Annotated in this window: 106 protein-coding genes, 5 tRNA genes and 1 pseudogene (1 of these 112 cut by a window edge); 39 read left to right on the top strand and 73 right to left on the bottom strand. The window is 64.3% G+C overall.

Features of this window, described 5'->3' with window-relative positions; genetic code table 11:
* Nucleotides 1-129: 129 nt before the first annotated feature.
* Complete coding sequence (locus XI08_RS32005; protein WP_442869878.1) at nucleotides 130-555, bottom strand: GNAT family N-acetyltransferase; 426 nt, start codon at nucleotides 553-555, stop codon at nucleotides 130-132.
* 461 nt (nucleotides 556-1,016) lie between these two features.
* On the opposite strand from XI08_RS32005, the gene XI08_RS32000 reads away from it, so the two are divergent.
* From XI08_RS32000 to XI08_RS31975, 6 genes are read left to right on the top strand one after another with little or no spacing between them, the layout of a single operon-like run.
* Complete coding sequence (locus XI08_RS32000; protein ID WP_371089947.1) at nucleotides 1,017-1,628, top strand: c-type cytochrome; 612 nt, start codon at nucleotides 1,017-1,019, stop codon at nucleotides 1,626-1,628.
* A gap of 11 nt (nucleotides 1,629-1,639) precedes the next feature.
* Nucleotides 1,640-2,878 (top strand): cytochrome c, encoded by a 1,239-nt coding sequence (locus XI08_RS31995; protein WP_271577430.1) that lies wholly within the window; start codon nucleotides 1,640-1,642, stop codon nucleotides 2,876-2,878.
* 18 nt (nucleotides 2,879-2,896) lie between these two features.
* Nucleotides 2,897-3,073 carry a hypothetical protein gene (locus tag XI08_RS31990; protein WP_027542758.1) on the top strand — a complete coding sequence of 59 codons (177 nt, stop codon included), beginning with the start codon at nucleotides 2,897-2,899 and terminating at the stop codon, nucleotides 3,071-3,073.
* The gene (locus tag XI08_RS31985; RefSeq protein ID WP_271577429.1) at nucleotides 3,070-3,633 is read left to right on the top strand and encodes a cytochrome C oxidase subunit II; all 564 of its coding nucleotides are present in this window, start codon (nucleotides 3,070-3,072) and stop codon (nucleotides 3,631-3,633) included. The genes XI08_RS31990 and XI08_RS31985 overlap by 4 nt, the downstream gene beginning before the upstream one ends.
* Nucleotides 3,620-5,242: a b(o/a)3-type cytochrome-c oxidase subunit 1 gene (locus XI08_RS31980; RefSeq protein ID WP_271577428.1), complete on the top strand. Its 1,623-nt coding sequence runs from the start codon at nucleotides 3,620-3,622 to the stop codon at nucleotides 5,240-5,242. Before XI08_RS31985 ends, XI08_RS31980 begins: the two co-directional genes overlap by 14 nt.
* Complete coding sequence (locus tag XI08_RS31975; protein ID WP_271577427.1) at nucleotides 5,242-6,057, top strand: c-type cytochrome; 816 nt, start codon at nucleotides 5,242-5,244, stop codon at nucleotides 6,055-6,057. Before XI08_RS31980 ends, XI08_RS31975 begins: the two co-directional genes overlap by 1 nt.
* A gap of 152 nt (nucleotides 6,058-6,209) precedes the next feature.
* Here the strand turns inward: XI08_RS31975 and XI08_RS31970 are convergent, their stop codons facing one another.
* Both XI08_RS31970 and lipA read right to left on the bottom strand, forming a co-directional pair.
* Nucleotides 6,210-6,680, bottom strand: a complete 471-nt coding sequence (locus XI08_RS31970) for a type II toxin-antitoxin system RatA family toxin (protein WP_027542754.1) — start codon at nucleotides 6,678-6,680, stop codon at nucleotides 6,210-6,212.
* A gap of 6 nt (nucleotides 6,681-6,686) precedes the next feature.
* A complete protein-coding gene (lipA, locus tag XI08_RS31965; protein WP_271577426.1) occupies nucleotides 6,687-7,643 on the bottom strand; it encodes a lipoyl synthase in 957 nt (318 codons plus the stop codon).
* Between the two features lie 124 nt (nucleotides 7,644-7,767).
* Here lipA and XI08_RS31960 point away from each other — a divergent pair, with 124 nt between their 5' ends.
* On the top strand, nucleotides 7,768-8,370 hold the full coding sequence (locus XI08_RS31960) for a DNA-3-methyladenine glycosylase (protein ID WP_271577425.1): 603 nt from the start codon (nucleotides 7,768-7,770) through the stop codon (nucleotides 8,368-8,370).
* Nucleotides 8,371-8,459: 89 nt separating this feature from the next.
* Here the strand turns inward: XI08_RS31960 and XI08_RS31955 are convergent, their stop codons facing one another.
* From XI08_RS31955 to XI08_RS31920, 8 genes are all read right to left on the bottom strand, one after another.
* The gene (locus XI08_RS31955; RefSeq protein WP_271577424.1) at nucleotides 8,460-11,336 is read right to left on the bottom strand and encodes a valine--tRNA ligase; all 2,877 of its coding nucleotides are present in this window, start codon (nucleotides 11,334-11,336) and stop codon (nucleotides 8,460-8,462) included.
* A gap of 139 nt (nucleotides 11,337-11,475) precedes the next feature.
* Entirely contained in the window at nucleotides 11,476-12,252 is a 777-nt protein-coding gene (locus XI08_RS31950) for a PopZ family protein (protein ID WP_271577423.1), read from the bottom strand.
* A 305-nt stretch (nucleotides 12,253-12,557) separates the two neighbouring features.
* The gene (locus tag XI08_RS31945; protein ID WP_027542749.1) at nucleotides 12,558-13,943 is read right to left on the bottom strand and encodes a TolC family outer membrane protein; all 1,386 of its coding nucleotides are present in this window, start codon (nucleotides 13,941-13,943) and stop codon (nucleotides 12,558-12,560) included.
* 205 nt (nucleotides 13,944-14,148) lie between these two features.
* Nucleotides 14,149-14,811 carry a protein-L-isoaspartate O-methyltransferase family protein gene (locus XI08_RS31940; RefSeq protein ID WP_271577422.1) on the bottom strand — a complete coding sequence of 221 codons (663 nt, stop codon included), beginning with the start codon at nucleotides 14,809-14,811 and terminating at the stop codon, nucleotides 14,149-14,151.
* Nucleotides 14,812-14,947: 136 nt separating this feature from the next.
* Nucleotides 14,948-15,127, bottom strand: a complete 180-nt coding sequence (locus XI08_RS31935; RefSeq protein WP_027542747.1) for a hypothetical protein — start codon at nucleotides 15,125-15,127, stop codon at nucleotides 14,948-14,950.
* Between the two features lie 470 nt (nucleotides 15,128-15,597).
* Nucleotides 15,598-16,092, bottom strand: coding sequence for a DUF6941 family protein (locus XI08_RS31930; protein WP_271577421.1), 495 nt, complete (start codon nucleotides 16,090-16,092; stop codon nucleotides 15,598-15,600).
* The gene (locus XI08_RS31925; protein ID WP_271577420.1) at nucleotides 16,089-16,517 is read right to left on the bottom strand and encodes a helix-turn-helix domain-containing protein; all 429 of its coding nucleotides are present in this window, start codon (nucleotides 16,515-16,517) and stop codon (nucleotides 16,089-16,091) included. The genes XI08_RS31930 and XI08_RS31925 overlap by 4 nt, the downstream gene beginning before the upstream one ends.
* Nucleotides 16,498-17,028 (bottom strand): hypothetical protein, encoded by a 531-nt coding sequence (locus tag XI08_RS31920; RefSeq protein ID WP_271577419.1) that lies wholly within the window; start codon nucleotides 17,026-17,028, stop codon nucleotides 16,498-16,500. The genes XI08_RS31925 and XI08_RS31920 overlap by 20 nt, the downstream gene beginning before the upstream one ends.
* Nucleotides 17,029-17,362: 334 nt before the next feature.
* Between XI08_RS31920 and XI08_RS31915 the strand changes: the two genes are divergently transcribed.
* Nucleotides 17,363-17,950: a helix-turn-helix transcriptional regulator gene (locus XI08_RS31915; RefSeq protein WP_271577418.1), complete on the top strand. Its 588-nt coding sequence runs from the start codon at nucleotides 17,363-17,365 to the stop codon at nucleotides 17,948-17,950.
* 188 nt (nucleotides 17,951-18,138) lie between these two features.
* Here XI08_RS31915 and XI08_RS31910 read toward each other — a convergent pair.
* From XI08_RS31910 to XI08_RS31860, 11 genes are all read right to left on the bottom strand, one after another.
* Nucleotides 18,139-18,213 (bottom strand) — tRNA-Asn (locus tag XI08_RS31910).
* Nucleotides 18,214-18,350: 137 nt separating this feature from the next.
* Complete coding sequence (locus XI08_RS31905; protein WP_271577417.1) at nucleotides 18,351-18,719, bottom strand: hypothetical protein; 369 nt, start codon at nucleotides 18,717-18,719, stop codon at nucleotides 18,351-18,353.
* Between the two features lie 211 nt (nucleotides 18,720-18,930).
* On the bottom strand, nucleotides 18,931-20,631 hold the full coding sequence (locus XI08_RS31900; protein ID WP_271577416.1) for a flotillin family protein: 1,701 nt from the start codon (nucleotides 20,629-20,631) through the stop codon (nucleotides 18,931-18,933).
* A 29-nt stretch (nucleotides 20,632-20,660) separates the two neighbouring features.
* Nucleotides 20,661-21,320 carry an OB-fold-containig protein gene (locus XI08_RS31895; RefSeq protein WP_271577415.1) on the bottom strand — a complete coding sequence of 220 codons (660 nt, stop codon included), beginning with the start codon at nucleotides 21,318-21,320 and terminating at the stop codon, nucleotides 20,661-20,663.
* A 10-nt stretch (nucleotides 21,321-21,330) separates the two neighbouring features.
* Nucleotides 21,331-22,494, bottom strand: coding sequence for a PspA/IM30 family protein (locus tag XI08_RS31890; RefSeq protein ID WP_271577414.1), 1,164 nt, complete (start codon nucleotides 22,492-22,494; stop codon nucleotides 21,331-21,333).
* Nucleotides 22,495-23,577: 1,083 nt separating this feature from the next.
* Nucleotides 23,578-23,961 (bottom strand): RidA family protein, encoded by a 384-nt coding sequence (locus XI08_RS31885; RefSeq protein ID WP_271577413.1) that lies wholly within the window; start codon nucleotides 23,959-23,961, stop codon nucleotides 23,578-23,580.
* 14 nt (nucleotides 23,962-23,975) lie between these two features.
* Nucleotides 23,976-26,309 carry an acetamidase/formamidase family protein gene (locus tag XI08_RS31880; RefSeq protein ID WP_271577438.1) on the bottom strand — a complete coding sequence of 778 codons (2,334 nt, stop codon included), beginning with the start codon at nucleotides 26,307-26,309 and terminating at the stop codon, nucleotides 23,976-23,978.
* A gap of 281 nt (nucleotides 26,310-26,590) precedes the next feature.
* The gene (locus XI08_RS31875) at nucleotides 26,591-27,832 is read right to left on the bottom strand and encodes an acetamidase/formamidase family protein (RefSeq protein WP_271577412.1); all 1,242 of its coding nucleotides are present in this window, start codon (nucleotides 27,830-27,832) and stop codon (nucleotides 26,591-26,593) included.
* Nucleotides 27,833-27,875: 43 nt separating this feature from the next.
* Nucleotides 27,876-29,498, bottom strand: a complete 1,623-nt coding sequence (locus tag XI08_RS31870; RefSeq protein ID WP_271577411.1) for an amino acid ABC transporter permease/ATP-binding protein — start codon at nucleotides 29,496-29,498, stop codon at nucleotides 27,876-27,878.
* Between the two features lie 112 nt (nucleotides 29,499-29,610).
* Nucleotides 29,611-30,528, bottom strand: a complete 918-nt coding sequence (locus tag XI08_RS31865) for an ABC transporter substrate-binding protein (protein WP_271577410.1) — start codon at nucleotides 30,526-30,528, stop codon at nucleotides 29,611-29,613.
* 420 nt (nucleotides 30,529-30,948) lie between these two features.
* Nucleotides 30,949-31,212, bottom strand: a complete 264-nt coding sequence (locus XI08_RS31860; protein WP_027542737.1) for a hypothetical protein — start codon at nucleotides 31,210-31,212, stop codon at nucleotides 30,949-30,951.
* 258 nt (nucleotides 31,213-31,470) lie between these two features.
* Between XI08_RS31860 and XI08_RS31855 the strand changes: the two genes are divergently transcribed.
* Nucleotides 31,471-31,665 carry a hypothetical protein gene (locus XI08_RS31855; RefSeq protein ID WP_271577409.1) on the top strand — a complete coding sequence of 65 codons (195 nt, stop codon included), beginning with the start codon at nucleotides 31,471-31,473 and terminating at the stop codon, nucleotides 31,663-31,665.
* Between the two features lie 81 nt (nucleotides 31,666-31,746).
* Here the strand turns inward: XI08_RS31855 and XI08_RS31850 are convergent, their stop codons facing one another.
* The 7 genes from XI08_RS31850 to XI08_RS31820 all read right to left on the bottom strand — a co-directional run bounded on the left by XI08_RS31850 (nucleotide 31,747) and on the right by XI08_RS31820 (nucleotide 42,233).
* Nucleotides 31,747-31,893: a hypothetical protein gene (locus XI08_RS31850; RefSeq protein ID WP_165448159.1), complete on the bottom strand. Its 147-nt coding sequence runs from the start codon at nucleotides 31,891-31,893 to the stop codon at nucleotides 31,747-31,749.
* 198 nt (nucleotides 31,894-32,091) lie between these two features.
* Nucleotides 32,092-32,165, bottom strand: a tRNA-Cys gene (locus XI08_RS31845).
* Nucleotides 32,166-32,260: 95 nt separating this feature from the next.
* Nucleotides 32,261-32,995: a tRNA-uridine aminocarboxypropyltransferase gene (locus XI08_RS31840; RefSeq protein WP_271577408.1), complete on the bottom strand. Its 735-nt coding sequence runs from the start codon at nucleotides 32,993-32,995 to the stop codon at nucleotides 32,261-32,263.
* Between the two features lie 37 nt (nucleotides 32,996-33,032).
* Entirely contained in the window at nucleotides 33,033-36,140 is a 3,108-nt protein-coding gene (locus XI08_RS31835; protein WP_027542734.1) for an efflux RND transporter permease subunit, read from the bottom strand.
* On the bottom strand, nucleotides 36,140-39,289 hold the full coding sequence (locus tag XI08_RS31830) for an efflux RND transporter permease subunit (protein ID WP_271577407.1): 3,150 nt from the start codon (nucleotides 39,287-39,289) through the stop codon (nucleotides 36,140-36,142). The genes XI08_RS31835 and XI08_RS31830 overlap by 1 nt, the downstream gene beginning before the upstream one ends.
* A 36-nt stretch (nucleotides 39,290-39,325) precedes the next feature.
* Nucleotides 39,326-40,759, bottom strand: a complete 1,434-nt coding sequence (locus XI08_RS31825) for an efflux RND transporter periplasmic adaptor subunit (RefSeq protein ID WP_271577406.1) — start codon at nucleotides 40,757-40,759, stop codon at nucleotides 39,326-39,328.
* Nucleotides 40,749-42,233 (bottom strand): efflux transporter outer membrane subunit, encoded by a 1,485-nt coding sequence (locus XI08_RS31820; protein WP_271577405.1) that lies wholly within the window; start codon nucleotides 42,231-42,233, stop codon nucleotides 40,749-40,751. Before XI08_RS31820 ends, XI08_RS31825 begins: the two co-directional genes overlap by 11 nt.
* A gap of 705 nt (nucleotides 42,234-42,938) precedes the next feature.
* On the opposite strand from XI08_RS31820, the gene XI08_RS31815 reads away from it, so the two are divergent.
* Complete coding sequence (locus XI08_RS31815; RefSeq protein WP_271577404.1) at nucleotides 42,939-43,973, top strand: cysteine synthase A; 1,035 nt, start codon at nucleotides 42,939-42,941, stop codon at nucleotides 43,971-43,973.
* Nucleotides 43,974-44,036: 63 nt separating this feature from the next.
* On the opposite strand, the gene XI08_RS31810 is transcribed toward XI08_RS31815, so the two are convergent.
* The 7 genes from XI08_RS31810 to XI08_RS31780 form a co-directional block, all read right to left on the bottom strand.
* Nucleotides 44,037-46,274 carry an O-linked N-acetylglucosamine transferase, SPINDLY family protein gene (locus XI08_RS31810; RefSeq protein ID WP_271577403.1) on the bottom strand — a complete coding sequence of 746 codons (2,238 nt, stop codon included), beginning with the start codon at nucleotides 46,272-46,274 and terminating at the stop codon, nucleotides 44,037-44,039.
* Nucleotides 46,275-46,418: 144 nt separating this feature from the next.
* A complete protein-coding gene (locus XI08_RS31805) occupies nucleotides 46,419-48,659 on the bottom strand; it encodes an O-linked N-acetylglucosamine transferase, SPINDLY family protein (protein WP_271577402.1) in 2,241 nt (746 codons plus the stop codon).
* 203 nt (nucleotides 48,660-48,862) lie between these two features.
* Entirely contained in the window at nucleotides 48,863-51,103 is a 2,241-nt protein-coding gene (locus tag XI08_RS31800) for a tetratricopeptide repeat protein (protein WP_271577401.1), read from the bottom strand.
* 101 nt (nucleotides 51,104-51,204) lie between these two features.
* On the bottom strand, nucleotides 51,205-51,942 hold the full coding sequence (locus XI08_RS31795; protein ID WP_027542726.1) for an amino acid ABC transporter ATP-binding protein: 738 nt from the start codon (nucleotides 51,940-51,942) through the stop codon (nucleotides 51,205-51,207).
* Nucleotides 51,943-51,953: 11 nt separating this feature from the next.
* Nucleotides 51,954-53,474 (bottom strand): amino acid ABC transporter permease, encoded by a 1,521-nt coding sequence (locus tag XI08_RS31790; protein WP_271577400.1) that lies wholly within the window; start codon nucleotides 53,472-53,474, stop codon nucleotides 51,954-51,956.
* Nucleotides 53,471-54,676 (bottom strand): amino acid ABC transporter permease, encoded by a 1,206-nt coding sequence (locus XI08_RS31785; RefSeq protein ID WP_271577399.1) that lies wholly within the window; start codon nucleotides 54,674-54,676, stop codon nucleotides 53,471-53,473. The genes XI08_RS31790 and XI08_RS31785 overlap by 4 nt, the downstream gene beginning before the upstream one ends.
* A 26-nt stretch (nucleotides 54,677-54,702) precedes the next feature.
* The gene (locus XI08_RS31780; protein WP_271577398.1) at nucleotides 54,703-55,719 is read right to left on the bottom strand and encodes an amino acid ABC transporter substrate-binding protein; all 1,017 of its coding nucleotides are present in this window, start codon (nucleotides 55,717-55,719) and stop codon (nucleotides 54,703-54,705) included.
* 380 nt (nucleotides 55,720-56,099) lie between these two features.
* Here XI08_RS31780 and metC point away from each other — a divergent pair, with 380 nt between their 5' ends.
* Both metC and XI08_RS31770 read left to right on the top strand, forming a co-directional pair.
* On the top strand, nucleotides 56,100-57,284 hold the full coding sequence (gene metC, locus XI08_RS31775) for a cystathionine beta-lyase (RefSeq protein ID WP_271577397.1): 1,185 nt from the start codon (nucleotides 56,100-56,102) through the stop codon (nucleotides 57,282-57,284).
* Nucleotides 57,285-57,438: 154 nt separating this feature from the next.
* Nucleotides 57,439-59,130, top strand: coding sequence for a Na/Pi cotransporter family protein (locus tag XI08_RS31770; RefSeq protein WP_271577396.1), 1,692 nt, complete (start codon nucleotides 57,439-57,441; stop codon nucleotides 59,128-59,130).
* On the opposite strand, the gene XI08_RS31765 is transcribed toward XI08_RS31770, so the two are convergent.
* The 8 genes from XI08_RS31765 to XI08_RS31730 all read right to left on the bottom strand — a co-directional run bounded on the left by XI08_RS31765 (nucleotide 59,101) and on the right by XI08_RS31730 (nucleotide 71,001).
* Nucleotides 59,101-59,541, bottom strand: coding sequence for a DUF3592 domain-containing protein (locus tag XI08_RS31765; RefSeq protein WP_271577395.1), 441 nt, complete (start codon nucleotides 59,539-59,541; stop codon nucleotides 59,101-59,103). The genes XI08_RS31770 and XI08_RS31765 overlap by 30 nt on opposite strands.
* Nucleotides 59,542-59,584: 43 nt before the next feature.
* Nucleotides 59,585-59,923 carry a lipid-A-disaccharide synthase N-terminal domain-containing protein gene (locus XI08_RS31760; protein ID WP_027542719.1) on the bottom strand — a complete coding sequence of 113 codons (339 nt, stop codon included), beginning with the start codon at nucleotides 59,921-59,923 and terminating at the stop codon, nucleotides 59,585-59,587.
* Complete coding sequence (locus XI08_RS31755; protein ID WP_135173685.1) at nucleotides 59,920-60,654, bottom strand: glycosyltransferase family 2 protein; 735 nt, start codon at nucleotides 60,652-60,654, stop codon at nucleotides 59,920-59,922. The genes XI08_RS31760 and XI08_RS31755 overlap by 4 nt, the downstream gene beginning before the upstream one ends.
* Nucleotides 60,655-60,719: 65 nt before the next feature.
* Nucleotides 60,720-61,565, bottom strand: a complete 846-nt coding sequence (locus XI08_RS31750) for a phosphatase PAP2 family protein (protein ID WP_271577394.1) — start codon at nucleotides 61,563-61,565, stop codon at nucleotides 60,720-60,722.
* A 1-nt stretch (nucleotide 61,566) separates the two neighbouring features.
* On the bottom strand, nucleotides 61,567-63,309 hold the full coding sequence (locus XI08_RS31745; protein WP_271577393.1) for an ArnT family glycosyltransferase: 1,743 nt from the start codon (nucleotides 63,307-63,309) through the stop codon (nucleotides 61,567-61,569).
* 50 nt (nucleotides 63,310-63,359) lie between these two features.
* Nucleotides 63,360-65,546 (bottom strand): penicillin-binding protein 1C, encoded by a 2,187-nt coding sequence (gene pbpC, locus XI08_RS31740; RefSeq protein ID WP_271577392.1) that lies wholly within the window; start codon nucleotides 65,544-65,546, stop codon nucleotides 63,360-63,362.
* Nucleotides 65,547-65,557: 11 nt separating this feature from the next.
* Complete coding sequence (locus tag XI08_RS31735) at nucleotides 65,558-70,762, bottom strand: alpha-2-macroglobulin family protein (protein WP_271577391.1); 5,205 nt, start codon at nucleotides 70,760-70,762, stop codon at nucleotides 65,558-65,560.
* On the bottom strand, nucleotides 70,759-71,001 hold the full coding sequence (locus XI08_RS31730) for a hypothetical protein (protein WP_271577390.1): 243 nt from the start codon (nucleotides 70,999-71,001) through the stop codon (nucleotides 70,759-70,761). The genes XI08_RS31735 and XI08_RS31730 overlap by 4 nt, the downstream gene beginning before the upstream one ends.
* 181 nt (nucleotides 71,002-71,182) lie before the next feature.
* On the opposite strand from XI08_RS31730, the gene XI08_RS31725 reads away from it, so the two are divergent.
* Nucleotides 71,183-71,259: transfer RNA gene (locus XI08_RS31725), tRNA-Arg, on the top strand.
* A 364-nt stretch (nucleotides 71,260-71,623) separates the two neighbouring features.
* On the opposite strand, the gene XI08_RS31720 is transcribed toward XI08_RS31725, so the two are convergent.
* Nucleotides 71,624-71,959, bottom strand: a complete 336-nt coding sequence (locus XI08_RS31720) for a hypothetical protein (RefSeq protein ID WP_271577389.1) — start codon at nucleotides 71,957-71,959, stop codon at nucleotides 71,624-71,626.
* Nucleotides 71,960-72,446: 487 nt separating this feature from the next.
* Here XI08_RS31720 and XI08_RS31715 point away from each other — a divergent pair, with 487 nt between their 5' ends.
* Both XI08_RS31715 and XI08_RS31710 read left to right on the top strand, forming a co-directional pair.
* Nucleotides 72,447-72,758, top strand: a complete 312-nt coding sequence (locus XI08_RS31715) for a hypothetical protein (protein WP_271577388.1) — start codon at nucleotides 72,447-72,449, stop codon at nucleotides 72,756-72,758.
* A 573-nt stretch (nucleotides 72,759-73,331) separates the two neighbouring features.
* A complete protein-coding gene (locus tag XI08_RS31710) occupies nucleotides 73,332-73,493 on the top strand; it encodes a hypothetical protein (RefSeq protein WP_271577387.1) in 162 nt (53 codons plus the stop codon).
* Between the two features lie 110 nt (nucleotides 73,494-73,603).
* On the opposite strand, the gene XI08_RS31705 is transcribed toward XI08_RS31710, so the two are convergent.
* From XI08_RS31705 to XI08_RS31695, 3 genes are all read right to left on the bottom strand, one after another.
* Nucleotides 73,604-74,413, bottom strand: coding sequence for a hypothetical protein (locus XI08_RS31705; protein ID WP_271577386.1), 810 nt, complete (start codon nucleotides 74,411-74,413; stop codon nucleotides 73,604-73,606).
* A gap of 185 nt (nucleotides 74,414-74,598) precedes the next feature.
* Nucleotides 74,599-74,841 carry a hypothetical protein gene (locus XI08_RS31700; RefSeq protein ID WP_271577385.1) on the bottom strand — a complete coding sequence of 81 codons (243 nt, stop codon included), beginning with the start codon at nucleotides 74,839-74,841 and terminating at the stop codon, nucleotides 74,599-74,601.
* Nucleotides 74,842-74,914: 73 nt separating this feature from the next.
* Complete coding sequence (locus XI08_RS31695; RefSeq protein ID WP_271577384.1) at nucleotides 74,915-75,151, bottom strand: hypothetical protein; 237 nt, start codon at nucleotides 75,149-75,151, stop codon at nucleotides 74,915-74,917.
* A gap of 262 nt (nucleotides 75,152-75,413) precedes the next feature.
* Here XI08_RS31695 and XI08_RS31690 point away from each other — a divergent pair, with 262 nt between their 5' ends.
* Nucleotides 75,414-75,761: a DUF6481 family protein gene (locus XI08_RS31690; protein WP_271577383.1), complete on the top strand. Its 348-nt coding sequence runs from the start codon at nucleotides 75,414-75,416 to the stop codon at nucleotides 75,759-75,761.
* A 126-nt stretch (nucleotides 75,762-75,887) separates the two neighbouring features.
* On the opposite strand, the gene XI08_RS31685 is transcribed toward XI08_RS31690, so the two are convergent.
* Entirely contained in the window at nucleotides 75,888-76,142 is a 255-nt protein-coding gene (locus XI08_RS31685; RefSeq protein ID WP_027542708.1) for a pentapeptide MXKDX repeat protein, read from the bottom strand.
* 321 nt (nucleotides 76,143-76,463) lie between these two features.
* Here XI08_RS31685 and XI08_RS31680 point away from each other — a divergent pair, with 321 nt between their 5' ends.
* Genes XI08_RS31680 through XI08_RS31670 form a run of 3 tightly spaced genes read left to right on the top strand, consistent with a single transcriptional unit; the run spans nucleotide 76,464 to nucleotide 79,392 of the window.
* On the top strand, nucleotides 76,464-77,486 hold the full coding sequence (locus XI08_RS31680) for a TRAP transporter substrate-binding protein (protein ID WP_271577382.1): 1,023 nt from the start codon (nucleotides 76,464-76,466) through the stop codon (nucleotides 77,484-77,486).
* Nucleotides 77,483-78,037: a TRAP transporter small permease gene (locus tag XI08_RS31675; protein ID WP_271577381.1), complete on the top strand. Its 555-nt coding sequence runs from the start codon at nucleotides 77,483-77,485 to the stop codon at nucleotides 78,035-78,037. The genes XI08_RS31680 and XI08_RS31675 overlap by 4 nt, the downstream gene beginning before the upstream one ends.
* Nucleotides 78,034-79,392, top strand: coding sequence for a TRAP transporter large permease (locus tag XI08_RS31670; protein WP_271577380.1), 1,359 nt, complete (start codon nucleotides 78,034-78,036; stop codon nucleotides 79,390-79,392). The genes XI08_RS31675 and XI08_RS31670 overlap by 4 nt, the downstream gene beginning before the upstream one ends.
* Before the next feature lie 99 nt (nucleotides 79,393-79,491).
* Here the strand turns inward: XI08_RS31670 and XI08_RS31665 are convergent, their stop codons facing one another.
* On the bottom strand, nucleotides 79,492-80,190 hold the full coding sequence (locus tag XI08_RS31665) for a GntR family transcriptional regulator (protein ID WP_271577379.1): 699 nt from the start codon (nucleotides 80,188-80,190) through the stop codon (nucleotides 79,492-79,494).
* Between the two features lie 233 nt (nucleotides 80,191-80,423).
* On the opposite strand from XI08_RS31665, the gene XI08_RS31660 reads away from it, so the two are divergent.
* From XI08_RS31660 to XI08_RS31645, 4 genes are all read left to right on the top strand, one after another.
* Nucleotides 80,424-81,032 (top strand): TRAP transporter small permease, encoded by a 609-nt coding sequence (locus XI08_RS31660; RefSeq protein ID WP_271577437.1) that lies wholly within the window; start codon nucleotides 80,424-80,426, stop codon nucleotides 81,030-81,032.
* Nucleotides 81,032-82,297 carry a TRAP transporter large permease gene (locus XI08_RS31655; protein WP_271577378.1) on the top strand — a complete coding sequence of 422 codons (1,266 nt, stop codon included), beginning with the start codon at nucleotides 81,032-81,034 and terminating at the stop codon, nucleotides 82,295-82,297. The genes XI08_RS31660 and XI08_RS31655 overlap by 1 nt, the downstream gene beginning before the upstream one ends.
* A 23-nt stretch (nucleotides 82,298-82,320) precedes the next feature.
* A complete protein-coding gene (locus tag XI08_RS31650; RefSeq protein WP_271577377.1) occupies nucleotides 82,321-83,304 on the top strand; it encodes a TRAP transporter substrate-binding protein in 984 nt (327 codons plus the stop codon).
* Between the two features lie 74 nt (nucleotides 83,305-83,378).
* Nucleotides 83,379-84,305 carry a dihydrodipicolinate synthase family protein gene (locus tag XI08_RS31645; RefSeq protein WP_027542701.1) on the top strand — a complete coding sequence of 309 codons (927 nt, stop codon included), beginning with the start codon at nucleotides 83,379-83,381 and terminating at the stop codon, nucleotides 84,303-84,305.
* 138 nt (nucleotides 84,306-84,443) lie between these two features.
* Here the strand turns inward: XI08_RS31645 and XI08_RS31640 are convergent, their stop codons facing one another.
* From XI08_RS31640 to XI08_RS31625, 4 genes are all read right to left on the bottom strand, one after another.
* Nucleotides 84,444-85,355 carry a hydroxymethylglutaryl-CoA lyase gene (locus XI08_RS31640; protein ID WP_271577376.1) on the bottom strand — a complete coding sequence of 304 codons (912 nt, stop codon included), beginning with the start codon at nucleotides 85,353-85,355 and terminating at the stop codon, nucleotides 84,444-84,446.
* Between the two features lies 1 nt (nucleotide 85,356).
* Entirely contained in the window at nucleotides 85,357-87,372 is a 2,016-nt protein-coding gene (locus XI08_RS31635; RefSeq protein ID WP_271577375.1) for an acetyl/propionyl/methylcrotonyl-CoA carboxylase subunit alpha, read from the bottom strand.
* A 4-nt stretch (nucleotides 87,373-87,376) separates the two neighbouring features.
* Nucleotides 87,377-88,981, bottom strand: coding sequence for a carboxyl transferase domain-containing protein (locus tag XI08_RS31630; protein WP_027542698.1), 1,605 nt, complete (start codon nucleotides 88,979-88,981; stop codon nucleotides 87,377-87,379).
* 75 nt (nucleotides 88,982-89,056) lie between these two features.
* Nucleotides 89,057-90,184 (bottom strand): isovaleryl-CoA dehydrogenase, encoded by a 1,128-nt coding sequence (locus tag XI08_RS31625; RefSeq protein WP_271577436.1) that lies wholly within the window; start codon nucleotides 90,182-90,184, stop codon nucleotides 89,057-89,059.
* 147 nt (nucleotides 90,185-90,331) lie between these two features.
* On the opposite strand from XI08_RS31625, the gene XI08_RS31620 reads away from it, so the two are divergent.
* The gene (locus tag XI08_RS31620; protein WP_271577374.1) at nucleotides 90,332-91,360 is read left to right on the top strand and encodes an AraC family transcriptional regulator; all 1,029 of its coding nucleotides are present in this window, start codon (nucleotides 90,332-90,334) and stop codon (nucleotides 91,358-91,360) included.
* Between the two features lie 122 nt (nucleotides 91,361-91,482).
* Here XI08_RS31620 and XI08_RS31615 read toward each other — a convergent pair whose 3' ends face one another.
* Together XI08_RS31615 and XI08_RS31610 are read right to left on the bottom strand one after the other, a co-directional pair.
* Nucleotides 91,483-91,971, bottom strand: a complete 489-nt coding sequence (locus tag XI08_RS31615; protein ID WP_027542695.1) for an Lrp/AsnC family transcriptional regulator — start codon at nucleotides 91,969-91,971, stop codon at nucleotides 91,483-91,485.
* Nucleotides 91,972-92,249: 278 nt separating this feature from the next.
* Nucleotides 92,250-92,555, bottom strand: a complete 306-nt coding sequence (locus XI08_RS31610; RefSeq protein ID WP_027542694.1) for an ETC complex I subunit — start codon at nucleotides 92,553-92,555, stop codon at nucleotides 92,250-92,252.
* 256 nt (nucleotides 92,556-92,811) lie between these two features.
* On the opposite strand from XI08_RS31610, the gene XI08_RS31605 reads away from it, so the two are divergent.
* Complete coding sequence (locus XI08_RS31605) at nucleotides 92,812-93,981, top strand: OpgC domain-containing protein (RefSeq protein ID WP_135173662.1); 1,170 nt, start codon at nucleotides 92,812-92,814, stop codon at nucleotides 93,979-93,981.
* Nucleotides 93,982-94,003: 22 nt separating this feature from the next.
* Here XI08_RS31605 and XI08_RS31600 read toward each other — a convergent pair whose 3' ends face one another.
* Complete coding sequence (locus XI08_RS31600; RefSeq protein ID WP_271577373.1) at nucleotides 94,004-94,198, bottom strand: hypothetical protein; 195 nt, start codon at nucleotides 94,196-94,198, stop codon at nucleotides 94,004-94,006.
* 1,623 nt (nucleotides 94,199-95,821) lie between these two features.
* On the opposite strand from XI08_RS31600, the gene XI08_RS31595 reads away from it, so the two are divergent.
* Nucleotides 95,822-96,313: a hypothetical protein gene (locus tag XI08_RS31595; protein ID WP_271577372.1), complete on the top strand. Its 492-nt coding sequence runs from the start codon at nucleotides 95,822-95,824 to the stop codon at nucleotides 96,311-96,313.
* Nucleotides 96,314-96,338: 25 nt separating this feature from the next.
* Nucleotides 96,339-97,022, top strand: a complete 684-nt coding sequence (locus tag XI08_RS31590) for a hypothetical protein (protein WP_271577371.1) — start codon at nucleotides 96,339-96,341, stop codon at nucleotides 97,020-97,022.
* Between the two features lie 337 nt (nucleotides 97,023-97,359).
* On the opposite strand, the gene XI08_RS31585 is transcribed toward XI08_RS31590, so the two are convergent.
* The 4 genes from XI08_RS31585 to XI08_RS31570 form a co-directional block, all read right to left on the bottom strand.
* Nucleotides 97,360-97,436, bottom strand: a tRNA-Pro gene (locus XI08_RS31585).
* Between the two features lie 96 nt (nucleotides 97,437-97,532).
* On the bottom strand, nucleotides 97,533-98,018 hold the full coding sequence (locus XI08_RS31580; protein ID WP_271577370.1) for a DUF192 domain-containing protein: 486 nt from the start codon (nucleotides 98,016-98,018) through the stop codon (nucleotides 97,533-97,535).
* A 124-nt stretch (nucleotides 98,019-98,142) separates the two neighbouring features.
* The gene (locus XI08_RS31575) at nucleotides 98,143-98,802 is read right to left on the bottom strand and encodes a cold-shock protein (protein ID WP_027542689.1); all 660 of its coding nucleotides are present in this window, start codon (nucleotides 98,800-98,802) and stop codon (nucleotides 98,143-98,145) included.
* Between the two features lie 198 nt (nucleotides 98,803-99,000).
* On the bottom strand, nucleotides 99,001-99,759 hold the full coding sequence (locus XI08_RS31570; protein WP_271577369.1) for an SIR2 family NAD-dependent protein deacylase: 759 nt from the start codon (nucleotides 99,757-99,759) through the stop codon (nucleotides 99,001-99,003).
* 304 nt (nucleotides 99,760-100,063) lie between these two features.
* Here XI08_RS31570 and XI08_RS31565 point away from each other — a divergent pair, with 304 nt between their 5' ends.
* The gene (locus XI08_RS31565; protein ID WP_164933808.1) at nucleotides 100,064-100,228 is read left to right on the top strand and encodes a hypothetical protein; all 165 of its coding nucleotides are present in this window, start codon (nucleotides 100,064-100,066) and stop codon (nucleotides 100,226-100,228) included.
* Nucleotides 100,229-100,296: 68 nt separating this feature from the next.
* On the opposite strand, the gene XI08_RS31560 is transcribed toward XI08_RS31565, so the two are convergent.
* Complete coding sequence (locus XI08_RS31560; protein ID WP_027542687.1) at nucleotides 100,297-100,581, bottom strand: hypothetical protein; 285 nt, start codon at nucleotides 100,579-100,581, stop codon at nucleotides 100,297-100,299.
* Between the two features lie 299 nt (nucleotides 100,582-100,880).
* Here XI08_RS31560 and XI08_RS31555 point away from each other — a divergent pair, with 299 nt between their 5' ends.
* Together XI08_RS31555 and XI08_RS31550 are read left to right on the top strand one after the other, a co-directional pair.
* Nucleotides 100,881-101,111, top strand: coding sequence for a hypothetical protein (locus XI08_RS31555; RefSeq protein ID WP_027542686.1), 231 nt, complete (start codon nucleotides 100,881-100,883; stop codon nucleotides 101,109-101,111).
* 103 nt (nucleotides 101,112-101,214) lie between these two features.
* A complete protein-coding gene (locus XI08_RS31550; RefSeq protein WP_256374845.1) occupies nucleotides 101,215-101,340 on the top strand; it encodes a hypothetical protein in 126 nt (41 codons plus the stop codon).
* On the opposite strand, the gene XI08_RS31545 is transcribed toward XI08_RS31550, so the two are convergent.
* From XI08_RS31545 to XI08_RS31530, 4 genes are all read right to left on the bottom strand, one after another.
* Nucleotides 101,337-101,534 (bottom strand): hypothetical protein, encoded by a 198-nt coding sequence (locus XI08_RS31545; RefSeq protein ID WP_027542685.1) that lies wholly within the window; start codon nucleotides 101,532-101,534, stop codon nucleotides 101,337-101,339. The genes XI08_RS31550 and XI08_RS31545 overlap by 4 nt on opposite strands.
* A 796-nt stretch (nucleotides 101,535-102,330) precedes the next feature.
* The gene (locus XI08_RS31540) at nucleotides 102,331-102,468 is read right to left on the bottom strand and encodes a hypothetical protein (protein ID WP_167770612.1); all 138 of its coding nucleotides are present in this window, start codon (nucleotides 102,466-102,468) and stop codon (nucleotides 102,331-102,333) included.
* 566 nt (nucleotides 102,469-103,034) lie between these two features.
* Complete coding sequence (locus XI08_RS31535) at nucleotides 103,035-103,331, bottom strand: HU family DNA-binding protein (RefSeq protein ID WP_027542683.1); 297 nt, start codon at nucleotides 103,329-103,331, stop codon at nucleotides 103,035-103,037.
* 272 nt (nucleotides 103,332-103,603) lie between these two features.
* Nucleotides 103,604-103,777: a hypothetical protein gene (locus XI08_RS31530; RefSeq protein ID WP_271577368.1), complete on the bottom strand. Its 174-nt coding sequence runs from the start codon at nucleotides 103,775-103,777 to the stop codon at nucleotides 103,604-103,606.
* An 80-nt stretch (nucleotides 103,778-103,857) separates the two neighbouring features.
* On the opposite strand from XI08_RS31530, the gene XI08_RS31525 reads away from it, so the two are divergent.
* The 3 genes from XI08_RS31525 (at nucleotide 103,858) to XI08_RS31515 (ending at nucleotide 105,249) form a co-directional block, all read left to right on the top strand.
* Nucleotides 103,858-104,043, top strand: coding sequence for a hypothetical protein (locus XI08_RS31525; protein ID WP_027542681.1), 186 nt, complete (start codon nucleotides 103,858-103,860; stop codon nucleotides 104,041-104,043).
* 146 nt (nucleotides 104,044-104,189) lie between these two features.
* Complete coding sequence (locus XI08_RS31520; protein WP_027542680.1) at nucleotides 104,190-104,492, top strand: hypothetical protein; 303 nt, start codon at nucleotides 104,190-104,192, stop codon at nucleotides 104,490-104,492.
* A 262-nt stretch (nucleotides 104,493-104,754) separates the two neighbouring features.
* The gene (locus XI08_RS31515; RefSeq protein WP_271577435.1) at nucleotides 104,755-105,249 is read left to right on the top strand and encodes a hypothetical protein; all 495 of its coding nucleotides are present in this window, start codon (nucleotides 104,755-104,757) and stop codon (nucleotides 105,247-105,249) included.
* Between the two features lie 73 nt (nucleotides 105,250-105,322).
* On the opposite strand, the gene XI08_RS31510 is transcribed toward XI08_RS31515, so the two are convergent.
* The 3 genes from XI08_RS31510 to XI08_RS31500 all read right to left on the bottom strand — a co-directional run bounded on the left by XI08_RS31510 (nucleotide 105,323) and on the right by XI08_RS31500 (nucleotide 106,272).
* Nucleotides 105,323-105,553: a tripartite tricarboxylate transporter substrate-binding protein gene (locus XI08_RS31510; protein ID WP_271577367.1), complete on the bottom strand. Its 231-nt coding sequence runs from the start codon at nucleotides 105,551-105,553 to the stop codon at nucleotides 105,323-105,325.
* Nucleotides 105,554-105,808: 255 nt separating this feature from the next.
* On the bottom strand, nucleotides 105,809-106,072 hold the full coding sequence (locus tag XI08_RS31505; RefSeq protein WP_271577366.1) for a hypothetical protein: 264 nt from the start codon (nucleotides 106,070-106,072) through the stop codon (nucleotides 105,809-105,811).
* Nucleotides 106,072-106,272 (bottom strand): hypothetical protein, encoded by a 201-nt coding sequence (locus XI08_RS31500; protein ID WP_271577365.1) that lies wholly within the window; start codon nucleotides 106,270-106,272, stop codon nucleotides 106,072-106,074. The genes XI08_RS31505 and XI08_RS31500 overlap by 1 nt, the downstream gene beginning before the upstream one ends.
* A gap of 246 nt (nucleotides 106,273-106,518) precedes the next feature.
* On the opposite strand from XI08_RS31500, the gene XI08_RS31495 reads away from it, so the two are divergent.
* Nucleotides 106,519-106,845, top strand: coding sequence for a hypothetical protein (locus XI08_RS31495; RefSeq protein ID WP_271577364.1), 327 nt, complete (start codon nucleotides 106,519-106,521; stop codon nucleotides 106,843-106,845).
* Nucleotides 106,846-107,149: 304 nt separating this feature from the next.
* Here XI08_RS31495 and XI08_RS31490 read toward each other — a convergent pair whose 3' ends face one another.
* The gene (locus XI08_RS31490) at nucleotides 107,150-107,320 is read right to left on the bottom strand and encodes a hypothetical protein (protein WP_271577363.1); all 171 of its coding nucleotides are present in this window, start codon (nucleotides 107,318-107,320) and stop codon (nucleotides 107,150-107,152) included.
* Between the two features lie 368 nt (nucleotides 107,321-107,688).
* Here XI08_RS31490 and XI08_RS46075 point away from each other — a divergent pair.
* From XI08_RS46075 to XI08_RS31475, 3 genes and pseudogenes are all read left to right on the top strand, one after another.
* Nucleotides 107,689-108,255 (top strand): annotated as a pseudogene (locus XI08_RS46075) (NAD(P)H-binding protein); the annotation flags it as partial.
* 390 nt (nucleotides 108,256-108,645) lie between these two features.
* Complete coding sequence (locus tag XI08_RS31480; protein WP_027542672.1) at nucleotides 108,646-109,098, top strand: VOC family protein; 453 nt, start codon at nucleotides 108,646-108,648, stop codon at nucleotides 109,096-109,098.
* A gap of 397 nt (nucleotides 109,099-109,495) precedes the next feature.
* Nucleotides 109,496-110,134 (top strand): glutathione S-transferase family protein, encoded by a 639-nt coding sequence (locus XI08_RS31475; protein WP_271577362.1) that lies wholly within the window; start codon nucleotides 109,496-109,498, stop codon nucleotides 110,132-110,134.
* A gap of 188 nt (nucleotides 110,135-110,322) precedes the next feature.
* Here the strand turns inward: XI08_RS31475 and XI08_RS31470 are convergent, their stop codons facing one another.
* Genes XI08_RS31470 through XI08_RS31460 form a run of 3 tightly spaced genes read right to left on the bottom strand, consistent with a single transcriptional unit; the run spans nucleotide 110,323 to nucleotide 111,053 of the window.
* Complete coding sequence (locus XI08_RS31470) at nucleotides 110,323-110,490, bottom strand: hypothetical protein (RefSeq protein WP_271577361.1); 168 nt, start codon at nucleotides 110,488-110,490, stop codon at nucleotides 110,323-110,325.
* Nucleotides 110,491-110,495: 5 nt separating this feature from the next.
* Nucleotides 110,496-110,741 carry a hypothetical protein gene (locus XI08_RS31465; RefSeq protein WP_271577360.1) on the bottom strand — a complete coding sequence of 82 codons (246 nt, stop codon included), beginning with the start codon at nucleotides 110,739-110,741 and terminating at the stop codon, nucleotides 110,496-110,498.
* 57 nt (nucleotides 110,742-110,798) lie between these two features.
* Nucleotides 110,799-111,053 (bottom strand): PilZ domain-containing protein, encoded by a 255-nt coding sequence (locus tag XI08_RS31460; RefSeq protein WP_027542669.1) that lies wholly within the window; start codon nucleotides 111,051-111,053, stop codon nucleotides 110,799-110,801.
* Between the two features lie 225 nt (nucleotides 111,054-111,278).
* On the opposite strand from XI08_RS31460, the gene XI08_RS31455 reads away from it, so the two are divergent.
* Nucleotides 111,279-111,353: transfer RNA gene (locus XI08_RS31455), tRNA-Glu, on the top strand.
* Nucleotides 111,354-111,460: 107 nt separating this feature from the next.
* Nucleotides 111,461-111,684, top strand: the start of a protein-coding gene (locus tag XI08_RS31450) for a hypothetical protein (RefSeq protein ID WP_271577359.1). It continues 436 nt past the right edge of the window; the window shows 224 of its 660 coding nt (coding positions 1-224); its start codon is at nucleotides 111,461-111,463; its stop codon lies off the right edge, out of view.

Raw genomic sequence — 111,684 nt, 5'->3', positions numbered from 1 at the left:
GCCGCGCTCGCCGCGGGGGTGAACGGTTCCGTCGTCCCGTAGCCCGGGTGAGCGAAGCGACACCCGGGACGCCACGGAAGTCCCGCATGTCGCTACGCTCATGCGGGCTACAATTGTGCGGGCTGTCACTTACATCTCGGCCAGTTCTCTCAGCTTCGCGCCGGCGATCCGGAAGAACCGCTTCTCCGATAGCGCCCGCCCACCAAGCATCTCGTAGAAGTGCTGAAGCCGCAGGTCATCCGCATCGGCAGTCCAATCGATGCGATCGTGCCCCTCCTGGCGCGCGATTTCGGCCAGCCGCGCCATCAGCCGTTTTCCCAATCCAGCTCCGCGTCGGTTGTGACGAACGTAGAGCTCTTTCAGGAAGAAGCCTGACGTCAAACCAGGTCCGGGATAGATCGCACTGAAACATGCAAGACCTGCGATTTCATCGTTCTCACATGCGAGCAGAATTCGCGCTCCGGCGGGCCTCGACCTCAGCCCGTCAATGATCATGTCCCGTGCAGGGCAGACGGCGCGATAGTGAGCCTGCATCTCGATCAGCGCATCGGCCACGTCATCGAAATCGGCGTCCGCGATTTCCCTGAAAGTCGTCAGAGCGATATGGTCCATGGCCGATCCCTGTGGTCACTCAATATCCGTTAGCCCACAGTAGCGATATACGCCGCTTGCACGCAGTTGTGTTTCGTGTCGAGGTGAGTGGAAGCACAAGGCTCGGGCGAGCGGTCTCACGAGACCGCGATGCTGCGCTGCTTTTCAAAAAGCACGCAAATCTTGTCGAATCCGATCGTTATATGCAGTGCAAGAGCGCGACCAAACGTCATCGTTCCCTTCCGAACTTGCGCGCGACTATATTGGCGCAATAATGCCGCTCTATGTTGTGGTCCGGAATCAACCGGCCCAGCCTTCTGGAGGGCGACGAATTGCTCGCTCGCACCACTGCTCTGGCAATCATTGCCATCCTGGCCGCCATTGACGCTGTGGCCGCACAAACGGCCAACCAGCCGCCGGATACCATGGCGGCGCGGGTCGAGGCCTGCACGCCCTGTCACGGCAACAAGGGCGAAGGCACCAGCGACGTCTATTTCCCGCGGCTTGCCGGCAAACCCGCCGGCTATCTCTACAACCAGCTCCTCGCCTTCCGCAGCGGCCGGCGCAAATACCCGCCGATGAACTATCTGCTGGAATTCCTGCCCGATCCGTACCTGGAGGCGATGGCGGAGTACTTTGCCAGCGAGCATCCGCCGCTGCCGCAGCCAGCGCCGAGCGAGGTCAGCAAGGACGTGCTGGCGCAGGGCGAGCAGCTTGCGACGAGCGGCGATGCCGGCCGCAACATTCCGGCCTGTGTGAGCTGCCACGGTCCCGGGCTCACGGGCATGCAGCCCGGCATCCCCGGACTGCTGGGCTTGCGCGCGCCTTACATCAGCGCTCAACTCGGCGCCTGGCGCTACGGCACGCGCACGGCCAAATCGCCCGACTGCATGCAGCTCGTCGCCGGCCATCTGACCGAGGCTGACGTCACCGCCGTTGCAGCCTGGCTCGCGACGCGGCCGGCGCCCGCCAACCCGGCTCCCGTGCCGAAAGGCACCTACGCGCTGCCGTTCGGCTGCGGCAGCCAGCCCAACTGACGAGGCGGATGATGGGCTCAAGACTGTCGATCACGCTCCTCGCTCTCGCCGCGTTCACGACGGCCGCGCAGGCGCAGGACAAGACCAGTGATATCATCGCGCGCGGCGAGTACCTCGCCCGCGCCGGCGACTGCACCGCCTGCCACACCGCACCGGAAGGCCGCCTGTTCGCCGGCGGCCGCGCCATGCCGACGCCGTTCGGCACGCTCTACACCTCCAACATCACGCCGGATCCAGAGACCGGGATCGGCAAATGGAGCGCGGACGACTTCTACAAGACCATGCACAACGGCCGCTTTCCGGATGGCGGGCTGATCTATCCGGCGATGCCGTTTGCGTCCTACACCAAGGTCACGCGCGCCGACAGCGACGCGATCTTCGCCTATCTGCGCTCGATCCCGCCGGTCAGCCAGAAGAACAAGCCGCACGATCTGCGCTTTCCCTATGACAACCGTCAGCTCATTCTCGGCTGGCGCACGCTGTACTTCCGCGAGGGCGAGTTCAAGCCTGATCCGACCAAATCGGCGGAATGGAATCGCGGCGCCTATCTGGTCGAAGGGCTCGGTCATTGCAGCATGTGTCATTCGCCGATCAATGCGCTCGGCGGCACCTCGCAATCGGACGCCTTCAAGGGCGGCCTGATCCCGATGCAGAACTGGTACGCGCCCTCGCTCACGTCCAACCGCGAGGCAGGTCTCGGCGACTGGAGCATCAAGGACATCACTGATCTGCTCCAGACCGGCGTTTCGGCGCGCGGTGTCGTCTACGGCCCGATGGCCGAAGTCGTGCACAACAGCCTGCAATATCTTGATGACGCGGACACCAAGGCGATGGCGGTGTACCTCAAGGGCATCTCGGAGCCCTCCCCTCCGCCGCCGGCGAGCTCGGCACTGCCGACCACCGAGAGCAGCCTGCTGATCAGCCTCGGCAAGACCGTCTATGACAAGAACTGCGCGAGCTGTCATGGCGCGCAGGGCGAAGGCAAGCCGCCGCACTGGCCGCCGCTCGCCAACAACCAGTCGATCGAGATGCAGTCGGCGGTCAACCCGATCCGCATGGTGCTCAACGGCGGCTATCCGCCGGGCACCAAGGGCAATCCGATGCCATATGGGATGCCGCCGTTCGCGGGCCTGCTCTCCGACAACGAGGTCGCCGCCGTCGTCTCCTACATCCGCACCGCCTGGGGCAATCGCGGCACGCCGGTCTCGGCCCGCGAGGCCAACGAGCTGCGCTCCGCACCGCTGAACTGAGGACGCCAGAGATCCGTCATGATCAATTCCGATCCGCCGACCAGCCCAGCCGCCGCCGACCAGGCCGTCGAGGAGGTCGTCGCGCAAGGCCCGTCCGGCGCGATCGTGCTCGCCGGTATCGCCACGGCCTGCGTGGTCGCGATGTGGCTCGCCTTCTATCTGTTCGTCTTCCTGCCGCGCGGATCACTGCAATGAGCGCAGAGGACACCCATGGCAGCGCCGAGGTCGCAGCCCGCGTCGAGCGGCGCTGGGCGACTATTGCCGTGATCATCATCGTGGGCATGGCGCTGCTGGCGGCGTTCGCCGGCATCCATCGCGCAACCATGCCGCAGCCGCGCGTCGAGACCACCGATCCCTCGCGCATTCATCTTTCGGGCGAATTCGTCGAAAGCAATCTCGGCAGCGTTCTCGAGGCCAACGGCAATGTGACGGTACGCGCGATCGGCCAGCAATATTCCTTCACGCCGGCCTGCATCCTGGTGCCCGTGGATACGCCGATCACGCTCCGCGCCACCAGCGCCGACGTCGTGCACGGCATCCTGATCCAGGGCACCAACGTCAACACCATGCTGGTGCCGGGCTACATCTCCGAGCAGCTGATGCGCTTTACCAGGACCGGCGACTATCTGATGCCCTGCCAGGAGTTTTGCTCCTTCGGCCATGAGGGCATGTGGGGCAAGGTCAAGGTGATCGACAAGACCGACTTTGCCAATCGTGCGAAGGGCGACGGGAGGCTGAGCTGTGTTGGCCAATAGGAAGCTCATCCTCGCCCATTTCTGGTTTGGCTTCGCGGTGTTCGGGGTCGCGCTCACGCTCGGCGCCTGGCAGATGTTCATCCGCAGCCCGATCGGCACCTGGCTCTCCAACCCCGAGCTCTATTATCGCTCGCTGACCGCGCACGGCACGGTGATGGGCTACGTGTTCCCGACCCTGGTCGCGATGGGTTTTGGCTACGCCATCAGCGAATCCGCGCTGGAGCAGCGCCTGGTCGGCGTGCGCTGGGCCTGGGCCGGATTCTGGCTGATCGTTGCCGGCAGCATCATGGCAATGATCCCGATCGCGCTCGGGCGCGCCTCGGTGCTCTACACCTTCTATCCGCCGCTGATCGGCAACGTCTTCTACTATCTCGGCGTCGTCCTTGTCGTGGTCGGCTCCTGGATCTGGGTCGCGCTGATGGCGGTCAATCTGCGCGTCTGGCGAAAGGCCCATCCCGGCGCGCCGGTGCCGCTCGCGATGTTCGCCAATGTCGCCGGCTCCTATTTGTGGGCGTGGACCGCGGTCGGCGCGGCGCTCGAGCTGCTGCTCCAGATCATTCCGGTTGCGGCTGGGCTGAAGGCGACGATCGACGCCGGTCTTGCCCGTGTCTTCTTCTCCTGGACGCTGCACGCCATCGTCTATTTCTGGCTGATGCCGACCTACATCGCCTATTACACCATCGTGCCGCGCGCGATCGGCGGGCGGATCTATTCCGACACCATGGCGCGGATCTCGTTCATCCTGTTCCTGGTGGTGGCGATGCCGATCGGCATGCACCACACCTTCGCCGATCCGCAGGTCGGCGCCGGCTTCAAGTTCATCCATTCGGCCTTCACGGCGCTGGTCGCGCTGCCGACGCTGCTGACCGTGTTCACGATCTGCGCCTCGGTCGAGATCGCCGCGCGGCTGCGCGGCGGGCGCGGCCTGTTCGGCTGGATCAGGGCGCTCCCCTGGGACAATCCGATGATGCTGGCGCTCGCCTTCTCGTTCGTCATGCTCGGCTTCGGCGGCGCCGGCGGCCTCATCAACATGAGCTATCAGCTCGACGCGTCGATCCACAACACGCAGTGGATCACGGGCCATTTCCACCTGATCTTCGGCGGCGCGATCGTGATCATGTATTTCGCGATCGCCTATGATCTGTGGCCGCACCTCACCGGGCGCGAGCTGACCGACCTTCGCCTGATCCGCACCCAGCTCTGGCTGTGGTTCGTCGGCATGATCGTCACCACATTCCCCTGGCACTGGGTCGGCATCCTGGGCATGCCGCGCCGCATGGCCTATTTCGACTTCGGCGATCCCGCGATCGCGCCGCAGGCGCCCTCCGTCACATTCTCCGCGATTGGCGGTTTCATCCTGCTGACCTCAGGCATCATATTCCTGGTCATTCTGGCCCGAGGGATGCGTGCGCCTCAGGTTGACGCCGGCCCCTATCGCTTTGCGCCGGCCGTGCATCAGCCGGCGACGGTACCGGTCGCGCTCAACACCCACGCGCTGTGGGTGGCGCTGATGATCGCGCTGACCATCACCAATTACGGCTATCCGATCCTGACGCTGGCACTGACCGAGGGCACGTCGGTGCCGGCCGTCTATGTGGGAGCGCAGTGATGAGCACGCGCGACCTCTTCACCTTCCGTAACGGCCATTTCAAGATTGGCGTCGGCGTCACTGCTGCGATCCTCGTCGTGACGGCGATTGCCGGATTCATCGTGCTGCCCTTCGCGCAGCCCTGGGTGCAGTTCGCCAATGTCTGGGATGCGATCTGTAGCGCCGCCGGCGTGCCGCGGCGCGCGGCAAGCGTGACGGCGCCCGAACAGAGCAAGCGTCTTTCGGAGGTCGTGCTCACCTCGCATACGCTGTCGCGTCCGAGCCAGGAGGCGATTGGCCGCGGCGCCACGCTCGCGCAGCGCTGCGCGATCTGCCACGGCCCGACCGGCATCAGCCGAGCGGACTCGCCCAACCTCGCCGGTCAGTACGCGGCCGTGATCTACAAGGAGCTGCACGATTTCCGTTCCGGCGCGCGCACCAATGCCGTGATGTCGCCGTTCGCCGTCAACCTGACCGACCAGGAGATCGCCGACCTCTCGAACTACTACGCCTATCTGCCGCGGCTGCCGGCCTATCACCCGACGCCGCTTCTGCCGAAACCCAGCATTGTCATCTACGGCGCGCCGATGCGCGGCATTGCGCCGTGCGGCGCCTGCCATGGCAGCCTCGACAACAAGACCGGCAGCCCATGGCTCGAAGGCCAGTCCGAGGCCTACATGAAGGCCCAGCTCCAGGCCTTCGCTTCAGGCGAGCGCCGCAACGACATCAGCCAGCAGATGCGCAACATCGCGCGCGCAATGACGCCGCAGGAGATCGAGCAGGCCGCGGCCTACTACGCCTCGCAGCCGCCGGATGTGGTGAAGGCGGTGGATTGAGCCCCACCGTCATTGCGAGCGCCTTGTCCGCCATAGCTCGAAGAGCGACGGCGGAAGCGAAGCAATCCAGAATCCCTCCGCTGAAAGACTCTGGATTGCTTCGTCGCAAGGGCTCCTCGCAATGACGGCGGAAAGAGTGTGCCCAGCCTAGACTACGTCGATGCCAGCTTCGGTCGTCCGTAGATCGCATCCGCGCGCTTCTCGAATGCGGTGGAGAAGCGTGCGAACGCGGCATCGAACATCGAGCCCATCAGCATCGCCAGCATGCGGCTCTTGAACTCGTAGGCGAGGAAGAAGCCGACGTCGCAGACGCCCTCACCTTTGGGCTCGAACGTCCAACGGTTTTCCAGATTACGGAACGGGCCTTGCAGATATTCGACCAGGATTTTCAGGTTGGCGCGGTCGAGCGTCACGCGGCTGGTGAAGGATTCCTTGACCAGCTTGAACGACACCGTCATGTCGGCGACCAGCACCTCGGTGCCGTCGGGCTTCGCCATCCGCTGCCGCACCTTCAGCGCGCTGCACAGCGGCACGAACTCCGGGTAGCGCTCGACATCGGCGACCAGATCAAACATCTCGGACGCACTGTGGTTGACGCGGTGCTTGCTCGAAACTCGATGCATGGTACGTCAGCGGGCGTGAGCTGCCCGCGCAGCCTTCAGTCTCGCGAAATCCTCGCCGGCATGATGCGACGAGCGGGTGAGCGGGCTCGCCGACACCATCAGGAAGCCCTTGGTGTAGGCGACCTTTTCATAGGACGAAAACTCGTCCGGCGGCACGTAGCGCATGACCGCGTGATGCTTGCGGGTCGGCTGGAGATATTGCCCGATGGTCAGGAAGTCGACGTCGGCCGAGCGCAGATCGTCCATCACCTGCTGCACTTCATGGCGCTCCTCGCCGAGGCCGACCATGATACCGGACTTGGTGAAGATGGTGGGATCGAGCTCCTTGACCCGCTGCAACAGCCGGATCGAATGGAAGTAGCGCGCGCCCGGTCGCACCGTGAGATAGCGCGACGGCACGGTCTCGAGATTGTGGTTGAAGACGTCCGGCCTGGCCGCGACGACGATCTCGAGCGCTCCGTCCTTGCGCAGGAAGTCGGGCGTCAGGATCTCGATCGTGGTCGAAGGGCACGCGGCCCGGATCGCACGGATGGTCTGGGCGAAATGCTCGGCGCCGCCATCGGCAAGATCGTCGCGGTCGACTGAGGTGATGACGACGTGGGCAAGGCCGAGCTTGGCAACGGCCTCGGCAACGTTCTGCGGCTCGGCTGCATCCAGCGCGTTGGGCAGGCCGGTCTTGACGTTGCAGAAGGCGCAGGCACGGGTGCAGGTGTCACCCATGATCATGAAGGTCGCGTGCTTCTTGTCCCAGCACTCGCCGATGTTCGGGCAGCCTGCCTCCTCGCACACCGTGTGCAGGCCGTTGGCGCGCACGATGTTGCGAGTGTCGGCATAGCCGCGCGTGTTGGGCGCGCGCACGCGGATCCAGTCCGGCTTCGGCGGCGAAGCGGAATCGGGGCGATTCACCTTTTCGGGGTGGCGCGGGCGTAGCGGGTTCGAGATGGTATCGACAATAACGACCATGGGGTGTCCGGTCTGTTCAGGTCCTACCTAGTCGGTCTCGCCCGGCATCGCAACCCGGCTCGCACCGCTTCAGGGAACATGGCAGATAATATCCTGCTCTGTTTTCAGGCGATTCTCACCTCGAATGGCTCCAACCTCGAAGACCTCTACACCGCCGCTCGGCAAGGCCCTGAAGCGCGCCTTTTTTGGCCGCAACGTCCGCGAGGTCGCCCATGACCTGATCGGTGCCACCATGCTGGTGGACGGCGTCGGCGGCCGCATCGTCGAGGTCGAGGCCTATCATCATACCGAGCCGGCGGCGCACTCCTACAACGGCCCGACGCCGCGGAACCAGGTCATGTTCGGCCCGCCGGGCTTTGCCTATGTCTACCGCTCCTACGGCATCCACTGGTGCGTCAATTTCGTCTGCGAGGAGGAAGGCTCGGCCGCGGCTGTGCTGATCCGCGCGCTGGAGCCGACGCACGGCATCGCCGCGATGCGCCGCCGCCGCCATCTCCAGGACGTGCACGCGCTGTGCTCGGGCCCGGGCAAGCTGACCGAGGCGCTCGGCATCACCATCGCGCACAACGCCCTGCCGCTGGACCGGCCGCCGATCGCGCTGCATGCGCGGACGGAGAATTTCGAGGTGGCGACAGGCATCCGGATCGGCATCACCAAGGCCGTCGAGCTGCCCTGGCGCTATGGCGTCAGGGGCTCGAAGTTTCTGAGCAAGCCGTTTCCGAAGTAGTTGTCGTTCCGGGGCGCGTCAAAGACGCGAACCCGGAATCTCGAGATTCCGGGTCTGGTCCTTCGGACCATCCCGGAATGACGGGCGTCCTAAGAGGCCAGCTTCAGCCGCTCCAGCGCCTCGAGCAGCTTGGCCTTGCGGGCCAGCGCCGCCTCGCGCTTTTCGCGCTCCTCCTCGACGACCTCCTCGGCCGCGTTGGCGACGAATCTCTCATTCGCCAGCTTGGACTCGGCGCGCTTGATGTCCGCGTCGGCCTTGCCGATCTCCTTGTCGAGGCGCGTGCGCTCGGCGGCGACGTCGATCACGCCCTTCAGCGGCAGCGCGGCCACTTCGCCGCGCACGAGGAGCTGAACCGCGCCGTCAGGCGCGCGATCGGCGAAGGAGATGTCAGAGAGCCGCGCCATGCGCTTGATGACGTCGGTCCAGCGCGGTGCGCGTTCCCTGGTCTCGGCCGAGGCGCCGACGAGCACCAGCGCGGTCAACGTCGCCGGCGCAATGTTCATCTCGGCGCGCACCGAGCGGATCTGCGTGATCAGGTCGATCACCCAGCCGATCTCGGCTTCCGCCTTGGGATCGGTGAAATCGGCATGGTCGAAGATCGGCATGATCAGGGCCGGCGAGATCAGCGGATCGGTCGGACCGGCGGCTGCCGCGAGCATCACGAGTTGCTCCGGCGTCGGGGCGGAGGGCTTCAGCGGCCATTGTGCCAGTGCAAGCAGGCCGTCGCGCTTGGCCGTCACCTCCCACAACTCTTCGGTGATGAAGGGCATGAAGGGGTGGAGCAGCTTCAAAATCTCGTCGCGCGCCCAGGCGACCATGGCGCGGGTCTCGTCCTTGGCGGGGCTGTCCGGGCCGAGCAGCACGGGCTTTGCCAGCTCGACATACCAGTCGCAATAGACGTTCCAGACGAAGCGGTAGATCGCGCCGGCGGCATCGTTGAAGCGATAGGCCTCGATCGCCTCGGTCACCTCGCGCGTGGTGTGCGCGCTTTCATGCGCGATCCAGCGATTCAGCGTCTCCTTGGCCTTTGCCGGCTCGAAACCGTCGGGCACGGCGCAGTGGTTCATCTCCGCGAAGCGGGACGCATTCCAGAGCTTGGTCGCGAAATTGCGGTAGCCCTCGACGCGGCTGGTGGCGAGCTTGATGTCGCGCCCCTGCGCCGCCATCGCGGCCAGCGTGAAGCGTAGCGCGTCCGCGCCGTATTCGTCGATCAGGTTCAGGGGATCGATGACGTTGCCCTTCGACTTCGACATCTTGGCCCCCTTCTCGTCGCGGACGAGGGCGTGGATGTAGATCGTCGAGAATGGCACCTCCTTCATGAAGTGCAGGCCCATCATCATCATGCGGGCGACCCAGAAGAAGATGATGTCGAAGCCGGTCACCAGCGCGTTGGTCGGGTAATAGCGCTGCACCTCGGGTGCATCTTCGGGCCAGCCGAGCGTCGAGAACGGCCACAGCGCCGAGGAGAACCAGGTGTCGAGCACGTCTTCATCACGCGTGATGAAGCCTTCGCGCTTGTTGCGGTCGAGCGCCATCTCGCGCCCCTGCTCGGCCGTGATGACCTCCTGCTCGACGTAATAGCCGAGCGCGTGGCTGACGGCCTCCTCCTCGGTCTCGGCGACGAACACCTTCCCGTCAGGCCCGTACCAGGCCGGGATCTGGTGGCCCCACCAGAGCTGGCGCGAGATGCACCAGGGCTGGATGTTCTCCATCCACTCGTAATAGGTCTTTTCCCAGTTTTTCGGCACGAAGCTGGTTTCGCCCGAACGCACCGCCGCGATCGCGGGTTTTGCGAGTGTCTTGGCGTCGACGTACCACTGGTCCGTCAGGTACGGCTCGATCACGCTGTTGGAGCGGTCGCCGTGCGGCACCGTGTGGGTGTGCGGCTCGATCCGCTCGACGAAGCCGAACGATTCCAGCCGCTCGACGATGCGCTTGCGCGCGGCGAAGCGATCGACCTTGTTGAACTCCTCGGCGAATTGCGAGGCGCCTTCCGGCAGGCCGCGCAGATAGTCCTCGTTGTCGAGGAGATCGAGGCAACCTTCCTTGTCGAGCACGCTGATCCGGCGCAGGCCGTGGCGATTGCCGACCTCGAAGTCGTTGAAGTCGTGCGCCGGCGTCACCTTCACCGCGCCCGATCCCTTCTCCGGATCGGAATAGTCGTCGGCGACGATCTGGATCTTGCGGCCGACCAGCGGCAGGATGACGTTCTTGCCGACCAGCTTCTGATAGCGCTCGTCATCGGGATGCACGGCGACGCCGGTATCGCCGAGCATGGTCTCCGGGCGCGTCGTGGCGACGACGATGAAGCTCGAGGGATCCTCGGGGCTGAACGTCTTGCCCTCGATCGGATAGCGCAGATACCAGAGGCTGCCCTTGACCTCGGTCTGCTGCACTTCGAGATCGGAGATCGCGGTCAAGAGCTTGGTGTCCCAGTTCACCAGCCGCTTGTCCTTGTAAATCAGGCCGTCGCGGTGCAGCTCGACGAACACCTTGATGACGGCCTTGGACAGGCCCTCGTCCATGGTGAAGCGTTCGCGCGACCAGTCGCAGGACGCGCCGAGTCGCTTGAGCTGGTTGATGATGGTGTCGCCGCTCTCGGCCTTCCACTGCCAGACCCGCTCCAGGAACTTCTCGCGACCCATCTCGCGGCGGCCGGGCTGCTGGCGCTCCATCAGCTGCCGCTCGACCACCATCTGGGTGGCGATGCCGGCGTGGTCGGTGCCGGGCTGCCACAGCACGTCGCGGCCGCGCATGCGCTCGAACCGGCACAGGATGTCCTGGAGCGTGTTGTTGAGGGCGTGGCCCATGTGCAGCGAGCCCGTCACGTTCGGCGGCGGGATCACGATGGTAAAGGGCACTGCGTCGCGGCGGTCGGGGCGGCCGGCCTTGAAGGCACGGCTGTCCTCCCACACCACGGACATGCGGGCTTCGATATCGGCGGGCTGGTAATTTTTCTCGATCATGGGGCTGCTAGAAAGCCGCGCGCGGGGGGCAAGTCAACGAAAAGGTCAACGAAAGCTCAGCGGCAAACGGGCTTTCCGGCCCGGTCGGCGGACCCAATGTGACGCACGAGCGGGGCTTTATGAGGGCTCCGCGGCCTCTCTACCTGCCGCCGCGCGAGACCCGCTCGATTTCGGCCTTGACGATGCGTTCAACCAGGCCCGGCAGGTTGTCGTCGAGCCAGGACTTCAGCATCGGGCGCAGCATCTCCTTGACCAGGTCCTCCAGCGTCCGCGCGTTGCTGCTGAGCACCGTATGGGCCAGGGAATTGAAGGCGGATTCGACCGCGGAGACCGTCGATTGCGCGAGGATCGGCTGCTGCGGTGGCAGCGGCGGGGCATCGAAATCCGCCGGCGCGTAGGACGGCGACGGGCGCGCTGGGGGCGATTCGGCGAATTCGAGATCGTCGCGCGGCTCGACCTTGCGGAAGCTCGGCGGCGGCGGAGGCGGTGTCGGCTCCGGGTCCATCGCCATGTCGTCGGTCAATTCGAGCACGTCGGGCTCGGGCTCCGGCTCGGGTTCCGGAGCACGGACCTCAGGCGCTGACGTGGCTGTGTCGAGCCCCGCTAGCAGCGCGTCGATATCGTCCTGGGAGTTTGGAGAGACATTCGCCGCAGGTGCAGGCGGCGGGGGCGGCGCCGGCTTTGCAGCCGGAGGCGGTGCGGGCTTCTCGGCGGTGGGTTTGGCGGGTGCGACCTTGGCGGGCGGAATGTCGTTCATCGCCTGCGGCTTTGCTGCGGGCGCCGCAGGCGCCGCAGCCTTCCCGGGATTCGCGATCTCTGCCGGCGGCGGCTTGGCCTCATCGTCGGCAATGATGCGCCGGATCGAGGCCAGAATCTCCTCCATCGAGGGTTCTGTGACCTTTGCAGGCTGCGTCATCTCCGACTCCACATCATCAACGCCCTCGCATGCGTTGTTTTACACCAAGCACGACAGGATTGGCCGGTTCCGCAACGGACGCCCCGACATTTTCGTCACGGCAGCCCGACTTGTCCCCAGATCACGGCTCAACGTGCGGCGGTGCGCCCCTGCCCTCGGCACTCAAGCTTTACGCACACGACATCGAATGCGGGGCGAATCGACCCGCATCTTCTTGGCAAGGCTATGTCAGGGATTTTGATGATTGCAAGCAAAGCACCGGTCGGCGTCGGCTGTTCGCGAGACCGACCGGATGATTACGGGAATCAGCGCCCGTCGGGCGTACGCACGCCGCCCCAGCTGTCGCGGACCTGATGGTAGTGAACGCTGGCATCGTAGACCGTGGTCGCAAGACCGAGCACCTGGGGCGCCAGACGGCCGACGGCGGCAAGGACGTTATACGATGCCACGACGCGGTCGTGCTGCGCCGTCACCAATGCGACGCGCGCATTGACCAGCGCCTGCTGCGCGTTGAGCACGTCGAGCGTGGTGCGCTGACCGGCCTTGGCTTCCTCGCGCACACCGTTGAGTGCGATCTCGGACGCCGTCACCTGCGCTTGCGCGGACTGCACCTGCGCCTTGCCGGCCTGCAAATTCCCCCAGAACTGCACCACGTTCGCGCGGGTCTGGTCGCGCGTGGTTTCGAGGTTGAGACGCTGCTGCGCCAGGTTTTCCTTCGATTGGCGGATCAGCGCATATTCGCCACCGCCCTGATAAATCGGCACCGAGACCTGCGCGATCGCGGATGCGTTGAACGAGCGCAACTGAATCAAGGACTGTTCGTTGGACTGCGTGGCCGCTGCCTGGATCGTAACCGTCGGCAGCAACGCACCTTCGGCGACTTTGACCTGCAAGAAATTGACGTCGATGCCATACATTGCGGCCGTGACGTTGGGATGCTCGACCAAGCCGAGCTCGACGGCCGAAGCGAGCGTTGACGGCAGGAACCGGTCGACCGGCGAGCCCGGTGCAAGGTTCGTCGGCTCGTTGCCGATGATGCGGCGGAAGTTCGCCCGCGTCGTGGTGAGGTTCGCCTCGGCGGTAAGCGCCTGCGTTCTGCCGGCAGCCAGTTGCGCTTCCGATTGCGCAACGTCGGTGCGCGTCACTTCGCCGACGTTGAAACGATCACGGGTCTGCTTCAGTGTTTGCTCGAGCACGCGCACGTTGCTGCGCTGGACTTCCAGCGTGGCGGCATCGCGCAGATAATCCATGTAGGTCGTGGCGGCCTGGAGCAGCAAGCTTTGATCGAGGCTGCGCAGCGCTTCGCGGGCACCGGACACCTGACTCTCCGCCGCCCGCGTTCTGTTGGCGGTCTGGTTGCCATTGTAGAGCGTCTGCGTGGCGGTAATTCCAGCGCTGCGAGGCAACACGGATCCGTGGATTGAGTTACTCCCCACGCCGCTCTGCAAATCCGTATATTGATAGCCGCCGCTCGCAGTCAGCGCGACCCTGGGACGGTAGCCCGACAAGGCCTGCGGCACGTTCTCGTCGGTCGAGCGCACCTGGGCACGCTGCGCGTTGAGCTGCGGATTGTTCTGATAGGCGCGCACCAAGGCGGCCTCGATCGTGTCCGCCAAGGCAGGCGTCGGCCCGGCAAGCGCCAGCACCAAGACCGAAACCGCCGCTCCGGTGAAGAGCTTCACCCCATGCATCCCAAAAATTCCGTTCATTCTAACGTCCGGCTCGTGCCCGCGAGCTGGGTTACGTCTACCGAGTGGAGTCGTTGCCCCGTCGCAACATAGGACGCGGATCGACGCGACGGAACTACCTCAAGGTAGTTCTCGGTGGAAACTCTTCACCTGCAGCATCCCGGCCACACTTCTGATTCAGAACGGGATTTTAACGGGCTTTGGGCCGTCAGAAGACGAATGCGGCGGCCCGTTCCAGCCCGGGGAGGACCGGGGCACCGGCATCGAACAGCGCCCGATGGCCGAATTCGCCGTGGGTATGGGTCACAATCATGGCCCGCGGCGGGCGGGATTCGGCAGACACCCCCACCAGACGCCCGCCTTCCCTGAGCTGCCCGAGCAGCCCTTCCGGCGTCACCTCGACTGCGCCATTGAGGATGATCACGTCGTAGGGCGCGCCAGAGGGGTCCCCCTCGGTGCAGGAAGCGACCTTGCAGGTGACATTGGCGAGCCCGAGGGCGGCGAAAGCGTCCTTGGCCTTCGCGACCAGGGCCGAATCGCATTCCGTCGCGGTGACCTGACGCGCCAGCTTGGCGGCCAGTGCGGCGAGGTAGCCCGTGGCGCAGCCGACGACCAGCACGTTGTCATCCTCGCCGATCTCGGCGGCCTGGAGCAGCTTGCCGGTCAGCTGCGGCTTGATCAGGAACCGCTTGCCGCCGCCCTCGCTCACATCGAGGTCGAGGTCGAGATAGGCCAAGGCCTGCCGGCTGGCCGGCACGAAGGCCTCGCGCGGAACCGTGAGCATGGCGTCGAGGACACGGCGATCAGTGACGTCATTGGTGCGCACCTGGCCATCGACCATTTTGAGGCGCGCGGTCGAGAAACCGGACATTTGCGGACCCTGAAATGCGGACGATGCCGCGGACGAAAGTTGCCGGCATCTTTGGAACATGCCCGGCGAAAACGCAACATAGGCGTTGGCCTCCGCCGGCCAACGCTTCCGCGACTCGCCATCAGGGGGCGATGGACTATTCGATCGTCACCGCGAGGCGGCCGATCAGGGCGGCGACCTCGTCCAGCCGCGCCGAATCGGGCGTCTCGACCGCGCGCGCCAGGCAGGCGATGCATTCGTCGTCACTGAGCTCGGGAATGTCGGCCGGCAGAATCGAGGGAGCCAGTGGGGCACGGTCGATCTGGATGTCGGGCATGGGAATCAGCTCCGTAAGGGTCCGGCCCGTCGAAGCTCGATTTGAATTAAGTCGATTTGGTGCCAGCCCTACGGGCGCGAAGCCGCGGTCAGGACACGTTTGCTTGAACACGATTCTGCATCGCATGCGGGCCCGCAACCGTGTTGAGAGACGGCCCGAGCAACGTCGCGCGCCGCATCAGGGCACGACTGCAAGCTACTGAAATTGCGGTGAAATTTGGCTCCCCGGGCTGGATTCGAACCAGCGACCATCCGATTAACAGAAGTTCCCTCACCTAGCTCAAGCGAGCAACCAATGGAATCAAAGGGTTACCTGAGTCTCAGATGTGAGCCAGCCGACTTCTCACTCGGATACTCGTAATGGCCATGTCAATTATCCGAATCCTTGGGATTGGCAGATCGGATGGTACCAACGGAGCGGAGACCAACGAGAGAAAGAGGCGACCGAGAGCTACGAGGTGCTTTCGTGCCTCAACCTTCTTTGGGTAGTGGTGACCCTACGGCCAAAGCTCCCAATCGATAGCGTTTTCCGTCGATCTCAGCCTGCACTTTGACATAGCCAGTGCTCTTGAGCTGGAAGTTGTCGAACGGCATCACCGAAAACATATGTATGTAGTTGCGGATTCCCTCTCCCTTTGGGAGGCCTAGTGCATCGGCCGTCTTGTCGATCTCCGCCATCATGGGATGCTGTATGCCTTCCCCAATTTCCGCTTCGATAGAGGCGACGTCATCGGGATCGCCTGGCACGAATATCCGAATCTTGAATTGGGGCTTAAAAATTTCTCGCTTCTGAAACACTGAAATTGCAAAGCTCAATCGTGTAAGAGTAGCGGGAAAGCCTCCATTCACAATCATCAGGTTTGAATTGTAGACGCCGATGTAAATGAACTTGCCCGTCGATTCCTGTCGGACGTCGTCGCAAAATACGACTTGCCCATAGATGTCAGGACGCTGCTCTTCCTTCATGCGACGGCCGTGAATGAAGTGTTGCTTTCGGTACGGATTTTACTCTCTGAGCTATTTGTTACTTTCGTGATGCGGACAGCGGGCGGCACGGAAATAGCTTCCGTCTTGGCAGTGGGTTCACTGCTGATGCCCGACGCTTTGAAGATTCGACCGGAGTTGTCGATTGCCTCGATCCTCAGTTCGACATCGAGAGCATTGGCGATGGATGCGATTGTGTTGAGCGTCCAGTTGGGGTCACCCTTGCCGAACCACCGAGACACCTCATGCTTGCTCGTGCCGACTTTTTTCGCGAATGCTTGCAGGGTGAGATCGCCGCTTCTCTTTCGTTCAGACAGGATGCCCCAAAACAGACTCACAACAGTCGAGCGAAGCATGGCCCGGTCGAAGGACATCTTAAATTTTGGATCACTCTTTGACGTCGACATCTCGATACACTCCGCTCAGGTAGTCACTCAACTCGGCCCCTCTGAGGGGTTGTTGCGCAGTTCCTAAAATCGTTTCCCAGTCTCCAATAACTTCCTTGGTCGCCTTGTCGTAGTTTCGGGCGAGCTGATGCTTGTCATAGGCTCGAAGCAGAATGAGCCTGTCTTTGTCGATGAACCGACCGAGTAGCCGCCAGCCAGGTTTCGGCTTTCGCGGACAGAGCGCCCAAACCTCGTCGAAGCCTTCCAATTTCTCCAAATCGGGAAGATCATTGTTTTTCTTTCGACTTATCCGAAGGAATTGGCCTGCGCAGAAAATGGCGATTAGCCGTTCAGCCTCGAAGTCTGGGAAAGCGCCTCGCCTAATTTTTCCATCCAGCAGATCTGCAATCTCCTGAGTAACATAAAGTCGCCTCATCAAATTATCGAGCGGCCGCAACGGTTTACGCGCAAGCAGCTTGCCGTTACCCACGGTGGCCAAATCTAAAGGTAGGGGAGTTGTGTTAAAAGTCAACCAACGACTCTGTGAAACTAAGGGTAGCAGGAATGCTCCCAACGCTAGTCTAGGTAGGCTCTCTAGGCAATCGCGCGCTCGACGACGGACCCGGTCAGGTCGACGAACGATTCAGTCCCTGCTCTACCAGACGCCTTATCGCCTCTGACAACTTTGGCTGGTCAGGTTGACGCTCGGCCCATTTGAGAATTTCGGCGCGCAACTCTGGTGATCCCCGAAATCCCAGCAGCGGAGTTTGCCCTGTAGCCGGTCGCCCCCTTGCTTTTTTTTGTTTAACAGCTATTGCCTTCTTCATGTTTTTTGTTTAACAATTAATCTGCTAGAGGCTGACGGCATGCGATTGCTCGCGGTTGACAATGTTATGCCCGAGTTCGGCCTTTACGCGGACAGCGAGAAAGAGATTGTCTACGCAATCACGCTGGAGAAAGACGGAACGCGGTCGATCCAGGTAGTCGGGCGCATCATGGACATGACCTTCGAGCAGGCTCGGCAGGCCGCTACCGAGCTCAAGTCGAAAATCCAATCAGCAACACCAACTCCATCCTCACCTCGACCGCCTCGACGACGAAGGATACACCGTCAACGCTCGCGAATCGAAGAGCTGGCGAACAGCGCGCCTTCTGGGCTCTCATCGCCCACAGCGCCGATCAACTCTCCCACCTCACCCTACAAGCTGCTGAGCTTCGCTGAACTCAAGTCCAAGTACAATATCCCCCTGAGTCGGCGGCGAATCGACCAGCTTGAGACCGAGGGGAATTTCCCAAGGCGGGTCCCCATAGGCTCATTCCGCGTAGCGTGGGTCGCGGTTGAGATAGAGGCCTTCATAGAAGCCCGGATGGCGAAGCGCTCCGACAGGCTCGGAACCCTTGGAAGCGATACCGGCGTAAGCCGATCACGCCGCAAGTCCCCCCAAGGTCAGTAGGATCGTCATGCTTCCCACGTTCTTCCCACAACGTGCGATGAAAACGTCCCGGCCCGGCTGTGGCAGCGCCAATCCAGTAGAATCATTGAAGAAATGCCGTTTTATGCTTCCCAAACGCTTCCCACGAGCAAAAATGGGAAGCACGGCGAAAAGCCGCTTTACTAACTCGTTGTTTTTAATGAGATTTTTGGCTCCCCGGGCTGGATTCGAACCAGCGACCATCCGATTAACAGTCGGATGCTCTACCGCTGAGCTACCGAGGAAAAGGGCGAACCGTTCGTTCGCGCGCGGCTGCGTATAACAAAGCCGGTTGCGCTTGCAAAGGACGAATTCGTCATCTTCCGCAACGCGCCTGAGGAAGGGCCGGACGGCCCCTCCTCCGGGCCTGTCAGGCGGAAAACTATTCGGCGACGAAGGACGTGGTCTTGGTGCCGGCGTCGTAGCGCAGCCGCAGCGCGGTGAACTTGCAGAGGTTGACGTTCTTCCAGAGCACGGCCTCGTCGTAATTCTGCCAGTCGACGCGGATGTTCCAGACACATCCCTCGTCGTCATCGTCGAACTCGACATAGGTGCTCGCCTGGTTCTGCAAAACCTTGTCGAGCTCGTTGTCCCATTCGTCCATGCCATCGTCCGGCGCGTTGAAGCCCAGGAATTTGATGGCATAGCCGGTCTCGTTGACGACGGTGACGTTGCGGGCATCAGCTGCGAACGACGGTGCGGCGGCAATCGAAAGACCGATCGCGATCAGTGCAGACAGAAAATACTTCATGTGAAATTTCCCCGATCGAAACAGGCTTTGAGCGCCTGACGTCGATCGGCGCAGGCGCCGCGGCAACAAATGGCGTTGCCTCCAACGATTCGGCCGGAGCGTGATCGAAAGGTTCAACACGCCTCGATCAGCACTCCGGAGCTGTGCGCGACGCGAGACGCGCACGGGGAGTTCTTATCGATTCGAATTCTCCGCAGCAATGAACGGGCATTCATAGGTCGGCGGAGTTTGTTTTCTCCGGCACGGGCGCCGGCACCGCGGCGGCACCGTTGCTCTTGCCCGTCACGGCACCGACCAGCGCCTGCACGGGATCGTCGCCCGGCGCAAAGCCGCTCTGGCGCAGGATCTCGTCGATCATCGGACGCAGCGCGTGCACCTTGAGCAGCTCGCCCGCGAGCCCTTCGCCGAAACCGACATTGCCGCCGGCGCCGTTCCCGTTGCCGCCGAACGCGCCGCCGGTGTGCAGGATGCGGACGTCCTTGAGGTTGGCGATCGGCCTGACCATCTCGGCGAGTGCCGAGGGCATGGTCTCGATCCGCTTCTTGGCGATCTCGAAGTCGATGACGTTGGCGCCGAGCTTGTTCTGCGCCTCGTTCTTGAGCGTGATGATTGCGGCCTCGGCCTCGCCGATATTCCTGACGCCGACCGCCTTGATCTTGTTGGACTCGGCTTCGGCGGTGGCCAGCGTCTTGGTGGCCTCGGCGCGATCGAGTGCCGCCTTCTTCTCGGCCTCGGCCGCCACGATCACCTCGGTCGACTTGCGCTCGGCCTCGGTTCGCGCCGCGAGCACCTGGGTGAGACGAGCACGGTCGGCGACCTCGACCGCGCGTGCGGTCACGACCTTTTCCTCCGCAGAGACGGCGATCGCCTCGGCCGTCTTGGCCTCGGCGACGGCTTCCGAGGTCTGCTTGCTCTTGGAGGCGATCTGGATCTCGTTCTCCTGGGTCGCGATCTGGATCTCGCGCTGCGCGTCGGTCTTGCGCTTGTTGATGGCGAGATCCGACTCGATCACCGCGGTTTCCTTGACCTGCTTGGCGCCGGCCTCCTTCTCGGCAACGGCGCGGTCGGTATCGATGCGGGCGTTCTCCTCGGTCAGGCGCGCGGTCTGGGTTGCGGTCGCGACTTCGGCGCGGGTGCTCGCGGTCTTGTTGGCGATGTCGCGTTCCTGGGAGAGCTCGGCCTCCTTCTTGGTGCGCTCGATGGTCAGGGTCTGCTGCCGCGCCTCGAGGTCCTTTTGCGCAATCGCCACCTCGTTGTCGCGCACGATCGAGTTGCGGTCGCGCCGGCGCGTCTCGGTAACGGTCTTGAGCTGGGTCAAACCTTCGGCGTCAAAGAAGTTTTCCGGATTGAAGAATTTCACATCGGTCTGGTCGAGCTTGGTCAGCGACACCGATTCGAGCTCGAGACCGTTGGATTTGACGTCCGACTCCACGGTCGCCTGCACGTGCTTGACGAAATCGCTGCGCTTTTCCTGCAACTCCAGGATGGACATGGTGGCCGCCACCGAACGCAGACCGTCGACGAATTTCGCCTCGACCTGGTTCCGCAGGGCTTCGGCGTCGTTGGTCAGCGCGCCCAGAGTCTGGCTGGCGAGCGCGATGCTCTCGTCGTCAGGGCGGACGCGCACGTAGAACTCGGCGACGATGTCGACGCGGAGACGGTCCTTGGTGATCAGGGATTCCCGCTCCTTGCGCTCGACGGTGAGCCGCAGCGTCTTCAGATTGACGCTGGCATAGGAGTGGAAGATCGGCAGGATCATGGCGCCGCCGTCGAGCACGACCTTCTTGCCGCCGAGGCCGGTGCGCACGAAGGCCTCGTCGCGCGTGGCGCGCTTGTAGAGGATGGTGAAGACGATCCCCAGGACGACGATCAGCGCGACGCCGATCATGGCCGGGACTGCGATGTCAAACATGACTTTCTCCGCTAATGAGCTTTGGCTGGCTAACTGCTTAGAGTCGGCTTGGACGGCTTCAGTTCATCGTCGGCCTTGACCGCCACGAAGCGGGTGCCGACGCGATCGACCAGGAGGACCATGGTTCCCTGCTCCAATGGTCCCGATGCGGGCGCCGCGACCGCCCAGACGAAGTGCCTGTTGCCGTGGACGTCGGCGACGCTGACGCGGCCGGGCGGCCCCTGATCGAGCGGACCGATGACGACCTCGCCGACGCGGCCGACGAGGTCGCCGAGGCCGACGGCATAGCTTTCATCTTTGGGAATGGCCCGCGCGATGGCGCGGCTGGTGACGCGGACCAGCGGAACCGAGGCCGCGACGGCCCCGATCGAGGCGATCGTTGCCGGCAAGGGACCGGCGACCAGCCGGGCGATGTCCTGGATCAGGAATCCGGTGATCGAGAAGGCGCCGAGCATCAGCAGCAGGAAGATCAGCAGCGGCACGCCGCCGACATTGATCCACGAAATGGCGTTGAGCACGCCGTTGTCGCTGGGGTGACTGAAATCGATGCTGGTGCCGAGCATCTCGCTCAAGGAGGCTCCGACCAGCATCGTGATCACCTCGAGCGAGCCGACGATGACGATCATGGCCGCCGCGATCGCGAACGGCCTGACCTCCGGCGCCATGACGTGTTCGAGCAGTGTGCTCATGACACATTACTCAGGTGCGCGACTTCAACCGCGCCAGCCTCGCTGCAATCTCCTTGTCGCGATGCAACGTGCTGAGCTCGTCGATGTCGCTTGAAAACGGGATGGCTGCGGGAACGCCGGTGGCGCGCGCCACCGCCCTGCCCGCACGTAGCGCCTTCGCCGCTGCCGAGGCACCGCCGGGCTTCCCGGGCGACGTCGAGGCCTGGTGGCTTGCGACCGCCTCGCTCTTTGCGAGATCGGCGCGGCGCTGCTCGGCATCTTGCAATGCCGATAGCACGGCGCGCAGCGACGTCACGCATTGCTCGATCTTCTCATTGTTCTCGTCGATGGCGCGGGAGAGCACCTCGAACTGCGCCTCCAGGTCCATCTGCCGCGCGATGCCGGCGCGCGCGAGATCGTCGCGGCTATCAGCGATCACGCTCTCGATCTTGGCAGTGAGATCGGTCATCTCGCGCTCGATCTCGGTGCGGCGCGCGTTGAGGCGGTATTCCTCGGCACGCGCAGCCGCCAGCGCGTCTCGTGCCTCGCTCTCGGCACGCTCGATCTCGCGGATGGCCTGGCCGACCACTTTCAGCTTGTTCTTGCCTTCCGCCTGCTCGATTGCGTCATAGGCGATCCCGGCGATCAGGCGCCCGACCCGGGACAGGAAATTGTCGGGGGCGGCAGCGATGGTATCCATGGCGTTCTCCTCCTCTGGCAGACTGTTCGGCGTGACGCCGTAGTGAACTTCAAAGCCGTCGTCGGTGCGGATCAGGTGTGCGGGCGCGCTCTGCCCCCAGCCCTCGGCATAACCGGCGTAGTCGAAGGGCACGCTGAAGCGCCCTTGCACGGTCGCAATCGAAATGGTGGCGGGACCCTTGATCTTGGCGAGCTTGTCGTCGAGTGGCAGGCGGCGGCCTTGGGCGGCGCGATAGTCGGCGCGGTCACGCAGGCCCAGCGTCACCAGCCGCGATGGCAGTGCGGTTGCTTTCCGGATCGGCTCATAGGCATGGGCGTGAAGCAGGACCACGTTGGAACCCACATTATGGGTCCGCGCGACCTCATCCAGGATCTCCATCATGCGGTCATAAGCCCTAAACGTCGCCTCCATGGCGGCCTTGGCGGCCGGATCAGGGGCAAGCCTGTAACGCAGCGCCGACGGCGCGTTTCGGGGCGATTGGCTCATGGAAAGCACTAAAGCACCATGTTGGTGCTTTAGGAAGGGGAAGCTCGATCACGTTCCACTGATCCTTGGGCACTCCATGGGTTAGTCGCTGGCGGCCAGCGGTGCGTTCAAGGCGGCTGATCATCCCGAGATCACGGCCGATCAAGACTTCTTTGCACGCATGGATTGCAATTTGAGATGAAGTGGAGGGAGCATATGTCGCTGTTGCCTGGCTCCGTCATCCTGAGGCGCGAGCGATGGGGCGCGGTGCGCCCCATCGGGAGCCTCGAAGGATGAACGGCCGGGATGCAGCCGGGCCGTTCACCCTTCGAGGCCTCCGCTTCGCTTCGGCACCTCAGGATGACGGTGATAGACCTTGCCCGCGTCATTCTGCGCGCGCGCAATTGGACACACCTCCGCATCCTCGCGGCTTGCTTCGCCCGAGCTTTGCTTCATCGCGACACCCTCCGATGTCAGAGGGCGCAGGGAAGACCGGGTGCCGGCCGGGCACCCACGGTCCACTGTGCGAAAGGTGGCAACAAAAATCTGCACAGCGGCATACAGGTGAAGCCCAACACACGGCCTTCCCTGCGCAGTGGTTTGACGGCTTATGCCGAGTTCTCCCCGGGGAGCGATGCACTATTGCCCCCGTCGCCTTGCGGATCGCTGATGCGCGTGCCCGGTCGGGCCGCCACATCACCACAAGACTTGGCGCACAGACCCCGGGCGCCAGGACGACACGGTTTTGCCGTACGCAGATCACACCGGTCGTGTGCGCGAAGGCAGTCGCTCACGGTTTCCCGCCCTGCGATGCCTATCGCGCCGATGTGACTAGCGTCCACCGCCGCCCACCCCGCATGTCGTGACGATCGCGATACGCCCCTCTGACCGGGATGAGGTGGCGCATGACTACGCCAAAGCCGAATTTCGGTAAAGTGGAATATTTTAGTGGCCGCGCGTTGACCGGCATCTTGCGTGTCTTGCCCGTCGGGCAACGCAAGGTCTTGTAGCCCGGATGAGCGAAGCGATATCCGGGGTTCGTGCCCGCGGATACAGAGATCCCGGATATCGCTTCGCTCATCCGGGCTACGAAAGCTACGAAGTACGCATGCCTCACGGCCGGCGGCACACCAGGTCGATCTCGATCAGCGCGTCATAGGCAAGCCCTGTGACGCCGACGCAGGTGCGGGCCGGCAGCCGGCCGGGCGCAAAGTACGTGCGGTAGGTCTCGTTCATAGCCGTATAGTCTTCCTTGAAACGCGTGAGGTAGATCCGCGTCATCACGACGTGCTCGAGGCCGAGATCGAGGCCTGAGAGGACCACCTTCAGATTCTCCATGACGGCTCGCGTCTGCGCCACGATGCCCTCGGGCAGCACGCCCGGCGTTTGCGGCGTGTCCGGCATCTGGCCGGTGACGAAGACAAAGCCGTCGGTCTCGACGGCGTGGCTGAAGGGCGCGACCGGCTTCGGTCCGCCGCTGATCATGTGGAATTTCACTTGGACTGTCCTTGTTACGGTGCGCTCTCGAACAGGCGCTTGCTGAGGATGGCGTGTACTCCCCAATTGCCGTCGACGACCTGCGTGACGCCGAAATCGACGGCGGCCGACATCAGCGCGATCGCCTCGTCCTCGCTGAGACCTTTCACGTTCATCAGGAAGCGCCGCATCTTGCGGAAGGCATCCTTCATGGCAAGGTCGAGCGAGGATTTTGCGTAGACCTCGCTCTGCCCCTGCGCGCCGAATTCGGCGAGATAGTTGGGATGGCTGAAGCCGGTCAGCACCCAGTCGGTCGCGGTTTCGATCAGGGGATAGGAGAGATCGGCGAAGGGGCGGCCGGCAAGATCGGCCTTCTTGTGCAGGATCACCTCGAAGGTGCCGGTCATCGAGCATTCGATCGCGGTGCCACTCAACTCGCCGTCGCCCTGCGCCGCGTGGGGATCGCCGACCGACAGCAGCGCGCCGGGAACGGAGACCGGAAGGTAGACGGTCGCCCCCTTCCCCAGCCGCCAATTGTCCAGATTGCCGCCGAAATAGGACGGCGGCACGGAGTCGATGAAATCAACCTCGCGCGGCGCCACCGCGATCACGCCGAAATGCGGCCGCAAGGGAATGCGGATGCCGTCGAGCACCGCATGGCGCCGCTTCACGGTGCCGGGCGCGACGGGAACGCCGGGATAATCGTAGGTGGGGTGCGCGACACCGAACGGATCGGTCTGCGGCTCCCAGCGATAGGAATACAGCGCGCGGGTATGCGGCGCATCGGCATCGTCGAAGATCTCGTAGATCGTCACCGCCTCGCGGGGCTTCGGTCCAGACAGGAACTCGTCGTAATGATAGCCCCACCAGGCCGCGACCGAGGAACCGAACACGCGGCCCGCATGTTTCGGATGGCGGCTCGCGCGCGGCACGATGTCGAGGATCCGCACCTCCAGCACGTCGCCGGGCTGGGCATCCTTCACCGCCACGGGGCCAGTGCAGATGTGCACGCCAAAGCCTTCGCCGGCGCCGCGACCGAACACGCTGGCGTCCATCGGGCCGGCGCCGCGACGATCCACGTTCTTCTTCTGCCTCGTCCAGCCGAACACGCTTTCGGCGGCGGCATCGCCCGCGATCATCAGCTCCGGGTCGTCGGAGGCGTGCTGGGTCAGCGTCTCGATGGTGATGGTATCGCCCGAGGCGATCTCGAGCTGCGGCGAGAGCGAGCGGCTGAAATAGCCCCAATGAACACGATTGGCCTCGATCGGTAGATGATGGTGCTTGCGTCCAGCCGTTCTCGGTTCATCGGAGGCTGTACGCAGCACATTGCTGCGCACCTCCGCACCCACCTGATGCGCGCGGAGCTGCGCCAGCGCCTCCTGCGGCCAGCCGCGCTGGCCGGTGATCCCGTGCTGCGACGTCGCGCGCTCCGCCTCCTGCTGGCGGAACTCGCGCGGCGGCAGGCCGAAGCGGTGGCGGAAGGCGCGGCTGAAATGCGCCGAATCGCCAAAGCCATAGGCATAGGCGATCTCGGAGATCGAGCGATGCGCCTCGGTCGGATTGGACAGGTCGGCCCAGGCGCGCTGGAGCCGGCGTTCGCGGACGTAGTGGGTGAAATTGTCGCCGACCGTCTCGAACAGCTTCTGCAAGTAGCGCTCGGAAATTCCCTCGGCCTGCGCGACGCGCGCGGGCACCAGTTCGGGATCGTCGAGCCGGCGTTCGATGGTCTGGCAGATCCGGTGCAGCAGCGCGGCCTGCGTCGCGCTCGATCCGGCATCGGATGTCGAGGCCGCCAGTTGATGCGCGAGCGTCAGCAGGAGGTCGACGAGGCTCTGCGCGACCGCATTCCATTCGGCATCGCTCAGGGTGTCGAGCGTGCGCGCGGTCGCATCCAGCAAGCGCGAGAACACATCGGCAAAGCCGCTGGGCGGAACGACCCGGGGCTCGCCGAGCCGCGGCTTGCCCGAGAGGCGTCCGTGCAGCGCTTCCGACGTCACCGACAACACGATGGCCCGCATGTCGCGCTGGAACACGATGCTCCAGTCCCCGCTGCGCGGCAGCAGCACGAGATGGCCGACGGGAACGATGCGGTGGCCGCGGGCGCTCTTGAGCACCATGCCGTCCTCGACCGGTATCAGCGCGATCGGAAGCTCTTCATTCGCTTGCGCGAGAGGTGCGATGCTTTGCGCGCCGGCGGCCATGCGCGTCAGCGCGATGCCCGAGGCCTGGCGATGCGACGCCGTTGCGTGCCCATCGAGGAAGGGATGGCCGGTCGCGGGTTGCAGGCCGACGGCAGCCAGCACGTCCCGCCAGGCTTCGGGGCGGTCGTCTTGCGCATAGGACTCGCTTGTGAACGGCCGGAAGCTCATCGGATCGACCCAGACTGCCGTCGATCGAAGCAACCTCCGTGCCAGACGCAGGCGATCCTCCGTCGCCGCGACGGGCCGCAGATGAGGTTTGTCGGTCATCCTCTCATTCCGAAAATAGGCTAACCTTCAACGTGTTAGAGCATGATGAGCTCGTATTGACGCTCGTCATTCCGGGGCGCGCGCAAGCGCGAACCCGGAATCCATCGGGCGCAGAAGACGGTGGTGAAATGGATTCCGGGTTCGACGCTTTGCGTCGCCCCGGAATGACAAGACGGAGAGATCTAGTCGCACCGGAAGATGTTCTTGCGGATCGTGCCGTGCACGCCCCAATTGGCGTCGACCACCTGGGTGACGCCGAAATCGGCGCCGACCGACATCAGCGAGATCGCCTCGTCCTCACTGAGGCGATGCACGGTCATCAGGAACCGGCGCAGCTTGCGGAAGGCATCGCGCATCGCGCGGTCGAGACTGCTGTGATTGGCAATCTCGGTTTGTGCATCGGCGCCGAGCGCGGCGAGATAGTTCGGATAGGTGAAGCCGTAGAACGACCAGGCCTGATCGGTCTCGAGCATGGGATGGTCGAGGCCTTCCAGATTGGTGCCGGCGAGGTCGGCCTTCTTGTGCAGGATGAATTCGAAATCGCCGGTCAGCGATGTCTCGATCGCGGTGCCGCCGAGCTCGCTGTCGCCCTGCGCGGCATGGGGATCGCCGACCGAGAAATAGGCGCCGGGAACCGCAACCGGATAGAACATCCGCGCGCCCTTGCCGATGCGCCAGTCGTCGATGTTGCCGCCGGTGTAGCTCGGCGGGATCGAGCTGACGAAATCGGCTTCCGATGGCGCAAGGCCCATAGTGCCGAAATGCAATCGTGCGGGCACCTTCACGCTTGCGAGAATGTTCTCGCGCTTCTTGATGGTGGCGTGATCGACGCGGACGCCGGGATAGTCGATGGTCGGATGCACGATGCCGTCGGGGTCGGTCTGCGGCGTCCAGACGTAGTTGTAGACCGCCTTGGCGTAGGGCTCGCCCGACGTGTCGAGCTCGAAGATGGTGACGACCTCGCGCGGCTTCGGCTCCTCGATCAGGTCGTGATAGTGAAAGCCCCAGTTCGCCGCGACATTGGAGCCGAAGCAGCGGCCGGCATGGCAGGCGCTACAGCTCGGCCGCGGCCGGACGTCGAGGATGCGAACCTCCAGGATGTCGCCGGGCTCGGCACCCTCGATCGCGACCGGCCCGGTGAGGAGATGCACGCCGATCCCCTCGCCTGCGCCGCGGATGAAGGGACCTTCGACCGGACCCGAGCCGCGGCGCGCGACAGCCTTGTGCTCGCGCGTCCACTGGAACACGCTCTCGGCGCCGGGATCGCCCGCGATCATGCGCTCGTAATCGTCGTTGGCATGATGGGTCAGCGTCTCGATGGTGGCGCGATCGCCGGAGCGCAGCGTCAGGGCCGGAGCGACCTTCTTGGAGAAATAGCCCCAGTGGACGGTTCTCGGCGAAACCGGCAGCGTGAAATGCTTCATGAGGTGGCCTCTTCGGGGGTCTTGAACCTTGTGGCGACGGCGCTCATCGCACCGCCTCCGGAATCTTGTCGGCTTCCATCACGCTGAGGAAACGCGCGGTCAGCGGATTGCGGGGATTGGTGAGAACCTCGTGCGCCGGTCCCTCCTCGATGATCGTGCCGCCGCTCAGGAAGGCGACGCGGTCGGCGACTTCATCGGCGAAGCGGATCTGGTGCGTCGAGATGATCATGGTGAGGCCGTCGTCGATGGCGAGCCGCCGGATCACCTCCAGCACCTCGCTGACGAGCTCGGGATCGAGCGCGGAGGTCGGCTCGTCCAGCAGCAGCACGCTCGGGTTCGGTGCAAGCGCGCGGGCGATGGCGACGCGCTGCTGCTGGCCGCCGGACAGATGCCGCGGCAGCGCATCGGCGCGATGCGACAGCCCGACCCGGTCGAGCAGCTCGGTGGCGCGGCGCTCGGCATCGATCCGGGTCATGCCGTGGACCCAGCGCAAGGGGCCGGCGATGTTCTCCCTGGCCGAGAGGTGCGCGAACAAGTTGAACTGCTGGAACACCATGCCGACGCCAACGCTGGCCCGTTCGTTGGCGAGGTCGCGGGGCGACAGCGGCTTGCCGTTCTCGCCGAAGCCGAGGCGTCGGCCGCCGACGCGCACGGTGCCGGCGTCCCAGTTTTCGAGATGATTGACGCAGCGGAGCAGTGTGCTCTTGCCGGAGCCGCTGGGCCCGAGCAGCGCCACCACCTCGCCGACACGGACCGTCAGGTCCAGACCATCGAGCACCTTTTGGGCGCCATAGCTCTTGGTGAGGTCCCTGGCCTCGACCGCGATGTTGTTGCGCGCGATGGTCGCGGCGCGGCGGGTGCGCTCCTCGCGGGTCAGCGCCAGCGGCGGCGTGGCGGTCAGCTCTGCCGGTGCGGGCTCCGGATCATCAACGGCGATCGCGGCAAGTTCGAGCTTGGTGCCGAGATCGACGCGGCGCCACGGCAGGTAATCGGCAAGCTTGCGCTGGCGCCCCTTGGCCCGATCGAGATCGAGCAGCCATTCGACGAATAGCTGGATGGCACTGATGGCAAAGGTCAGCACGAGATACAGAAGACCCGAGGCAAAGAAGATCGAGAAGAAGTCGAAGGTCGAGGACGCCAGCTGGGTCGAGCGCAAGGTCAGCTCCTGGACCGCGACGACGGAGGCCAGCGAGGAATTCTTCAGCGCGCTGACGGCCTCGTTGCCGAAGGCCGGGATCATGGTGCGGATCGCCTGCGGCGCGATCACCCGCCACATCAGGATCCGCGGCGTCATGCCGAGCGCCTGGCCCGCGGTCACCTGGCCGCGATCGACGCCGAGCACGCCGGCCCGCAGCATCTCGGCGATGAATGGCGCCTCGTTGCAGGCGAGCGCGAGGCCGGCCGCCAGCACCGCCGGCAGCTTGATGCCGATATGCGGCAGCGCGTCGTAGGCGAACACCATCTGCAGGATCAGCGGCGTGCCGCGGAAGATCACGGTATAGGCCCTGGCGATCGCCGCCAGCAGCCAGAAGCGGGAGAGCTGCATGCCGGCGAGGATCAATCCGAGGATCAATCCGCCGCCGAGCCCGAGGGCGGTCACTTCGAGGGTGAGCTCGATGCCCTCGAGCAGATACGGCATGCTCAGGTAATGGAAGAACAGCGACATCAGTCGACCGTCATCAGAGCGGGGCGATTTTTGTTGAAGAAGGACATTCAGGCGCGCGCTTCACCCCTCCCCGCCGGGGAGAGGTGAAGTCGGGCAGCGGCTGCCCGCTGCTCTAGTCGGCCGTCAGGATGTCCGGCTCCTTGAAGTTGTTCACGTCGAGCCCATGCTTCTTCAGAAGCTCCATGTGCGTGCCGGCCTTCTGCACCTCGATCAGCGCGGCGAGCACGGCGTCGCGGAATTTCGGCTTGTCCTTGGGAACGGCGATGCCGACCGAATACGGGATCGTCACCGCGATCGCCTTCTCCAGCTTGTCCGGATAGGCCTTCACCGCGCTGTCGACGGTGTTGACGTCGTTGACATAGGTGTCGGCGCGGCCGGCGAGGATGGCCTGGATGCAGTTGGCGTTGTTGTCGTAGAGCTGGACGGTCGGCTCGGGCTTGCCGGCCTTCTTGCACTCCGGCATCAGGGCCTGGATCAGGGGCACCTCGACATAACCGGTGTTTTCGGCGGCAGCCGCGCCGCACATCGACATGTTGATGCCGTTGATGCCCTTCGGATTGCCCTTGGCGACCAGCACGCCGTCGAACACCTTCGAATAGGTGATGAAGTCGGCGGCCTTGGCGCGCTCCTTCGTGGCGTAGATGTCGGAGATGACGATGTCGGCTTGTCCTGCGGCGAGCGTGGTGAGGAGTGCCGCGAACGTCACCGGCTTGTAGGTCAGCTTGAAGCCGAGGCATTCGCCGATGGCCTCGCCAAGATCGATGTCGAAACCGATATATTTGCTGGGATCCTTCGGGTCGATCGTCTCATAGCCCGGCGTGTGCGGGTTGATGGCGTTGACGAGCGTCTTGCCCTTCCAGTCCGGATATTTCTCCTGGAGCGCGGCACAGGCGGCGGGCGCTGCGGCCTGCGCGCTCAGCGGGGTCGCGACGACGAGGCCAAAAGCGAAGATGGCGCCGAGCGCGACCTTGCGCCATGGCGTTGATGCGTGCGCTGATCCCCGCGCCTGGGGCAATACCCGTCTCTCCATCTCCAGCTCCTTCGAATTGTCATGGCACTGGCCATGTTCCAGATCTCGGGAGCGAGCCTAGGTGGAGTGCGCCGGGGAAAGCTTGTCCGCGGGCGTACAAAAAATTGGACGGTGGGGGCCCGCGATTTGGGCATGCCGCTGCACAAAAACTGTTCGCAGGGCTTTGGGCGCGGCGATACGCGATTCCGAATTCGGGAGAACCAAATGATTTCGTATTAGGCCGTGGTCGGCACGATCAGGGAATCATTCGGTTGGGTCATTTGACAGAGATATGACGCGTTCCGGACGTATCTACGTGCGAGGCCCGAAGCAGATCGTCGTCCTCCACAGCCTATCCGCAGCATATCCACAGGGTGACTATGCCGGATTCGCGAGCCCGCACGAGCCACTTGCTGCGCACAAACTCACAGACCTGGTATGTCAGCCACCGGCCTGATCGAACTGGGTGCGGCAAGCCTCGCTCAAGCTTGAGCGGTTACGGCGCAGGCAGGCCGTGATGGCGCGGACATTGGGGATTTCGCCGGCGCAGAGCCGGTAGACGTCGGGGGTGCAGGCCCGGCGCTGCTCGGGCGTTCCCTGCTGCGCGTGAGCCGCGGAAGCAAACAGCGTCAGGAACAGCCCGACCGTCGAGGCGCGGCGCGCCCGGCTCCTCACACCCGCAAGCCGCAAGAACCTTGCCTTCATGACGAAGTCTCCTGTCTGCCCTGCCCGCCCCGGCCCGCGTTGGCCGGTGTGCGAAGGGGTAGGAGAAATAAACCGTCGAGAATGTGATCTCATTCACACTGGCGGCCGGCCCGGGATGCCTAAGTTCCCGCGGGGATTTTTCAGGAATCGCTAACCATACGGGACCCGATCGCCGGATCGTTAAAATGCGAGCGATCGGGTCAATCGGGAAACAAACCGGCTTTGCGACATTGCGCCATCCGCGTTTCGGAGGGTGCGATGAGCGAAGCCGAATTCAACTTGCTGCTGGATGCCGTCCGCGACGCCATCGTCCATGACGATGTTGCGCCCGCGCCGGAGGAGGAATTCGTGCCCCGCTCGTGGAGCTTCGACGCAACGCCCAAAGCCGCCAATGACAATGAGGGCGCCTGGCCCATCCTGCCGTTTCCGGACGGATGGTACGCGGCCTGCTGAGGCCAGCTTCAACGTGAACGGATGCGCCCGCCTGCTGGGCGGTTCGGCATCGCCACGCGCCGGGACCCGGCGCGGCCACGATCAATTCTTGACGCGCTCCTCGCCGTCCTGCGGCACCCGGTCGGGTGCGGCCGGCGGAAAGATGCTGTCATAGATCGCGCGCGCCTCGCGGATGAGACGAGCCCGCTCCAGCTCGGATTTCGGGACAAATCGAACGACGTCGCTCACGTGCTCTCCAGCTTTCAGTTCCTGATGCATCACTTCGCAGATGCGAAGTCTATGCCATCGGGCCTGAATCGCTGGTTCCCGCCAAGCCCCGGGCAAACCCGGTGGTGGCGTCCCGCCTCACCCCGGCAGCCGGCGGCGAGCGGCATCGGCGGAACCGGCGCTGAATTTGATTTTTGCTGAAAAATCAGAAACTTGTGATGGAGGCCACGACCAGAATTGAACTGGTGTACACGGTTTTGCAGACCGTTGCGTAACCACTCCGCCACGTGGCCCCGTAAGGGCGGACCAATATAGGGGATCAATGGCTTAGGCAACCGCCTTCGTCTGACTTTGGCGGCGGCGGCCTCTCTTCCGATGTGGACCGAAGTCAGGCTCGCTTGCCTCGCCGGACACCGCGCCGGCGGTCCTTGACCACCGGCTTGGGCGCCAGTTCAGGCATCTCCGCCTGCACCTCGCGATAGCGCGTCAGCATCCGCTCGAAGCTCGCATGCAGCGTCTCGGCGATGTCGGGGCGCCGTTCGAGACCGGAAAGCATTGTCGCGGCCGCCTCGATGGTCGACAGCCCATCCTTGCGCGGCTCCTTGCGCAGCCGCCCGTAGCGCGAGGGGCGCGACGGGTTGAGGATCACGCGCTGGCATTTCAGCATCCAGGGATTGCGCCACCACAGCGCCTTGGCCTGGCTCCAGGTGCCGTCGAGCAGCACGATTCCTCCGAGCTTGCCGAGGATCGCGCGCTGGTTCTCCGCGATCTCGCCCTTGCGGGTCAGCGCCACGATCTCGCCCTCGGCCTCGAGATCGGCGGCGCGGGCCGAGCCGAGATAGAGCACCGCCCAGCGCGCGGCATTCTCGACCGGCTGCCCCAGCGCCTTGGACAGGCTCGGCCAGGACAGGCCGACGCGCACCACGGCCTTGGGGAAGTGTTTCGCGGTCAACCGCGCGGTGCCGAGCGCCCTGTCCTGCTCCTGCGGGTGCTGGAGGATCAGGAGGCCAAGGCGATTCTCAACGGGCGTGACACTGTCGCAGATGCACAGCGGCATCGGCTTCTGACAGTGCGGGCATTCGGGGATAGGGTCGGCCGGCGCGGCGGCAGTGAGGTTCGACATGGCCGCCGCTATACGCTTTGCACCGCGGTTCAACAACCTATTCCGCCGGTGTGGCCAGCGGACGCGGCGCGGATCGGCGCCGCAGGCGGTCGATCAGCAGGTAGATCACGGGCGTGGTGTAGAGCGTCAGGATCTGCGAGACGAACAGCCCGCCGATGATGGTGATGCCGAGCGGACGGCGGAGCTCGGTGCCGGGCCCGGTCGCGACGACCAGCGGAATGCCGGCGAACAGCGCCGCCATCGTCGTCATCAGGATGGGGCGGAACCGCGCCTGGCAGGCCTCGAAGATCGCCTCCGCCGAGGACAGTCCGCGCTGGCGCTCGGCGTCGAGCGCGAAGTCCACCATCATGATGCCGTTCTTCTTGACGATTCCGATCAAGAGGATGATGCCGACGAAGGCGATCACCGTCAGCGGCGTATTGGTGATCTGCAAGGCCAGCAGCGCGCCGAGGCCGGCCGAGGGCAGCGTCGAGATGATCGTGAGCGGATGGGCGAGGCTCTCATAGAGCACGCCGAGCACGATATACATCGCCACCAGCGCGCCGAGGATCAGCAACGGCTGGCGGCCGCTGGTCCTCGCGAAATCGCCGGCATTGCCGTCAAAGCTGCCGCGGATGCCTTCCGGCATGTGCAGCTCCTCCACCGCGCGCTGGATGTTCTGCGTCGCGGCCTGGAGCGGCACGTCGGGCAACAGGTTGAACGACACTGTGGTCGAAGGGAACGACTGCGAATGATAGACCGCGAGCGCGGCAAGACCGCGCGTCGCGCGCACCACGGCCGACAGCGGCACCTGCACGTCGCCCGCGCCGGCGACATAGATGCGCTCGAGGTTGGAGGGATCGACCTGGAATTTCGGATCGATCTCCAGCACGGTCATGTACTGGTTGCGCTGGGTGTAGATGATCGAGATCTGCCGCTGCGAGAACGCGTTGTTCAGCGCGTTGTCGATGTCCTGAACCCTGACGCCGAGCGCCGAGGCCTTCTGGCGGTCGATGCTGAGCGTGAGCTGAAGCCCGCCGGGATCGCGATCGCTGGAAATGTCCGTGATGCCTTCGACGCTCTCCATGCGCTTGGCGACGATCGGCGCCCATTTCTGCAACAGGTCGAGATCGGTCGAGGAGAGCGTGTACTGGTAGTCGGAATCGCTCTGCCGTCCGCCGGCGCGCACGTCCTGGGCGGCGAACATGAAGAGGCGGATGCCGGGCACCGGGAACAGCGCGCGCCTGAGACGGTCGATCACGACCTGTGTCGAGACGTGGTCGCGCTCCTCCGGCGGCTTCAGGCTGATGAACATGGTGCCGCGGTTCGAGGTCGCCGCCCCCGGGCCCCCGCCTCCGCTGCCGACGGTCGAGCCGATGCCGGCCACGGCGGGATCCTGCATCACGATGTCGGCGAGCCGCTGCTGGAGGCCGAGCATCGACTGGAACGAGATGTCGGCCGAGGCCCGCGTCGCGCCGATGACGAATCCGGAATCGTCGGTTGGGAAATAGCCCTTCGGCACCTTGATGTAGAGCGTCACGGTGAGACCGATGGTGGCGAAGAACACCAGCAACGTCAGCAGCGGATATTCCAGCACGGTGCGCAGGGTGCGGGTGTAGAAGGCGACGATGCGCGACAGCGAGCCCTCGATCAGGCGATCGAACAGGGTCGCGGTGCCGGAGGTGGTCTGCCGGATGTAATGGGCGCAGATCATCGGCGTCACCGTCAGCGAGACCAGCGTCGAGACCAGGATCGCGAAGGTGAGCGTCAGGGAGAATTCGCGCAGCAGGCGGCCGACGATGCCGTCCATGAAGATCAGCGGTGTGAAGGCGGCGATCAACGACAGGCTGATCGACACGACGGTGAAGCCGATCTGCTTCGCCCCCTCCAGCGCCGCCTGGAACGGCCGCATGCCGTGTTCAAGATTGCGGAACATGTTCTCGATCATGACGATGGCGTCGTCGACCACGAAGCCGACGGAGATGGCGAGCGCCATCAGCGACAGATTGTCGATCGAGAAGCCCGCGACCCACATCCCGGCGCAGGTGCCGGCCAGCGCCAGTGGCACCGAAATGCCGGCCGCGATCGTCGGCGTGAGCCGCCGCAGGAACACGAACACGACGACCATCACGAGGATGGCGGTTGCCAGCAGCGTCCACTGCATGTCCAGGACGCTGGCGCGGATCGTGCTGGTGCGATCGACCAGGGTGGAAATGTCCACGCCGGCCGGGATCCATTGCTTCAGCTCGGGGATCAGCGCTTTCACGCGGTCGACGGTGTCGATGACGTTGGCATCGCCCTGCTTGGTGATCTGGATCAGCACCGCCGGCTGCTTGTTGAACCAGGCGATCGAGCGCGCGTTGCGGACCGAGTCCTCGATGTCGGCGACGTCGGAGAGCCGGACGAAATTGCCGTTGGAGCTCTTGATGACGATGTCGCGGAACTCTTTCGCCGTGCGCATCTGCTTGTTCAGCGACAGCGTCTCGCTCTGGCGCTCGCCGTTGAAGATGCCGACGGGACCAAGCGGATTGGCGTTGACGATTGCGGTCCGTACGTCGTCGGTGGCGATGCCGGCGTTCGACAGCGCAACGGGATTGAGCTGCACCCGCACGGCCGGCTGGTCGGCGCCGCTGACCGTCACGTCGCCGACGCCGGGCACCTGCGAGATGCGCTGCGCCAGCACCGTATCGGCGACGTCGTAGATCGCACTGGCGGACAATGTCTTCGAGGTCAGCGCCAGCACGAAGACGGGCGCGCCGGCCGTGTTCGCCTTCCGGAATTTTGGCAGCGTCGGCAGGTCGCTCGGCAGGTCCACCAGCGAGGCGTTGATCGCCGCCTGCACGTCGCGCGCGGCTTTGTCGATATTGCGGCCGATGTCGAACTGGAGCTGGATGTTGGAGACGCCGAGCGACGACGTCGAGGTGATCTGGTTGATGCCTGATATCTCACCTAACCGCCGCTCCAGCGGCGAGGCCACAGTCGCCGCCATCACGGAAGGGTCGGCGCCGGGCCGGCTCGCCGAGACGAAGATGGCGGGGAAGTCGACGTTCGGGACCGAGGCGACGGGCAGGAACTCGTAGGCGACGACACCCAGCAGGAACAACCCGATCGACAGCAGCGTGGTCGCGACCGGGCGGCGGATGAAGGGCTCCGAGATCGATGCCATCACTGCATCCCCTCGGTCGCGCCCGCGACCGGCGGTCCGCCGGGTTCGGCCGGCGGCAGCGCCTGCTCGAGGCGGCGGTTGATGCGGTCGAGCGCCAGGTAGATCACGGGCGTGGTGTAGAGCGTCAGCAGCTGGCTCAGCAGCAGACCGCCGATGATGGAGATGCCGAGCGGAAAGCGCAGCTCGGCGCCGGTGCCGCTCTCGATCGCCAGCGGCAGCGCGCCGAATAGCGCCGCCAGCGTCGTCATCATGATCGGGCGGAAGCGCAGCAGGCAGGCCTGCACGATCGCCTCGTTCGGCGACATCCCCTGCCTGCGCTCGGCCTCGAGCGCGAAGTCGATCATCATGATCGCGTTCTTCTTGACGATGCCCATCAACAGGATGATGCCGATCAGGCCGATGACCGAGAGATCCTGTCCGAACAGGACCAGTGCCAGGATCGCGCCGACGCCGGCCGAGGGCAGCGTGGACAGGATGGTGATCGGATGGATGTAGCTCTCGTAGAGAACGCCGAGCACGATGTAGATCGTGATGACGGCGGCGAGCAGCAGCCAGGGCTGGCCGGCGAGCGCCTTGGCGAATTCGGCGGCATCACCCGCATAGACCCCGACGATGCTGTTGGGCATTTCGATCCGGGTCTCGATCGTCTTCACCGCCTGGACGGCTTCGCCGAGGGCCGCGCCCGGCGCGAGGTTGAAGCTGAGCGAGATCGCCGGGAATTGAGCCTGGTGCGAGATCGCAAGCGGCGCGGTGGTGCGCTTCAGCGTTGCCACCGCCGACAGCGGCACCTGGGCGTTGGGCGCGCCAGCGATGGCGCTCGCGGCGCCCGGCAGATAGAGCTTCGACAGGATCGAGGGATCGCGCTGGTACATCGGCAGCGCCTCCAGCACGACGCGGTACTGGTTGGCCTGGCCGTAGATGGTCGAGATCTGCCGCTGCGCAAAGGCATCGTTCAGCGTGTCGGTGATTCCCTGCAGGCTCACGCCGAGCTGACCCGCCCGCGTTCGATCCACATCGAGCTGCGCCCGCAGGCCGCCTTCCTGCGCCTCCGAGGAAACGTCGCGGAACAAGGGATCGCGCCGCATTTCCGCAACCAGCTTGCGCGCCCATTCCGACACCAGCGCCGCATCGGTGCCGGTCAGCGTGTACTGGTATTGCGAGCGGCTCGACTGGGTCGATATCTGCACGTCCTGCACCGGCTGGAAATAGACGGTCATGCCGGGGACGCCCGACACCCTCTCCTTCAGCCGGGTCACGACCACGCTGACGTCGTCGCGCCGCTCGCCGCGTGGCTTCAAGGTCATGACGAGACGGCCGACATTGGTGGTCGGATTGACCGAGCCGGCGCCGATCACCGAGACGACGCCGACCACGTCAGGATCGGCCTTGATGGCGTCGGCCGCCTCGGCCTGCCGCTTCTGCATCTCCGCGAACGAGACGTCGGGTCCGGCCTCCGTCACCGCCGTGATCGAGGCGGTGTCCTGAAGCGGCAGGAAGCCTTTTGGCGCCACGACGTAGAGAACAAGGGTTGCGATCAGCGTGGCGAAGGTCACGACCAGCGTGGCGCGCTGGCGCTCCAGAACCCAGAGCAGCGTGCGGTGATAGAACTCGACGGTGCGGTCAATGAAGCGGCTGATGGCAGCGAGGCCCGGCACCGCCAGCTCCTCATGAGCGTGCCTCAGCAGGCGCGAGCACATCATCGGCGTCAGCGTCAGCGAGACCACCGCCGAGGTCACGACCGCGATCGTCAGCGTCAGCGCGAATTCGCGGAACATGCGCCCGACGAGGCCCGACATGAACAAGAGCGGGATGAACACCGCGATCAGCGATACCGTCAGTGAGATCACCGTGAAGCCGATTTCGCTGGCGCCCTTCAGCGAGGCTTCCATCGGGCCGTCGCCGCTCTCCATATGGCGGACGATGTTCTCGATCATCACGATGGCGTCGTCGACCACGAAACCGGTACCGATCGTCAGCGCCATGAGCGACAGATTGTCGAGACTGAAGCCGGCAAAATACATGATGCCGAAGCTCGTGATCAGCGACAGCGGCAGCGCGACGCCCGCGATCAGCGTGGCCCTGAGCGAGCGCAGGAACAACAGCACCACCAGCGTCACCAGCACGACACTGAGGATCAGGGTGAACTGCACGTCGCGGACCGAGGCGCGGATGGTGACGGTGCGGTCGGAGACGATGGTGAGGTTCACGCCGGCCGGAATGGCGCGCTGGACCTTCGGGATTTCGGCGCGAATCTGGCTGACGACGTCGATGACATTGGCGCCGGGTTGGCGCTGGATGTCGATGATGACGGCCGGCGTGCCCTGGTACCAGCCGCCGGTGCGGTCGTTCTCCAGGCCATCGACGATCTGCGCGACGTCGGCGATCGTGACCGGCGAGCCGTTGCGGTAGGCGATGATGACAGGCTTGTAGGCGTCGGCGGCGGCGATCTGGTCGTTGGCCGCGATGATGTAGGATTGCTGCGCGCCATCGAGCGAGCCTTTCGGCCCGGAGACGTTGGCATTGGCGATCGCAGTGCGCAGGTCTTCCATGGCGATGCCATAGGCCGCGAGCCGCGCCAGATCCGCCTGGATGCGCACCGCCGGTTTCAACCCGCCGAGCACGGAGACGCGCCCGACGCCCGAGATCTGGCTCAAACGTTGCGCCAGAAGCGTATCGGCGATGTCGCTCATCGCCCGCAGCGAGATCGTGTCGGAACGCAGCGCCAGCGTCATGACAGGCGCATCCGCCGGGTTCACCTTGGCGTAGGTCGGCGGATAAGGCAGCGTCTTGGGCAGCACGCCGGCGGCCGCATTGATCGCGGCCTGCACGTCCTGGGTCGCGCCGTCGATGTCGCGGTTGAGGTCGAACTGGAGCGAGATCTGGCTGACGCCGAACGAGCTCGTCGAGTTCATCGCCGACAGCGACGGGATCTGGCCGAGCTGCCGCTCCAGCGGCGCCGTGATCAGCGAGGCGATCACGTCGGGGCTGGCGCCCGGCAGCTGCGTCGTCACCTGCACGGTCGGGAAGTCGACCTGCGGCAGCGCCGAGACCGGGAGCGAGAAATAGCCCAGCAGCCCGCCGATCAGGAGCGCGATGCCGAGCAGCGAGGTCGCGATGGGACGGCGGATGAAGGGTTCGGAGACTCCCATGGGATGCGCCTGCCGCTCAGGCGGCTGTTGTCGGGATCATGGCTGCTTGGCTCCACTTCCCGATTGTTCAGCCCCCTGCGCCGGTGCCGGACCGGTCTGGCCCTTCTGGTCGCCCTCGCCGCTCACACGCTTGGCGCGGCGCTCCTGGCCGTCCTTGGCGCCGTCCTTCGGTTGGCCATCCTTCTGACCATCCTTGGCCTGACCATCCTTCTGGCCGTCCTTTTTCTGTCCGTCGGGCGCACGCGTGCGCTTTCGCGGGGCGAGATCGGCCGACGGCGTCTGCTCGTCGCGGCCGACAACCACCTTCGCGCCGTCGGACAGATTGGCAAAGCCCGTCGTCACGACGCGGTCGTTCGGCGACAGGCCGCTCGCGATCACCGCGTCATGCTCGTTCTGCTGCGTCACCGTCACGGGCTTGGCCGAGACGATATCGCCCTCGCCGATGACATAGCTGAAGGTGCCGATCGGACCACGCTGGACCGCCGATGTCGGGACGACCAGCGCCTGCATCAAGGTCTCGACCTTGAGGCGGACGTTGACGAACTGGCCCGGCCAGAGCTGGTAATTGGCGTTGGGGAACTCAGCCTTGAGCCTGAGCGTGCCGGTGGTCTGGTCGACCTGGTTGTCAATGCCGGTCAGCTTGCCGGTGTCGATCACGGTGACGCCGTCATTGCCGAACACGTCGACGGCGAGCGTGCCCTTGGCGGCGGCCGCATTGACCCGCATGATCTGCTGCTGCGGCAGGCTGAACCACACCGCGATCGGCTGCAATTGCGTGATGACGACGAGGCCCGTGGTGTCGGCGGCGTGGATGATGTTGCCCTGGTCGACCTGGCGCAGGCCGGCGCGCCCCGAGATCGGCGCAACGATCTTGGTGTAGCTCAGCGTCGCCGCCGCATTGTCGATCGCGGCCTGGTCGGCCTTGACCAGCGCCTCGGTCTGCGCGACCAGCGCGCGCTGCGTATCCGCCTGCTGCTTGGAGCCGGCGTTGGAGGCGGCGAGCTGCTCGTAGCGCGTCAAATCGATGCGCTGGTTGGCGAGCTGGGCCTGGTCCTGCGCCTTCTTGGCGACCGCCTGATCGTACGTCGCCTGATAGAGCGCGGGATCGATCTCGCCGACCACGTCGCCCTTCTTGACGTCCTGGCCTTCGGTGAAATTGACGGCGATCAGCTTGCCGTCGACCTGCGAGCGCACGGTCACGGTGTTGAGCGCGCGGATCGCGCCGACGCCGTCGAGATAGACCGGGACGTCCTGGATGCGGGGCGTTGCCGCCAGCACCGGCACCGGCAGGTCGGGGCGCTGGTTGCGGCCGTTCGCCTGCTGCGGCTGCTGATGCCACACGGTCCAGCCGAGATAGCCGAGGCCGCCGAGGATCGCGAGCGTGACCAGAGTCAGGATGAAGCCGCCGCGCGACGATTTCCTCGCCGTCCCCGCCTTCGCGTCATCCTTCTTATCCGGCTTAAAGAGCATTGACCGGTCTCTCCATCCTCGGTTCCCAGCCGCCGCCGAGCGCCTGATACAGGCTGACGATGGCGAGAAGCCGTGCGAGTTGGGCCTGCGACAGCGCGTCTTCCGCCTGGAACAGGGTCAGCTGGGTGTTGAGCACGGTCACGATGTCGGCGGTGCCGGCGCGCAATTGCTGCTCCGACAGATCGAAGGCGCGGCGTGAGGCGGTGACGACATCGCGCTGCAATTGCAGCTTGATCGTGGTCTGCTTGATCGAGAACAGCGCATTGTCGACGTCGGCGAAGGCCTGGACGATGGTCTTGCGGTAGGTCTGGAGCAGTTCGTCCTGCCGCGCCTTGGCGAATTCGAAATTGCCGAGGATCTTGCCGCCGTCGAAGATCGGTTGCGTCGCACTGCCGACGAGCTGGAAGAAGGCCGCATGCGGCTGGAACAGCGACACCAGCGCCGAGCTCTGATAACCGCCATTGCCGGTGAGCTGGATGGTCGGAAAGAACTGCGCGCGGGCGTTGCCGATATTCGCGGTCGCCGAGGCAAGCTGCGCCTCCTGCCGGCGGATGTCGGGCCGCTGCGTCAAAATCTCCGACGGCAGGCCAGGCGTCACGCGCGGGATCGCGATCCGGTCCAGCGAGCCGCCGAGCACGCGCACGCTCTCGGGCGGGCGCGAGACCAGCACGGCGAGCGCGTTGACATTCTGGTCGAGCGTCTGGCGCAGCGGCGGCACCAGCGCCTTCTGGTTGGCGAGCACGCTCTCCTGCTGGGCGACGTCGAGATCGGTGCCGGTGCCGGCCTTGCGACGCTCCTTGACGGCATCGAGGATGCGCTGCGCGCTCGCGATGTTGCGCTGGGAGGTCCTGATGCGATCCTGCGAGGTCAGCACCTGGAAATAGGCATTGGCGACGGCGGAGAGCGTCGTCAGTGCGACGACGTCGCGATCGAAGCGGTTGGCGTTCGCCGTCTCTTCCGCAGTCTGCAGCGCGTCGCGGTTCTGGCCCCAGAAGTCGAGCTGGTAGCTCGCGCTCAGCGAAGCCTGGTAGTTGACGACCTCACGGCCGCCATTGGTGAGTCCTGAGGCTGAGGAGCCGGACGTGCGCGAATAGGTCTCCTGCCCGCCGCCGGACAGGCTCGGCAGCAGCGCCGCGCCCGCCTGCCGCGCCTGGGCGTCCGCCTGGACGATGCGCGAGACGGCGGCGGCGATGTCGAGGTTGACGGTCTGCGCCTCCTCCATCAGCTGCGCCAATTCGGCGGAACGGAAGCCGCGCCACCAATCCAGCGACGGCGGCGTATCCCCCTTCCCGGCGTATTTGTACTGCGCGGGAACATCGAGCGCGGGATCCGGAAGATCCTGCGTCAGCATGCAGGCACCTGAACTGGCGGCGAGGCACAGCACTCCGAGCCAGCGCGCCGCACGACGCGTCCGGGACGCAGAACCTAGAGACCGCCGCAGGACGATCGCCGGAACATGCTGTGTCACATCCACCCCCCGCCGGGCAGAACGAGCCGCCACCGCGCAGCCGGATTAACCGATTCGCGGCGGGACAGTCGGGGGGCTTTCTGCAACTCGTTCACAGGTGATGCTTTCAGCGGAACCTTGAGATTCATCCTAGCCGGGCGCGGAACAGCGGGACAGTCCCGCAGGTGCGAGATGGCGGCCCGAATGCGTCGATATCCGCGCCACGAAAGTGAAAGATATGGCTGTCTTGCAGAGACTTTTCGTATTTTCCTGCTGTCACGAAGCGGATTCAAGCTTACCAAGATTTCATGTGATATCGGCGCCACACCCGCTCGGATCCGTTTGATCCGGCTGCGCATTGGCCGGCAACAAGCTCTATGCGGCTTAAGCTCCACCTCAAAGCGTGGCGAGCCATTCTCACCAAGCCGTCAACGATCGAGAAGGAATACGCAGCTGTTGCGCAGGTGGGTCGTCCCCATCGCTCGGCCGGCGGGAATTTGGCGCGAGGGTTGGCCGCAACGACCATTATCTTCCATGCCCTGACAGTTGTCCGACAAATCATGCCACCGAGATGCGGCGCCGCAGCTCCTCGCTGATCTTTCCCCAAAATATGATTGCCTGAGCGGTCACTTCCACCCGTTTCGCCGCAGCGCAAAAGCCTTTCCCTTTGGTCTCCCAGGCACTAGGTTCTGGCCAACCTGATCAACCCCTTGCCAGCGATTTCCCCCTGACATGACCATTCGAAACGACGTTGTCGAAGCCATTGGCAACACCCCGCTGATCAAGCTCAAGCGCGCCTCGGAGGCGACCGGCTGCACCATTCTGGGGAAGGCCGAGTTCATGAATCCCGGCCAGTCGGTGAAGGACCGCGCCGGCAAGTGGATGATCCTGGAGGCCGAGAAGCGCGGCGAGCTCAAGCCCGGCGGTCTCGTGGTGGAAGCAACCGCCGGCAACACCGGCATCGGGCTCGCGGTCGTGGCGAGTGCCCGCGGCTACCGCACGCTGATCGTGATCCCGGAGACGCAGAGCCAGGAGAAGAAGGACTTTCTCAAGCTTTGCGGCGCCGAGCTGATCGAGGTGCCGGCCCTTCCTTACGCCAATCCCAACAGCTACCAGCATGTCGGCCGCCGGCTCGCCGACGAGCTGCGCAAGACCGAGCCCAATGGCGTGCTGTTCGCCGACCAATGGAACAACCTCGACAATGCGAAAGCGCATTACGAGTCCACGGGGCCGGAGATCTGGGAGCAGACCGGCGGCAAGGTCGACGGGTTCGTCTGCTCGGTCGGCAGCGGCGGCACGCTCGCCGGCGTCAGCCGCTTTCTGAATGAAAAGAACAAGAACGTCCGGATCGCCTGTGCCGACCCGCATGGCGCTGGCATGTTCGAGTATTTCAGGACCGGCGAAGCCAAGGCGACGCCGGGCGGTTCGATCACCGAGGGTATCGGCCTCAACCGGGCGACCGCGATCGTCGAGAGCGCGAAGGTCGATGACGCCTATCTCATTCCCGACACCGACGCCGTCACGGTGATCTACGACCTGCTCCAGCACGAGGGCCTGTGCCTCGGCGGCTCGACCGGGATCAACATCGCCGGCGCGATGCGGCTGGCCAAGCAGCTCGGGCCCGGCAAGACCATCGTCACCGTGCTCTGCGATTCCGGCAGCCGCTATCAGTCGAAACTCTTCAATGCGGACTTTATGCGCGCCAAGAACCTTCCGGTGCCGGAATGGCTGGAGAAGCGCAGCAACATCAAGCCGCCGTTCGTCTAGCTCCAGGCCGCCGGGGCGGACGGCGGCCCCTGCGACACGCGGTTTTCGCCCCCGTCGGCGGGATCAAGCGCCCTCACCGTCTTTCGGCGCCGAAGCACAATAGTCGCGCCAGAACTGGCGGTAACCCGCCTCGACCCTGCGCGTGTAGACTTCGACATTGCCGGCGCGCGAAGCCGCGATCTGAGCCGGCAGCTCCGCGCGCAACTTCGCCAGATGGGCGGGCTGCGATGCATATTTGCAGGCGATCGCGGCGTAACCGTCGTCATCCTCGGCGACCCAGTCGTTAAGGCCGACGGCGGTCACGATGGAGGCACCGGCGCGCGAGGAGGCGCCGTTGCCGAGCTTGGCGACGACCGGAACGCCCGCATACAGGGATTCCCAGGTGCTGACGCCGCCATTTTGCGGGAACGTATCGAGGGATATGTCGACGTCCCCAAAGGCCGCCAAGTGCTCGTGGCGCGGTGTCGAGCCCATGCAGATGACGTTCTCTTCGGCAATGCCCTCTGCCACGCACCGCGCGATCAGGCGGTCACGCAGCAATGGATCGTCAAGCAGGGTATGCTTGATGATGATCTTCGATCCGGTCACCTCTCGCATCGCTTTCGACCACACGCGGATTGCCTCGTCCGAGATCTTGGATATCCGGTTGAAGACGCCGAAGGTCACGTAGCCGTTGCGGAGCATGGGGAGCTCCGAGGGCGGCACATCCAGGATGGGATCGGTCGTGATCAGGCACGGCAGGTCATGGACCTTTTCGGCAAGCAGATGGCGCGCCGATTCCGGAATGAAGATCGGATCCGCGAGCACGTAATCCATGGCCTGAAGGCCGGTACCGGTGGCATGTCCGAAACCCGTGACCTGGATCGGAGCCGGCTTCCGGGCGAAGACAGGGAGCCTGTTACCGGTCGAATGCCCGGACACATCGATCAGGATATCGACGTTGTCGGCCTGAATACGATCGGCCAGTTCGTCGTCCGAAAGCTGCCAGGCGTCGACCCAGACGTCCGCCATCGACCTGAATTGAGCGGTCATCTCATCCCGTAACGGCGAGCACGAATAGCAGACGATCTCGAACTTGGCGTGATCGTGATTGCGGAGCACCGGCAACAGGCCGAACGCCGCCGAGTGGTAGCAGAATTCGGCAGCGACATAGCCGATCACGATCCGCCTGTCGGGATCGAGCTGCCGCGGCGCCAGCGTCCTTTGCGGCACTCTGGCGCCGATCGTTTCACCCCAATATTTTCGCGCCGCCTGCTGAACCGCGAAATCGGCATCTGAGAGAAAGTCCAGAAAGTGGATCTTCCGCGCGATCAAGTCCAGATCCGGCGAGATTGCCAACGCCACGTCGAGATGTTCGATCGCGGTTGCGATCTCTCCCTGGTTTGCAAAGCAGGCGCTCAGCAGCGCTAACGCGATCGCGGAGCGTGGATTTTCCTCGAGCAACGTCTTGCACGCCAGGATCGCCTGCGCCGTATTCCCCATGCCGAGCGAAACTTCCGCTTTTCCCCGCAAGGCGACCTCGAGCTTGGGCGAAAGCGAAAGCGCGGCATCGAAATCCGCTGCCGCCTGCTCCGGCCGCGATAACGCAAGATTGAGCCGCCCGCGTTGCGCCAGGATCTTCGCCGAACCGGGCCTGATCGCGAGCGCCGCTGCGAGCGCGGCTTCCGCCTCGTCGTAGTGCTTGAGCTCGATACTGGCCACGCCTTTGCCGACGAGCGCTTCGGCGTGACGCGGCTGAAACAACAGCGCGCGATCGAAACTTTGCCTGGCGCGGTCAAACTGGCCCAACGCCAGCTCGGCCATGCCACGATTGCAGAGCGCATCGGCATGGTCGGGCTTCAGCCCGATCGCGCGATCGTACATCTCGATGGCCTGCTCGGGCAGGTTCATGTGGAGCAAGGTATTGCCGAGGCCGGTCAGGGCCGGCGTGAAATTCGGCTTCAGCGCGATCGCCTTCTCCTGACACGCGCGAGCGGCCTCGAATTTCTGAAGGACGACGTACACGGTCGCAAGATTGTTGTGGGCCTCGTGCGAACGCGGATCGATCGCGATCGCGCGCTCGAGCAGCTGTTGCGCCTCTTCCAGGCGCCCGCCCTGTTGCACGCTCAGGCCGAGCAGGTGCGTGGCGTCGAAATGATCCGGAACGGCTTGCACGATCTGGCGGCAGAGCGCCTCGGTCTCCGCATACCTGCCCTGGCCATAGGCGCCCGCCGCGGCGGAGATGACGGCGTCCACCTGCTTCTTCAATTTTTTCTGCAATCGCGCATTCTGGAATGCGCGCGCGCCGGCGCTGCTCTGCAAGGTGTCTCTCCGGAGATGGCCCGGCAAGAGTCTAGCTGATTCGTGTGCCTGCCCGGCCGGTCAGCGGGACCGGCAACAGCTCAGGCATATCCCGCGGCTCAACGCAGGAGCTGACTGAGGAACCGCTTGGTGCGCCCGAGCTGTCTACGCAGCGTCGTCGCTTTCCGAGGCGGCTGCACAATAGTCGCGCCAGAACTGGCGATAACCCGCTTCGAGCTCACGCGTGTAGATCTCAACATTGCCGGCGGGCGAGGCTGCAATCTGAGCCGGCAGACTTGCGCGCAACTCGGCCAGAAGCGCCGGCTGCGAAGCAAATTTCCGGGCGATCTCGACATAACCCTCGTCATCCTCGGCGACCCAATCGCCGAGACCGACAGCAGCCACGATGGAGGCGCCGGCGCGCGAGGAGGCACCGTTGCCGAGCTTGGCCACCACGGGAACACCCGTGTAGAGCGATTCCCAGGTGCTGATGCCGCCATTTTGCGGGAACGTATCCAGGGAAATATCGACCTTGCCAAAGGCCAACAGGTGATCGTTGCGCGATGTGGTGCCGAGGCACGTGATGTTCTCCTCGGCAATGCCCTGCGCCACGAAGCGTGCGACCAGGCCGTCGCGCAGCAGGGGATCATCGAGCAAACCATGCTTGAGGATGATCCGCGATCCCGGCAGCTCCCGCATCAAGCGCGACCACACACGGATCGCATCATCCGATATCTTGTAGATGCGGTTGAACACGCCGAAGGTGACGTAGCCGTTGCGGAGCATCGGCAGCTCGGAAGGCGGCAGATCCGAAACGGGCTCCATCGTGATCAGGCACGGCAGATCGTGGATTTTTTCGGCAAACAAGTGCCGGACCGGCGGCGGAATGAAAATGGGATCCGCGAGCACATAGTCCATGGTCTGCATGCCCGTGCCCGTCGCGTGCCCGAAGCCGGTGGCCTGGATCGGGGCCGGCTTCCGCGCGAAGACCTGCAGCCTGTTGCCGGTTGTGTGTCCCGATACGTCGATCAGGATGTCGACATTGTCAGCCTGAATGCGATCGGCGAGTTCGTCGTCGGAGAGGTCCCAGGCGTCAACCCAGACGTCCGCCATTGACTTGAACATGGCGGTGTACTCGTCCGCTCCCGGCCAGGAGTAATAACAGATGATCTCGAAATTGGCGTGATCATGGTGGCGCAGCACCGGCAGCAAGGTCAGGCCCGCCGAGTGTTGCCGGAATTCGGCAGCGACATAGCCGACCACAATTCGCTTTTCCGGATCGAGCGGCCGCTTCGGCAGTGTCCGCCGCGGCAGCTTGGAGCCGATCAAGTCCCACCAATCTCGCCGTACCGCCTGCTGGAGCGCGAAATCGGCTTCGGCGCGGTAGTCCTGCAAGAAGATCTTTCCCCTGATCGCGTCCCCATAGTTCGGCCGGATCGCGAGCGCGCGATCGAGATATTCGATCGCGGCGTCCATCTCTCCCTGGTTCGAATACGCGAAGCCCATCAGCGCCAGCCCCATCTCGGAGCGCGGATTTTGCTCGATCAAGGCCGTTGCGGCCGCCATCGCCTGCGCGGTCTTTCCCATCACGAGGCAGGCCTGAGCCTTGCCCCGGAGAGCCAGTTCGAGCTTGGGCGAGACCGCAAGCGCCGCCTCGAAATCCGCAAGCGCCGGCTCCAGGCGCTGCAACTCGTAACTGAGCCGCCCACGCTGGGCCAGGATCCTCGGCGAGCCGGGCTTGATCGCGAGCGCCATGGCGAGCTTGGCTGCCGCCTCCTCGTGGTGCCGGAGCTCCATGCTGACCATGCTGTTGCCGACGATGGCCTCGGCGTGACGCGGCTGAAACAGCAGGGCGCGATCGAAACTTTCCTTGGCGCGCATGATCTGTCCCAGCAATATCTCGACCATGCCGCGATTGCAGAACGCATCGGCGTAATCCGGCCTGATCTTGATTGCGCGCTCGTGCAGCTCGAGCGCCTGCTCGTACTGTCCCAGATGCATCAGCGTATTGCCGAGATTGGTCAGCGCCACCGCGAAATTCGGCTTCAGCGCGATGGCCCTCTCCTGGCACCGCCGCGCCTCCTCGAAATCGCCGAGGTCGAAATGCACGGTCGCGAGGTTGTTATGGGCATCGTGCAGGCGCGGATCGAGCGCAATCACGCGCTCGAGCAGCTGTTGCGCCTCCTCCAGGCGGCGGCCGTCATGCGCGCACATGCCGAGCAGGTGCATGGCGTCGACATGGTCCGGAAGCGCTTTCAGGATTTCACGGCAGAGCGCCTCCGTCTCGGCATATCTGCCCTGGCCATAGGCGGCGGCCGCGGCGGAGATGACGGCATCCGCCTGCTTCATCAATTTCTTCTGCAATCGCGCATTCTGGAATGCGCGCGCGCCGCCGCTGTTCTGCAAGGTTGCTCTCCGGAGGATGGCCTTGGTGAGAGTCTAACTGATTCGCAGCCGAGGCCGGCCGGTCAGCCGGAGCGGCGACGCATCCGGGATTTCCCGGGGCTCGGCGCAGGATCTGGCGCAGGAACAGCTTCGGACACGCGCCGTCCAAAGCTGATGTCGATCATCTCAGCCTTGCACGTCCCGGTCCCGCGCGGCTGACCTGCCTACGCAACGTCGCACGTTTCCGAGGCCGCGGCACAATAGTCGCGCCAGAACTGGCGATAGCCTGCCTCGACCTCACGCGTGTAGATCTCGATGTTGCCGGCGGGTGAATTGGCGATCTGAGCCGGCAGATCCGCGCGCAGCTTCGCCAGATGGGCGGGCTGGGCGGCATATTTGCACGCGATCGCGGCATAGCCCTCGTCGTCATCGGCGACCCAGTCGCCAAGACCGACGGCCGCCACGATCGATCCGCCGGCGCGCGATGAGGAGCCGTTGCCGAGCTTGGCGACGACCGGAACGCCCGCATAGAGGGATTCCCAGGTGCTGATGCCGCCGTTTTGCGGGAAAGTATCGAGCGAAATGTCGACATTCGCAAAGGCCCGCAGATGGTCGGTGCGCGGGGTCGTACCCATGCAGATGACGCTCTCCTCGGCGATGCCCTGTGCCACGAATCGCGCAACCAGGCGGTCGCGCAGCATTGGATCGTCGAGCAGTCCGTTCTTGATGATGATCTTCGATCCCGTCACCTCGCGCATCACTTTCGACCACACTCGCATGGCCTCGTCGGAAATCTTGAAGATGCGGTTGAACACGCCGAAGGTCACATAGCCATTGCGGAGCATGGGAAGCTCCGACGGCGGCACATCCAGGATGGGATCGATCGTGATCAGGCTCGGCAGGTCATAGACCTTTTCGGCCAGCAGATGACGCGCCGATTGCGGAATGAAGATCGGATCCGCGAGCACGTAGTCCATGGTCTGAAGACCCGTACCTGTGGCGTGGCCGAAACCCGTGACCTGGATGGGGGCCGGCTTGCGGGCGAAGACATGGAGCCTGCTGCCGGTCGTATGTCCGGACACATCGATCAGGATATCGATCCCGTCGGCCTGGATACGATCGGCCAGTTCCTCGTCCGAAAATTGCGCGGCCTCGACCCAAACGTCTGCGCAAGCCTTGAAATTCTCGGTCATCCCATCCTGCAACGGCCAACAGGAATAGCAGACGATCTTGAACTTGGCGTGATCGTGATGGCGCATCACCGGCAACAGGGAGTACGCCGCCGAATGCTGCCTGAATTCGGAAGCGACATATCCGATCACGATCTGTCTGTCCGGATCGAGCTTGCGCGGCGACAGCGCCCTTTGCGGAAGTTTGGCGCCGATCTGATCCCACCAATATTTCCGCGCCGCCTGCTGGACCACGAAATCGGCCTCGGGCAGGTAATCCAGCACGAAGATCTTGTACCCGATGGCCTCCGGAAAGTCCGGCGCGATCGCCAGCGCCGCATCGAGATGTTCGAGCGCCGTCGCGATGTCTCCCTGGTTCGCATAGCAAGAGGCCAGAAGCGCCATTCCCGCCTCGGATTGCGGATTGACCTCGAGCAGCGTCTTGACGCCCGCCATCGCCCCTGCCGTGTTCCTCACCATGATGTCGACTTGCGCCCTCCAGCACAGCGCGAGCTCGTTCCGTGGCGATTGCGCCAGCGCGGCGTCGAAATCCGCCGCCGCCTGCTGCAGCCGGGACAGAGTCAGATAGAGCCGTCCACGCTGCACCAGAATCCGCGGTGAACCCGGCTTGAGCGCGAGCGCGACGTCGAGAGCGGCTTCCGCCGCCTCGAAGTGCCGGAGCTCGAGGCTCACCATGCCCTTGCCGGCGATCGCTTCCGCATGGCGCGGCTGAAGCGACAGGGCGCGATCGAAGTTCTCCCCGGCGCGTTCGAACTCGCCGATCATCAGCTGCGCCATGCCACGATTGCAGAATGCATCGGCAAAGTCCGGCTTCAGCCTGATGGCACGTTCGTGCAGTCCGATCGCTTCCTTGGCGAGGCCGAGGTGCAGCATCGTATTGCCGAGATTTGTCAGGGTGATCGGACAATTCGGCTTCAGCGCAATGGCCTTCTCCTGGCATGCGCGGGCGTCCTTGAATTTCTGGAGATCGAAATACACGGCCCCGAGATTGCTATGGGCGTCCGGCGAACGCGGATCGAGCGCAACCGCGCGCTCGAGCAGGAATTCCGCGTCATCGAGCCGCCGGCCATCAAACGCGCGCAGGCCGAGCAGGTGCGTGGCGTGGAAATGATCCGGCACCTCCTTCAAGATCTCGCGGCAGAGTATCTCGACCTCGTCAAATCGGCCCTGCCCGAGCGCCTCGATCGCGAAGGACATGACGGCGTCCGCCTGCTTCCTCAACTTCTTTTCCAAACGCGCATTCTGGTATGCGCGCGCGCCGACACTGCTCTGCAAGGTCTCTCTCCGGAGGATGGTCCGAAAAGAGGCAAGCTGATTCGCATGGTGCGAAGCTGGTGGGTCGGTTAGACCGGCGAGGCCACCGGATTTTCAGGTGCTCACCGCAAAATCTGGCTCAGGAACAGTTTTGTGCGGGCGTGCTGGGGGGCGGCAAAGAACTCGTTCGGGGTGTTGGCCTCGATGATCTGGCCGGCGTCCATGAACACGACGCGGTTGGCAACCTCGCGGGCAAATCCCATCTCGTGGGTCACGACCAGCATGGTCATGCCCTCCTCGGCGAGGTCGACCATGGTGTCGAGCACCTCCTTGACCATCTCGGGGTCGAGCGCCGAGGTCGGCTCGTCGAACAGCATCACCTTGGGATTCATCGTCAGCGCCCGCGCGATCGCGACGCGCTGCTGCTGGCCGCCGGACATCTGGCCCGGAAACTTGTTGGCCTGGTGCGGGATCTTGACCCGCTCCAGGAATTTCATCGCGGTCGCCTCCGCATCCCTCTTGGGGATGTTGCGGACCCAGATCGGCGCCAGCGTGCAATTGTCCAGAACCGTCAGATGCGGGAACAGATTGAAGCTCTGGAACACCATGCCGACCTCGCGGCGCACGGCGTCGACATGCTTGAGGTTCGGCCCGAGCTCGATGCCGTCGACGACGATCTCGCCCTCCTGAAATTCCTCCAGCGCATTGATGCAGCGAATCAGCGTGGACTTGCCGGAGCCCGAAGGCCCGCAGATCACAATGCGCTCGCCCTTCTTCACCTCGAGGTCGATGTCGCGCAGGACGTGAAATTCGCCGTACCATTTGTTCAGGCCGGAAATCTTGACGATGGGGTCGGACATGGTGGCCTCGATCAGGTGCGGCGGTGGGCGTTGAGGCGGTGCTCGACGAACAGCGAGTAGCGCGACATTCCGAAGCAGAACAGAAAATAGATGATCCCCGCGAAGGCAAAGCCCGTGAACGCGGTGGACGGCGTCGACCATTTCGGATCCGAGAACGAGGCCCTGAGCGAGCCCAGGAGGTCGAACAGCGCCACGATCGAGACCAGCGAGGTGTCCTTGAACAGCGAGATGAAGCTGTTGACGAGGTTCGGAATGACGTGGCGCAGCGCCTGCGGCAGCACGATCAGCGAGGTCGTTTTCCACCAGGACAGCCCCAGGGCGGCTGCGGCCTCGCCCTGCCCGCGCGGGATCGCAGCGAGCCCGCCGCGGACGTTCTCGGCCTGATAGGCGCCCGTGAACAGCGCGATGCCGATCAGCGCGCGCACCAGGCCGTCGACCGTGAAATTGCCGGGCAGGAACAAAGGCAGCATGTAGGTGGCGAAGAACAGCACGGTGATCAGCGGCACGCCGCGCCAGAACTCGATGAAGGCGATCGAGAAGATCCGGATCAGCGGAATGGTGGAGCGGCGGCCGAGCGCCAGCGCGATGCCGATCGGCAGCGAGGTGACGATGCCGGTGACGGAGACCACCAGCGTCACCAGCAGGCCGCCCCACAGGCTTGTCTCCACGATCGGCAGCCCGCCATGATCGAGCCCCATCAGCTTGATCACGATCGCGATGGCGACGAAGGTGACAAGGCTCGATGCGAGCGCACGCCAGCCGGTACGTACGCCGCCGCCGAGGACAAAGGCGATCAGCGAGACGATCACGGCGGTGATGGTGAAATCGGCCCAGACCGACTGGCCCGTGCCCTGGAGCTGATCGCGCAGCCAGGTCAGCGGAAAGATCAGCCAGTAGATCGCCGTGCCGACAAGCACGACGAGGTTGCCGATGACCCACAGCAGCGGGGCGATGGCCGACGTCTTGCTGAGATTGAGCAGGGCCCGCCCTGCCCCGATGATGCTGTCGTCGAACAATTGCAGGAGGCCGGCCGTCCAGCTCAGCCCGAATCCGGCAATGCCGCCGCCGCGCAGCAGGAAGAATGCGACCACCGGAAAGGCGAAGAAGAACAGGCCGGCGTTCAGCCCCTTCGAGGGCAGGCGCGGAACCAGCAGCGGCACCAGCAGGACCACCGCCAGGCCGAGCGTGAGGTTGACCCGCCAGCGCTCGGCCTCGGGATAGAAGCCGTAGATCAGTTGCGGCAGCTTGGCCTGGATGTAGGGCCAGCAGGCGCCGACCGTAAATCCGGCATTCTCGGTCAGGCAGGCGGTGCGATCCGTGCCGGCCCAGACCGCATCGACCAGCAGGAACCTGACCGAGGGAATGATGGTGAACCAGAGCAGCAAGGCGCCCACGATTGTGAGCAGAATGTTGGTCGGCGAGTTGAACAGGCGCGTGCGCATCAGGCCAACGAAGCCCGTGGTCTTCACCGGCGCGGGACGCTCGGTGAGCAGGTCCCGGCGGACGAAGGTGGACGAGGTGATGTCGGTCATGCGCCCAGACTCCGGCTGACGCGCCAACCGTAGACGCTCATGACGGCGCTGGTGACGAGCGAGATCAAGAGATAGACGCCCATCGTCATGGCGATAATCTCGATCGCCTGTCCGGTCTGGCTCAGCGAGGTGCCCGCGAACACCGACACCAGGTCAGGATAGCCGATGGCGACGGCAAGCGAGGAGTTCTTGGTGAGGTTGAGATACTGGTTGGTCAGCGGCGGCACGATCACGCGCATCGCCTGCGGCACGACGATCAGCCGGAGCGTGGTGCCGCGGCTGAGGCCCAGCGAGGACCCCGCCTCCATCTGTCCCTTGTGCACGGACAGGATGCCGGCGCGCACGATCTCGGCGATGAAGGCGGCGGTATAGGTCGACAAGGCGACCGTCAGCGCCACGAACTCCGGGATGATCCGCGAGCCGCCGGCAAAATTGAAGCCCTTGAGCTGCGGCAGCTCGAAGGTGAAGGGCAGACCGAAGATCAGCATCGTGACCAGCGGCAGTCCGAACAGCAGGCCCAGCACATAAGGCCAGATGCGGATCACCTGCCCGCGCTGGAACAGTGCGCGCCGCGCATGGAAGCGCAATGCCAGCGATGCGACAATGCCGAGGACCAGCATCGCCAGGAACGGCTCGAACCCGCTCTCGCCGATCGGACGCGGAATGACGAGGCCGCGATTGCTGACGAAGGCGAAGCCGAGCAGCGAAATGCTCTGCCGCGGATTTGGCAGTGCCGCGAGCACCGCCAGGTACCAGAACAGGATCTGGAACAGCAGCGGCAGGTTGCGGATGATCTCGACATAGAGCTCGCCGATGCGCGACAGCAGCCAGTTGGGCGACAGCCGGCACAGCGCGACGACGAAGCCGATCAGGGTGGCGAAGACGATGCCGACCACCGAGACCACGAGCGTGTTCAAGAGCCCGACCACGAACACGCGCAGGAACGTGTCCGAGCCGGTGTAGGGGATCAGGGTCTGGTTGACATCGAAGCCGGCATTGTTCCTGAGGAAGCCGAAGCCGGCGGCAATGTGCTGGTTTTCGAGATTGGCGCGGGCGTTGGAGACGATCTCATAGCCGATCCAGCCCAGGATCGCCGCAAAGGCAAACTGGACGGCGACGCCGTTCCAGCCTGCCTTGCCGCCCAGGATGCGCCTGATCTTCAGCGCGAACTGGGCCGGCGGTTTTCGAGCCTCGGTGCTCATCGCCGCGTGCCGCCGATCAAGCGGGATCAGCGAATCGGCGGCGCGTACTGGAGACCGCCCTTGTTCCAGAGATTGTTGAAACCGCGGTTGATGGCGAGCGGCGAGCCCGCGCCGACGTTGCGATCGAACACCTCGCCGTAATTGCCGACCGCCTTCACGATCCGGACCACCCAGTCCTTGGTCAGGCCGAGCTGTTCGCCGAAATTGCCGTCGCTGCCGAGCACGCGCTTCAGTTCCGGGCTTTCCAGTTTCGCCTTCTCGTCGACGTTCTTCGAAGTCACGCCGAGCTCTTCGGTGGTGACGAGGGCGAACAGCGTCCATTTCACGATGTCGAACCACTGGTCGTCGCCGTGGCGCACCATCGGGCCGAGCGGCTCCTTCGAGATGATCTCGGGCAGCACCATGTGGTCATTGGGATTGGCGAGCTTGAGGCGGTTGGCGTAGAGGCCCGACTGGTCGGTGGTGAAGACGTCGCAGCGGCCGGCCTCATAGGCCTTGACCGTTTCGTCGTTGGTGCCGAACGCGATCACCTCGTACTTCATGTTGTTGGCCTTGAAGTAGTCGGCCAGATTCTGCTCGGTGGTGGTGCCGGTCTGCACGCAGACCGAGGCGCTGTTGAGCTCGAGCGCGGAATTCACCTTGAGCGACTTCTTCACCATGAAGCCCTGCCCGTCATAATAGGTCACGCCGGTGAAGTTGGCGCCCAGCGAGGTGTCGCGCGAGATGGTCCAGGTGGTGTTGCGCGAGAGCACGTCGATTTCGCCGGATTGCAGCGCCGTGAAACGGTCCTTGGCCGAGGTCGGCACGAACTTGACCTTGGTCGGGTCATTGAAGATGGCCGCCGCGATCGCACGGCAGATGTCGACGTCGAGCCCGGTCCAGTTGCCCTTGTCGTCGGGCGCGGAGAAGCCCGGCAGGCCCTGGCTGACGCCGCAGGACAGCGTGCCCCGGTCCTTGACGGTCTTGAGTGTTTGCGCATCGGCGGCTTGGGCAGTCAGGCCGGCGGCCAGAGCAAGGGTGAGAGCCAGGGTTACGCGTTTCATGGGGTGAAGGCCTTTCAAGGTCGTCTCAAGGTCAGGAATGTTGTCTCAGGATCGTCTCTGCCAGGGTGAGCCTTGCAAGAGTCATGCTGGAAAACCTTGCCGAACACTCGCCGATCTCGGGAGGCCATACCTTAATCCCCGCCGCAGGCGCCCGCCATTATGGCTGTGGCGCAAGGTCCGGTCAGACGATGGATCGAAGGTCGCGGCAGGCCCCTCAACATGCGGCGACTGAATAGCACCTGCGCATCACAGAACGACTGGCGAGCCGGGTCAAGGGGTTGACGGGACTCTTCTGTGTTCTGTTATTAACGACAGCGGCCTTTCGGCCGGCCCGCGGGGCGCATCGCGCCTGGCGGAAACGCAGTTTTGAAAGCAGACGCATGGATTCCTCGCCCCCCTCCCAGCAGCAGGCCGAGACCCGGCTGGTGACCTCCGGCCGCGACACCAAGGCGCAGAAGGGGTTCGTCAATCCGCCGGTGTTCCACGGCTCGACCGTCCTCTATCCGACCGCCGAGGACCTGCATGCCCATCGCGGCGAGTTCACATACGGCCGCCATGGCACCCCGACGACCAGGGCTTTCCAGGACACGCTGATGGCGTTGGAGAGGCCGCAATGCGCCGGCGTCGGCATCGTGCCGTCGGGGCTGTCGGCGATCTCCACCACCCTGCTCTCGGTGCTGAAGACCGGTGACCACATTCTGGTTTGCGACAACGTCTATCGGCCCTCGCGCAATTTCTGCAACGGCATGCTCGCCCGCTACGGCGTCGAGACCACCTATTTCGATCCGCTGATCGGCGCCGGCATCGACAAGCTGTTCAAGCCCAACACGCGTGCGGTGCTGGTCGAGGCGCCGGGCTCGCAAACGTTCGAGATGCCCGACATCCGCGCCATCGCCGAGGTCGCGCATGCCCGCGACGCGCTCGTCATCGATGACAACACCTGGGCAACCCCGCTCTATCACCGCTCGCTCGAGCAGGGTGTCGACATCAGCATGCAGGCGGCGACCAAATATATCGGGGGCCATTCCGACATCATGTTCGGCACCATCTCGGCCAACGCCAAGGCCTGGCCGCAGATTGCCGAGGGCATCCGCCTGCTCGGCGTCTGCGCCGGCCCCGACGACGTCTTCCTGGCGCTGCGCGGCCTGCGCACGCTGTCGGTGCGGCTCGCGCAGCATCATCGTTCCGGCCTCGACATGGCGCGCTGGCTCGCCGCGCGCCCCGAGGTCGCGCGCGTGCTGCATCCCGGGCTCGAGACCGATCCGGGCCACGCGATCTGGAAGCGCGACTTCACCGGCGCCTCGGGCCTGTTCAGCATCGTGCTGAAGCCGGCGCCGCAGAAGGCCGTCGACACCATGCTCAACACGCTCAAGCTGTTCGGCATGGGCTTCTCCTGGGGCGGCTTCGAGAGCCTTGCGATTCCCTTCGACTGCGACGGCTATCGCACCGCGACCAAGTGGGCGCCGGGCGGCCCTACCTTGCGTCTCCACATCGGACTCGAAAGCACCGACGACCTCAAGGCCGATCTCGATCGCGGCTTCGCTGCCCTCAAAGCAGCAATGTGAGCCTGCTCACAAGGCATCGCGCCTGAGGACGCGGCATCCGCGCCTCGGGAACGCGCCGCCATCGCAAACGTTAACGCCGACGCGCCAACAAATGGTTTGAACCTCAAGCATTTGGCGCTAGCTTCACCAATCGACTCTAGTCCGGACACGGAGCATGGGAACGTTGGTTCTGCTCGATCTGATGGGCGGCGTGGCGCTGTTGTTGTGGGGCCTGCACATGGTCCACAGCGGGATCCTGCGTGCCTTCGGCCCCGACCTCCGCCGCCTCCTCGGCAAGGCGCTCGGCAACCGCGTCAGCGCCTTCGCCGCCGGCCTCGGGCTCACCGCGCTGCTCCAGAGCAGCACCGCGACCGCCCTGATCACCAGTTCGTTCACCGCCGAAGGCCTCGTCAGCCTCGCCGCCGCGCTTGCCATCATGCTGGGGGCCAATGTCGGCACGACGCTGATCGTGCAGGTGCTCTCGTTCAACATCGCCGCTGTCGCGCCGGTGCTGTTCGTGCTCGGCCTCGTCGCCTTCCGCTCCGGACCGCGCTCGCGGATCAAGGACATCGGCCGCGTCTGCATCGGCCTCGGATTGATGCTGCTGTCGCTGCACATCCTGCTCGACACGCTGGCGCCGGCCGAGAACGCGCCCGGCGTGCGCGTTGCGATGGCGGCGATCACGGGTGATCCCATCCTGTGCATCGTCGTCGCCGCGCTGGTCACCTGGGCGGTGCATTCGAGCGTCGCCAGCGTGCTGCTGATCATGTCGCTGGCCTATTCGCAGTTCATCACGCCTTATGCAGCGCTGGCATTGGTGCTGGGGGCCAATCTCGGCAGCGCCATCAACCCCGTGTTCGAAGGGGCCAGGCGCGACGATCCCGCGAGCTACCGCCTGCCGGTTGGCAATCTCGTCAACCGCGTGGTCGGGATTGCACTGGTGCTGCCATTTCTGAGCGTGATCGCCGAGCACATGCACGCCTGGCAGCCGGATCTCGCCAGGATGACGGCGGCCTTTCACATCGCCTTCAATGTCGGCACCGCCATCATCTTCATCGGTCTGCTCGACACCATGTCGCGCCTGTTGACCCGCCTCTTGCCCGATCGCGTGCAGGAGACCGACCCCGCACGCCCGCGCTATCTCGACGAGACCGCGCTGGAGACGCCATCGCTGGCGCTCGCCGACGCCGCCCGCGAGACGCTGCGGATGGGCGACTTCGTCGAGGTGATGCTGCGCAAGGTCATGGCCGCGATGATGACGGGCGACCGTGCCCTGGTGGACCAGGTCTCGAAGATGGACAATGTCGTCGACGGCCTGGATGAAGCCATCAAGCTTTACGTGACGAAACTCATGCGGGGCAGCCTCGACGACAGCGAGGGGCAGCGCGCGATGGAGATCATCTCCTTCGCCATCAACCTCGAACACATCGGCGACATCATCGACAAGAGCCTGAGCGAGCTTGCGACCAAGAAGATCAAGCGCCGCTTCCAGTTCTCGGCCGAGGGCTCCGAGGAGCTCGCAGCCTTCCACAAGCGCACGATGGAATCGCTGCGAATCGCCTTCGGCGTGTTCATGTCGGGCGATGCGAATGAAGCGCGCAAGCTGCTGGTGGAGAAGACCACGCTGAAGAATACCGAGCTTGCCGCCGTCGAGCGCCATCTCGACCGCCTGCGCGAGGGCCGCCCCGAGACCATCGAGACCACCTCGCTGCATCTCGACGTGCTGCGCGATCTGCGCCGCATCCACTCGCATATCTGCTCGGTCGCCTATCCCGTGCTGGATGCCGCGGGCGAGCCGTATCGCAGGACCGAGACCGAGACAGCCACCCTGCCCGAGTCAGGTGCGGCCTCGGCGCTGCCGCGCTAGCCCGGCACGTAGAATGACCGCGCCGCCCGCCAGGAGCAGGCCCGCGCCGCAAAGCAGGACCGGAGCGATCCACAGCGTCAGGAACGACAGCAGCCGCGCATCCTCGGGCCGGCGGGGATCGTAGGCGATCCTGACCCGTTCACCGTCCGAATAGGGCTGCGCGGTCGATCCTGACGACGACGTGAAGGTCATCGAGCGGCCGTCGCCCGTCACGAATTGAAACGTCGGATAGAGAAACGTCCCGCCATGATTGCCGCCGCTTCGTGCGACAGCGCCGGCGAAACGCGCGTCCGCCTGCTCGGCTCTCGCGAGGAATGCGACGGTGCTGCCAAGCTCGACAAGGCCGAGCCCAAGCAGGACCAGGCCGACCAGAACAACCGACACGAACAGGACTATCGATAATTTGCGCATGCCGATCGGGAAATCCGGATGCCCTGCCGCACGGAGCCTTTGATCAACGCTCCAGCGTCTTCGACGCGCGGCCGCGGTTCTTGATGATCAGCATGATGTTGCGAATGTAGATCACGGTGGCCAGCGCCTGTCCGAGGATGATCACGGGCTCGCGCTTCACGACGCCGTAGACCAGAGTCATCAGGCCGCCACCCATCGAGCAGAACCAGAACGCCATCGGCACCACGCTGTTGCCGGCGCGCTCGCTCGCGATCCACTGCACCAGGAAGCGCGCGGTGAAGAACAGCTGCGCGACCAGGCCGAATGCGAGCCAGAAGTCGAACTTGGCGACGAAGACGTCGTAGAGATAGTTGCTCAGCGCCTGGCCGTACTGGATGATCATGCCGTCACCTCGGTCACGTCTGGTGTGGGCTTCTTGCGGCGGATCAGCCACCACACGCCGGCGAGATCCATGATCCCGATCCAGAGCCGGTCGAAGAAGCCGTAGTTGGACACGCCGGAGCGGCGCGGCCGGTCGATCACGTCGACATAGGCGATCTCGTAGCCCTCACGCCGCACCAGCGCCGGCAGGAAGCGATGCAGCCCGTCGAAATAGGGCAGCGCGAGGAAGACCTCGCGCCGGAACGCCTTCAACCCGCAGCCGGTGTCGCGCGTGCCGTCCTTCAGGATGGAATTGCGGACCTTGTTCGCCACGCGCGACTGGAATTTCTTGAAGCCGGTGTCCTTGCGTCCGACGCGCTGGCCGGCCGCGAGCCCGACCCGGGCGCCCTTCTCGACCGCCGCGATCAGGTCCGGCAGGAAGGCCGGATTGTTCTGGCCGTCGCCGTCGAGAGTGGCCACGATCGCGCCGCGCGCGGCGCGCACGCCGCTGCGCACGGCGGCGGACTGGCCGCCGGATTTCGCGTGACGGAGCTGACGCAGATTGCCCCGCTGCGCCATGATGGCATTGAGCCGCTCGCCGGTCGTATCGGTCGAACCGTCATTGACGTAGATGATCTCGTAATCCCAGCGGCCGTCGAGCGCCGCTGTGATCTCTTCGATCAGGGGCGCGATGTTGTCGGCTTCGTTGCGCACGGGAACGACGATGGAAACCGAAGGCTGGGACGTCGACAAATGAGGCTCGTGGTTGGAATTGGCCTGCGCCTCGGGGAACCGGCGGCCCCGGCAGGCAGCCGCTTTTATGGGGCGGAGGCCCCGCGGGCAACCCTTTTGAGGCGGCCCGAGACCGGCCCTGCGAGGGGCACAATGGTGCCGTCGGCACGGATGGCGAAGCCGAGCCGGCGCGCGGCAAACCAGTAGCGAACGGCCATGGCACCGACGATGCCGACCAGGGCCCCGGCGGTGACGTCGCTCGGATGATGCGCGAGCAGCACGAGCCGTGTCAGCAGGATCACAATCGCGTAAGTGAACATGAACACGCGCAGCCGCGGCCAGAGTGCGGAGACCGCAAACGCCAGTGCGAACGCCGTGATCGCGTGGCCCGACGGCAGGCTGGCATAGGCTCCCGACCCCTCGAACGGGATGAAGTTGAACGGATCGGCCTTGCCGCCGACGAAGGGACGCCCGCGGCCGATGAGAAATTTCAGGATCTCACCGACGAGCACGGACAGGGCAACGGACAGAAACAGGAACTGGAGCCGCGTGCCGAGACCGAGCAGCAGCGCACGGCGGGTGCCGTGAAGCCCTGCCGCAGCGAATGCCAGCGTCACCAGCGCGCCCCCCAGTACCGAGAGCACGTACTCGTCCTTGCCGAAATCGGTGAGGATGCGGATCGGCCACAGGCCGGGCGCGCCTCGTGCCGGCATCAGCTGGATCTCGGTCTGGTCGAACGCGAGCATCAGCGCAATGATCAGGGCTGCGCCTGCCACGCTGAGCCACAGCGAATGCCGCGCCAGCTTTCGGGCGGCCTCGGCACGGCGTGAGTGCGAGGGCGTGCGGACAAGCTGCGCCAGCGCATGCCAGGACACGGCGAGCAATTGTGCGGGATAGCCTGCGCGCGGCGCGATGTTGGTCGAAGCCGGCATCCTATTCGGTGCCCTCCGAGCGGAAGATCGAGATCGAGATCGCGCGCCCTTGCGAGAAATTGTAGCCGTCGATGCGCGCGCCGACCTTGTAACGCAGCCCGATCGCCTCGGCGCGCTGCACGAAGCTGCGCTCCGAGCGCTGCTCGACCAGCGCGAAGCGGCAGCTGCCCTGCCGCAGGAAGTCCGCCGCGCCCGAGCCGTCGGTGAGCAGCGTCTGGGTGCCCGTCAGGAACACGAGGCTCGGCTCGTGATAGCCGGCAGAGGCCGCCTTCGGCCCGACGCAGGTGACGTTGCGCAGCGCGCGCGCGACCTCGATGCTCGGAAACACCGGCGTCAGCGACGGCAGCACGATGCCGTAGACCACGACCGCCAGCATCAGGGCTGCGACCAGCGCGTTCAGCACCGAGCGCTCGGCGTGGTTGGTGTCGAACAGCCACCAGGCGAACAGGCCGAAGATCAGCGACGCCGCGATGAACGGCCAGGCCACGAAAGCCGGCTGCCGCGTCAGCATCACCGCGCCGACCACCGCGATGATCGAGGCGGCCGCGGGGATCGCGAACCACCAGGCCGAGCCACGCATCAGCCAGGAGCGCGACAGCACGCGCCGCTCCAGCGCGCCGACGGTGAGGATCGCGATCGCCGGGTACAGCGGCAGCACGTAATGCGGCAGCTTGGTCAGCACCGCCTCGAACACGATCCAGGACGGGATCAGCCAGGCCAGCAGAAACTGCGCACCGGGCTCACGCCGCGCCCGCCACACCGCAGGCGCCGCCATCGCCGCGAGCGGCGCGCCCGGCCAGAAGGTGATCCAGAACAGCGCCAGATACAGTCCGGGCGGCGCGCCATGGGATTCCTGGGCGCCGATCTTGCTCAGCATGTCGCCGCCGACGGAATCGGCGAAGAAGGCATCGCCCGCGCGCCAGAAGATCGCGACGAACCAGGGTAGCACCAGCACCAGCATCCACATCAGGCCCCAGAGCGGGCGCAGCTTCCACAGCCAGGAGGCGTCGCGGTCCTGGATCGCGAGTGCGACGATGGTCAGGCCGGCGAACATCAGGATCAGCGGCCCCTTGATCAGGATGCCAACGGCGAGCGCGGTCCAGAAGATCGCGGGCCAGCTCCAGGGCGGATGCGTCTCGTCCTCGGCGCGCTGCCAAGACAGATAGGCCCGCGCCATCGCGCCCATCGCGGCGGTCACGCAGAACAGCAGCATCGCATCGGTCTTGGCGAGCCGCGCCTCGACGCCGAGCAGCACCGAGGCGCACATCAGGAGCGCCGCGAGCACCGCCGCGCGGCGCGTGACGAAGCCGAGCGCCGCCCAATAGGTCATGAGCACGGCGCCGATCGCCCCTAGCAGCGACGGCAGCCGATAGACCCAGATCCGCAACTCGGCCTTCGGCAGCTTGAGTGCCGCAGCGGCTTCGACTGCCGCAGATTGCAACCAGTAGATGCCGACCGGCTTCTTGTAGCGGACGTCCTCCTGGAAGCGGATGTCGACATAGTCGCCGCTCTCCACCATCTGCTTGGTGGCCTGCGCAAAGCGCGCCTCGTCGCGGTCGACAGGCGGAATCGTGAAGAAGCCCGGCAGGAACAGCAGCAGCGCACACAGCACGAGAAAGGCCACCGCGCGGGCGTGGCTAGCCGTGACGACATCGAGCATCGACACCAGCCGGCTGCCCGGATTTACGGGCGATTTCGGCTCGCGGGGGGCTCCAAAACGGGGGCTTGGGTAGGTCTCGGCCATTGGTTCCGCTTACGCTGAAACCGTCATTCCGACAACCGCTTAAGGCCGGGTCATTGAATTCGAATGACAACTGTGTCCGCGGCGCCAGTGGCATCGATCACGGTGAGCCGCGCAAAGCCCGGACCGGGCGGATCGATCAGCCGCTGGCGGCGCCCGTCGATCTCGCCGAGCGCCGTGCCGTTAACCATGACGGTCATGGGCAGAACGCCGCCGGCGACCTTGACCGGCATGGCGGCGGCCTCGGAGCCACCCGACCGATCGACGTCGATCCGCGAGCCGTTCAGCGGGAACTGGATGTGCAGCGCCTGCTCGCCGCCGGTCCGCACCAGTTCCCCGACCGGGCGGAACCGTTTCAAGGGCAGCGGCAGTTTGGCGTTGCTGGCGACCAGGGTTCCCTTGGGCGGCTTCGGCAGCGGGGCCAGCGTCTTGCCGGTCCGGGCGAAGGCGTCGAACAGGATTGGCGCGGCGGCGACGCGGCCGATCAGGCCGGGAACCGGCGCGCCGTCGGGCCGACCGACCCAGACGCCGATGGTCATGCGGCCGTCGAAGCCGACCGACCAGGCATCGCGATAGCCGTAGGAGGTGCCGGTCTTGAAGGCGATTCGGTTGTGGGCGGCATTTTCCGGCGGCGGCGTGCCCAGCAGCACGTTGCCGACCTGCCAGGCCGCGACCTGATCCAGCAGCCGCAGCGGCTCGCGGTCGTCCTTGGCAGCCACGACCTCGCGCAGCGGTTTGGTGGTGCCGAGCCGGGCGAAGCCCGCATAGAGCTGGGCGAGGTCCTGGAGCGTCACGCCGACGCCGCCGAGCCCCATGGCGAGCCCGGGCGCTTCGTCCTTGGGCAGGATGAGATTGCCGCCGGCCTGCCGCAGCCGCGACGCCAGCCGGCTCGCGCCGACGCGGTCGAGCAGCACGATCGCCGGTACGTTCAGCGACAATTGCAGCGCCTTCTTCACCGGCACCGTGCCCTGGAACGTCATGTCGAAATTTTCCGGCGCGTAGGAGCCGAAGCGGACGGGCCGGTCGTCGATCAGGCTGTCGGGATGGACGAAGCCGTCCTCGAAGGCGAGGCCGTAGATGAAGGGCTTGAGCGTCGATCCCGGCGAGCGAATGGCGCGCGTCATGTCGACCTGCCCTGCCCGGCTCTCGTCGAAATAATCCGCCGAACCGACGCGCGCGAGCACGTCGCCGCTCTCGTTGTCGACCACGATGATGCCGACCGAGATGTTCGCACCCAGCGCAATGGCGCGGTCGCGCGCCAGCGGCTCCAGCACCTTCTGGAGATTGGCGTCCAGCGTCAGTTTGATGACGGGCGTATCCTTGACCGTCGCAAGCGCGGTGTCGGAAGCATGCGGCGCCAGGATCGGCATTGGCTTGCGCAGCTTCGGCACGGGCACCGCCTTGGCCATCTTTGCGTCCTCGAGGCTGACCACATGCTCTTCGACCATGCGGTCGAGCACGCGGTCGCGGGCCTTGAGCGCCGCATCGGGATAGCGGTCGAGCCGGCGCGTCTCCGGCGATTGCGGCAGCGCGACCAGCAATGCCGCCTCGGCCAGCGACAGCCGCTTCGGCTCCTTGCCGAGATAGGCAATCGAGGCGGCGCGGATGCCTTCGAGATTGCCGCCATACGGCGCCAGCGCGAGATAGAGGTCGAGGATTTCGCTCTTGCCGAGGGTCCGCTCGATCTCAATCGCGCGCACCATCTGCCGCAGCTTTGCATAGAGGGAGCGCTGCCGCCGCGGCTCCATCAGCCGCGCCAGCTGCATCGTGATGGTCGAGCCGCCGGACACGATGTGGCCGCGCGTCGAAAGCTGCAACGCGGCACGGCCCAGCGCCAGCGGATCGATGCCGTCATGGGCGTGGAAGCGCTGGTCCTCATAGGCGAGCAGCAGTTTGAGATAGATCGGATCGACGTTCGCTTTGGCATCGACCGGAAGCCGCCAGCGCCCGTCCGCCATGGCATAGGCGCGCAGCAGCTTGCCGTTGCGGTCGACGATGGTGGTGGAGACCTGGCGGGACTCGTCGAGTGGGAGAGGACCGAGGGAGTAGACCCAGCCGACGAAGGTGATGATGGCGAGGATGAGGGTGAAGGCGGCGGCTGGGAGGAGGCGTGTGACGCCACGCCGTCCGCTGCCGTCGTTCCGGGATGGTCCGTAGGACCAGACCCGGAACCTCGAGATTCCGGGTTCGGCACTTTGAGCCGCCCCGGAATGACGAGAAACTTCGTCGGCCTCGCTCATCTCTCCGCCACTCACTTCGCCGCCCGCACCTCGACAGTGCCCGTCCCCGTCCGCCCATAGCGCGAGGGATTGTACATGTCCTCGACATAGGCCTGCGGCAATACGTATTTACCCGGCGAAACGGCGCGGACAACGTAGGCAACGGTGAACACCGACTTGGAGTCCGAGGCCCGGTCAACGGCCGCCGTGAAGCGGTCATCGCGGAACTCGGTATCCTCGGGCTCCTCGCCGTCCTCGATCCAGTCCAGCGTGCCGCTGTCGCCGGACGAGACCAGCTTCGGATTGTCGATCTCCAGCCCCGCCGGCAGATAGTCGGACACCATGATGTGGCCGTACTCGGGCTTGGCCTCGGTGATCTTCAGCACCACCGCGAAGCGCTGGTTCTGTTTGACCTTGCTGATGTCGGCAGGCTTGCCGTCGAGCGTGAAGTAATTGCGCTCGATCTTGAAGCCGTTCGATGCCGCCGGCTCCGGCGTCACCGGCGAGCCCGACACCGAGACCACCGCCTGCACCGGCGCATCGCCGGTGTTGGTGATCTTCAGTGGCTTGCCGCTCAGCGTGTCCGCCTTATAGCTGCGATAGAGCGCGGTCTTGACCGGCTGACCGTCGACCTCGATCGACAGGTTCTCCTTGGCGAGCGCCCGCGCCGCCAGCACCAGCCACGCGTTCTCCTGGGTGGAGGTGTAGGGCGTCAGCCCGCGCGCGGTCTCGACCCGCGACACCGCCTGCGTCAGCGTCGCCCTCGGCGCATTACCTTCGCTGGCAAGCGAGACCAGCGCCGCGGCATCGCGGAGCTGCGAGCCGTAGTCGGTGCGGCCGAACTCCAGCACGGGTTTTGGCGCAAGCGAGTCGAGCGCTGCACCATAGACCCGCTCCGCACGGTTGCGGTCGCCGACCAGGGCCAGCGCCGCCGCAAGCTGCGACTTCGCGATCGGCGTCGCGAGGTTGGAGAGCTTGGTGTCGGCGAGATAGCGGAGGTCGCCGATCGGAGCTGCACCATTGCGCGCGAGCACGTAGAGGCCATAGGCGAGATCGCGCCCGCCGTCCTTCTCCGGCTCGTTGCCGTTGACGACCGAGTTGCGGACGCGGTCGAGCGCGTTCTTGAACAGCACGTCCGGCACCGCAAACCCCTTTTCGCGGGCGCGGGTGAGGAAGTCCGTCACGTACGCATCGAGCCAGGCGTCGTCGCCGCCGGCCGACCACAGGCCGAACGAGCCGTTCGAACCCTGGCGCGCCAAGAGCCGCTCGATCGCGTCGCGGATGCGCTGGTCGACCTCGGTGTCCATGGCCAGGTGCGCGCCGGCGGCGAGCTCGTTGACATAGAGCAGCGGCATGGCACGGCTCGTAATCTGCTCCGAGCAGCCATAGGGATAGCGATCGAGCGCTTTCAGGATCGTCGCCGCATCGAGCGCGGTGGACAGGCTCGCCGAGACCGAGACGCTGCCGGTGCCCGGCACGAGGTCGGAGAACATGTCCGAGGTCAGCGTCAGGCTCTCGCCCTTCGCAAGCGTCCGGATCGAACGCCGCGCCAGCACCTGCGTCGCCGCCTTGACGTCGAGCGCATAGTGGCGTGCGAGGGCAAGCCCGTTCGGCCCCTTGATGTCGACGTCGAGCGTCGCCTGCCCCGCCGCGGTCGCATCGAGCGCGAGCGAGAACGAGTTGCGCTGCTTGGCGGCGAGCTTGACCGTGGTCGCGGGATTGCCGGTCATCTTCACCGGGCCGCCCGTCTTCACGTTGATGACGTAGTCGCCGGCCTGGCCCTCGACATTGTCGATCTCCAGGTTGACCGTGCCGTGGTCGCCGTTGAGCAGGAAGCGCGGCAGGGTCGTGGTCAGCACGACGGGATCACGGATCACGACGTCGGTGTTGGCGCGGCCGAGCTTGGTCGCGGTCCACGCCACCGCCATCACGCGCGCGGTGCCCGCGAACTCCGGAATGTCGAAGCTCACCTCGGCGGTGCCGTCGGCGGCGACCGTGACGATGCCGGAATAGAGCGCGAGCGGCTTTTGCGCGGGCGGCGAGCCCTGCAATTCGCCGGCTCCCGCGTCGCCGCCGGACTTGATCTGGCCGCGCGTGCCCGACATGCCGTCGATGAGCTGGCCGTAGAGATCGCGGATCTCGGCGCTGAGGCGGCGCTGGCCGAGATAGTAATCGTCCGGTGTCGGCGGCTTGTAATTGGTGAGGTTGAGGATGCCGACATCGACCGCTGATATGACGACCTTGGCGTCCTCGCCGGGATTGAGCCCGTCGAGCCTGACCGGGATCTTCAGCATCGCGTTCGGCCGGATCAGCGCCGGCGGCGTCAGCTTCACCTGGAGCGTGCGGGTCTGCTTGTCGATGCCGAACCATTTCAGGCCGATGGCGCGGCCCGGCATGCGCTGGGCGGCGGCATCGAGCGGACGGCGCAGCGTCGCCACGACATAGGCGCCGGTGCCCCAGTCCTTGCCGACCGCGAGCTTCACCTGCGCGGTGCCCTCCTTGACGTCGATCGTCTGCGTCATCAGCAGGCGGTCGCCGAGCACGTTGACGGTGAGCTTGCCGGCGGTGCGCACGTTCACCGACACCGTCATGGTGTCGCCGGAGGCGTATTGCGGCTTGTCGATCGAGGTCTCCAGCAGGTCCGGCGTGTCGGCGCTGCCGTCGGAATACCAGCCGACGTCGAACTGCACCGAGGTCACCGGGCCGTCGGCGTCGTTGGACTTCACATCGAGCCGGTAGCGGCCGGGCTGCGGGCTGAGCGAGATCCGCGACGGCTTGTCGGCAGCGATCGTCACGTCGCCGTCGGAAACACGCGAGGTCGATTTGACCGGCTCGTACTCCCAGTAATTGTTCTGGCGATACCACTGATAGCGCGACTCCATCTTCAGGAGCTCGTAGCGCAGGCCGTCACGGCGCAGCCTCTCGCCCTCGGGCGAGACGAACACGACATCGAATTCGGCCTTGTCGCCTTCAGCCACGTTCTTGTCGCCGAACAGCGGCTTGATGCCGATCAGGGCGTTCGCGGGCGCGACCGGCAACACCAGCTTGCGTTCGACGGCGCGGCCGCCGGTCTCCACCATGCGGACGAAGATCTGCGCCTCCTGCGGGCGGGTCGAAGCCGGCTGCTTGTCCAGCGTCACCGGGAAGGTCGCAACGCCATTGGCGTCGGACTCGGGCAGGAACTCCAGCGGCGTACGCTCGTTCGACGTGGTCTCCTCGTCGGCGACGCCGAATTGATATCCGGGAAAACCAGGGCGCTCGGAAGCGGGCGCGATCAGCATGTCGCCTTCGAGCTGGAGGCCTGAGGCCGGTGCGCCGTAGAGGAAATGACCGTCGGCCTTAAGCTCCACTGGAGCGTTAGCTTTGATCACCTTGTCCTTGGCGGACAAGTTGAATTCGATCCGGTCGGGGACGTAGTCCTCGACCATGAACGTGGTTTCGCCGACCGAGGAGCCCTTCGGGTCGGTGAAGGCGCGCACCCGCCAGGTCCCGGTCGGCACAGCCGAGTTGAGCGGCACGGACAGCGTGCGGCCGCCGGCGCCCTGGTCGGACAGCACGGCGCGGCGGTATTCGACGCCGTCAGGGCGCTCGACCACCAGGGTCATCGGCCCGCCGGTGACGGCATTGCCCTGCCCGTCGCGCAGCAGCGCGGTGAGATAGACGGTCTCGCTGGAGCGGTAGACGCCGCGCTCGGCATAGACGAACGCGTCGGCGCCAACAGGCACTGCGCGGCCCGCCACGCCACGGTCGGACAGGTCGAAGGCGCTCGTCTTCAGGCTGAGGAAGGCGTAGTCGGCCTTCTCGCCCGTGACCGTCAGCATCGCCGGCGACAGGCCGCCCTCGCCGCGCGCAAGGCCGGCCTCGAACAGCACGTGACCGGATTCGTCGGTCTTGCGGATGGCCAGGATCTCGTTGTTGCGCGCGACCAGCCGCACCTCGGCTTTGCCGACCGGATCGGTCGAGGCCAGCGAGTTGATGAACACGTGGATGCCGTCATTGCCGGAATAGGCCGACACCCCGAGATCGGAGACGATGAACCATTGCGTGGCGAGCTGGGACTCGTCGTCCGAGCCCGGGCCCTTGGCCGCGGCGGTCATCACATAGACGCCCGGCTGAAGCTCGCCGAGCGCCTGGTCGACCGGGAACGCCGTGGTGACGTCCTGGTTCAGCGTCATCGCGGTCGCGAGCTCGCCGGACCAGACCTTGACGCCGCGCTCGTTGCCGAGATCGCTGAGCTGGTACTTGGACAGCGTCTTCTGGAAGTCGCTGTCGACCACCGTGTTGATCAGGTTGCGGTCGCCGATCCGGAAGACGTTGACGTTGACCGCGGGCGTGTTGACGCTGACCACGGGAATGCCGCGCTGGCCGGTCTTCGGCAGCACATAGGCGCGGCTGGTGAAGCGCACGAAGGGCTTGCGGTCGCGCACATAGACGTTGAACTCGGCCGATTTCGGCAGCCCCTCCTTCACCGTGGACGGCAGGCCGGCGCGCAAGTTGATGTTGTAGCGCTCGCCATGCTTCAGGCCGTCGACGCAGAGCTGCTTGCCTTCGGCCGACAGCGCCGGCTTGTCCTGGCCCGCCAGCGCGAGGAACGGCGCGAAATCGGTGCGCTTGGCGAGTTCTTCCGAGAACTGGAAGCAGGCCCGCGGACTGGCCGAATCCGAATCCACGGTATAGTCGAGCAGGCGGAAGCCGTGCTCGTCGCGCATCTTCTCGTATTGGCCGCGGACGTCGGCGACCTCGCGCATGTCCAGCGACAGCCGCAGCGCGTCCAGCGCCGGCCGCCACAGCTTGCGTTCGGCCAGCGACTTGCCGAGCACCGCAAGCGCGTCGGCCTCCTCGCCCGGATTGCCCGCGCGCAAATAGGCGATATAGGCGGCGGTCGAGGCGCGCTCCAGCAGGAATGTCTGCTCGCTCGAGTTCTTGGGCAATATCTGGAAGATCACCTTGGCAAGCCGCAGCCAGTTGCCGGCATCCTCAGGCGTCGCGGCGGCGATCTGGCCGAGCACGGACAGGCCGGCACGGAAATCACTGCGCTTGAAAGCGGCGTCGGCGTCCGTGCGCAGCGTCGCGCCGGTCTTGGCGACCGGCCCGGCCTCGCTCTTGATCTGGGCCTCCAGCTTGATGGCGGAATCAGCGAGGTCGTCGCGCTTGAATGCCTTGTCGGCGGCCAGCGCCGTGCTCAGGCCAAGCGCCAGCGCGGCGCAGAGTGTGACGGCGCGAACAAGACCGATCATGATGGACTCCCGGAAATCACGGCGAACGCCGCGTGAGCATGAAATGCGCGGAAAGGTGACGGACTCAAGGCGATGGAACCAAAGGTGCAAATCGTCGCATTCGCCATGGCAAGGCACGCCCTGAGGTGACCGACCGCGATATCACCGCGCACGCCGTCCTGATGGCGCAGCCATACCTGACCAATCGACCGGCGGCCGTGTCCCGGAAGCTGACCAGCGTTCCCGGCGATGTGATCCATCGTCCAGTCCGCTGCCGCTCAACCCGGCACCCTGACACCCCACCGTTCCGCTTTGTCGCGCCATTGAGGAAAACGGTTCGGTTCAGGCTTGGCGAACGCGCGGATTTTTCATATTTGGCGTGATAGAAGACCGGCAGGCGGTAGCCGAGACCGGCCTGGCCTCAAGACCCGGCCTCAAGACGGTCCCATAGCTCAACTGGATAGAGTAGCGGATTTCTACTCCGCGGGTTGCAGGTTCGAGTCCTGCTGGGATCGCCAGTTTTTCAACCCGTAAATCAATAACTTGCTGCCGTATTGGCTTCGTTCTCGATGCCAAACCGTGTTGCGCGGCGCTCCGTGCTGCTGACAGCAAATTCAACGTCTTACGCAGCGTTACAAACAGCTCCACGCAACACGGCGGCAACACGCGGTTTCGCGATCCGTTCACCGGAGGCGGCCAATGACCGCGCGCATCGGGCTGATGATTGGGACGCTGCTCGGCGTCGCGCTTCGAGAACTTTGTGCATGGGGCCGCCAGAGGCGCTAGGCGCAAACGCGAATCGGATCATCTGCGGATGGTGCGCACCATCCTGACAGGACAGCTCGCGGCAATGAACGAGGCGAGAGATGCGCGTGGCGTCGCTTACGTTGCCGGCCGGCTCACGTCGGTGCTCGAGACGATCGCCCGCGTTACTGGCGAACTGGGCTCGATGGCCCAAAGCATCAAATCGAGGACGCTGTCACCCTCGCTGGCCGCCTTCTCCACAAGCTCGGCTGACTGCGCCGGGCCGCAGAGGTAGGTTACCTTGGTTTCGCCCGGGACGTGCTTCGACCAATGGCGCCAGATCGCGTCACGATCTAGGCCGAACTTGTCGGCTAGAGCATCGAGAGACGCGCCGCCAGCACCCAATAGCTCAACGCGCCATCGTTCTGGATGGCGGCAAACTTGGCAACGGTGATTGGCGATACGTTCGCCCATGCGCAGTGCTTCCGTGTTGAACCTGGAAGCCCGCTGCCGCGCGATGGAAGATGGATGAGACCCTGATCGAAATGAAAGTGCCTAGCCAACCGCAGGGGTGAGGTTGGCTAGGCGATCGTTCCGATGCATCCAGGGGGATCAATCCAAGAATGCGGGAATAGAATAGCAAAGTATATCAGAAGTTGAATATCTCTTTGGGGTTAGGAAATCGTGGCATACAGCTTCCGGTAGCGCGCGGCGGCGCCCTGCCCTTGATCACGTTGTGAATCTCTCCGAACACTGCAGGTTCGAGTCCTGCTGGCATCGCCAGTCTTGCTCTTCGAGCGGATTGGCTTCATTCGGGCTTGGCCGAGCCGACGGCAGAGCCGGAAATCATCCCGGCCCGCGATCTCCGTGGCAACGTGATTTGCAAATCTGTCGCACTTCAAGAAAGCGTGCGCAGGCCTGTCCAGGCGACGAAAGAGTCCTACCTATTCGGCATGCCGAAATGGTGTCGAAGATTTCTGTGATGCCGTCATCTGAATGGACAGGAATGGCTGTCGCGTCCGGAATTGCCGTCGCTGCAATGTCGTTTTTGGCGATCGATGCCGGCGTGGACTTGAACTCCGGCGGGATGGCAAAACACCTCGAGACGGCACAAGCTTCCATTATGAACGTCGCGGCGAGCCAGCATCAGCTGGCCTTCGCCGTTCGTTCGCTGGCGGGCGGGAGCGACCAGAATCGCCGTTCGGCGGATCGACCATGCATCCTGGATTACGTGCACAGGCCGAAACCGGTCGGCATCGATCGCGGCGTTTGACAACAGCAGCCTGGAACGAGATCACGGTCAGCACGTTGGCTGCGGCTCATGCAGCTCGAGGCGAGCAACGCTTGCGGTGGATCGAAGGCTAAAGGCTTCGGCCGGCAAGCGTCGGCTGAATCCGACTACTCCGTCGGTTCATCGTCGCGCCGGTCGCGGGCCAGCTGATGCCAGGCAATGGCGAGCTCGATGAGTCTTTGCCGGTCCGGGCCTTCTGAGGCCGCGGCGCGCTTCATTGCCGCCTCGGCTTCGTGCTGTGGATCGTACTTGTTACACATGGGGCGGATTCTAGCCGTCCGATCTGGACAAGTGCATGGCAATTTCGTCCGTATGAATGCGGATAACCAGCGTTGTCGCGAGCTATTTCAACACGCTGAAATTGTACACGATATGAAACTGCACCCGCGGTTTCAGAACGCCCACGCCGACCGTGCGACGCCCATACCGCACGAAACCGTGAGACCCGGCGTCATTCAGGCGGATGTGAACTGCGTCACATCCTGCGCCCGGCGTCTCGGCTAGAACATCTCAGTGCTCCCAAAGGCGGGAGAAAGCACGAGTGGTCTTGCGGTCATGACACGAGAAGCTGCAGCCGAAGCTCACGTCGCCACACAGCGAAAAAGGACCGACGTGTTCGGCGTCACCTTTCTTGCGACCATCGGCATCGTGATGCTGGCGTGGATTGCAGGCCTGGTCTGGGGCCTCATGGCGTTCATGACCTGGCTGGTGTCTTGAGGCGCGAGGCGATCAGCCATTCTGCCGAGGCGCCAAGCCAAGACGACAAACCCGGACAAAAAAGAAGCGGGCCTTTCGCCCGCCTCTTCGTTTCAGAGCTGTCCGCAATCTCAGTAACACGCGCGGGGATCGGCCTGCACATACTGTCCGCTCGGATAGCGGTAGTAGCAATTGCCCTCGGCCAGATAGTAGCCGGGACGCGAGGCAGCGGTCGCGCCGGCGATCGCGCCGGTGGCGCCGCCGATCACGGCGCCTGCGGCGGCGCCCGACGCGTTACCCGAGATCAGGCCGCCGAGCACACCGCCGACAATGGCACCGCCAAGCGCGCTCGCACCGGGATCAGCCGGCGGCGGCGGCGGCGGTTCGTAGGCAACGGGCGGCGGGGCGTAGGCCACCGGCACGTCATCGTAATACTCCTCCGAGATATAGCCGGGCGGACCGGCCATCCGCTGCGGATAATAGTACCAGACGCCGCCGACATCCCACCACCAGCCGGAGCGGCCGTTGTGGACCTCATGGCGCCAGCGCCCGCCATCCCAGGCGAGATTGCCGCGATAGGCGTTTCCGCCCCAGTCGCGCGCCGGTGCGGGACCCCTGGCGTAGTTACGACCGGGCGGCGGACCGCCCGCATTGCGCGGGCCAGGAGCCGGACCGGCAGCTGGACCGGCACCAGGACCTGCATGACCGGGTCCCGCATGGGGCTGGCCGCCGGGCGGCGGCGCGGGCCGGGCGGCCTGCTGCGGCGGCGGGCCCTTGCGCATGTTCTGATTGTTCTGGGGCGGTGCGCCCGCCGCTGGCCCTGCCGGCGATTGGCCGGCGTCCTTTGGCGGCCGGGCCTCCTGCGCCTGCGCCGAGAGCGCGAGCAGCGACATGGCCGAAACCAAGGGAATGATGATCTTCATGCGGCTGGACGCACTCATGCGTGCTTGACCCCCTACTCTTTCGATTGCCGTGGCCGATTGCCGTGGTCCCAGCGCGATAGACGATTCGCCGCGCGCTGGGCTGATGCCGGCTGACATAACTGACCTGCCTGATCGGTGAAGTCGCGTTACAAATGATTAAGATCACGGCATTTTTTGGCTCTACCGGACGTGTTTGAGCGCTGCTAGCGGGCCGGCTCGATCACGTTGCAATTGCTCCGCCCCGACATCAGGCAGTCCTGCATCTTGCTGGCGGCGGTGAGATCGCGGGCAAGCCACCAGCCGACGCCGAGGATCACGATCGCGATGATCAGGCCGGCGACCGCGCCGCGGCGGTTGTCACCGGATTGAGGTCTTGGCGCGGATCTGGGCGTGTCACCCGGTTCGGGCTTTGGCGTTGGCTTGGGCTCAGACTCGGGCTTGGTCATGACGGACTGATCGCGGGGGCGAGCCGGCTTTAACACCTCTGCGGCGTCGCGTCACATCGCAATCAGTTCCGGTTCAGCCGCGGGTCGCCCGGATCGCATCCTTGCGCGAGGTTTCGACCGCGGGGACCACCTCACGGACGCGTGGTGCGCAGGTCGTGAGCACGAATGCGGTCTGGCTGCACTCCCAGCCGGCGCCGAGAACGGCGCTTTCGATCGGCTTCGGACGGGCGAGCAGCGCCGCGGCGGCCGCTGCAGCGACCACCACGACGGTGATTGCGAGCGCCTTCAGGCTCAATCCGAAGATGGTCATGCCCGTGCTCCGTCTTGCTGGCGCGGACGCTAGGCGCCGCTCCACATGCTCCCTTATGAGGGACATCACAATTCGGCAGTTTTTCCGGGCTACGAGAGATCGTCGGGGGGCGATTTTCGTCTACCTGATCGGCTGCGAATTGGGTGGCGTTGCGACGCGCGGCGATGTACACGCATCTGCGTCGCGTGGCGCCTGCTATGCCCAGCCGACGTACCAACACGCAGTGATGTAGGGTCGAAAGCGAGGAAGACAAGGCTCGTCGATGAGTGGATTCAGGGAACCCGGTTTTGCAGACCGGCAAAAGGCGGCGCAGGACGCCCGCAAAAATCTTTTGAACAAATTCAAATCCCAGCCCGGGCCAGATGATCCGTCGGTTGCGGCGAAGCGTGCCGAGCGCGAGGCGCTCGCCGCCAAGCGCGCCGAGGCAAAGGCTGCGCGCGAGGCCGAAAAGGCCGAGCAGAAGCGACTTGAGGAAGAAGCCAAGGCCGCCGAAGCTGCACGGCTTGCGCGTGAGGCCGAGGAAGCGGCCGCCAACGCGGCTGCGCTCGAGGCCGAACAGAAGGCCAAGCGCGACGCCCGCTACGCCGCCCGCAAGGCCAAGCGCAAGTAACGTTCAAAGATCACGTTCAATTGAACTTGAACCGAGACATCGCTCCGGGGCGGTCCACCTGACCGCCCCCGGACGTTCGAGCGCGCGCGTCTGCCTTGCGCAAATGCCTCCCGCGACGACCGAAGATCAGTTCTTCTTCATCATCCCGTCGTCTTTCTTCATCCCGTCCTTCGACATGTGATCCTTCTTCATGCCGTCGTCCTTGGTCATGGCATCCTTCTTCATGCCGTCCTTGGACATGGTGTCCTTCTTCATCATACCGTCCTCCTTGCCCATCTTGTCGCCCGTCTTGTCTTGGGCAAAGGCGGCCGGCGACAGCGCCAGGCCAAGCGAGAGAGCGGCAGCCGAGACGCCGAGCGCGATGCGGGTGCGAATGGTCATGACTAGTCTTCCCTTCGAGATGGTGTTTTTCAGCGACGGACGCCGCTATTCAATCTTGACGGATTGCCACGCGACGTTGTTACGCGGTCGCTGATAAATTTCTGCGCGCCCGCGGCGGTCCGTCGTTCGGCATAGTGCGGGGATCAGAAGTGTGCAGCGCAGCACGGTCGACACTTGCCGCGGCATTCGGTCTCGAACTATCAGATGAGAGAACATCGGGCGAAAGACCGGATAGGATGGGCCTATGCGGCGGTCTCACAAGGCCCGACCAAATCGCACCAAACAAGAACCGTTCAAAGAAACGTTCAAGGGGATCACACCATGCTCACGCGCCGCCACCTGATCGCGACCGCCGTCGCCGCACCCGCCATTCTCCGCTTCGGCACCGGCACCGCGCATGCCGCCACCACGCTGAAGATCTCTCATCAATTCCCCGGCGGCACCATCGACAAGGGCGATTTCCGCGACCGGCTCTGCCGCATGTTCGCCGCCGAAGTCGCCAAGCGCAGCAATGGCGACATTGCCGCTGAGATCTATCCGAACTCCTCGCTGATCAAGACCAACGCGCAGTTCTCCGCGATGCGCAAGGGCGCGCTCGACATCAGCCTCTATCCGATGCCTTACGCCGGCGGCGAACTGCCGGAGACCAATATCGGCCTGATGCCGGGCCTCGTCACCACCTACGACCAGGGCATGCGCTGGAAGAAGGAGCCGGTCGGCAAGGCGCTCTCCGACTTCCTCGCCGACAAGGGCATCATCCTGCTCACCTGGGTGTGGCAGGCCGGCGGCCTCGTCAGCCGCTCCAAGCCGATCGTCGCGCCTGAAGACGCCAAGGGCATGAAGGTGCGCGGCGGCTCGCGCGAGATGGACATGGTGCTCCAGACCGCCGGCGCCTCGGTGCTGTCGGTGCCTTCGAACGAAATCTACGCGGCGATGCAGACCGGCGCGTGCGACGCCGCTCTCACCTCCTCCACCAGCCTGATCTCGTTCCGGCTCGAAGAGGTCGCGAAGTCGCTGACCTCGGGCGCGGGTGCCTCCTACTGGTTCATGCTCGAGCCCTTGATGATGTCGAAGGCGATCTTCGACAAGCTGCCGAAGAACCAGCAGGACGTGCTGCTCGCAGTCGGCGCCGAGCTCGAAGTCTTCGGCCGCAAGGGCGCGCAGGACGATGACGTCGAGGTCGCCAAGGTCTACGAGAAGGCCGGCGCCAAGGTCTCGGCGCTCGATGCAGCGACCGTCGGCAAGTGGCGCGACATCGCCCGCGACACCGCGTGGAAGGACTACGGCGCCAAGACCGCCACCTCCGCGAACCTGCTCAAGCTCGCCTCCGACGTCTCGGCATGAGCCACGGTCCGCTTCCGGATCGTGACGACCAGGCCAACGCTGCCGCAAGGACCGGTCTTGCGGCGGCGATTGATCGCGGTCTCGCCATCCTCAACAGCATCATCGTCGTGTTCGCAGCGATCGCGCTGGTCGCGGCCTGCGCCATCCTGAGCTATAGCGTGCTGAGCCGCGCCTTGTTCAAGGCCGCCAACTACTGGCAGGACGAGGCCGCCGTGTTCCTGCTGGTCGGGGCGACCTTCATGACGGCGGCCTATGTGCAGCAGAACCGCGGTCATATCGGCATCGAGGCTTTCGTCGGCCTGCTCTCGCCGCTGGCGAACCGGATCCGGCTCTGGCTGGTCGATGCCGCGACATTCCTGTTCTGCGCCTTCTTCACCTGGAAGTCCTGGACGCTGGCTCATGAGGCCTATGTCGATGGTCAGGTCTCGAACTCGATGTGGTCGCCGCCGCTCGCCATTCCCTATTCGTTGATGGCGTTCGGCATGAGCCTGCTCTGCCTCCAGATTCTCGTGCAGCTTGCGCTGCCTTTCGCAGGAGCCAAGCGCCCATGAGCGTTTTCGGTATCGGCCTCGCTTACGCGATTGCGACGCTGCTGGTGATGTTCTCCGGCATGCCGATCGCCTTCGCGCTCGGCGCGGTCGCGGTCGTGTTCATGGGCATCTACATGCCATCGGCCTCGCTCGATACGGTGACGCAGAACGTCTACGAGGAAATGGCCTCGATCACGCTGCTGTCGATCCCGCTCTTCATCCTGAAGGGCGCGGCGATCGGCAAGTCGCGCGCCGGCCAGGATCTCTATTTGGCCCTGCATGCCTGGCTGCACCGCGTCCCCGGCGGGCTCGGCGTCGCCAACGTGTTCGCCTGCGCGCTGTTCGCGGCGATGGCGGGCTCGAGCCCAGCGACCTGCTCGGCGATCGGCTCGGCCGGCATCCCCGAGATGCGCAAGCGCGGCTATTCCGGCGGCTTTGCCGCCGGAATCATCGCCGCCGGCGGCACGCTCGGCATCCTGCTGCCGCCCTCGATCACCATGATCCTGTTCGCGGTCGCGGCGGAAAAGTCCCTCGGGCGCCTGTTCCTTGCCGGCATCGGTCCGGGCCTGTTGCTCGTCAGCCTGTTCGGCGCCTATGCCGTGATCCGCTTCCGCCAGGAATATGCAGCCGCTGAAGCCATCTACAAGAATGGCGGACCGGAAGCCGCAATCCTCGCCCGCGACGACTACACGCTGGCCGAACGCTTCAGCGTGCTGCCGCGCGTGATCCCGTTCGTGCTGCTGCTCACCGGCGTCATGATCGCGCTCTATGGCGGCTATGCCACGCCGTCCGAAACCGCGGGCCTAGGCGGCCTCCTGGCGCTGGCACTGATCGCGGCGATCTACAGCGTGTGGCGGCCGAGCGACCTTGCGCCCATCATGAAGTCGACGATCCGGGAATCGACCATGCTGATGATGATCATCGGCATGTCGCTGCTTTATTCCTACGTGATGAGCTATCTGCACATCTCGCAGTCGGTCGCCGAATCCGTCGTCGCGATGCACCTGCCGCGCTGGGGCCTGTTGTTCGCGATCCTGGTCATGGTCGTCGTGCTCGGCTTCTTCCTGCCGCCGGTCTCGATCATCCTGATGACGGCGCCGATTATCCTGCCGCCCTTACGCGCCGCGAACTTCGACATCATCTGGTTCGGCGTGGTCATGACCATCGTGATGGAGATGGGGCTGATCCATCCACCTGTCGGCCTCAACATCTTCGTCATCCGCAACGTCGCGCCCGACATCCCCCTGAGCGAAGTGATCTGGGGCACGCTGCCGTTCGTGCTCCTGATGATGCTCGCGGTGCTGATGCTCTGCTTCGTGCCTGAAATCTCGACCTGGCTGCCGGACCTGGTGATGGGGCCCGACGGGAGCAGGTAGCGGCAATCACCGCTGCGGTAGGGTGGGCAAAGCGTAGCGTGCCCACCAGAATATACGACGCGGAGACGGTGGGCGCGGCGCTATGCGCCTTTGCCCACCCTACGAACGCTGCTCGCGCTTCTGCCGCGCACGCGGCGCGATCGCGCTGCCGGCCACCACCTGCAACAGATCCTTGCGCACGGCCTCGATGTGCCGCTCCAAAAACCGGCAGGCCTCATCGACCTTCTGCGCGCGGCAGAGCGCGATCAGGTGGGCGTGCTCTTTCTCAGCCGTCCCCATCGCCTTGGTGTTGGAGAGCTGGAGGCGCGTATAGCGGTCGCTGGTCTGGAGCAGCGACAGCACGATCGCGCGCGTACGAGGTTGCGGCGCGTGCACATAGAGCGCCATGTGGAAGTCGGCGTTGAGCTGGCCCCATTCGCTGACATTGCGCGCCTTGATCGCCTTCTCAAAACTCTTGTGGATGTCGTCCAGCCCCTCGAAATCCTCCGCAGTAAAGCGCGGCGCCGATTGCGCCAGGAGGCGCGGCTCGAGGATGCCGCGCAGGTCGAAGACATCGTTGATCTCGTCCAGTGACAGCTCCGAGACGATGGCGCCCTTCTGCGGAACGATGCGCACCAGCCCCTCGGCCTCGAGCTGGAACAGCGCCTCGCGCACCGGAATGCGGCTGACGCCATAGGCATCGCCGAGCGCATCCTGGCGCAATTGCGATCCGGCCGGATAGGTGCCGTCGAGGATCGCCTGCCGGAGCTGGTCCACGATCGCAGCCGACAGAGTGCGATGCTTCAGTGGCTGTTTCATCTGACCTTCCGTCTTTCTTCGCGACTCGTCCGGCAGAAAGCGGTCCCTCTCTTGCATGTTGAGGGGGCCAGCAAAAGCCAAGCATCCCACAAAAGACAGGTGCCCAGCAAAGGCGCGTCCTGCCGCCGAAATGACCGCAATCTCCGTTTGACAGCCCAAATGTATAAATTATACATTTTGCCTTGGCACGAGAAATCTTGCGGGGGTTGGGGCCTTTGATGATCGAAGGGACGATGCCGGATGCGGCCGCGTTCAGCGCGCGGCGGATTGTGATCAGGGCTTCCAGCGCCCTGCTCGCCGTCGAACGTCTCGCGCTGATGGGCCTGATGTACCTGCTCACCGGACTGATCCTGGTGAACGTCGTCACCCGCTATTCGCACTTCCCGATCTACTGGATCGATGAATCGGCGGTCTATTGCGTGGTCTGGCTGACCTTCATCGGCGCCTCCGCGATGACGCGGCTGCGGCTCGACTTCGCGGTCACGATGCTCACGGAACGCCTCGCGCCACAGCGCCAGAAGATCGCCAAGGTCATCTCGACCGGCCTCGTCGTCGTGTTCGGCATCGCCCTGATCATCACCTGCGTGCTCTGGATGGACCCGATTGGCCTCGCACGCGCCGGCTTCGACGGGCGCAAGCTCGCCGCCGAGACCTTCAATTTCCTCTACACCGAGCACACCCAGACGCTGAACTGGCCGACCTGGGTGCTCTATTTGACGCTGCCGATCTTCGCGGTGTCGATGACCGTTCATGGCCTCGCCAACCTCTTGGAAGATCTCGAGCTGGTCCCGCGCACGCCACTGACGGGCTTTCAGCTCTCCGAGCTCGACGGGGTCAACTGATGATCACGTCTGCCGCCTTCGTCGCGATCATGCTGGTCGGCGTGCCGATCGGGCTCTGCCTGTGCCTCGCCGGCCTCGTCTATATCGCCGCATCGGGCAATCCGGTGCTGTTCCAGTCCTATCCGCTCCAGCTGTTCGGCGGCGTCGACAGCTACGGCCTGATCGCCATTCCGCTCTTCATCCTGATCGGCGAGATCATGAATGGCGGCGGCATCACCCGTCGCATCGTCGACATGGCGATGGCTTTCGTCGGCTCGCTGAAGGGCGGGCTCGCCTACGTCAACATCCTCGCAAACATGTTCATCTCCTCGATCCTGGGATCTGCGACCGCGCAGGTCGCGATCATGGCCCAGATCATGGTGCCGGAGATGGAGAAGAAGGGCTACGACAAGACCTTTGCGGCGGGACTGACCGCCTATGGCGGCATGCTCGGGCCGATCATCCCGCCCTCGGTGATGTTCGTGGTCTACAGCGTGCTCGCGCAGGTCTCGGTCAGCGACATGCTGATCGCCGGCATCGTTCCGGGCGTCATCCTCACCGTGATGTTCTGCCTCGTCATCGCGCTGATGGGATACATCTACAACTATCCCCGCGCCGACTATCAGACGCTGCGCCAGCGGGTCATGACGATCCTGCGGACGTCACCCACCCTGCTGATCCCGATCGTCATCGTCGGCACCATCCTCGGTGGCCTCGCCAACGCGACGGAATCCGCCGCGGTCGGTGCGGTGGCCGCGGCGCTGGTCGGAAAATACTGGACCAAGGAGTTCGAGTTCTCCCAGCTGCCGCAGATGATGCTGCGCAGTGCCATCTATTCGGCGATCGTGCTGTTCCTCGTCGCCGCCGCCGCGGTGTTCTCCTGGGTCCTGATCTTCGGCAAGGTGCCGCAGGAGACCGCCGGCTGGATCCAGTCGGCCGCCAAGGACCCGATCAGCTTCATGCTGATCTGCAACGTCATCCTGCTGGTGATCGGCACTGTGATCGACGGCATTCCCGGCCTGATCATGACAGTGCCGATCCTGCTGCCTGTTGCAACCGACGTCTACCACATCGACCCCCGCCACTTCGGCGTCGTCGTGGTGATCAACCTGGTGCTCGGCCTGTTGTCGCCGCCGGTCGGACTCTGCTTCTTCGTCGCGGCCGCCGTCACCGGCGCCAAGCCCGGCAAGATGTTCATGGTGACGCTGCCCTTCTTCGTCATCTCCTGCGTCCTCCTGGTGCTGCTCTCGCTCTTCCCCTCGCTCTCGCTGATCCTCGTCAAATAGGCCCGTCCAAAAGGAGCCCGACCATGCCGCTTTCACGTCGCCGCTTTCTCGCCGCCAGCGCAGCCGCATCGGTGTTCGCGCCGTCGCTGGCGCTCGCCCAGGCCAAGGAATTCCGCCTCGGCCTGATCACGCCGAACGGTCATTCCTGGAACAAGGCCGCAATCAAATTCGGCGACGACCTCAAGGCCGCCACCAACGGCCGCCTGACATTGACCGTGTTCCACTCCGGCCAGCTCGGCAACGAGCCGGCGATGATGCAGCAATTGCAGTCGGGCGCGCTCGACATGGGCTTCATCCAGGCCGCCGAGCTGGGCTCGCGCGTGCCGCATATCGCGGCGATCAACGCGCCCTACATCGTCCGCTCGACGCCGGCGGTCGCGAAATTCGTGCGGCATCCGGCGGCGGTGAAGCTGTTCGACGTGCTGCCGCAGGAGACCGGCACCATCGGCCTCGGCTGGGGCATCACCGGCATGCGCGCGGTGTTCTCCTCCAAGGACCTGAATTCGCTCGCCGACATCAAGGGCATGAAGCTGCGCATCAACCCGACGCCGGTCTATCGCGATTTCTATTCCTCGCTCGGTGCCGCGCCGACGCCGATCCCGACGCCGCAGGTGTTCGACGCGATGGCCAACGGCCAGGTCGACGGCCTCGAGGCCGATCTCGAATTCTCCTGGAACCAGCGCTTCGACAAGGTCTCGAAGGTGATCCTCCAGATGAACGCCGTCTTCATGCCGATGGCCGCGGTGGTCTCGGGCCGGGTCTGGCAATCATTGCCGGCCGCCGACCGCGAGCTGATCGCCAAGACGGTCAAGTCGACCCTGGACGCGCAGATCGACGAGCTCGCCGGCAATGAGCCCGCGCTGATCGAGAACTTCAAGAACGCGCCGATCCCGATCCGCCAGGTCCCGGCCGGCGACACCGAGGCGGTCATTGCCGAGTTCGACAAGATCTGGCTGCCCAAGGCTCCGGTCCTCGCCGAATTGCGCAAGGTCGGCGCCACGCTCTGATCCCGCCCGCCATCTTCTTCACCACAGCCGGCGGCCCCAGCCCCCCGCCGGCAAAATTCACTTGGAGTTAGACCATGAGCCGCCGCGTTTCCTGGGAAGGCGTCTTCCCGGCCGTCACCACGCAATTCCACGACGATCTTTCGCTCGATATCGACGCGACCGCGAAGGTGATGGACGGGCTGATCCGTGACGGCGTCTCCGGCCTGATCGTCTGCGGCTCCGTCGGCGAGAACACGTCGCTGGAGCGCAAGGAGAAGGTCGCGATCATGGAGACGGCCAAATCGGTCGCGGCCGGGCGCGTGCCCGTGCTGTGCGGCATCGCCGAATTCACCACGGCCTTCGCGGTCGAGACGGCGAAGGAAGCCGCGCGCGTCGGTATCGACGGCGTCATGGTGATGCCGGCGCTGGTCTATTCGTCGAAACCGCACGAGACCGCCGCGCATTTCCGCGCCGTCGCCACCGCGACGGACTTGCCCGTGATGCTCTACAACAATCCGCCGATCTACAAGAACGACGTTACCCCCGACATCCTGGCTTCGCTCGCCGACGTCGAGACCGTCGTTTGCTTCAAGGATTCCTCAGGCGATACCCGTCGCTTCATCGACACAAGGAACATGGTCGGCGACCGCTTCGTGCTGTTCGCAGGCCTCGACGACGTCATCGTCGAGAGCGTCGCCATGGGCGCGGTGGGCTGGGTCTCCGGCATGTCGAACGCCTTCCCGCGCGAGGGCGAGACGCTGTTTCGCCTGGCCAGGGCGGGACGCTATGCCGAGGCGATGCCGCTCTACGAATGGTTCATGCCGCTCTTGCATCTCGACGCGCGCCCGGACCTCGTCCAGTGCATCAAGCTGTGCGAGCACATCATGGGCCGCGGCACCGCGCTGACCCGTCCTCCCCGCCTCGCACTGCTGCCGCAGGAGAAAGCCGAAGTCGAGGCCATGATGGTCCGCGCCCTCAAGAACCGGCCGCTCCTGCCGGACGTGGGCCTGAAGGCGGCCTGACAGCCCCCGTCGTCATTGCGAGGAGCCCTTGCGACGAAGCAATCCAGACTTTCTGAACGGAAAGATTCTGGATTGCTTCGCGGAGCCTGTCATCGGGCCGCGCTTTGCGCGGACCCGTTGGCTCGCAATGACGGAGGACTAGGAAGCAGCCCGCTTCTTCTTCGCGTTCAGCGCCGACGCCACGCGGCTCACCGGCGGCTTGCCCAGCACGCCGCTCATCTCGTTCGTGGCCGCCAGCAGCTTCTCCATGTCGACGCCGGTACTGAGGCCCATGCCTTCGAGCATGTAAACGACGTCCTCGGTCGCGACGTTGCCTGTCGCGCCGGGGGCGTAGGGGCAGCCGCCGAGACCGCCCGCAGCCGCATCGATGACACGGACGCCCTCCTCCAGCCCGGCGTAGAGATTGGCGAGCGCCTGGCCGTAGGTGTCATGGAAATGCATCGCGAGATTGGCAGCGGGAATGTTGGCGCTGACCGCGCGCAGCATCTGCTTCGCCTTATCAGGCGTGCCGACGCCGATGGTGTCGCCGAGCGAGATCTCGTAACAGCCGAGGTCCCACAATGTCTTCGCAAGATCGGCAACGGCCTTCGGCTTGATCTCGCCGTCGAACGGACAGCCCAGCACGCAGGAGATATAGCCGCGCACCCTGACGCCGTCGGCCTTCGCGCGTTCCATCACCGGCTTGAAGCGCTCGATGGATTCCGCGACGGTGCAGTTGATGTTGGCCCGGGAAAAGCCCTCGGAGGCCGCCGCGAACACGGAGGCCACTTTCGCGCCCGCGGCGCGCGCGGCGTCATAGCCCTTCTCGTTCGGCACCAGCACGTGGAATTCGGCGCCGGTCACGTGGGCAACGCCGCGCAGCACGGCGTCGGAGCTTGCCATCTGCGGGATCGCCTTGGGCGAGACGAAGGCGCCGACCTCCACCGTATTGAGGCCGGCTCCGACCAGCGCCTCGACGAAGGCGATGCGGGCCTCGACGCTGACCGGCATCTTCTCGTTCTGGAGGCCGTCGCGCGGCCCCATTTCGATGATCCGGACCGGATCGCTCATCTCATTCTCCCGACGGCTCGACCACGGCGAGCTCGACGCCTTCCTGCACGATGTCGCCGACCTTGCACTTGATCGACTTCAGCACGCCGGCATAGGGCGCACGCAGCGTCTGCTCCATCTTCATCACCTCGAGCGTCAGGATCGGCGCGCCCTTCTCCAGCGTTGCGCCCTCCTCGGCCAGCACGGCGACGACCGTGCCGGGCAAGGGTGCCGCGATCTTGTCCGCGCCGGCCTGCTCCTCGGTCTCGCCGCCGAACGGATCGACCCAATGCAGGTCGAAGCGGCCGTGGCGCGTGCGCAAATAGAGTTCATGGCCGTCGATCACGGCGGCGACCGACGATTTGACGCCGTCGAGCGTCAGATCGAAGCCGCCATCCTTCGGCGCAATCGCGAAGGCCAGCTCGCGGTCGCCGATCACAAGCGTCGACGGCCCGCTGCCGTAGTTGAGGGTGATCTTCTGCTCGGGCCCATGTCCGACACCATGTCCGACGCGGAAGGCAAAGCTGCGCTGACGGCGGCCGACTGGCATCCAGCCGAACGTCTGCCAGGGCGAATTCGCCTCTGCCTGCGCCGCCTCTCGCTCGTCGTTCACGATCGCGGCGACCGCGGCGCAGAGCTCGAGCTCGCCGGGCGCAGGCGTAGCCTGCGTCAGCACCGCCAGTTCGCGCTCGATGAAGCCGGTGTCGATCGCATTCGCCCGCACCTTTTGATGCGTGATCAGCGCCGACAGGAACGGGATATTGGTGACGATGCCGCGGACGTCGGAGTCCTCCAGTCCGCGGTTCAGCCGCTCGATCGCGACATCCCGGGTCGGTGCCCACGCGATCATCTTGGCCAGCATCGCATCGTAATAAGGCGAGACGCTGTCGCCCTCGCGATAGCCGGCGTCGATGCGGAGGCCGCCGGTTTCCGCGGGCAACCGCCAGGTCGAGATCCTGCCGACCGAGGGCATGAAGTTCTTGGTCGGATTCTCGGCGTAGACGCGCGCCTCGACCGCGTGGCCGTTGAGGCGGATCTCGTCCTGCCTGAGCGGCAGCGCCTCGCCGAAGGCGACGCGCAGCTGCCATTCGACGAGGTCGATGCCGGTGATCAGCTCGGTCACGGGATGCTCGACCTGGAGACGCGTGTTCATCTCGATGAAGAACACGTCCTTGCCGTCTGAAACGAACTCGATCGTGCCGGCGCCGACATAATCCACCGCGCCCGCCGCCTTGCGCGCCGCGGCGCAGACCGTCTCGCGCTGTGCCGCATTGAGGGTTGGCGACGGCGCTTCCTCGATCACCTTCTGGTGCCGGCGCTGCAACGTGCATTCGCGCTCGAACAGCGAGAGCAGATTGCCGTGGCTGTCGCCGATGATCTGCACCTCGATATGCCGGGGATTGTCGACATATTTCTCGATCAGCATGCGATCGTCGCCGAACGCGGCCTTGGCCTCGCGCTTGGCGCTGACGATCGCAGGGCCAAGCTCGGCGGCCGAGCGCACGATGCGCATGCCGCGGCCACCGCCGCCGGCCGATGCCTTGACCAGAATGGGAAAGCCAATCTTGTCGGCGGCCTTCGCCAGCGTCGCCTCGTCCTGGGCCTCGCCGTGATAGCCGGGCACCAGTGGCACGCCGGCCTTCTCCATCAGCGCTTTCGAGCCGGACTTCGAGCCCATCGCCGTCATCATCCCGGCGGTCGGCCCCACGAAGACCAGCCCCGCATCGAGGCAGGCATGCGCAAACTCGGCATTCTCCGACAGGAAGCCGTAGCCGGGATGCACGGCCTCCGCGCCGGTCTTGCGCGCGGCCTCGATCAGCCGCTCGACGTTCAGATAGCTGTCGCGGGCCCGCGCCGGCCCCAGCAGCACGGCCTCGTCGGCGAGCGCGACATGCATCGCGTCGCGGTCGGCCTCGGAATAGACCGCGACCGTGCGCAGGCCCATGGCGCGCGCTGTGCGGATGACGCGACAGGCGATCTCGCCGCGGTTAGCGATCAGGAGGGTGCGAAAACGCCGGTAGAGCATTGAGCGGTCCATCGCATTACATCCTGAACAGGCCGAATTTCGTCGGCTCGATCGGCGCATTCGACGCCGCCGAGAGGCCAAGGCCGAGCACGAGGCGCGTGTCGGCCGGGTCGATCACGCCGTCGTCCCACAGACGCGCGGTCGCGTAATAGGGATGCCCCTGGCTCTCATATTGCGCGCGAATGGGCTCGCGGAATTTATCTTCCTCGTCCTTCGACCAGCTATCGCCCCTGGCCTCGATATTGTCGCGCCGGACCTGGCTCAGCACCATCGAGGCCTGCTCGCCGCCCATCACCGAGATGCGCGCGTTCGGCCACATCCACAGGAAGCGCGGCGCGTAGGCGCGGCCGCACATGCCGTAATTGCCGGCGCCGTAGGAACCGCCGATCACCACGGTGAATTTCGGCACGGACGCCGTCGCGACCGCCGTCACCAGCTTGGCGCCGTCGCGCGCGATGCCGCCGGCCTCGTATTTCTTGCCGACCATGAAGCCGGTGATGTTCTGCAGGAACACCAAGGGAATGCCGCGCTGGCAGCACAGCTCGATGAAATGCGCCCCCTTCAGCGAGCTCTCGCTGAACAGGATGCCGTTGTTGGCGATGATGCCGACCGGATAACCCCAGATATGAGCGAAGCCGCACACCAGCGTCGTGCCGTAGAGCTTCTTGAACTCGTCGAATTCCGAGCCGTCCACGACGCGGGCGATGATGTCGCGCACGTCGAACGGCTTGCGGCCATCGACTGGCACGACGCCGTAGATCTCCTCGGCTGCGAACAGCGGATCGCGCGGCGGATGCATGTTGAGGTTCGGCCGGCTCGACGGCTTCAAGGTGCCGACGATGCGCCGGGCGATGCCGATCGCATGCGCGTCGTTCTGGGCGTAGTGATCGGTCACGCCCGATTGCCGCGAATGCACGTCGGCGCCGCCGAGCTCCTCTGCGGTCACCACCTCGCCGGTCGCCGCCTTCACCAGCGGCGGGCCGCCGAGGAAGATGGTGCCCTGGTTGCGCACGATGATGCTCTCGTCCGACATCGCCGGCACGTAGGCGCCGCCGGCGGTGCAGGACCCCATCACGATCGCGACCTGCGGGATGCCTTGCGACGACATCTGCGCCTGGTTGTAGAAGATGCGGCCGAAATGGCGCTCGTCCGGAAAGATCTCGTCCTGGAGTGGCAGGAAGGCGCCGCCGGAATCCACCATGTAGACGCAGGGGAGATTGTTCTGCCGCGCGATGTCCTGCGCGCGCAGATGCTTCTTCACGGTCATCGGATAATAGGTGCCGCCCTTGATGGTGGCATCGTTGGCGACGATCACGCATTCGCGGCCCGAGATGCGCCCCACCCCGGTGACGACGCTCGCCGAATGCACGTCGCCGCCATAGAGGCCGTAGGCCGCCAGCGGCGACAGCTCCAGGAACGAGGTCCCGGGATCGACCAGCAGGTCAACGCGCTCGCGCGCCAGCATCTTGCCGCGCGAGGTGTGGCGGTTGCGCGAAACCTCGCCGCCACCGCCGGCAACCTGGCTGAGCTTTTCGCGCAGGTCCGCGACGAGGGAGCGCATGGCCTCGGAATTGCGCGCAAAGTCTGATGAAGACGGATCGATGCTGGAATGGAGCGGCATGTTGTCCCGCGTTTCTGGTGATCAGGTGAGAGACCGCGGTCAGGTGGGACCGCGGCAATTCCAATTGCGCTGGACCTACGCCGTCTCGGCCATCAGCTCGCGGCCGATCAGCATGCGGCGGACCTCGGATGTACCCGCGCCGATCTCGTAGAGCTTGGCGTCGCGCCAGAGACGTCCGACCGGAAATTCGGATGTGTAGCCGACGCCGCCGAGCGCCTGGATCGCCTCGCCCGCCATCCACGTCGCCTTCTCGGCGGAATAGAGGATCGCCGCCGCGGCATCCTTGCGCAGGGTCCGCGCATGGTCGGCGCGGTCGCAGGCGCGCCCCACTGCATAGACATAGGCGCGCGTGGCCTGCCAGGTCGCATACATGTCGGCGAGCTTGCCCTGCATCAGCTGGAAGTCGCCAATCGGCTGGCCGAACTGCTTGCGCTCGTGCATGTAGGGCACCACCGCGTCCATGCAGGCCGCCATGATCCCGAGCGGGCCGCCCGACAGCACCGTGCGCTCATAGTCGAGGCCGGACATCAGCACCTTGACGCCCTCGCCCACCTTGCCGAGCACATTCTCTTCCGGCACCTCGCACTCGTCGAAGAACAGCGGATAGGTGTTGGAGCCGCGCATGCCGAGCTTGTCGAGATGCTGGCCGTGGGTGAAACCCTTGAAGCCCTTTTCGACCAGGAAGGCGGTCATGCCGCGCGGGCCGGCCTCCGGATCGGTCTTGGCGTAGACGACCAACACGTCGGCGTCGCCGCCATTGGTGATCCACATCTTGGAGCCGTTGAGCACGTAGCGATCGCCGCGCTTGTCGGCGCGCAGCTTCATCGAGACGACGTCGGAGCCCGCGCCGGGCTCGGACATCGCCAGCGCGCCGACATATTCGCCGGAGATCAGTTTTGGCAGATAGCGCTGCCGCTGCGCGTCGTTGCCGTTGCGGCGGATCTGGTTGACGCAGAGGTTGGAGTGGGCGCCGTAGGAGAGCCCCACGGCTGCGGAGCCGCGCGAAATCTCCTCCATGGCGACGATATGGGCGAGATAGCCCATGTTGGAGCCGCCATATTGCTCCGGCGCAGTCATGCCGAGCAGGCCGAGGTCGCCAAGGCGCTTCCAGAGGTCCGCCGGGAACAGGTTGGCCTTCTCGATCTCGGCGGCGCGCGGGGCGATCTCCGCCTCCACGAAGGCGCGCAGCGTGTCGCGCAGCATGCTGATGTCTTCGCCCAGATCGAAATCGATGCTCGGGATGTTCAAGGCGATTCCTCCGTATTCTTGTCGGGTCCGAACCTACCCCCGCCCAGGCGTCCTGGCGGTCGAAAAGGTTGCATTTTCCGCCAAGTTTGGCGAGGATTTTTCATGCCGTTCCAAGCCGCAACCGCGACGCCTCGCCGCGCCATGACCCCAGCCGCCTTCGTCCGCGGCGTGGTTGCCGCTTATGCCCTTTATGGGCGGGATCCGGCCGAAGCATTGGGCAAGGGGCAGGTCACCGAGGACCTCGTTCGATCCCAGGACGGACGGGTGACGGCGGTCCAGTTCGAGACGCTGGCCGGCCACGCCATGCGCGAGCTCGACGACGAGGCGCTCGGCTGGTTCTCGCGCCGGCTGCCTTGGGGAACCTACGGCATGCTGTGCCGTGCCTCGATCACGGCCCCCAATCTCGAAGTCGCGCTAAAACGCTGGTGCCGGCATCATCGCCTGCTGACCGAAGACGTGCTGTTCGAGCTCTCGCTTGGTGATGAGACCGCGACCATCTCCCTTCGCGAACAGCGCGACCTCGGCCACCTGCGCGAATTCTGCCTCGTCACCCTGCTCCGCTATATCCTCGGCTTCTCCTGCTGGGCCGTCGATTCCGCGATCGCGCTGCGTGCGGCCGCGTTTCCCTATTCCGAGCCTGGCCACGTCTCGGTCTATCCGACGATCTTCTGCAGGCATTTGAGCTTTGATGCGGATGGCGCCCGCATCGTGTTCGACAAGCATTATCTTTCGCTGCCGCTCACGCGCAGCCCGGCCGATCTCGACAACATGCTCAAGGGCGCGCTGAGGCTGACCGTGCTGCCCTATCGGCGCGACCGGCTGCTGGTCGAGCGCGTGCGTCGCGTGCTGCGCAACGCGCGCGGACGCAGTCTCGGCGCCGAGGATGTCGCAAGCGAGCTGGCGCTCTCCACCCGCACCATGCACCGGCGCCTGCGCGAGGAAGCGACCTCGCTGCGCGATCTCAAGGAAGAAGCGAAGTTCGAGCTCGCCAAGCAGGAGCTGATGCGTGGCCGCACCCCGATCAAGCGGATCGCGGAGATCGCCGGATTCCGCAACGAGAAGAGCTTTTCCCGCGCCTTCCGCAGCTGGACCGGCGCCTCGCCGCGTGAGTTTCGCGGAAGGTATCGCTGAGGCCTGCGCAAGGCCGCGGCCCGGCAGGACTTGCCAAATCACATGTCACAGTTAGGTGAGTTTCTAATGTGTTAGTATTCGGCTTTTGTGAAATCCCGATCGATCCACGCAAGGGAGTCCCCCTATCCTGCCGCCGCCGCGACCTCCTGCAACGGCAGCGGCACGTCCTTCGCGACGCCCAGCACCGGGAAGCTGCGGACGTTCTTGACATCAGGCATCGCGGCGAAGTGCAGCAGCTGCTGGCGCATGCTCTCGACGCTCGGCGCGACGCATTTCAGGAGATAATCGGTGTCGCCCGAAATCCGCCAGCACTGCTGGATGCGCGGGATCGCGGCGATCGAGCCCTCGAACGCCTCCAGCACCGGCTGGGCCTGGCTGCCGAGCTGGATCGACACGAACGACACCACCTCATAACCGAGCAGCCGCTCATCGATGACGGCGCGCACCGCCCGGATCACGCCGCGGCTGAACAGCGACTTCAGCCGCCGCAGACAGTTGGGCGCGGAGACGCCGACGCGCAGCGCCAGCTCGTTGTTGCGCACCCGCCCGTCCTGCTGCAGCTCGGATAATATCTTCAGATCGACGCCGTCGAGCTGGTCACGCCCGGCCATACCCCACCTCGCCCTGAGCCTGTCATGCCTGGTGCCAGCGAAGCATGGGGTGGAATTGCTGCCAAGGGCCATCCCCCCGGGGCGGCGCTATCGAGTTCGGGGGAATACCTCCCCACCGTCATGGCCGGGCATAGCCGTCTGAAGGACGGCGTCGCTTCCGCTCGCCAATGTCCCGGCCATCCACGCTCTTTCACGCGGCCCAAAACGTGGATGCCCGGGACAAGTCCGGGCATGACGAGTACATCACGTCGTATGAAGTCGGAGAAGCCGCCCGCCCCTCAATGCGTCCAGGGCTCGCCGCGCCGAAACGAGAAATTGTCGGCATAGGCAACCGGCCGGCGGATCGAATCCTGGGGCTCGATCACCTGGTAGGCGATGCCCTTGCGCTCGCAATAGGCGACCGCCTCTTCCTTGCTGTGGAAGCGCAGCGTGATCTGCTGCTTCATGTCGCCGGACGAGGTCCAGCCCATCAGCGGCTCGACCGCGCGCGGCTGCTCCGGCTCGTAGTCGAGCTGCCATTCCCGGGTCTTGGACCGGCCGGATTGCATCGCGTTCTTGGCGGGCTTGAAAATGCGTGCGGTCATGGGTCGTCCGGGCCCTTTCGTCTTTTCGTTCGATTTGGATGCGTCAGGGTGGCAGTTGGTGGAAACCTCAGGGATAGTATAGAGACACCGATCGGGAACTGATCGGTGATTCCGGCTCCCCGGTCACCCTCACCGACGGTATAGTCATTATGCTGCACCGTGACAATTCCGTACCCGCCTTCCGCGCCGGGATTCCGCCCGGCCGCACTGCCTCGTCGACATCAGCATATCCGTCCCCACCGAGAGCGCCCGTCGCATGGCCTTCCTGAACATCAACGCCACGCTCCCCGAAAAGGGTCGCGACCTCAGGCTCGACCTGTTTCGCGGCGTCGCCAACTGGGCGATCTTCCTCGACCACATCCCCGAGAACGTCGTGAACTGGATCACGACCCGCAACTACGGCTTTTCCGACGCGGCCGACCTGTTCGTCTTCATCTCCGGCTACACCGCCTCCTTTGTCTATGCGCGGATGATGCTGGACCGCGGCTTCATCGTCGGCGCCACGCGCCTGACCAAGCGGGTCTGGCAGCTCTACGTCGCCCACATCATCCTGTTCGTGATCTACATCGCCTCGATCAGCTATCTGGCGCTGCGCTTCGGCGATTCAGAGATGATCAACGAGTTCAACGTCGCCGGCCTTGTCGACAACGCCACCGAGACGCTGCGGCAGGGCCTGTTCCTGCGCTTCAAGCCGCTCAATCTCGACGTGCTGCCGCTCTACATCGTGCTGATGGGACTGTTTCCACCGGTGCTGTGGTTCATGCTGCGCAAGCCGGACGTGACGATGGTGCTGTCGATCGTGCTGTGGCTCGCCGCGCGCCATTTCGGCTGGAATCTGACCGCCTATCCGGCCGGCCAGTGGTACTTCAACCCATATTGCTGGCAGGTGCTGTTCGTGTTCGGCGCCTGGTGCGCGATGGGCGGGGCGCGGCGCTCGATGACGCTGATCAACGCGCCGATCACGCTGTGGCTCTGCCTTGGCTATCTCCTGTTCGCGCTGATCATGACCATGGCCGGCCGCTTCCCGACCTTCGGTGGCATGTTCCCGCAATGGCTGTTCTCGGCCTTCAACCCCAACGACAAGACCAACCTTGCGCCCTACCGCTTCATCCACTTCGTCGTGATCGTGATCCTGGTGATCCGCTTCGTGCCGAAAGACTGGCCGGGCCTGGAATGGAAGGTGTTCGATCCGCTGATCGTATGCGGCCAGCAGTCGCTCGCCGTGTTCTGTGTCGGCGTGTTCCTGTCTTTCGTCGGTCATTTCGAGCTGTCGATGAGCTCGGGTTCGCTGTTCGCGCAGCTCTTCGTCAGCATCGCCGGCATCGCGATCATGACGACGGTGGCCTATTACATCTCGTGGTCTAAGCGGCAGGACAAGCCGTTGAAGCCACCGCCGGCCAAGCCTGCGGCAGCGAAGGCCGCGTGAGCTCGGCGGCAGCGATGCCGCCTCAGGCCGCCTCTTCGCCGTCGAACTCGGTGAATTTCCTGTAGATCCAGTCGCGGCCGTCGTGCCGGCGCCAGACCTTACCATAAACGAGCTGCCCATTGATCGAGCGGCGCGGCACGATCACGGTCCAGAGGTGCCAGATTTCGGTCCAGCTCGACTGCGGACTGACGGTTTTGAAGTTGCTATCGAAAGGCATGACGCAGAACTCACAGGATAGGCGCGCCGCGACGAACTGTGATCTTGTGTGAGCACGGATTCCAGGCAGCCCATCGCGAGCCGGCACCAATCTGATAACAGCCGCCAAAGTGGCCGCAACAACCGCTCGCCCTTAACCTAACCCATCAACCTTACCTGTCGCGGACCGGTGGCCGGACTGGTTGAAAGCCGGCGCCGTTTTTTCTACAATGCAAGCGTGATTTCAGAACAGGCGCGCCGTTTTCGGGACGCGCGATGAATTTGAACTGACGTCGCGTTTTTTTTGAGAACCTGGACTTTTTGAAAAAGACTTACTGGGACGACGACAATGAAATTGCAGTGTGCATGTCTGCGCTTGGCGGTGAGATCGACGCCGCCCGTCCCGGCCGTCAGGACGTCAGCTCATGAGCCGCCAAAGGCCGCCAACGACAACCAGACGGTCTGGCCGTTCGTGCCGTTTCCGTCCGGTTGGCACGCGTCGAGCTGATTGGCCAGTTCTGAAGAACGTGACACCTGAAAAGCGCAACGCCGCGCAAGCGGAAAATCTTCGCTTGGCGGCGTCCGTTAGGTATTGGGCGCTGAAATCCCCAACATCCATATGTCTGTGGCGACAGCCAAAGGTTCGATGAATCTTTGGTAATTGTGCGCTGGCCCGCCCGCGCCAATGCCTTGAAAAGTCGCGCGGAAGTCGGGCTGCGCAAAGAACGAGTGCCAAGGCTTCAGGCCGGGATCAGGCGCGAGCTGAGCAAGCGTTTCAGCACGCATACGCTGCGCGGCCCGCTGCGGCGATCGCGCCCAGCTAGACGGCGGCGCTGGCGCTGGACGTGCTGTCGGATGCGTTCGTGGCAGTGCCGAGCGATCTTTGCGAATTGTAGGTCTGTCCGGCCTGATGGCCTTGACTGCCTTGCGCGCTCACGGGCGTCTCGACCTCGGTCGTGCCGTCGGAATAGGTGGTCGTGGTGGCGCAGCGCGGTTGCGCGCCCTATCCGCTCCTTCAACGCGCTGGGCCTGCAAAGCAGGCGCCGGCAGCGTGAGAAAGTACGATCCGGCACGCATTTTCCGCGCCGGACGGCAGCAACCAATTGCCGCACGGCGCGTTGCAGCTTTTGCCCATCCGTCCGGGGCACCGGCGCGCGCCAACGATCGGCGCGCGTGCCGTGGATGGGAGGTCATCTCGTCTCACGTCCGTGTGAGCTGGAGCGCGATCGGTGAATTTCGACGCGCGAGACGAGACCAATGAACAACGGGCCGCAAGACAGGGGGAGCTGTGAGCCAAATCGATACGACCGAGAAACTCCCGGAGGCGCCGGAGCCCGAAAGCTCGCTGTTCGCAATGTGCGGACTTGGCGTCGCGGGGATCGTCATGCTGGGTTGGATCTGCGCCCTCGCCTGGATCGCCTGGCGCTTGGCCGATTGGCTATTGTTCTGATCCGCGGCTGTGGCCCCACGGAAACTGCCGTGTCATGTTTCTGCCGCCGGCCAAATCTGCCAGTTCCCGTAGGAGCGTCACGGCGGAAACCTTCATAAGGAACGCCATGGAATGCCGCTTGCGTCCCGCGGGAGTTAGTCTATCGATTGCCGCCGATTCTTGATAAATTCCTTCTATGACTCGTTGGGAAATTTAATGGGGCGGCACTACGATCGAGCTCGGTGGCTTTGGGTTCTTGCTGCCCTCCCGCCCGCGCTTTTCGTGCTCTTCTTCCTTGTGTTGACGGTCCTTGCAGATCCGCAACACGACGATTTCTGCTTTTCGTACCGATTTGTCGAGCAGGGGCTGATCTCGATCCGGGGCTTTTACGGGGAGGTCGGAGGTCGGATCGTACCCTATGGCCTCATCGACGTTCCCGCTGCCATCTCGCAAGCGACAGGCATAAGTCTGCTGTCCGCCTATTCTCTGACCATGGCAACAGGCGCAGTTGCTTTCCTTGCCGGCTGCATGGCCGCGGTCGCGCGAGCATGGTCGCGCATTCGCGGGCTGCCATCGATTTTCCTCGGTCTCGTTTTCGCCGCTGCGGTGCTGGGTGCTTCGACGAGCGTGCGCGATCTGCTCTACTGGCTGCCCGGCGTGGCCTGCTATGTGCCCCCCCGCGATCGCTTGCATCCTGATTTTGGCTGAATGCCTTCGGGCCCTCGACAGTAAGGTGGAGTTTTCGACCGGTGCGATCTTCTGCATGGCGGCTGGCGGCTTCGTTGCAGCCCTGTGCAACGAGTTTACGGCCATATGGCTCGTCGCGATTCTCGTGGGCTCAACCGTCGCGCGTCGTATGCTTGACCAGAAGATGCAGATCGGCGCTCACGCGCTGATCGCAATTGCGGTCACGGCCGGCTGGGTGATCGTTGCTGCAGCCAACGGCAACACCGCACGTATGGCGCAGTTCGCCGACAGGGGCCATATCGGCCATTCGCTCCTCGAGGCGCTGCGTTTCTCGATGGTGCAATTCGGACAATTCCTGCGCGAACCCGCGATGATCGCATGGCTGGTCGCCGTCGCCGCCTTGACTTACACAATCCCTGAACGGTCCGAGGCAGCTCATCCCCGTGCGCGCTTCCTGGCGCCCGGCATCATCGTTCTCTGTCTGGCCTGTTGCTACTTCGAATACTTCGTACACTATTATTCGACGGGGATTCGGCTGGTTGAACGGGCGCAAAACCAAGCGCTGATCCTGCTTCTTTTTCGGCTCCGGCCTGTCTGCTTCCTTGCTGGTCCGAACCTACCGGAGTTCGCTGGAGCGGATGATTGCGCAGAGCGCGACCATCTCGTCCCTCAGCTCGGAACGCCTTCCCGTCGCCCTGGCTTTTCTTGTCGCAGCATTGCTTCTGCTTAGCAAAACGGCGTTCCTGGTCTACGTGGAAGGATCGAGCCTGTATCCGTACTGGCGGGAAAAAGTCGCGCGGCACCGGCTTCTTACGACCACCAGCGCTTCGGTCGTGACGGTGCCGAAGCATCGATGGACGCCGTCTCTGCTGCTGAGTGCCGACGTGATGGTGAATACGGGATGCATCGCCAGATATTTTGGCAAAACCGAGCTGATCGTCGTTGAGCCCCCTGCAGATTGAAGACTGCCCAATCCGCCGGCGACGATGACGGAACAGCGTAAGAACCGCGTGTCAGAATCACGTCAGAACCGCAGGGGAAAAGTTTAGGAGATTCAACGTCGGGACTGGTCGGGGCAGCTGGATTCGAACCAACGACCTGCAGTACCCAAAACTGCCGCGCTACCAGGCTGCGCTATACCCCGAATGTCCGGCGAGCCCTGTCGATACACGCTTCCCAAGGCGCCAGCAAGCGTCCTAAGAGGCGCCAGCAAGGCTGGCAAGGCCCTCAACGGATGGCTCTATTTGCTGCCGAACAACGGGTGGCCGACGCGGTCGCCGGGGCGGATGCCGTATTTCTGCGCCGTTCCCGCCACCACCTCCAGAACCGCCCGCGCCGGGCCCTTGGACGAGATGATCTTGGTCGACAGCGGCTCGGTATTCTCGGCTATGCGCAAGATGCGGCCGTCGGCGCGGATGAAGATCATGTCGAGCGAGACATAGGTATTCTTCATCCACATCGACACTTCCTGCTCGGGATTGAAGTCGAACAGCATGCCTTTGCCGTCGGCCAGCTCCTTGCGGTACATCAGGCCGGTCTGCTTCTCCTCCTCGGTCGTTGCCACCTCTACCGAGAACACCTGCACGCCGCCCTTGGTGACGATCTCGAGCGGCTGAAAGCTCGCGGCGCGGACGGATCCGCCCGCCACGACAACGCCGGCGACGACCAGGATGGCGGCAAGCCAGCCCTTCGCAACGGACCAGACAGCCTTTCGATCAAGATTCATGGGATGGCACTCAGGGCGTGGGAATGGAACAGTCCTACGCGGCGACCGCCCGAAAAGCCAGAGGCGCGCCGGTCAGCCGGCGCGCCTCTGCTCACGATTGCGGGAATTGACGACCCGGCCGCCGCTAGTGCGATTGCAGTCCAGGCGATCCGGTCTCGGGATGGATCTCGGCCGCCATCATGCCCTTGGAGCCGGGCCCGAAGCGAACCAGCACATATTGGCCGGGGCGCAATTCGGTCATGCCGAAGCGGCGCAGCGTCTCCATGTGCACGAAGATGTCGGGCGTGCCCTCGCCGCAGGTCAGGAAGCCGAAGCCGCGCAGCCGGTTGAACCATTTGACCTGGGCCCGCTCCAGCCCGCTGGTCGGGGTGACCGTGACGTGGGTGCGCGGCGGCAGCATCTGCGCCGGATGGATCGCGGTCGACTCGTCCATCGAGACGACGCGGAACGCCTGGTAGCCCTTGGCGCGCTGGATGCACTCGACGACGATGCGGGCGCCCTCATAGGCGGTCTGGAAACCGTCGCGCCTGAGCACGGTCACGTGCAGCAGCACGTCCGGCCAGCCATTGTCGGGAACGATGAAGCCGTAGCCCTTGGAAGCGTCGAACCATTTGATGACGCCGTGGACTTCGACGAGATTGGCGCTGGCTTCGCCAAGGCCGGTGAACGGGCTGAGCCCGCTCTCGCGGCCGCTGCCGTGCTCGCCCGGCGTCATGCGCCCCGGCGAAGTGCCCTGTCCGGGAACTCCAAGCTTCTTGGACTCAAATCCGTCCGACGACCCCATAACCCCGGACCCCACACTGCCATGCAACCCGCCACATTGGCGGCGCTCGAATCACGCGTCTTAAGAGAATGTTCTCAATTCGACGCGACGCGAATCTTTCGACTCAAAAGATAACACTCCCGGTTGCGACGCATAGACAAAAAAGAGATTCGCCGGAACCTATGAACAGCTTGCACAGCCGCGAATCAAACTAACGCCTCAATTGCCGACAAAGGGTCCGAGCGTTTCGCCGATGTCGTGGCGGATGACGAGGTCGGCGATGTCGTCCTGCTCGGTCGGCTCGCGATTGATGATCACCAAACGTGCACCCGCGTTCTTCGCCATCATCGGAAAGCCCGCCGCCGGCCACACCACGAGCGAGGAACCGATCGCGATGAAGAGGTCGCAGGCGCGCGACAGCGCGGTTGCGCGCTGCATCTCCTCCTCCGGCATCATCTGGCCGAACGAGATCGTGGCGGTCTTCACCGGCTCGTCGCACACGGTGCAGTTGGGGGCGCCGTCCTCGATGAAACGGCGCTTCACCCAGTCGAGCTGATAGGCCTGCCCGCAGCCGATACATCGCGCATAAGTAGTATTTCCGTGAAGTTCAATCACGTGCTCGCTGGCGAAGCCCGAGGCCTGGTGCAGATTGTCGATGTTCTGGGTGATGACCGCGGGGATCTTGCCGGCGCGGTAGAGCGAAGCGAGCGCGCGATGGCCGCGGCCGGGCCGTGCCGCCGCAAAGGTCTCCTCCATCGCGAAGCGTCGGCGCCAAGATTCGTCGCGCGCATCCCGGCTCGCGACGAACTCGCCGAACTCTATCGGACGATAGCGCGTCCAAATTCCGCCCGGCGAGCGGAAGTCGGGGATGCCGCATTCGGTCGAGATGCCGGCACCGGTGAACGGTACGATGGTCTTCGCCTCGGCGATCATGTCGCCGAGACGTTCGACGCCGCTGCGAAGATCCGATGCAATCAATCGCACGCCTCCCGCTTTGGTCCTGCGCTAGCTGCAAGATGCGCAAGCGGCAAGATTGTTGACGCTGTTATCAACCGCGAACGCAATGCACTCGGCAATTTTTTCCGCCCTTCGCATATCACAATCCTGCAATGCCTCCTCCCCATTGACGCCCCAATCAGAAGCGCCAATGCATGTATTGACGCGACTCAAGGCGAGGTGCGGCGGCAGCGCTTGAGCACACACGTAGACATAGCCCAGTAGGCACAAGCCCAATAAACGCAACCCAAGTAACATCGTCCAAGTGCGAACAGAGGGGATGGACATGACCGAAGACGAACAACGCAAGATCCGTGAACGCGAAGAGATCGCCGCCCGTGTCGCCGCCTTCCGTGCCACCCAGGAGAAATTCAAGCGCGAGCGGGAAGAGTATTTCGTCTCGACGCTCGAGAACGCCCGCAAGGTCGAGCGGCCCTCGCTCTGGCCGTAGCGCTCGCCTGATCGCCACGCATGAAAAAAGCCCGGAGCATCGCTCCGGGCTTTTCACTTAGCCCACCGTTACCAGTGACGATAATAGTGGCGGCGATAATACGGTCCGTCGCCATAATAGGCGTACGGGCCAGGACCGTAGTAGGCCGGGCCGTCATAATAGCCGTAGCCCGGACCGTAATAGCCGTAGGGGTGGGACGCAGCGATCGCGCCCGCGGTGATCGCGCCGGCGGCTAGACCGAATGCGAGGCCCGGACCGATGCCGCGACCGCGCGCCTCGGCAGGCGCAGGCGCCGCCACCGCGGTCACGCCGACGGCTGCGACGGTGGCCAGAACTGCCAGTGTCTTCTTCATGAGTTCCTCCTTCGCGTCCAGGGGAGACAACGCTGGGGACGTTTGATGGTTGCGCGCGGCGCGGAACCGAAGCCCGTGGCGCGGAACCGAAGCCCGTCAAAAAAATGTCGATGCGAGCGGAACGAACTCGCCGCATGTCGGTTGGACCTGCAAGTGCGAAGCCTCCGCTATCCGGTGAAGGCCAGCACGAAAGCCCCGTCAGTATCCTCCGCGATGCTGGCGGGGTTTTTAGTTCCACGGGAGCAAATGGCAGCAAGGAATAACAACTGCCAACGGGGCGGAGCGCCGAGGAGGAAAGATTGCCGATATCCGCTTTGCTGGCTCGTATCCGCCGACTTGTTCCCAGATCCGGCGATCAGCATTACGACGAGATCGTTCGCAATTTCGGTGTCGGCACGCTGCGCCCGCCGCCGACGCCGATGAGCGACGGCGAACTGGCGCGGGCCATCGCCGAGTTCCTCAGGGAACAGCCCTCCTCCGAGTCCGTCGCAACCCTCGGCCGGCGGCTCGACCCCTCCTCCCGGCTCTAGGGCGCACTTCCATTTGGCTTTTCGGCGGATCTTTTTTCCGCGAGCCGGGAACAAAACGCCGCGTATGCAAGTTGAGGTTGTCTTCACGCAAGTGAGGTCCGACATGCCCGTGTGGCTTGAAGTCTTGCTCAACCTGTCCGGCTATGCCGGCTTCGTCGCGCTCGCGAGCCGCGGCACTGCGTGCCCGCGCGCGAGCGCCGACGACCGGATCTGCGGTGACGAGCGCTAATTGGTGTGCGGCGCCTGGCCTGCCGTGCGCACCAGCCGGTCGGCCTTGACCGCCACGCGCGTGTCCTCGAGCTGCGGCCGCAGCGAAAAACTGATCACCACGAATGCGAGGCAGAACAGCGTGCCGACGATGGCAACGCGCCGGTAGGTATGCCGGTCGCCTTGATAAAAGGACGGCTCTGAAAATGGTGTCATGGCAAAATGGCTTCTTGGCAAAGTCGCTTCTTGTCCTTGCCAGACACCTACTCCAATCCGCGGCAAGCGCAACGCGATTGGGCTTTTAACCTAACCGAATAGGGTTATCGCTTCCCGCGCAAGCTTTCGTTAGGAGTTGGCGCAGCGCGTCGAGACTCTCGGCGGGCCGCTTCAGGCGTTGCGCGAACGCCAAGGTCTGCGAACGCCAAGGTCGGCCCGCCATCCGCCGACCGGCTTTGTTCCAGCTTCGCCTGCATTTCGTTCTCGAAGAACGAATCGGAATCGAAGAAATCGGCGCGGAGCAACTCTTAACAAGCGGTGTGGATATTCCCGTCATGTCGCCTCACCGAAATCGATCGCACCGATAGCTTGCCGCTGCGCGGCCTTACGTATGACCTTGCGTGCCTGTCGGACTAGAACACTGCTGCGATCCCGGCGAACATCCCGATCAGCCGGCGCGCATCCATGTCGCTCTCCCGTCGCCAATGTCCTGCGCGGGAGACGAGAGCGGCACTGTGCGACACCTCACGCTGTCTCGTTCTGACACGCGCGTTCGCGTCGATGTGGAGGAGCGCAACTTGTTCTGCATCCGACTCCATTTCGTTCTCGAAGAACGAATCGGAGTCGAGAAAATCAGCGCGGAGCGATTCCTAACGATCGATGAAGCGGCGTGTCGTCACGTCATCGCCGGCAGAAATCTTCGCCGGCAGACATCTTGGGCGCCGAAATTTCGCGACCACCGCAAACACGATACGATCTCGCGCTCCATCGCGGCCGACGTCCGGCCGAAGCCTCATCAGGCCGCGCGCTTCTCTTTGCTCTTCTCGGAGAAGCATTCGAGGATCTGGATGCGGAGCTCTTCTGCCGCCGGGCCCTCGACCTTCCTGAGCTGATTCCAGAGCCTGATCACTTCGCGCTGTTTTTCGACGGTCATGAGTCACCTCCCAAAGGATTCCAAAAGAGCGATTCCAAAAGATGATGGCTCATAGGAACAAAATGAGAACAAAAAGTCCAGCCCCCTCGCGCGCGATTTCCACGCACATCGTCTTGAACCTTTTGGGCGCAGCAAAGACCCATCAAGGCTGGGGATTTCAGCGCCCAGTCATACGGCAGCGCCGCCTGACGAAGATACTCCGTCACCGCGGCGCTGTTGCTTTTTGGATTTTCAACCCTAGGTTTGAACTAAGGCTGACGGCCAGGCGCTGAAATCCCATCGCCGTCAGTTTGGAAAGCCCCGCGCGAAAGCGCGGGGTTTTTCTCTATCTCGTCTTCGGAGGCTGAACCTTTTGCCGGGCTCGCGCGTCTCATTCCTGAAGCTTCCCCCAGGCTTCACCCCCATCAGAAAACCCCGCTTCCCCCAGGCGGGGTTTTCGCTTTTGCGGACGTCGCGCGGCCCAAGAGAAAAACAAAGAGAGAAAAACAAAGAGACAAAAACAAAGACCCCGCTCCGACGTCATCGGAACGGGGCTCTGGGCGCAGAAGCGGTGCGCGATGGCCGGATCAGACGGCGTCCTTGGCGACCTTCAGCGGCGAGGCCTTCACCGACTTGCTCGCGGGCTTGGCCGCAAACTGCATCGGCTCCTTGGTGAAGGGATTGACGCCCATGCGGGCTTCGGTCGCCGGCTTGTTCACGACCGACATCTTCACGAAACCGGGAATGACGAACTCACCGGACTCGTTGAGCTCCTTGTAGCCGACCGTCGCCATGTACTCGATGACCGACTTCACGTCGTTCTTCGCAAGCTGCGTGCCCTCGGCAATCGCATCGATCAATTGAGTCTTGGTCATCTTCGCCATGTCAAACGTCCTTCTGAATTGGGTGCGCGCGCGCTTTGAGGGTACCGTGCCGGGCACGCGACAAAGCCGCGCAGCGCGCTTTGTGTTCATGCCAGCGGTCAGGAAGTCACCGGGCTTAGAACCCATCGGGGCCGAAAACGCAAGCCGCAGTTTGACGTGAGTTCCGTCTCTTTCGGCGGGATAACAGCGCCTGTATCGACACGCGACGATTCGAATTCAGCAATAACCGTAGAGGGTTCTGCCGGTGCCGCGAGGCAGCATCGATGCCCGTATCACCCGAAGTCGCGGAAGCCCCACGCCAGGATTCCGAACATCAGGACAACAATGCCGGCCGAGCCGACGACGACAATGAGCACGACCCTGGTACCGGAGAGGCCTGCCTGCCTTGCCCTGACGGCGGCATAGAACAGCAAGACGAACAGCAGCGGGCCGATCAACAGCAGCATTGCCTGCTCCCTGAGACGCGGAAAGATGAGTGATCCCAAGGCGGGTTCTCTTTCGAGAGCATTTGCTGCATAGTGCCGCCATGGCCAAAACAAAAGTGACGTTTAGAGCGGTCCGGATCGCCGATGGCGACTGGAAGATCCTGGCGGACTACCCCGACCACGAACAGCGCGAAATCACCGGATTCACCAGCAAGGCGGATGCCGACGACTGGATCAACGGCGATCGCAAGATCGCGTGGCTCCGTTCCCAGGGCTACGCCAAGTGACGTAGCTGTCGCGCGCAACAGCGGCGTTCACGGGCGGTCGCAAGATACCTCATCGTGAAACCTGTGGTTCAGACCGCGTTGTTGACACTTCAGTAACCCAACGCATCCAAGCTCCCCTTGGTATCGTTGCGTTGGAGTATCCCACAGTGCTGGATTTTCACGAGCTGCGTGAACTCGCGGCCGATGTTCGCGTGTTTGTTGATGTCGCCGAAGACAAGGCCGAGGCGCTCAAAGCCGTCATCGCGGCCTATGACGTCGTGTTGGCAATCTTCCCTTCCGAAGAGGGCATGGGCCTTCATGTCATCAAGGGCAAGGAGATCCTGGACACGATCGCAAGGTCGCGGACCCATGCGAGCTACAGCCACACGGCGATTGCGGTCCCTGACCTGCAGCATGCACAGGCGCTCAAATACTTGACCGCGCCTGTCGAACAACGGATTGCAGCCTAGGACGGTGAACTCGTGTCCCGGACGCGCTGCAGCGTGCAACGCTGCTGCGCAGAGCCGGCACCCAGCAAGCCACACACTGCACAGCCGATAGATGGGCCCCGGCTCTGCAGCCGCACCGCGGAAGGCGCGCTGCGCTGCGTCCGGGGCAAGAACGCACAGCACGACGCACTGTCGCCGCACAGCTCCCATGGCGATGACGCCCAAGCCCGACTGGCGGGATGCCTCGGCTACTGTATGGTCGGGTGTTTCTCGCGAGGGGCTGATGAAAATTGCCATTGTTATCGCCGGCTTGATCATCGTTGCCGTTGCCGCCACCGTGGCGATCCAGCCAGGCTTTTTGAAGCCTGCATCGCTGTCCATGGTGAAAAAGTCCGACATCCTCGGCTTTTCCCCCGGGATGACATTCGACGAAGCAAACAAGGTCGTCACGCAACGCCGCTACCGCTGCCGCCAGCTTCGCGGGTCCTACGCCCTCGAATGCGCAGTCGATGGCGCCAAGCTCACGATCGATGGCGACGACGTCGACGCCAAGCACCCCATCTGGCGCGTCCATGCGGTGCTGAGTAATCCGGGGCCGCAAGACGCCGCCGTCAAATCGATCTCCGACCAGTTCAACGCCCAGCCGACCAGGGACGCCCGAGAGGGATGGATCTGGACCGTCGGCCGCGGGCTGAAGCTTAGCTACGACGGCATCGCCTTGAAGCTCGTGGACGAGGCTGAGGAGGCCCGGCTCGGCAAAGAAGGATCAAAGCGCTAGGAACCGCTGCGCTGACGTCAATTGAGTGCACTGTCACCGTAATCAAACTTGCCCGATCACGCGTGCGCCACTGTCACTCCGCCTTGATGTTGGCGTCCTTGATGATCTGCTGATACTTCGCCATCTCGGCCTTGATGTAGCCCGCGAAATAATCCGGCGTGGAGCCGAGCGGTTCGAATCCGAGAAGCGCGAAGCGTTCCCTCACCTCCGGCCGCTGCACGATCCTGGCGACCTCGGCTTGAATTGTCGTGACGAGGTCGGCGGGCAAGCCCTTGCCGATGCCATTGAAATCCGCGGGGATCATTCACTCCTGCATGTCCCTGGTCGCGAAGTGACATCCAAACGCCACCAGGGCCAGAGTAAACGATGAGCCGAGCAGAATACGCAGAGCCAGTTCGGTCCCCTCGCTCACATACCTGGACATCGTGCCGGTGCGCGTAACGCTCGGGATGTGCGGCATCGGGCGCTTGAGGAGAACTCGCCAAAAGCACGAGCCACGCGACGGTGCCGCAAATCGCTGCAACCCTCGCAACCTTTCCGAGCCTCTGAAGCCAGCGCTTCATGCCTCCCTCAGCACCTTCAAAACGCTGAGAACGACAAAAGCACCCAGACCGTAGATGAGCGCATTCACGACCCAGGAAATGGCGATACCGATGAAGGTGGGTCCTCCGATCACTCCCCAGAAAAAATATGCGGCGGTGATGCCAGGCCACTCCAGCGAAAGATAAGCGAAGTCGGTCAGCGGCTCGATGGCGAGGAGCACCGCCGAGACGAACCCCCCGATGGCCAATGCGATGAAGAGGTTCGTCTTCACGGAGGGCATCAAAGACCCAGCAGCCCGGCGATAACGGGAATGAGAAAATAGGCGGCGATCCCGAGCAGGCCGCCCACGACAAAGCGTGCAGCGCGGCCGTGAATCTTCGTGTCGAGCCACACACAAATGGCCACCGCAGCCCGTCGCAGCCAGCTACCGATGAGGCTTCCGACGAGATCGAACAGGAGTTCTGCAACGAATGCGGCCATGGCGTTTAGTCGCCCCCACCTTTGGCGGGGTTCAACCGCCGAGGGTTTGACCAATTAGGCGTCGGGATAAGGCGCAAGAGCGGGAATTTGGCGGCAATTGCGGTGACAGTGCACTAAATTCATCCGCCATCGCCCGGCCGGCACTGCGGGTTCAATCCACGCCTAGCGGACATCGCCAATTGAGTGCACTGTCGACGTAATACGTGCGACCGGCATGATAGCCAGACGGCCCAACCGAGACAATTCATGGCATGCAAGAACGTCTATCCATTCGCACTCGCAGTCCTGATGTTCGCAGGTTCGGCTCGCCTATCGGTGTTCGTCACGTGGCTGGGATTTCCCGACGGATTCATGTCTCAGCTGGATCGCGCCGAGCAGCAATTGGCCATCTGCCTGACCTGGTTCAGCCTCGCCTTCGGGATCGGATTCCTTGGCCTCGGCGCATGGTCATTCCGTGCAGATGTGAGGAAGCCACTGATATATGCGAGTATCCTCGTCCTGCTCGTTGCTGCGGGCTCTGTCGCGCTTGATCTGCATTTTCGAAGCTACATGATGGACAGCGCCGGTGGCTGAACGTCCGGCTCTACGGGTTCAGTCCACGCTTAGCGGAGAGCCCAATTGAGTGCACTGTCACCGCAATTTCCGTGGCGGCGAGAGTTGCTGCACTCATGGCAACAGCGTCGCGGAGGAAATCAAAGCCGAGCGCTCGGCAAAGCGTACAGAGGCCACGTCAACGTACTAACGGCGATTCAGTACAGGTAGAAGTACAATCACTCATCCCGCCAGCGCTTGATATCGACCGAACCAGCCCAGAGCGCAACTACGGTGACATAGCAACATTTCAAGCGTTCTGAGGGAAGTATCGGAAGGGGTCATACTACCCACCTTGGCCGCGCTTTTCGACTGTGCCTCGACCCAGCAATAGCGATAGATCTTGGTTGACCTGCTGCTGGTAGCCTTTGTCACCATGAACCGCACGCGCCAACTCAAGCTCGGTTCGGCCGGGACCCTTCTCTATCAGAAACTGCAAAACATCGATCTTGATCATAAGAGCCTCCATTGGAAGAGGCCCACCAATAATCACCGAAAAATGGGCCGCGCTAGTTCACTTGGAGGATTTATTTTGGGGGTTACCATCGCGAAAAGGCGAGGAACATTCCCACCACGACAACTGCGGCGGCAATTCCTAATCCTTGGGCACTGATCTTGATACCCCAGAAACTGATCTCGAACTTATGGTCGGACATAGCACAGCTCTCCATTTGAAAACTTGAGAGCTGAATTGCCGGGGGCAGAAATATGTGGCCCAAAGCGTGACTCACGCGCAAGAGGTAAACTGGGGGAAACGGGGACAAAGTCGAAAAAAGCTTCCAAAAAAATGCGTAACGCATAATTCCTAGCGAAATCCGCTAGTTGATGTTTGCAACATCGCTAATTGGAAGCGGCAAAAATTGCGATGATCGGTGCGAAATTCATAGCGATGATCCGGTGATTCGTACTCACTTTCCGGATTCCGCTCGTTCATGCGATGATACGCAGTCAGGCAATCAACGCAAAACGGTGGCGTGGATGAAAACTGCACTTCTCTTCGGCGCAACCGGCTTCATCGGCTCGCATTTGCTGAGCGACCTGTTGAACAGCCCTGACTATTCGCAGGTCATCGCGGTGGCCCGCAAGCCGCTGGCGGTGAGCCATCCGAAGCTCATGATGCTGGTCGGCGATCTCGCCTCGCTTCCCGCGCTGAAGCCACAACTGGTCGCCGACGAGGTCTTCATCGCGCTGGGAACGACACGCAAGCACACGCCTGACGAGGCCGAGTATTACAAGATCGATCATGATTATCCGCTGTTGGCAGCAGCGATCGCCAAGGGGAACGGTGCGCGGTCGGTGTTTCTGGTCACGGCCGTCGGCGCCAACGCCGGCTCCGGCGTGTTCTATGTCCGGACCAAGGGTGAGGTGGAGCGGGACATTCTCGCGCTCGATTTCGACCACACGCATATCTTCCGCCCGTCGATGATCCTCGGCGAGCGCGACGAGGATCGCCCGCGTGAACGTCTTTTCATCGCGATATGGGGCGTGCTCAATCCGCTGCTGGTTGGCCCAGTCAATCGGTATCGCGGGCTCACCGGCGACCAGATCGCGCACGCCATCGCCAAGGCCGCACGGCATCAAACGGAGAAGATCCGAATCTATCATTGGAACCCCCCCCCCCCCCCCCCGCACTGCTTCGGACGTGACGCAGTCCGAGCCGAACCAACACCCCTCACGCACATTTGCCCCCGCCCCCTGCCCCTCCTCCCCGTTTCCTGCTATCTCCTATCCCCGCCATCCCGGCCCAAAGCAAAACCCCACCCGTTCAAGGGAGCAACAACCATGCGATATCTCCACACCATGCTGCGCGTGCGCAATCTCGATGTCGCGCTGAAGTTTTACCAGGATGCGCTGGGGCTGAAGGAGGTGCGGCGGATCGAGAACGACAAGGGGCGCTTCACGCTCGTCTTCCTGTGCTCGGCTGATGATCTCGAGGCACTGAAGAAGCAGCCCTCGAGCCGCGGCGCGCCGCTGGTCGAGCTCACCTACAATTGGGACGAGGAGAAGTACGGCGAGGACCGCTTCTTCGGCCATCTCGCCTATGAGGTCGACGACATCTACGCCACTTGCGAGAAGCTGATGAAGGCCGGCGTCACCATCAATCGTCCGCCGCGCGACGGCAACATGGCCTTCGTCCGCTCACCCGATCTGCACTCGATCGAGCTGCTCCAGAAGGGCGAGCCGAAAGCGCCGCAGGAGCCGTGGTCGTCGATGCCGAACACCGGCCACTGGTAGGGCCTTTTCCATAGGAACAAGCCCTCGCCGCGCACGTTCACTCCTCGACAAGATGATTGGAGGAGGACGCAATGGGACGAGGATTGTTGTTGTGGATGCTGGGCGTGCCCATCCCGGTGATCATTCTGCTGTGGCTGTTCTTCGGCCACTGACGAGCTGGTTCAACCTGCAATGAAAGCTCTGCCCATGGCGGAGCTTTTTGCATGAGGGGCGCGCCGCAATCGCCGTCGTACGGCACAGGAAATTCCGCTATCACCCGCGTAGCGGTGGACTCGTAGCCCGGATGGAGCGACGCGCAATCCGGGGTCTGTTCGCGTGGTGAGACCGACCCGGATTACGCTTCGCTCCATCCGGGCTACGACGCTACGACACCGAACAACGCCGCGGGAGGAGCTTCATGCCTGACACCAAGCTGACGATCTGGGGCCGCGCCAATTCGGTCAACGTGCAGAAGGTGCTGTGGTGCCTCACCGAGCTCGGCCTGCCCTACGAGCGCATCGATGCCGGCATGCAATACGGCAAGACCCGCGAGGCCGAATATCTCGCGATGAACCCGAATGCGCGGATCCCGACGCTGGTCGAGGGCGACTTCGTGCTGTGGGAATCGAATTCCATCATGCGCTATCTCTGCCTCGCGCATGGACGCGGCACGCCGATCTATCCGGACGCGCCGAAGCTGCGCACCTCCATCGACCGCTGGCTCGACTGGACGCTGTCGGCGGTGCAGCCGGTCGATCGCCCGGTGTTCTGGGGCATCGTGCGCACGGCGCCCACTGAGCGCGACATGATCCAGGTGCAGCGCGATGCCGATGCCGCCGCCGAGGTCTGGGCGATTGCCGATCGCCTGCTCTCCACGCGCCGCTTCATGGAGGGCGAGCAGTTCACGCTCGCCGACATCGCGATCGGCTCCTATGCGCGGCGCTGGCTCGGCGTCGAGGGCATCGCCCGGCCGGCGCAGCCGAACCTGACGCGCTGGCTCGCCGAACTCGGCAAACGCCCCGGTTTTGCACAGTTTGTCGCGCCGCCGATGTCGTGAGCCGCTGATGCGGCTTAAGCTGCGATAAGCGCGCGATGAATCGCCGTTCTGGCGCAGGCGGCCGGCGTCACGCCCGCACTTGACGGCTACTGTGCATGGGGTTGTTTTCGCGGTTTTTTGTTTGCAGAGCGTTTTCAAGCGAAGTGGATACCGGTTCGCGTGAAGAAAACGCGTCCGAACAAGGCGCCCTAGCCCCAGCCGCGCTCGACCAGCAGCACGCCGATGATCAGCACCAGCGTCACGACCGCGGTGGCCAGCCGCGCGGTCCAGCTCAGGCCGCGGCCAACCCACCACAGCAGCGCGCAATACATCACCACGGGGACGACGATATCGAGGCGCAACAGATCCGGCGGCATGCGGCTCAACGCCGGACCGCGGCATCGCCGCGGATCGAGCCGCCGACCTTCACGCAGGTCCCGGTTGCCTCGACCATGGTGAAGCCAAGTCCATACGCGGCGCAGGAATTCGCCTTCGCCGTCCCGCCCGTACCCTTCAGCGGCAAGGTCTTGCCCGCCTGCAGCCGCTCGGCGGCCGGGAGGCGCGGGCGATCGGCCGCGGCCGCGGACGTGGCCAGCAACGAGATCAGGATGAGGAGCGGCGTACGCATCCCGGCGTTCTAGCCCGGCGAGGCGCCACGCGCCATGCGGGTAGCGCCAGGGCGATGTCAGATGAACTTGATGCCGGCCGACTTGCCGCGGCGCCAGACCACCTGGCAGTTCCGCCCGGTGCGGGCATCGCGCGCGAAGGCCAGCCGGATCACGCCCGGAAGCTGGCTTGCATCCTCGTCCAGGGTGATCTTGGCGCCCGAGCTCGAGATGTCCTGGACCAGGCAATGCCGCGCCGCGAATCCGCCCTCGAGCGTGATCCAGGCGTGCTGCGACAGCAGCTTGCGGGCTGCGCGCTTCTTGGGCGGTGGCATTGGCGTGAAATCTCCCGCTCCAGCGCTATCTCAGAGACCCCTAAGAAACCGTTGAAATCGGCTCCGAATCATCCCCTTGACCGCGCTATCCACGGTTCCAAAAGACCGTTCCCGAACGGCTTGCCCACGGGCCGAAAGGCCACTATACGTTCGCCCGCTGCAAGCCGCCGGGCACGACTCGAGCGGCGGCGGCCGTGCCGTTAAAAGCGGCGGGGCTTAGCGTTTGCTCCCTTCGTCTATCGGTTAGGACGCCACCCTTTCACGGTGGAGAGAGCGGTTCGATTCCGCTAGGGAGCGCCATCCGCGCGCGACGACGTGCGGGCAAGGCGGCGACAATCACCGCCATACCCGTGAACCTCCCCGGCCCTCACCTCCGACCAACATCCGATCGGAACCGGTGCAGGCCCATGGAACAGCCCAAATCCCCCTCGGACGGCCAAGCCGGCGTTGCCTCGCCGGCCCCGCCGCCCTGGATGCACCGCACGACGTCTTACGCACCGGACCGGCGCGCCAGAATGCTGGAGCACATGGCGCGGGCCAGATCGCTTCCGCAGCGCCAAGTCGCGACCGCGCCGGAGCTCTCGCGCGCGAGCGGCAAGGACATTCTCGGCGATGCCTACGGCTACGCGGT

The sequence above is a fragment of the Bradyrhizobium sp. CCBAU 11361 genome (assembly GCF_028128935.1).
GTDB lineage: Bacteria > Pseudomonadota > Alphaproteobacteria > Rhizobiales > Xanthobacteraceae > Bradyrhizobium > Bradyrhizobium niftali.
Note: the sequence above shows the minus strand (reverse complement) of the source record. Positions and strands in the feature narration are given on the sequence as shown.

Coding starts and splice junctions, on each gene's coding strand:
- XI08_RS31905 (WP_271577417.1), bottom strand. CDS start 18,719: ATGAAGTATTTTCTGTCTGCACTGATCGCGATCGGTCTTTCGATTGCC.
- XI08_RS31995 (WP_271577430.1), top strand. CDS start 1,640: ATGGGCTCAAGACTGTCGATCACGCTCCTCGCTCTCGCCGCGTTCACG.
- XI08_RS31630 (WP_027542698.1), bottom strand. CDS start 88,981: ATGCCGCTCCATTCCAGCATCGATCCGTCTTCATCAGACTTTGCGCGC.
- XI08_RS31790 (WP_271577400.1), bottom strand. CDS start 53,474: ATGACCGACATCACCTCGTCCACCTTCGTCCGCCGGGACCTGCTCACC.
- XI08_RS31510 (WP_271577367.1), bottom strand. CDS start 105,553: ATGATCCCCGCGGATTTCAATGGCATCGGCAAGGGCTTGCCCGCCGAC.
- XI08_RS31700 (WP_271577385.1), bottom strand. CDS start 74,841: ATGACCAAGCCCGAGTCTGAGCCCAAGCCAACGCCAAAGCCCGAACCG.
- XI08_RS31635 (WP_271577375.1), bottom strand. CDS start 87,372: ATGGACCGCTCAATGCTCTACCGGCGTTTTCGCACCCTCCTGATCGCT.
- XI08_RS31470 (WP_271577361.1), bottom strand. CDS start 110,490: ATGCCGCCGGATCTGTTGCGCCTCGATATCGTCGTCCCCGTGGTGATG.
- XI08_RS31730 (WP_271577390.1), bottom strand. CDS start 71,001: ATGGATCACATCGCCGGGAACGCTGGTCAGCTTCCGGGACACGGCCGC.
- XI08_RS31600 (WP_271577373.1), bottom strand. CDS start 94,198: ATGCCTTTCGATAGCAACTTCAAAACCGTCAGTCCGCAGTCGAGCTGG.
- XI08_RS31765 (WP_271577395.1), bottom strand. CDS start 59,541: ATGCGCAAATTATCGATAGTCCTGTTCGTGTCGGTTGTTCTGGTCGGC.
- XI08_RS31540 (WP_167770612.1), bottom strand. CDS start 102,468: ATGACCGTCGAAAAACAGCGCGAAGTGATCAGGCTCTGGAATCAGCTC.
- XI08_RS31535 (WP_027542683.1), bottom strand. CDS start 103,331: ATGGCGAAGATGACCAAGACTCAATTGATCGATGCGATTGCCGAGGGC.
- XI08_RS31580 (WP_271577370.1), bottom strand. CDS start 98,018: ATGAATCTTGATCGAAAGGCTGTCTGGTCCGTTGCGAAGGGCTGGCTT.
- XI08_RS31900 (WP_271577416.1), bottom strand. CDS start 20,631: ATGTTTGACATCGCAGTCCCGGCCATGATCGGCGTCGCGCTGATCGTC.
- XI08_RS31565 (WP_164933808.1), top strand. CDS start 100,064: ATGACCGAAGACGAACAACGCAAGATCCGTGAACGCGAAGAGATCGCC.
- XI08_RS31465 (WP_271577360.1), bottom strand. CDS start 110,741: ATGCGTACGCCGCTCCTCATCCTGATCTCGTTGCTGGCCACGTCCGCG.
- XI08_RS31605 (WP_135173662.1), top strand. CDS start 92,812: ATGGCCTTCCTGAACATCAACGCCACGCTCCCCGAAAAGGGTCGCGAC.
- XI08_RS32000 (WP_371089947.1), top strand. CDS start 1,017: ATGGCGGCGCGGGTCGAGGCCTGCACGCCCTGTCACGGCAACAAGGGC.
- XI08_RS31525 (WP_027542681.1), top strand. CDS start 103,858: ATGGCCAAAACAAAAGTGACGTTTAGAGCGGTCCGGATCGCCGATGGC.
- XI08_RS31675 (WP_271577381.1), top strand. CDS start 77,483: ATGAGCCACGGTCCGCTTCCGGATCGTGACGACCAGGCCAACGCTGCC.
- XI08_RS31685 (WP_027542708.1), bottom strand. CDS start 76,142: ATGACCATTCGCACCCGCATCGCGCTCGGCGTCTCGGCTGCCGCTCTC.
- XI08_RS31715 (WP_271577388.1), top strand. CDS start 72,447: ATGGTGTCGAAGATTTCTGTGATGCCGTCATCTGAATGGACAGGAATG.
- XI08_RS31960 (WP_271577425.1), top strand. CDS start 7,768: ATGGCTCCAACCTCGAAGACCTCTACACCGCCGCTCGGCAAGGCCCTG.
- XI08_RS31460 (WP_027542669.1), bottom strand. CDS start 111,053: ATGCCACCGCCCAAGAAGCGCGCAGCCCGCAAGCTGCTGTCGCAGCAC.
- XI08_RS31760 (WP_027542719.1), bottom strand. CDS start 59,923: ATGATCATCCAGTACGGCCAGGCGCTGAGCAACTATCTCTACGACGTC.
- XI08_RS31650 (WP_271577377.1), top strand. CDS start 82,321: ATGCCGCTTTCACGTCGCCGCTTTCTCGCCGCCAGCGCAGCCGCATCG.
- XI08_RS31655 (WP_271577378.1), top strand. CDS start 81,032: ATGATCACGTCTGCCGCCTTCGTCGCGATCATGCTGGTCGGCGTGCCG.
- XI08_RS31945 (WP_027542749.1), bottom strand. CDS start 13,943: ATGCATGGGGTGAAGCTCTTCACCGGAGCGGCGGTTTCGGTCTTGGTG.
- XI08_RS31575 (WP_027542689.1), bottom strand. CDS start 98,802: ATGGGGTCGTCGGACGGATTTGAGTCCAAGAAGCTTGGAGTTCCCGGA.
- XI08_RS31860 (WP_027542737.1), bottom strand. CDS start 31,212: ATGAAGGCAAGGTTCTTGCGGCTTGCGGGTGTGAGGAGCCGGGCGCGC.
- XI08_RS31815 (WP_271577404.1), top strand. CDS start 42,939: ATGACCATTCGAAACGACGTTGTCGAAGCCATTGGCAACACCCCGCTG.
- XI08_RS31930 (WP_271577421.1), bottom strand. CDS start 16,092: ATGAAGGAAGAGCAGCGTCCTGACATCTATGGGCAAGTCGTATTTTGC.
- XI08_RS31595 (WP_271577372.1), top strand. CDS start 95,822: ATGGGGCGGCACTACGATCGAGCTCGGTGGCTTTGGGTTCTTGCTGCC.
- XI08_RS31560 (WP_027542687.1), bottom strand. CDS start 100,581: ATGAAGAAGACACTGGCAGTTCTGGCCACCGTCGCAGCCGTCGGCGTG.
- XI08_RS31625 (WP_271577436.1), bottom strand. CDS start 90,184: ATGCTGCGCGACACGCTGCGCGCCTTCGTGGAGGCGGAGATCGCCCCG.
- XI08_RS31955 (WP_271577424.1), bottom strand. CDS start 11,336: ATGATCGAGAAAAATTACCAGCCCGCCGATATCGAAGCCCGCATGTCC.
- XI08_RS31610 (WP_027542694.1), bottom strand. CDS start 92,555: ATGACCGCACGCATTTTCAAGCCCGCCAAGAACGCGATGCAATCCGGC.
- XI08_RS31975 (WP_271577427.1), top strand. CDS start 5,242: ATGAGCACGCGCGACCTCTTCACCTTCCGTAACGGCCATTTCAAGATT.
- XI08_RS31830 (WP_271577407.1), bottom strand. CDS start 39,289: ATGGGAGTCTCCGAACCCTTCATCCGCCGTCCCATCGCGACCTCGCTG.
- XI08_RS31490 (WP_271577363.1), bottom strand. CDS start 107,320: ATGATCAAGATCGATGTTTTGCAGTTTCTGATAGAGAAGGGTCCCGGC.
- XI08_RS31855 (WP_271577409.1), top strand. CDS start 31,471: ATGAGCGAAGCCGAATTCAACTTGCTGCTGGATGCCGTCCGCGACGCC.
- XI08_RS31735 (WP_271577391.1), bottom strand. CDS start 70,762: ATGATCGGTCTTGTTCGCGCCGTCACACTCTGCGCCGCGCTGGCGCTT.
- lipA (WP_271577426.1), bottom strand. CDS start 7,643: ATGGTCGTTATTGTCGATACCATCTCGAACCCGCTACGCCCGCGCCAC.
- XI08_RS31795 (WP_027542726.1), bottom strand. CDS start 51,942: ATGTCCGACCCCATCGTCAAGATTTCCGGCCTGAACAAATGGTACGGC.
- XI08_RS31935 (WP_027542747.1), bottom strand. CDS start 15,127: ATGCCCGACATCCAGATCGACCGTGCCCCACTGGCTCCCTCGATTCTG.
- XI08_RS31870 (WP_271577411.1), bottom strand. CDS start 29,498: ATGTCGCTGTTCTTCCATTACCTGAGCATGCCGTATCTGCTCGAGGGC.
- XI08_RS31875 (WP_271577412.1), bottom strand. CDS start 27,832: ATGAAGCATTTCACGCTGCCGGTTTCGCCGAGAACCGTCCACTGGGGC.
- XI08_RS31495 (WP_271577364.1), top strand. CDS start 106,519: ATGGCATGCAAGAACGTCTATCCATTCGCACTCGCAGTCCTGATGTTC.
- XI08_RS31505 (WP_271577366.1), bottom strand. CDS start 106,072: ATGCCCTCCGTGAAGACGAACCTCTTCATCGCATTGGCCATCGGGGGG.
- XI08_RS31645 (WP_027542701.1), top strand. CDS start 83,379: ATGAGCCGCCGCGTTTCCTGGGAAGGCGTCTTCCCGGCCGTCACCACG.
- XI08_RS31710 (WP_271577387.1), top strand. CDS start 73,332: ATGACACGAGAAGCTGCAGCCGAAGCTCACGTCGCCACACAGCGAAAA.
- XI08_RS31690 (WP_271577383.1), top strand. CDS start 75,414: ATGAGTGGATTCAGGGAACCCGGTTTTGCAGACCGGCAAAAGGCGGCG.
- pbpC (WP_271577392.1), bottom strand. CDS start 65,546: ATGAGCGAGGCCGACGAAGTTTCTCGTCATTCCGGGGCGGCTCAAAGT.
- XI08_RS31940 (WP_271577422.1), bottom strand. CDS start 14,811: ATGTCCGGTTTCTCGACCGCGCGCCTCAAAATGGTCGATGGCCAGGTG.
- XI08_RS31840 (WP_271577408.1), bottom strand. CDS start 32,995: ATGTCGAACCTCACTGCCGCCGCGCCGGCCGACCCTATCCCCGAATGC.
- XI08_RS31880 (WP_271577438.1), bottom strand. CDS start 26,309: ATGAGCTTCCGGCCGTTCACAAGCGAGTCCTATGCGCAAGACGACCGC.
- XI08_RS31550 (WP_256374845.1), top strand. CDS start 101,215: ATGCCCGTGTGGCTTGAAGTCTTGCTCAACCTGTCCGGCTATGCCGGC.
- XI08_RS31680 (WP_271577382.1), top strand. CDS start 76,464: ATGCTCACGCGCCGCCACCTGATCGCGACCGCCGTCGCCGCACCCGCC.
- XI08_RS31865 (WP_271577410.1), bottom strand. CDS start 30,528: ATGGAGAGACGGGTATTGCCCCAGGCGCGGGGATCAGCGCACGCATCA.
- XI08_RS31695 (WP_271577384.1), bottom strand. CDS start 75,151: ATGACCATCTTCGGATTGAGCCTGAAGGCGCTCGCAATCACCGTCGTG.
- XI08_RS31915 (WP_271577418.1), top strand. CDS start 17,363: ATGCGATTGCTCGCGGTTGACAATGTTATGCCCGAGTTCGGCCTTTAC.
- XI08_RS31825 (WP_271577406.1), bottom strand. CDS start 40,759: ATGCTCTTTAAGCCGGATAAGAAGGATGACGCGAAGGCGGGGACGGCG.
- XI08_RS31985 (WP_271577429.1), top strand. CDS start 3,070: ATGAGCGCAGAGGACACCCATGGCAGCGCCGAGGTCGCAGCCCGCGTC.
- metC (WP_271577397.1), top strand. CDS start 56,100: ATGGATTCCTCGCCCCCCTCCCAGCAGCAGGCCGAGACCCGGCTGGTG.
- XI08_RS31750 (WP_271577394.1), bottom strand. CDS start 61,565: ATGCCGGCTTCGACCAACATCGCGCCGCGCGCAGGCTATCCCGCACAA.
- XI08_RS31475 (WP_271577362.1), top strand. CDS start 109,496: ATGCCTGACACCAAGCTGACGATCTGGGGCCGCGCCAATTCGGTCAAC.
- XI08_RS31705 (WP_271577386.1), bottom strand. CDS start 74,413: ATGAGTGCGTCCAGCCGCATGAAGATCATCATTCCCTTGGTTTCGGCC.
- XI08_RS31620 (WP_271577374.1), top strand. CDS start 90,332: ATGCCGTTCCAAGCCGCAACCGCGACGCCTCGCCGCGCCATGACCCCA.
- XI08_RS31835 (WP_027542734.1), bottom strand. CDS start 36,140: ATGGCATCGATCTCGGAGCCCTTCATCCGCCGCCCGGTCGCGACCACG.
- XI08_RS31745 (WP_271577393.1), bottom strand. CDS start 63,309: ATGGCCGAGACCTACCCAAGCCCCCGTTTTGGAGCCCCCCGCGAGCCG.
- XI08_RS31990 (WP_027542758.1), top strand. CDS start 2,897: ATGATCAATTCCGATCCGCCGACCAGCCCAGCCGCCGCCGACCAGGCC.
- XI08_RS31660 (WP_271577437.1), top strand. CDS start 80,424: ATGCCGGATGCGGCCGCGTTCAGCGCGCGGCGGATTGTGATCAGGGCT.
- XI08_RS31780 (WP_271577398.1), bottom strand. CDS start 55,719: ATGAAACGCGTAACCCTGGCTCTCACCCTTGCTCTGGCCGCCGGCCTG.
- XI08_RS31785 (WP_271577399.1), bottom strand. CDS start 54,676: ATGAGCACCGAGGCTCGAAAACCGCCGGCCCAGTTCGCGCTGAAGATC.
- XI08_RS31545 (WP_027542685.1), bottom strand. CDS start 101,534: ATGACACCATTTTCAGAGCCGTCCTTTTATCAAGGCGACCGGCATACC.
- XI08_RS31770 (WP_271577396.1), top strand. CDS start 57,439: ATGGGAACGTTGGTTCTGCTCGATCTGATGGGCGGCGTGGCGCTGTTG.
- XI08_RS31500 (WP_271577365.1), bottom strand. CDS start 106,272: ATGGCCGCATTCGTTGCAGAACTCCTGTTCGATCTCGTCGGAAGCCTC.
- XI08_RS31895 (WP_271577415.1), bottom strand. CDS start 21,320: ATGAGCACACTGCTCGAACACGTCATGGCGCCGGAGGTCAGGCCGTTC.
- XI08_RS31925 (WP_271577420.1), bottom strand. CDS start 16,517: ATGTCGACGTCAAAGAGTGATCCAAAATTTAAGATGTCCTTCGACCGG.
- XI08_RS31640 (WP_271577376.1), bottom strand. CDS start 85,355: ATGAGCGATCCGGTCCGGATCATCGAAATGGGGCCGCGCGACGGCCTC.
- XI08_RS31670 (WP_271577380.1), top strand. CDS start 78,034: ATGAGCGTTTTCGGTATCGGCCTCGCTTACGCGATTGCGACGCTGCTG.
- XI08_RS31480 (WP_027542672.1), top strand. CDS start 108,646: ATGCGATATCTCCACACCATGCTGCGCGTGCGCAATCTCGATGTCGCG.
- XI08_RS31665 (WP_271577379.1), bottom strand. CDS start 80,190: ATGAAACAGCCACTGAAGCATCGCACTCTGTCGGCTGCGATCGTGGAC.
- XI08_RS31970 (WP_027542754.1), bottom strand. CDS start 6,680: ATGCATCGAGTTTCGAGCAAGCACCGCGTCAACCACAGTGCGTCCGAG.
- XI08_RS31720 (WP_271577389.1), bottom strand. CDS start 71,959: ATGGGCGAACGTATCGCCAATCACCGTTGCCAAGTTTGCCGCCATCCA.
- XI08_RS31515 (WP_271577435.1), top strand. CDS start 104,755: ATGAAAATTGCCATTGTTATCGCCGGCTTGATCATCGTTGCCGTTGCC.
- XI08_RS31615 (WP_027542695.1), bottom strand. CDS start 91,971: ATGGCCGGGCGTGACCAGCTCGACGGCGTCGATCTGAAGATATTATCC.
- XI08_RS31530 (WP_271577368.1), bottom strand. CDS start 103,777: ATGCTGCTGTTGATCGGCCCGCTGCTGTTCGTCTTGCTGTTCTATGCC.
- XI08_RS31950 (WP_271577423.1), bottom strand. CDS start 12,252: ATGACGCAGCCTGCAAAGGTCACAGAACCCTCGATGGAGGAGATTCTG.